The sequence below is a fragment of the Thermodesulfatator indicus DSM 15286 genome, assembly GCF_000217795.1.
Lineage (GTDB): Bacteria > Desulfobacterota > Thermodesulfobacteria > Thermodesulfobacteriales > Thermodesulfatatoraceae > Thermodesulfatator > Thermodesulfatator indicus.
On record NC_015681.1, the window covers coordinates 1,999,635 to 2,112,252 of the forward strand.

Consider the following 112,618-nt stretch of genomic DNA (forward strand, 5'->3'; position numbering starts at 1 on the left):
AAGCGGTGGTTTACGCCCTGATAAAAGAAGGGGCGTCAGTGGCTATTTATAACCGCACCTTTGAAAAAGCTAAAAGACTTGCCCAAACTTTGGGTGGTGTGGCTTTACCCTGGGAAGAATTAGCAAGTGCTTCAGGTGATATTCTCATTCAGACCACCAGTGTAGGCTTAAAAGAAGATAAAAGCCCGGTGCCCAAAGAAGTGCTTTCGCGCTTCAAGTTAGTGATGGACATTGTTTATCAACCTTTAAAAACCCGTCTTTTGAGAGAGGCTGAAGAGGCCGGCTGTGAAACCATAGATGGCCTTTCCATGTTGGTTTACCAAGGGATTGAACAATTTTATCTATGGTTTGGAGCGCGGCCTCAAGCTTCTTTGATGAGGGAAGCGGCCGAAAAAGAACTTTTAGGAGAAAAAAATGACCAAGCGCGAAATTAAGCCGCTTAAAGGGCCGATAGAGGCCCTGGTAAAAGTGCCTGGCTCAAAGAGTATTACCCAGAGGGCTTTGATTTGTGCGGCGCTGGCTGAAGGGGAATCAATTTTGGAAGATGCCCTCCGAAGCGAAGACCCAGATCTCCTGGCCCAGGCACTGGCCGCTACTGGAGTCAGGGTAGAGTTTTCTGAAACCGCTTTGAAGATAGGCGGTATAGGTGGAAGCCCGAGACTTAGCGGCAAAGAAATTTTTATGGGCAACAATGGTACAGGTGCCCGGTTTTTCCTGGCTTATGCTTCTCTGGGTAAAGGTACTCCCATTGTCTTGACCGGGACTAAAAGGCTTTGCGAACGGCCTTTTAAGTCCCTGATAGAGGCTTTGCGCGCTTGGGGAGCCTCTCTTTCCTGCCTTGAAAAGGAAGGTTTTTTGCCGATTAAAATAGCCGGTGGTGGGCTTTCTGGAGGTGAGGTTAGCCTTTCTGTTTCAGAAAGTAGTCAGTTTCTTTCAGCCCTATTATTGGTAGGGCCTTATACCAGGGAGCCAGCGGTTATTAAACTTTCAAGTCCGTTGGTTTCTCGCCCTTATGTGGATCTGACGCTAGCGGTTATGGAGATTTTTGGGGCTGAAGTTGAAGAAAGAGAAGAGACTTTTTTAGTTCACCAGCAAAAATATCAGGCTAGGCATTATCAAATAGAAGCTGATGCCTCAAGTGCCTCTTATTTTTTGGCGGCGGCAGCTTTAGTAGGTGGTCAGGTTACCGTGGCTAACCTACCTAAGGATTCTCTTCAGGGAGATGCGGCCTTTGCTGGTATTCTTTCACGCATGGGTTGTGAAGTTACTTATGATAAGGGAGTTACAGTCACACGAGATCCTAAAATCTCCCTCAGAGGGATAGACATAAACATGGGACGCTATCCGGATCTTGTGCCAACGCTTGCGGTGGTTGCCGCCAAAGCCAAAGGTAAGACCATAATCAGAGGCGTCCCCCACCTGCGCTTTAAAGAGACTGATAGGCTAAAGGCCGTGGCCACCGAACTTCGCAAGTGTGAGGTGCCAGTAGAAGAGCTTGAAGACGGCTTAATCATAGAGGGCACAGACAATATAAAAGGTGCTGAGATTGAAACCTATGACGACCATCGTATAGCTATGGCCTTTGCTATTTTAGGCCTGGTGGTGGAAGGCATGGTTATCTTAAACCCTGGGTGTGTGGCCAAGTCTTTTCCAAACTTCTGGGAGATTCTCGGGACTCTTTACGCATGAAAGTAATTTTGATTGGCTTTAGGGCTACAGGAAAGACTTCAGTTGGGCGGGAGCTTGCTAACCGCCTGGGTCTGCCCTTTTTAGACCTTGACGAATATATCGTTGAGAAGGCTGGTAAAAGTATCGCGGAAATCGTAGAAGAAAAGGGCTGGCCTTATTTTAGAGAGCTTGAAAAAGCTGCCCTTTACGAGATGAGTAAGAGAGATAACCTGGTCCTGGCCCTTGGCGGTGGTTCGGTGATGCACGCTGACGAAATGGATCTTCTTAAGGCCAACAGTTCTATCATATGGTTGAAAGCTCTTCCAGAAGCAGTTCTCTCTCGCCTGGAAAAAGACGAAAAAACCTGTGCCTTCAGGCCTTCTCTTACCGATAAAAGCTTACAGGAGGAAGTAGCCTGTATCCTTGTCCAACGAGAGCCTCTCTATCAGCGTTACGCCGATCTTATTGTTGAGACAGACCACTTAACCACTGAGGAAGTAGTAGAAAAAATTATAGAATTTCTCCGTCGTGCAGGAGTGGTCTAATTGAAGTTACTTGACTAAGCTAGCCACCAGCCTTGTCACTACGAGGAGTTTTAGGCCACAGAGCAGTTTTTAGCGAAGATAAAGGGCAGGGAAAAACCTTGTTTAAGTTGCAGCAAGGCTTTAAATATGTTAATAGTCTCCAAGATTTGCCCGGGTGGCGGAACTGGTAGACGCAGGGGACTTAAAATCCCCTGGGGTAATACCCCGTGCCGGTTCGACTCCGGCCCCGGGCACCAGGCTTTTCCGGATATATCAATACTTACCGGTCCTCTTTGCACAATTCCCTTTCACGGAATTTCGTGGCATTTCATGACCAAATTGTCTGCGATTTGCAGGCAATTCTCAGGCAATTCTCCCGCCGAGAGAAGGTACTCAGGATGTATCCGGACAAAACTTTTGTCCGGACATTTACAAAAAAATTCTGTCCAGACTTTTTTGTCTGGACACAATTTTTTGTCCGGACAGATAAGATAAAATTTTTTGTCTGGACAGATAAGATAAGAATAGAAAAGACAAGAATAGAATATATAAATATTTCTCTCTCTAATAATAAGGGCTGAAACTTTTTGTCCGGACAAAAGTCCGCCATTCCGAAAGGATTTTTTTGAGAGAGAGAAATATTTTTATAAGCTTTTAGAGAGAAGAATATTTGTTTCTTCCGGTTAATCTCCGGGGCCTGTTCAACGATTCAAAAGGATTTTCTCCCGGTCAAGGGAACATTTTACGCATGTTTTTTAGCACCGGTGCTAAAAAGACATAGGCGTTAAAAAGACACCGGTGCTAAAAAAGCACTTGATCCCCTAATACCATTATCAATACATACTATATACCAATACCAATATAAATATAAGTATAGTTGGTATATACAGAACACGGGTGCTGGCTTGACACACGTACCGAATTGACACCGGTGGCAGAAAGGTAATTTGACACCTATGCAATTTTGATACCGATAGCATTCGGTTATACCCGCCGAAATTTCAAAAAAACACTCCTGATTTTTTTTTCTTCTGGAATTAGAGGCACTTATGTTCAGGGTTGACCTGTTATTCAGTGCGTAAAAAGCGGAATAGCAGGAGGTGCAACAGGGTCATGGGTGTAATTGTTTACGGTACGACGGGCCGGACGGTTGAGTTTATTGTTCAGAGGGACGGGATTGTACTTACAGACGGAGATGGCACGAGGTTTTATTCAGCTGATCCGTTAGAGATCGGAGAGGTGGCACTGCTAGCGCTAACTGGTCAGGGCCCCGAGGGATCGAAAGCCTGGGCTGCGGCGGAGGGAGAGCGGCTCTTGCGTGCATACTGGTTTTTAAGTACGCCCGGTCCCGGGGCATTAAGGGAACTGGTTGCCAGGGTGTCCGCCGGTGTAGAGACTAACGATCTCATTAGGGAGATGGAGAGACTTGCTCAGGGTTTTACGAAAAGGCCCATATTCGGTTTTCGTGAGGAACGGTTGCAAATTGAGGTTTTAACCGGCGGAGAGGATTCATCAGAAAAAGCAACCGGCGAGGGAAGGGGTAGCTATCCGGTATGGCTTTTCGGGCGATTTGAGCTTTCGGAGCTGGTGAGGGAAGCGGCCGGTGCTGCCCGGGAGCGTCTGAGGGAGGAGAAGTTACGTCTGGTTGGAGGAATGGGCGTGGTTAGCACGGATGATGGCTCGGGGCCTGGGTTGGTAGCCGGGAATGCAGGGGTACTCAGGCTTTCGGAGGACATGTTTCGTAAACTCAGAGCCTTTCTTTTGAAGGTTCTGTATCAGGAGTACGGGGGGTATTTTCGTGAAGGGACGCTTTCGGCTTATGTACCCGGGCGGGAGTTAAGGAAGGTGCGTCGCAGCGGAGAGGATTTCTGGAGAGCGGGAGTAGTGATTGATATTGCCGGCCGACGGGTCAGGTTTACCTCACCGGCTGAGGTAGCCAGGCTCCTTATTTTTTTAATTTAGGGGGTTTTTATGAAAGTACTTGTTTTTGATCCGGGATACGGCGATGTGAAGTGTGCACTGGTAGACACCGTGTCCGGTGAGGAACCCAGGCTATTCAAGTTTCCTACGTTGGTAGCTCGTGCTCGCGGTGGACTTGATTTCGGAGAGGGTAGCGGAGAAATTTTCTGGGCCGGGGAGAAGTGGCTGGTGGGAGAGGAGGCCGCACGGGCCGGACGGGTTGTATCAACCACAACGGATGGATTTTTAGAGAGATACCTGCCGCTTCTTCTTGTTCGGGCATTACTTGAGAGCGGGGATAAAGAAGGCGTTGACGAGGTGGTGATAGCCGTAAGTCTTCATGATTGGCCGAGAAGGGAAGTTTTTGAGCGAGCAGCGGGGCGGCTCATGGTAAATGACCGCAGTTATTCCCACCGGGTACGGCTTATACCCCAGGGTTACGGGATATGGCTTGAGACGCTATCGCCCTGGGACGGGATAGTTGTGGATATAGGTTTTCGTACGGTGGATGTTCTGGTTTTTGTTGACGGGAAGCCCGATGGCCGTCGCAGTTTTGGTGTAGCGGGAATGGGGGTGGTGGATTTTATTTCCGAGGCAGCGAAAATACTTTCGGCGAAGGCCCGGGTGGAGTTTTCTCCCGGAGAGGTGGCACATTTTCTACAGGAGGGCAATCCCGTTTTCAGGAGGTTCGGGGTGGAGGAGGAGCTCAAGTCGCGTGCCGGGGAATGGTCAGCAAGGCTCTGGACGAGTCTTATTGCGAAGGAAGACTTTAGCAGGGCCATGGCCCTACTGGGAAGGGTGGTGATAGCCGGTGGCGGAGCACGTTTTTTTGTAAAGCCGGATGAGGAGACGGCGGTAGATATGCAGGTTCTTGATGAAGAGCCTGAATTTGCGAATGTGAGGGGTTTTGCGCTCAGGCTACTGGAGGGTGGCGGTGAAGAAGAATAGGTACATGCGAATTGTCCTTGATGATGATCTTTTATTTTTGAAGAGTTTAAACGGCGTCGGGACGGTGTTTAACCGTGTATTTCGCAGGATTTTTGATGAGATTCGGGCCAGCGGGGAGGATGGGATTACAACCTGGAATGCGCTGGTTGAGGGAAGGATAGGAATTACGATTTTGCTTGAGACGGAAGAGGGGCTATGCAAGTCCCGGGTGAAAGAGGCAATGGGTAAGGAAAGGCGGGTTAAGAGGGGGGTTACGGAGAACGGTGAAGGACAATCCCGGAAACATTCGTCTCTAGAGGCTCTAATGGCCCGTGTCAGGAATTTTGATCTGGAGTGATTGATGCTTCGGGGGAAACCGGCCTCGGTTCACGCCTTACCCTACGTATATGGGACCCCTGAATCCGGAAAAGGCGGCACAGAGCGGCCGGGAAAGGCGGCCCGGGCCGCCTTTTTCTTTTTCGGGGTGCCGAAAATTTCAAAAAATCGGGTAAAAAAGGGGTATTTTTTTAAAAAAAGGGACCCTTCTCACCCCCTCTCACAGGTTACATTTTCTCCCATGAAAAAAAATTGTTTATTCGTTTTACTTATGCTGGGACTGGTATTTTGCGAAAAACCGTATGTTTTTTCCAGGGGAGAAGCGGTTCCTGTTTTTACCCCTACATGGGTAGTCATTCCCACTGCCTCATGTGAGCAAAAAAATGAAAAACAGCCGCGGTTTCGTATTCCCCTAGAAATAAAAGTAAAGGAGAAGGAGAGCGGTAGATGAGAAAATATTTACCAATAGCCTGCTTTTTCCTTTTGATAATAGCGATTCAGGCAGAAGCTGCGGATGAAAATTTCGTAAAATTATGCAGGGAATCCTTCAAAAGGGATTTTCCCGTATCCGCCGAAAAGGCCCGGATTTTACCTTCCCCCGTCAGGGGACTATGTGAGCTGCATCTCGGGCTAAATGTAGTCTATTATGCTCCACCGTCCGAACCCGATAAAAAGGGCTATCTTCTTGTGGGGGAAATTTACACGCCGGAGGGAAAAAATATCACCGTTGAAGCCCGTGAGCGCCTGGCAACCGATGTTGTAAAAAAACTTGATTTATCGAAGGCTATAAAGATAGGAACCGGCCCCGTTAAAGTAATAGAGTTTACCGATCCCGACTGTCCCTTCTGTCGTCGTCTTGAGAGGTTTTTCGCTCAAAATCCGGAATTAACCGCAAAGATTACCAGATATGTGTTTCTCTATCCTCTAACGAAGCTACATCCCGGGGCAGAAAAACACGCCCGCTGGATTCTATGTCAGAAAGAGCCCGATAAAGCGCTGGTTGACCTGATGATAGGTAAAATTGTCAAACCTGAAATTTCTGAACAATGTGATCTTCAGAGTGTAGAGGAACATCTCTCATATTCTCGAAACATAGCCGGAGAACTCGGTATTCGCGGTACCCCTTTCCTTATTGCGGGTAGAACGGTGGTTTCGGGGTTTAATCCCGGCCTGATTTATACCGGCATTAATCGGTGGCTTCGCGCGGAGCACGCTAAAAATAAACATTAAGGAGGTGTGTTTATGGAGAGGTGTCGGTATTTTTTTATGATGGCCGAGGCTGCCTCGGTCTGGCTTTCCGAAGGGGTCAGGAAGGTTTCTTCTCTGACCCGGGGGATGTCACCTGCGCATGCTCTGATGTTCTTCGTAATGTTGACTTTCGGTCTCATTTTCGCAGCGGACGCCTTCGCCTGGACTACTCCTACACCGGGTTCCTTTCTCTATGATGTTTATGATCTTGGGGTTAACAAAATTCTTAAAGGGCCATTAGGTTTTCTACTGGGTATGGGATGTGCCTCCTTCGGAGGATCGCGTCTGGTAGGGCTTCACGACAGAGGCTCCGTTCCCGCAGGTATCGGGACGCTACTTTTCGGAGGATGTCTTATAAAGCTCGATTCTATTACTCAATCTCTCGGATTTTATGTGTAATAAGGAGGTGAGATGATGAACGGGGCGGTAGGGCAGGGTTTCCCGAGATATTTACACCGGCCCTATCGCCTCCTGTGGTTTGAAAGAGATGAGCTCGGACTTATGGCCGGTCTGTATGTCATCTCCGTGTTTACTACTTTCAAACTTCTTTTATTGATACCGCCGGCCGTTATCTTCTTTCGCAAGGAAAAGAGAAAGCGACCCAGGGGCTTTGTCGTTCATATCTTTTATCGTCTCGGCTTAACTTCTTTTAGAGGTTATCCCGGAAGCTTTGTAAAAAAATTGCGTGGATAGAGTCATGAAATATGATGTTTTTTTAAATCGTACGGCCAATTTGATAGGAGAAAATAGGCTGCTCAAATTTGTCATAGTAGTACTTGCAATTTCTAATATAATTTTCGGGTTCCTGACTTTCAGAGCAGTATCATATCAAAAGGTTGTATTAATTCCCATTGGTTTGAAAAATCCGATAGAGCTTACGGGTGATTATTTAAGTGAAGCTTACGTCCTTGAAATGGCCAGGATGATCTTTGATCTGGCTTTTAATTATTCTCCGGCAACAATTAAAGCACAATACGAATTATTACTTACCATGTGGGATCCCGAAACTTATCCTCGATATCGTCGCAAGTTTTCGGCTATTGAAGACGAGGCTCAAACGGGAAAACTGGTTTCCGTTTTTATCCCCCAATCTATACAGCATGATCCCAAAAGGAAAATAATACGTGCCACGGGCAAACATGTTCTTCTCCTGGAAGGAGAAAAGGTTGCCGAAAGTAAGATGGCCGAATTCGCTTTTACTTACCGGATAAGGGCCGGACGCCTTTTTATAAAGGATATGGGGGAATGGAGTGAAGTCAAAGGAACCATCCCCTCTGAACAGGGAGGTCAAACATGAGATACATTTTTTTAACAGTGATGATATTTCTGGCTCTTCCCGTATCGTCATTTGCCGTGTGTCCCGGAGGAACATGTACACCTGTAACTCAGGGTCCCGCAAAAACTGCCGAAGATCAATCTGATACTGTCTCGAAAATTATCCCTTTTTCCGTAATTAAAGCGGCACAGAAAGCTTATTACCGGGAAAAAAAGAGAACCGCGGGTAAAAGCTACGATGTTCTACCCCCGGTGATATTGCGGCCGGAACGTATTCAATGGATAAAAATTTCATCTACCGATGTTAATCGTATCGTATGCACAAACGGTAAAATTACCGATGTTTTTTATTCAGTTGAAAAAGGTATAAAAGTTCAAACAGCAGGACATGAAGCCTACCTTAAATTACAGGTAAAGGTCCTTCCGGACGGTAAGGTGGAGTATTCCTCCATTCCGACCGAGGTATATGTGGTCTGTGGCGGAAATACTTATGGTTTTATAGGAAGACCGTACCGTATACCCTCCCGCACAATTTATCTTGTAAATCCGGCAGCCGATGCCGCCAAAAATGCCGAACTCTATGCCGGAGATATAGATAAGGCTGTTGTTTCTATCCTCAAAAAAGTATTTTCCGACCGTATTCCCCCGGGCTGGGAAAAAGTAGATCCAGTTATTATGGGAAAATCTTTTTCGAACATCCGTCTTCGCGAACTGGCCCGATACCGTATTACCGGAATAGGTATAACGGTCAGAGTTCTTACTATTACGGCTAAACAAAAAACAAGAGTACTTGAAAAGGATCTTCTGAGATCGGATATTACCGTAAATCCTATAGCCATATCCCTTGAAAAGACAAATCTTAGTCCGTCGGAGACGACCAGGGCTGTTATTATAGAAAAAATCCCGGAGGTGCAGTCATGATCAATAAACTCCGGGAAAAATTTGAAAATCTGGATCCCGAAAAGAAACAGCAAATCATAAGAATCCTTCTGGTCCTGGGAGTAATTATTATTGCCTTTTATGCCTATCAATCGAGAAACCAGGAACCCGTTCAAAAAAAGAAGGAACAACCCGGCTTTAAAGAAGTCCAGCCGAGACTCGGATACCTGGAAAAATCCCTTTATTACGAGACAACGGCCCGGGTCAAGGCACTGGAAAAACGACTGGATCGTTTGAGCCTTGAATTGAAAGCCATTAATCAAAAACTGAGTGAGCAAAATCAGTCGCAAAAATCCGATACTTTTAAAGAAATAGAATCCCTTCGCAGGGAAATAGAAAGTTTGAGAAAAGGACAACCGGTAAGCGGTATATCACCCGGATTTTCCGCACCTCCTCCCCCGGGAGGAAAATCTTCCGAAACCGTTCGTAAAAAACCTCAGATCCTGGGAGATATAGGACATTCCGCTTCCCCTGCGGAAAAAGGTCTTTCCGAACAAAAGAAAAAGAAAAAAAACGGGAGTGAAGAAAGTGTTTATCTTCCTCCGTCACTGATAGAGGCGGATCTTATTTCCGGTTTTGCCGCACCGACAATGGAAGCCGCAAAAACCGAACCTGTTCGGGCATTTTTGAGATTGAGAGATCTCGCCATACTGCCAAATGAAGTTAAACAGGACCTCAAAGGTTGTTTTGTCATCGCCGAAGTACGCGGTAATCTGGCAGATGAAAGAGCGCATCTTCGTCTCTTACGTCTTTCCTGCATTGCACGCGACGGGGCTTCGGTCATAGACGAAAAGGTAAAGGGATTCGTGGTCGATGAAGACGGGAAGATCGGTCTCAGGGGCCGCGTGGTCACCAGAGCAGGCGCCCTTCTGGCCAGATCCTTTATCGCAAGTTTTCTTCAGGGATTCGGAGAAGCATACGAACAGTCTGCCTACGATCTTACTACAACGGCTACGGGACAGATCCGTACCCTGAATCCGGGTAATGCGGTTAGAACAGGTGTCGGTAAGGGGATAGCTTCCGCCTCTCAAAATCTTTCCCGGTTCTACCTGGATATGGCCCGCCAGGCCTTCCCGGTAATAGAAGTGGGAGCCGAAAAAAGGGTGGTAGTCGTATTTGATGAAGGAGTTGAATTACATATCAAAAAACACTGCCTCGGAGGTAAAGATGGCTGTCTTAAAACAAAAGACAAAATACTTTCCCTCGCGGGACTATAAGTTATTGTTACTGTTTTTTCTCTTTCCGCTTATATACGGATGCGGCATGACTCCATACAGGAGTGATTTTTCCTGCCCTCCAACCTATAGCGGGATTTGTGCTTCCCCCATTGATGCGTATAACGATTCGGTAAATGATATTGACCCCAGGCAGTTTGATCCGCGATGGCAGAAAAAACGTAAAAAATGGGAAGAAAAAAATAAAGAACTACTTGAAGCCAGAAAACAGGCAGCTCTGAAAAAACAGGAATCTTCGGCCGAGGCCCCGAACTACCGGGCCGAACTATTCAGAGAACTCAGAGACCTTATTGAAGCGCCTGAAACTCCGGTGGTCATACCGCCTAAAATCGTGCGGGCCCTCGTTCTGGGAACACCTGATGGAAAAATGTATGTTGCTCCTCATTATGTGTTTTTTATGCTTGATGAACCCCGCTGGGTACTCAGGAAAATACCCGAAAGGCTGATTCCGGCATCGTTTACCGTTTCTACTTCCCAAAAGTCGAGGACTGCCGGGGAGGTTCGGGTAAATGCAAAATGACGCGAAAAAAAACGGGCAATCCCGCATTAATCCCGGATTTTTAGACCTATTTTTGATCGTGGTCCTGTTGATTTCGGTCGTTCTCTATGTCTACCACCGCACGGTGATACAACCCCTGCGTCGGGAGCTGGCACCCTCGCGGATCTATGTGGTGGATATTGATTCTCTGGTGAAACGTTTCCGTACCGAAGCCGTAGAACGGGCCATCGCCGGAGAGAAAGTCTCCCCCGACGAAGTGGCCGCAAGAGCCCGACTGGCTCTTGACCGAATTCTGAGTTCCGTTCCTGAAAACGCCGTTGTTCTTGATGCCCGCTGCGTCCTGAAAGGGGGTATATCTATAGGCCCGAAGGGAGGAAATAATGTTATCCGGAAATAAAAAATTCCCGCTATCATTTATTATGTTTACTTCCTGTGTTCTATCTATATTCCTTATATCCCAAAAATTAATATTTTCCGCTACTCCCTCGGCGGGAGTACGTTTTATGCTCAGGCACCCCTGTCCATCCGTTCTTCACAGGTTTGATCTGGTGGAAATCTATCCTCCTGAAAACGACCCTTTCGTTCCCGACGGAATCAAACTCGTTAAACACGCCGCCTGCTTCCCGGGGGAAAAGATCGTCCGGGAAGGCAAACGTTTTTTCTGTCTTACCCGTGAAGGCCTGAGACTCGATCTCGGACCCATAAAGTTTCGCGCAAAAGACGGCCGCCCCCTCACCCCCTGGCTTTCCGATGGGGCCTCATCCGTTATACCGGAAGGATATCTCTTCGTAATAGGGGATAAATCTCCTCATTCCTACGATTCCCGATACTTCGGTCCAATATCCCGAAAGAGGGTTATCTCATGTCCCGTACCGCTCTTCTAATCATTATTTTATTTTTATTATTTCAGACCCCTGTCTGGGCGGGATGGTACTCGGCCGAACCTCCTGCTACCGGCCACAGGGGCTGGTACGCCTATGAAAAATACAAAAAAACTCAGGAGACAAAACAAAACTCAGGCGAACGGCCCGTCCGCCAACCGAAAATCCACTGGCCTACCTATGAAGAGGTCCTGAAGATGAAACCCTCGGACCTCAAAAAATGGCTACAAAAGGCTACAGAAGAAGCCGTAGCTGATCCCTCAGAAAAAAATGTGACCCGCTGGGCTATATATATGAAAGCTGCCCGGGAAAAATCCGTACGCTTTGCGGGTTCTCTGTCCTTTGTACTCCTGAAACACCCGGAACTCTCTTACGCTCCAGATTTCCCGATTACCTATCAGGCCTCACGCGCTCTCTCCCGGGCCAGGTACCTGAAAATAAACTCCTTCCTGCAAAAAATAAGAGACCGGTTCGCCCTGATTCTTCTTGTTTCCAGCCGTTCACCCCTTTCCGAACCGGCCCAAAAAATCTGCCGTAAATTTGCGGATGAAACCGGCTGGAAACTGGTAGTCGTGGATGCCGACTCGCGTCCGGATATAGCAAAACGTCTGGGAGCTAAATATGTCCCTCAGGCCTTTATTATCTCACGTGATCCGGGAATTTCGCCTTTACCGGTTATGGCCGGAGCCGAGGCCCTTCCGGTGCTGCGGCAAAACGTCTACACCGTCGCCCGTATCGCCCTCGGTGAAATCTCTCCCGCCGAATTCGGTACCCATAGCGTCAGCGGACTCGTCCCGGCAAAACAGCATTAATCCTCGAAAAAGGCTTCAAGTTCTCGGGGAGAAATAATTTTTAGCCCTTCAATGCTGCCAATTTCCAGAAGGTCTTTGTCTCCGCTTACGAGATAATCGACTTTAGCTGAAAGGGCGCAAGCTAGAATCTGATCATCGTCCTGGTCTCGGCAAACCCCTTGAATCTTTTTAGTGGGATGAATGACCTCCGAGGCTTCCAGTATCATCTCAAGGGCTTCTCTAACAAGGGCCCGGGGAGCTTTGATCTTGTGTAAAAGTATCCTTTCGAACTCCTCAAGAATCGTCGGGCAGACGAAAAGCTCGAATTCTTTTCGGCGGGCACGGGTAAGGAGCACCGAGCATAATCCCTCAGTGAGGAATGCCGCTATCAAGACATTGGTGTCAAAGACCACTCTCATGAGATTTGCTCAAAAATATCCTCTTCCGTCAATAAGCCCGCCTTTTTAGCCATGGGCCTGAGCTGCTTTTTGAGGCGTTTCATACGTGCTTCCCAGAGGTAAAGGCTCACCGATTCTCGCACGATATCGCTTTTGTTACGCCCCGTTTCCCTGGCAAAGGCCTCCAGTTCCCTGGCCAATTTTTCGGGAAGGCTCACAGACAAAACCGCTCGCATTTTATCACCTCCACTACATTTTAATACAATAAAGAGAATTTCATGTCAATGGTATCGCTATGGTATCCCGGTATGGAAATGGAATAGGATGGCGTGAAAATGGTTTTTCCTGGTATCTGCTGGTATCAAGTAATTCCCTTAATCTTGTAGGTGAAAGTTAAGATCCCTCTGCTGGTGGGATGGCAAAACTCGCAAGACTTTTAAAATTTTATAATCCTTGTGTACAAAAGTTCCAAGCTCCGGGTCATAAACCTGTTTGATCTCTATCTCCACTTCTAAGGCATCTCCCTTGCCGAAACGAACCAGGCCCTTTTCAACTTTTTCCATAAATTCTTCATCTAACATAGCAGCGTGCACCTTATGGCCTTTAAAAACGATGAACCATTTGTAATCACGCTCAAAAGAAGGCTTAATAATGTGTATGGTAGTTACCTCTTTGGTAACACGTTCTTCTTCTGTCTCTTTAATGAGGAGCCTGGCCAAATAAGGAAACTCTTCCCTTGTGGCCCTGAAGAGAAGTTTTTCATTTTCTTTCAAGCTGAAGGCCTCCACCTCCAGAGCCTGTTCCAGGGAGCTAAAGCCCTTCTGTATTTCGTTTCGGACCTCAACTTTTGAGTTGTATATATTGAAAACAACCTTATTAACAATATTTTGCTTACCTTCCTGATTGGTAACAATCACCCCTTGACCTTTCTCTCTTATCTCTCGCGGGGGCTCTCCCTTAAGGAACCTATGTAGCTCGAGGATATTTACGAAAACCTGGAGGCAATCTCTGGCATAGCCCAAAAAATGGCCTTGAAAAAGATTGCCTGAAATAGTAGCCAGAAAGGCAAGATCAACTAAAAATGACCCTTTCCGCGTTTCGCGCACAGCAATCAATAGTTCAAATTCCGGGTGTAAGGTGAGGCTGACTTCTTTTAAAGCCTTACATAAACTGCCCAGCGATGAAATAAATGGAAAAACATCAAAATAAAGGAGATCACCCTCATATTCAAAAGAAAACTCGTGAGAGCTCAAGCTCTGTTTCATTGCCAAAACCCTTTATGGAACCGACTTTTTTATATTTTTTTCCTCCTCCCCTGTCAATAAAAACATTTTTTTAAAAAAATACCCCTTTTTTACCCGATTTTTTGAAATTTTCGGCACCTTCACTCCCCCCCCACTGTGTTACCTTTCTTAAAGTTTAATAAACTCCCGGGAGGTCTGTTATGACTTTGCGACTAAAAATAGTCTTCCTCCTGTTTTTACTTCTATTTCTGAAAACTGCAGCTCACGCCGACTGGGTTGAAGACTGGCTCAATAACTCCGTTACCTCCTATACCGGCCCCTCATATATCGAGGCCGGACGCCGCGGCTACCTCTCCTTCGGCTCCGTCTCAACCCGTACCCTTATGACCACCGATCGCCTCATTACCTTTACCCCTCCCTCAATTAACTTCGGATGCGGCGGTATAGATATATTCATGGGTGGCTTCTCATTCCTTGATTTCGATTACCTTGTGGATAAATTCCAGCGCATAATCTCCGCAGCTCCGGCCTTCGCCTTTGAATACGCCCTACGCTCAATCTGCGAACAGTGCGGTACCATTGTTGATGCCATGAATGCGGCTCAGGACCTGCTTAACTCTCTCCAGCTAAACGACTGCCAGGCCTCGCGCTGGCTCGGCTACTATCTGGCCTCTAAAGCGGGCTTTAACCCGGAAGCGCAAAAAGAAAAAACCAAAACCGAAGCCTCTAAACTGGCAACACTTGCCGGAACCGTCAGGAGCTGGAAAGATTGGCTGGATCAACATCTAAAAACCGTCGCTGTCCCCGGACAGCTCTCCTCTACCGAAAACCAGGAACTTAATAGAGATTGCCCCTCCTACATAAATGATCTCCTTAATTCAGGATCCCTTATCCATTACGTGTATCAGACAAGATTCTCAACTTACGGACAGGAGCTGGAAGCCGTCCTCAGAGGATATCTCGGCGATGTGGTTTTCTATCAGAACAACGGCCGCTGGATGGTAAATGTAATACCCGGTTGCGGAAGTAAAAATGTATCCAACCCCCTTGAGGTTCTTATAACCGGAAAAACCCTGGTAAATCCCCTTAAAACAAGCCCGTCGTCTCCTCTTGATATAACCCTGGGAACACAGCAATGTACCGAATACCAATCCTTCTTCCCGAACGCAAAACCCCTTATTGATATAATCAAAGATACCCTGGAGTCGGCTTACATAAAAACTATCAATCATCAGGCCCTTACTCCGACGGAAATGAATCTTATGGCTATGCTCCCGGCTCCCGTTTACAACTACATAAAACAACTCTATATCTATGATGCCCCTACCTTCGCTCTAACCCACATCTCGGATATTGCTGCTGAAGGATTTGCATATACCCTCCTCACTATGGTCTACGCAGAGGCCCAGAAAGCCGCCTCTGTTATCAACGAATACCTCAATAGATGCGAAAATGAACTCTCCGCCGATAAGTCATGCATCATCTGTACCCAGGGAGAAGGTCTCAGGGCCTATCTGAAAGCCTTTCAAACGACCATCATTGATAAAATCAAAAACGCCAGATCAAACTGGGAAGATGTCGTGGACAAGCTCTCTTCGCATGCTGATCTAATTCAGGTCCTGCGCGAAACTTCAACCGAAGCCATAAGATCTCAACTTCTTGAATATGATTCACCCCGTAAGGGAGGTAACCAGTAATGCTTAACTTTCCCATAACCGTTCACGGCGAATTCGAAACCATGAGACAGGTCCTCGTCTTCATCTCTTCCCTTGTCGGATCCTCCGCATATAAAGGGGGTATTACCGCCTTCTTCATCCTCGCCCTTACCCTCACCATGGCCACAGGTATGTTTGACCTCCTTTTCGGAGACCAGCGAAGCCTTACCTCCTGGGTCAAACTATTTTTCGTGGCAATTTTCCTCTATGCCGCCTTTCTTTCCGGTTCGGCAAGAGTCGCCCTGTATGACGATGTCACCGGACGCTCCCATGTCCAGGGAAATATTCCTCCCGGTATCGCTGCCATGATGGCCATACCTAACTGGGTGGCAACCGAGTTCGAAGACCTGATAACAAGCTACCTCGCCCCTTCTCTCCCTATATCTCCCTTTGCATACGAGTACGGTATTAAAATGATAGGAGAATCATACAGCGGTGAAATGGCTACCGCTCTTGCCAATATAATAGACCCCCAGATGTGGGAGTCCGCCGGAAACTATGTTCGGGATTGCGTAGCCCTGCTTGCCGCACGTGAAGCTTCCTATGCCAAAAAACTTTACTCCGGCGATAACCCCTACCGGGCCTGGAGTGAAGCCATAAATTACTTCTTCTATACCTATACATCACTGGATTCAAACGGTAATCCCCTCCCGCCGGGAACCCCTAACGAAAGTGTTTCCTGCAAAGAAGCCTGGGATAGACTTGATAAATATTTCCAGAATACACGCTGGCAGGAAGTGGTGGACAAATTCTGTACACTTATGCACTACGGGACCGATGCAACCTCTATCTCCGCCTGCCGGGATACCATGTCAACCGTCTTCAGCCGCTACGTTATAAACGGACTTACCGTCTCCCCGGAAAATATCGCTAAAAATGTATTCGCCGGAAAAGTATTTTACTCATTCCTTTCCTCTCTTGACCCCTCCGTGGAAGCCGCTCGTATCGCATCCTTTGCAAGGGCTCAGGCTGAGCTCTCCGGAAAAGGAATCGTCGCTCAGGAATGGCTGCCGGTTATGAAAACCATTTTCTACATTCTCGCCTGTTCCCTGATTCCCCTCGCTCTTATATTCATAGGCACGGGAACCGGCCCCGTTAAATTCCTGGCGGGAATTTTCCTCTGGTGGGCCGTGTGGTGCGGTATGGATGCCTTAATGTATTGCCTGTGGATATCCCGGGCGGACGGTATCTTTCAGGTCGTTAGCGACGGCGCACGACTCGGACTCCACGGACTCGAAGAACTATGGTTCCTATCCTCTAAAGCCTTCGCCCTTCTCGGTGGTATGAGAAGTTTCGGATTTATGCTAGCGGGTGCATTCGTGTATACCGTCTTCCGTTTCGGTGGCTCCGTTATGGCCCACTTCGCCTCCGCTATGGTAGGCTCCCTTTCCTCCGGTGCATCTAAAGCCGCCGGCTATGTCTCCGCCGAGGAAGAAGGCTGGATGAAAACCTATCAGGCCCTCGGAAAATACGCTAAAGAAGCCGCAAGTATCCGTATGACCGGCTCCATGAACTACTTTGACAGAAAAGCCTTCGCTGAAGCCGCCGAAACCGCCTCCAATGTAAAAGGCTTTGAAGGCTTTCGTTCAGCCGTAGGTTCTAATGTGCTTGATCTGATGTCCAGAGCACGCACCGGTGGACTCATCCAGTCAACAGCACGCGGATCCGCCGCCGCAAACGTTCCTTTATCCGCTCTTGCCGGATACTACGGTATTGAACTCGGAAAGAACGTACTAACCGCCGCCGAACTTAAACAACAGGCCCGGGTGGCCGGCTTCTCCTCCGTATGGGACTATCTTTCCGCCGTGGCCGAAGGTAAGGCCGGCTCACAGGTGGCGGAAGCCCTTCGCTGGAACCAGATGAAAGGCTTCTTTTCAGGAGCCGCCCCAACCGATCTGGCCGGCTGGCTCTCCGGTAAACAGCTCCCCTCCTTTGCTATAGAACGCAAACTTTCTGAATGGACGGGACTTTCAACCTACAACTTTTCCGACCTTAAAGTTAAAGACTTCGCCTGGAATACCGAAAACGGAACCCCCTCTCTCCTACAACTTGCAGGAACCATGAATAAACAACAGCTTCTTACCATGGCGGATGAACTGAAAACAAAAGGCCTCGTCAATACCGCCGAAGGACTGAGGCGTATTGCCGAAAAATACGGCGCCGCTGATGTTGACCTTACCCTGGGACCCGATGGAAAACTCGCCCATTTGAACGTCAACGCCGGCTCCGAGGCCAGGAGCTACGACCTATACCACGATAAAGATCTGACCAATCTTGAAAATTACAGAACCGGTAACATGGCTCTTTCAGCAAAAACAGGGGAAGGTCGCGAAATCCTTCAGGGACTCAGAGCTCAGGCTCTTAAACGGGGCTGGACAAATGCCGTAAAATATATTGACGGGCTCCTTGCAAACCCCGAAAGGTCCGCCCACCTCCGCTGGAACACCGATAAAAACGGTAACCTGGCCTCACTTGAGGTGCTTGAGGGAGCACAGTGGAAGAGGCTTGATACGGGACTCAATGATACCTCCCTTAAAAAGTCTCGCGGTATCTCCTATGAAAACTGGAACGGTTCTTTTCAGCTGGGTAATAGTGGATATGTTGTCCACGGCGCAAAATCCCTGGAGTATGACCCCCATACAGGCCGCTTTGCTATAAAAGATGCACTGGTTATGGATCTCGCCGGCAATACCTTCATTGCCGACCTGGCAGGTAAGGGAAGGGCTATTAAAGACCAGGATGGAAATATCACCGGCATCAGGGTCGATGACATCAAGAATCTTGCCAGAGAAACGTTTGTGCGCAAACACGATGTTCGTTTGCCGGAATTTAATCTTACACCGGAAAAAGCCCTTAATCTCGCCAAAAATCCTATAAAACTCGTGGATACCCTTGAAAAATATAAGGATAATCCTTTGCTTAGGCAGGCTTTTGTGACCGAGTTTTCAAACAAACTAGCACAGGGAGTACAAACTTCCATAGGCGATATCTCCTTTAAAGATAGCGCGGGTAAAGAACAGCGTGAAATAGTTTCTGCATCTGCGAGTGTTAAAACTGCCGGAAGTAGCGGCCTGGATGTGGGTTCCGTCGGAACAATAATTCCCCAACCCCTGGCCAGGTTTCTTAAGTCTTTTAACTACGGTGGACAGGCGAGTCTGAAATATGAGCAAGCAAATATCGACAGAAAAATTGAAAGTGCAGAGGCTGCTTACAGGGTGATAGCCTCGGCCGTAAGACACAGACTAAATGAAGCCTACCGGGAAGCCCTGGAAACAGGAAGCAATGCTTCACTTGATATAGCGGCTATAAGTATTTTCAGTGCGGTAAATTCCCTTGAAGAACGAGCCGAACAGGCTGTTGATAAACATATTAATATGGAAAAAAATAGCGGGAAAACCGACCTCACCGGCACTACGCCAACCGAATATGGTACCGGAAGTAAGATGAAGATGATGCGTCTCGGCGAAAAAATAGATGTAAGGGGAATAGATCCGAAACAACAGGTCCCTTATAAGGTTGTTGATACCGACGAACTTATGAAAAAAGATAATTAATCGTTATCTAGTATCCCTCTCGCAGGATCTAATTCGTAATCAACGTAATCACACCAATCATCCCATAACCACTCTTCCTGTCTTTTTAACCATTCTTCCTCCCGAAGGGGGCAGCAGGGACAGCAGGGCTCCGGCTCTCCCGGTTCCGCAAGCTCTCGGAAAAACTCCTTTAAGCCCTCCTTGGCCTCGGCCAGGTCGTCAAGGGCCGTACCCTCACGGGCCCGGATTTCCATTATCTCCTCCGGAGTAGGCTCGTCCTCTAAAAATTTGTCTATCCACCTGCTCAGTAATTTAAACATTTCCTCTCACCCCCTCTTACATGCATTATCGGCCCGGATGGGGATGGTGTCAAGGTCCCGCAGTGTTCCTGGAAATTGTTGTTATCCAAAAAAGGATTTTTGTACACCTTTAGCTTTTAGTCTTTCATTTAAAAGATCAAATTTATATTCTTTTATATCATTTCCTTTTTCTCTCAGCTCTTGAATTTTCTGTTGAAGTGGTGTTTTCAATATTTTTGATATAATTGTATTAAGTCCTTTAATTGATTTATCCAGTTCTTTCATTACTTCGTTAGCGAGCTCTTTGTAAAGGTTTCTTTCTATTTCTTTTTTGATATTTGCCAAAGGAGAATCAGTCTTTGGAATAATATCAGCACATATTATTAACAGATGAAAAGCATCATAAAGCTGTTTAGCTATTGGATTTTCTATCTTATTTGTATCTCCAGCTTTTCGCCCATCTTTCATATCGATTTTTTCTCTACTTTCATTTTTATTGTCGCTAGAAGGAGGTTTTTTCGGTGATTTTAAAGGATCAAATATTGGCAAATGTGGTAATTGCAATAAATCCAAGAATTGTTCTGCCGCGTCATAACCACAAAAGAAATAACCATTGTCTTCAAAATTTTGTCTATTTTTAAACCAAAAACAGTAATAACGATCCGTTAATATATGACCCGTACAACTAATTTTTTTCTGTCCATATAGTAATCGAACATGAGCAACTGGCTTTAAATTATATTCTTTTATTACCTTTTTTCTGGTGCTAGTACCTCTGCAATAAATCTTTCCTATTATTTTTACATTTGAAGCACGAGGATGATTTCTTCCTTTTTTAGGTTTAAATATTACTTTAGCATCTTTTTCTGGGACGCCCATTATAATATCTCCAATATTAAAAAAGCGATCTATCTTGTCCTCTCCAACAATAACTCCATATTCCTTTTTGCTATAATAGTACTTAATCTTCCCTAACATAATTATAACCTTGCTACTTAATACTTATTCCCAATAGAATACCAGCAATAAATGCTATAAATGTTAGAATAAATCCGTAGAAAATTACTTTTCGTTTAGTTTCTTTATTGTTTTTTAGATATATGTCCTTAAGTTCCGTTTTTTCTTTCTCATAATCTTTCATAAATTTTTCGAGTTCCTCTTCTTTCAATCTTTTTTCTGCTTCCAAACGCCCGAGTTTTTCTCTATTTTCCGAAATTTCTCTGTTCAATCTTCTTATCTGTTCTTCTTTTTCCTTTAAGTTTGTCTCTTTTTCCCTTATTTTCCTTTTAAGCTCTTCGTTTTCTCCTTTATGTTTTGCCAGTTCTTGGCGGGTCTCATTCATCTCCTGAACAAGACGTTGCCTTTCCTTTTCTCTTTCTTCTTTTTCTTTTTCAAGAGCTACCAATTTCCCTCGGAGCTCCTCGGCTGCCTTCTCTTGCCTTCGCCTCTGTATCTCCAAAGCTATATAATTACCCGCCTCAGTAGGTGTCGTAGTAACTACATCGGAAAATATTTCTATTAGATAACCCCTGTTTTCCGTATGTCCCAGCCCGAGAATTTTGAAAGACTCTTTGGCCGCCCAAGCCTCAACCACTCTTAGATCGTTAAACACCTCAAACTGAACGTCCTCTCCTCCACCGCGCAACATTACCAATACAGTCCCTTGGGCCTCGTTTATGGCTTGGACTATTTCCTCCGCAGAATCTATCTTCACGGGAATGGTTCTATAATTTTTAATAAATTCCCGGACCGACTCCAGTTTCCCTTCAAAATCCTGATAGGCCGTATCTACTAGAGGTCGTATGACGGTAATGCTGATATCATCCGGGAAAAGCCTTTTATAATGAGGAAATCTCTTCCAGAGTTCTATCAGGTTGATTTCCTTTTTTTGGGTCTCCAAAAACTCTTCATCAGCTTTTTGTATCAGATCCAAAAAATTTACTTTTATAATAGGTTTTAAGGAATATGCGTCTACTTTTAAATTAATAGTTCCTAAAATATATGTGTCACTTTCAAACTCCTCTATATCATTTTTAAAAATATCTTCGACAAGTCTGGGAGGAATCCATATATCTATCGTAGATCCTTCCTCTGAAAAAAGTTTTCCAAAATAATAATATTTTCCCTTCTGTTTCCGACTTAGCCGAACTGTCCCCCTTATTTTTATCTGATTTAAATAAGGTTCTTTAAACTTTTCCGTTAAAGAATGAAAACAACTATCAACAAAATTGTAGAGTTCTTCTACAGAGTCAAAATATCGGTATAATTCTCCATTATTCGTGTCTGGATAAAAATTATTCTCCATCCCCTTATCCATTTTATTTGTAATTTTTAAAATTATTAGATAATTATTTAGGTATATGTCAAGATAATATACAACAAGGGACAAAAGATATGAAAAAGCAATTTATACGTATAAAGGTTTGGCAAATAGATTGAAGAGAAAGATCTTTTATCTATAAGTATCTATTTTTCGACTTTGAGATTCCATAAAATCTTCTTCTCTAAGGATATTTTTAGCTCTTTCAATATCTTCTTCAGTAGTTCAGTAGTCCACCATATTGGATCATCTAGACGAAGAAGATTATAAAAACCGTTAAGGGTCCAAATTGCATGTTGAATTCACAAGCCCTTTCTCGTTTTCCCTGGCAATTCGGCAAGCCAGTAGAGGGGGTCGGTCTAGGAGAGGGGCTCGCCTTATCTCACGACACGCCAGAGCTTTTCCAGTGCTGCAAGGGTGCCCCAGACGGCGACAAGGAGAAACATGCACCCCGAATAATCATCAAAATCCGAATCATCGGCGGAGAGGAGGCCGCCGGAGTATTTTTACGGAATTTTAAGATCATGCCTCAAGAAAAAATAAATTGACAAAATCTTTGATGATTTTTATAAAATGAAAGGTCAGTTCCACTTGAACTTTTCATAAAAAGTATAGTTTAGGAATTACATTAGGAAATTCTCTTTGAAAAAATGAAATTAAAAGAAAAAAAATATCTATTAAAGGAAATAGGTAATGATCTAAAAATTGATAAAAAATTACTAGAAAACTATCTATTACCTAGAATTGCTTGTCTTTACGATTTATCTAAATATTTTTTGGTTGAAAAATATACCCAAAGAGAATGGAAAGAATTAATAACTCTTCATTATATAAATACTCTGTATTCTCCTTCAAATGAAGTTTTTAGAATTCATTTTTTTATCAAAAATTCTGTAGAACCAGAAAATTATCTCGGTTTTATTACCTTAAGAGATTTGCCTGAACCAAATGCGTTGCTTTCTTTTGTTTATCCTAACTTTCCGATTTTTCTTCCACAGTATAAGAAAAAATTCCAAATGGAAGATACAAAATTTTTTGTAATGGATTATCCTAAGCCCGTCCATCTTTCCTTTAAGGAAATGTTCATTCAGACTTTTCCTTTTTACTCCCAAGATGGTGTAGTTGCTAGATGTGCGCATGCTGATATTGTAATGGTTTGTAAATATTTACATAAAAAATGGAATTTTAATAGTGTTCATATTCATGATATAGTGAATAGTTATTCTTTTTATCGAACAAAACTCTTCCCTAGTGATGGTTTATTAATTTATCAAATTGCAGAGATTTTTGCTAACAATAGGATAGATATATGTATAAAAAGATATGGCGATTTTAAAAAAGACTTCCTAAATATTTTAGATTCTGTAATTGAAAGTGGCTTTCCTGTAATTTTAGCTACTAAACAACATGTTAGTGTATTGATTGGTCATACTTTAAAGAATAATAGTGAAAAGGATTATATAATCTATGACGATTCTGGGTATTTTCTATAAGAATTTTTCGGAAAAGAGCCTAGCTTTTTTGCAATAGTATCTAAGGACGATATTCAAAAACTTTTAGATGATAGTTCTTATCTTATTTTCCCGGAACCTAATAGAGTGTTTTTCCCTTATCCCAGACTTAAAGAAGCTTTTGAAGCATATATTTATTCTACTATAAAATCTTTTATAGCAGAAAATAATTTAGGTAAACTACAAAAAGTTAGAACTCTCATAGCAGAAAATAGTGTAATAAAGACTTTTTTGAAAGAAAATGCTAAATTCATTGTAAATGAAAATAATTTTAATTTATTTCTGGATCAGAATTTGCCACATTTCCTGTGGTATTTAGAAGTATATTTACAAAATTTAAATGGTATTTTAGCTTTTTCGGCGGATCCAACTAAACATATTTTTACAGTTTATTCACCTTTTTTTGATTTTACGGCCCTGCTTACAAAACCTCTAGGAATTTTATCTTGTTACTAAAAATAAAAAGGAGGAAAAATTCAGTGAAAAACATGTTAAAAGAGACCGAACAAATGGAAACACTAAAGATACTAGCTGACCGGATACAAAACAATTGGAATGACCCCGATTTTTTAAACAAAGCTAGAGATAATTATTTAAAGGCATCTAAAGAGATATCTAAGAAAGAATTCAGCTCCTGGCAGAATTCAATTTGGGTTTGGGTAAGATAAACATCCGGCATTTTTTCTCCTTAACAAAATTTATCCTAAAACGGAAGATCTTCATCGGGAGGTGGCTCATCCGGGAAAGTTTCAGAGCTATCTCCTCCACTATTACCATGTTCATCCCGGCGGCCAAGCATCTGCATGTTTACTGCCACTATTTCTGTAACATAACGTTTTATGCCGTCCCGGTCTTCATAGGAACGGGTCTGAAGCCGTCCTTCTATATAGACCTGGCGTCCTTTAGACAAATATTCCCCGCAGATTTCGGCCAGTTTGCCGAAAGCCACTATGCGATGCCATACCGTTCTTTCTTGCCGCTGACCGTTTTTGTCAGTCCAGCGTTCGGATGTGGCCAGGTTAAAAGTAGATACCGGCTGGCCATCGGGGGTGTAACGGACCTCCGGATCCGCTCCCAGGCGTCCTATAAGGATGACTTTGTTCACACTCATAAAATACCTCCTTCCAAATCAAATTTTTTATAATGAACCCCTTACCTCCTCTACAAAACGGTTTCTCCTTTCTATACGTGATGAAACGAAATATGAAATGCTAAGAGGAAGCACGGCGGATATTGTTGCAAAAACAAAAATCCAGGGTGCCGCTGAAACTAAAATCCCGGCTATTATTTCCACCGTCGGAGCTACAGACGGAATTCTCTCGTAAAAAAGATCAACCAGGCCGGAATTCGGAAGCAGTATATAAAGGGTAAAAGAGAGGAGGAAAGAACCCACGATTAACCAGGTAGCCCTGATCCCGGATGCATAACGGGCTATAAATGAAGAAAGCTTTCCCGTCGCTCTCGTTGCCCCCCAGGCAAGAATAGCCGGAGGTACCAGCAGAGGAAGAGCAAGACAGAAAACCGCCATTACCACGGCAGGGATATGTGACAGTTCTCCGGCAAAGGGTACCAGAATGTTTTTACGCACGGCCTCAATAAGAAATACAATCACCACCAGAAATATAAGTTCCTCCCTTGCGATACGGGCCATAACCTCTCGTACCGCTCGTCGTCTCTCGGCACCGTAAACATCAAGAGTAATTTCATCCGCCCGTTCATAGGCCTCCCTTGAAGCCCACATTTGAAGATCATTAATCACCTCAAGTAAGCCTGCGGGAAGGTTTTTCCCCCCGGATTCGATTATGACCGTATCGGACATATCAACCTCCCGTTAGCTTTGCGGCAAGAAGATATAGAAAATCCGAAAAAACCAGACCCGCCGTAAGTAAATAGCTTAAAAAAGCCGCTCGAAAATTCTTTTCTACTATCCAGAGCCAGCCGGAAAGCCCGGCCATTACGGGAGCAAATAACAGAAATGGCCTTCCGGCAAAACTTCCCAAAAGTTCTTTCAGTAAGTCCATCCTGAGAATAAGAACTAATGAAGAAACAAATATTACGGTAAAAAATATTTTCTTTATCATTTGTCCTGAATCTCCCGTTTTTCTTCGGATTCATTATCTTCTTCAACTAGAAATATAGGAACCTCCGGATCAAAATTTCTTATTATAAGGGCTTTTTTACGGGCCTTTTGCCTGAGTTTTGCAATTTCTTCCTCCGAGAGACCACCGGTTTTTATGACTATTTCATACCTCTCTTTCATCGTTTCCTCCTCATGGCGTCCATATCAGACAGCAATTCACCTTGCGGAATACGATGAAGGCAAAATTATCGGTCCCCTTTTCAAGCGGCGGTGCCTGTCCCGCCTCCCAGAGGGGCGAGGGCTCGCCTATACGTATGGCACTTCCGGTATTGGCCTTCGGACGTACTATTTGAAGCCGATAATGTGATTTGATCCAGATCGGCGTTTGAACACAGCTACAGGGTGAAACCGCCCTATCACAAAGAAGTAACTCTCTATTAAGCTTATAAAGCAATCTTCCCGCTACGGCAGCCGCTCCCAGAATTTTGTTCCCCGTTGCTACCCGGCCCGTAAGAGGATATGCGCTCCCCCATTGCCCCATACACCAAAAAAGTTCGTCACGGGGAAGACCGAATGCCGCAGCCGTAGCATCCGCGGTGCATGCAAGCTGTAAAAGGGCATTGCCGAAAACCAGGGCCTCGGGATTGAGGATAAGGCTTTGCATGTCGTTCTGCCACAGAGGATCAAGTTCCGTCATATAAGCCACATCCCAGCCTCCTGACTCCACACAGGGTATATCGGTTAGCAGACCTAAAATTCCCCATACGGGAAAAACTATATAGTGGGCCTGGGCAAAATAATGGGGGGAATTTGCACCGTATCCAGTTCCCACCAGGGTTCCCCTTGCGGTTCGGGATGTTATACCTCCCATATCTACTCCCTCGGCCACCATACACCAGGGATCCGACACCACCTCAAGAATTCTATAGGGTTCCCAGAAGGAAACCGAAATACCCGGTACAGGAATTCCGGCAGGTCCCGGACAGAAACATACGGGCGAGGAGAGAGCATCAGCATCCGGCATGTCGGATCCGAGTACGGTTATACCGCCTATCTTTATCGGGAAAGCGCAGCTCCAGCATACGTCCGTAACCGGATTAACAAAACGGGGATCACAAAGAGAAAAAGCTTTCCCGCTGAATATAAATATCCCCAAAAAGACTACAAAGAAGACCCTATTCATCGGTCCCTCCCGGAATGATCAAAAACTCGGTTTCTCCCGGCGAAGTAAAAAGAATTAGATCCCCATTATTTTCTTCAAGAAGTTGTTTTACTATACTTAGCCCCCGCCCCCTTCCTTCTCCTTTAGTGGAAAAACCTTTCGTGAATATCCCGGGTAAGAGAACGGGATCAATCGAGTTTCCATCATTACGAACCGTTACGGCCGGGGATACCGAACCACCGTAATCGCCGGTATAGTAACCGCACCTTACCGTCACCCTGGAGGCAGCCGCTTCCAGGGCATTTAAAACGATATTGTGAATTATGCGTAAAAAAACAAATTTGTTTATGGACACGGGAAGGGGAATATCGGCTGTTTCTATTTCCAGGTTTATTTTTCGTGCCCGGGCTATCGGCTTGATATCTATCAGGGAGTTCCGGACCATCTGTGACAGATTTTTTATATTGACATGAGAGCTCTTACCATCGAGAAGATCCAGGGATTGTTCCAGGGCCGTTTTGACTTTTATGAGCGCGGATATGTCTTTGTTATCATTTTCGGCCTTTTGTAAATATATTTTAAGTATTTCCAGTGCTCCCCATATTTTATTTCGCAAATCATGATCAAGATCCGGCTGTATTAGCTGCACCGTTACCTCCTTTTATCTCCTTCGGACCGAACTCTTTAACTTCGAGAACTTCTCCTTTACGACGTACGAGACAGGGTGTAGCGGCACACCAGCCTTTCCGGGCCAGTGTTTCCCCGGAAAAGACCGGACGTCCTACGACTCCGGAAAGCTTTCGGGCATCGCCTCCCAGCGCCCACACCGAAAGATGCGGGTCTTCGGAAACCATCCTTCGGGCGAAGGCCACTTCCTTTTGCCTGGTACCGTTTATGAGAAGGACTTCGAACGGTACCGACGGAGCGTATTCCAGGGGATTAAATCTGTAGCCCCGGGGATAGAGTATCTCTCCCGTTTTCGGATCCCTGACGTCAAAGGGAAGCTCGTATTCCGGTTTGACTACCTTGAATCGGGTCTCTTTTGCCGGAGGAAGTAGTTTAGCTCCGGGAAGATATGTAAACTCCCGTACCCGCCGGGCAAAAAAGGCCCTCATTTTTTCCGGATTCGGGAAGGCCCTTTCGGCGGCCTCCTTTATTTCGGCAAGAGCATCCCTTTCGGCGAACTCGAAGACCGCACCGAAACGCTTGCCGCACTCGTGCTCACGGATTTTTCCCAGGAGAAACGGAAGGGGTGCGTCCCCGTAAACCGTGCAGGATCCGTCCTTCGTTTTTAGGGCCGGAACGGCGAAAACACCTCGGGCGGCGTTGGGATCCACCGATATCGCCACCGGCCTCAAATTGTCCCCGGATAAGCCGACCGAAGGGTCTTTTAAGGCTATTTTTAAATAGAATTCGATAGTGGGACGTATTTTCTTCATGCCGCCGACGAATCCACGCACCACCGGAACGATCTCCACTCCCTTCTTTCTCAATCTTTCTATCTGAGCCATGTAGGTTCTTAGGGTTTCCGTCGGTACCGAGGACGATATAATCAGATAATATCTTTTCTTTATAAAATTCTTTGAACCGGGGGATCTTTTCCCGGGTGGCTTCTTCTCTTTCAGAAGATCTCTATTTTTCTCTATAGCTATGCCGGCCGATGTCCGGGCCCGGGAAATAGCTTCTCTATAGTGTGGTCCCTTCTTCATTTCTTCCAGGGATTTTTCCGCAATCTTCCGGGCTTCCGAAAGATGGGGGTTGTTATCCGGAGGTTGTGCTCTACTTCCTCCGGATAGTAAGAGAAAACATATAAGTAAAAGAAACCTATTTACTAGCGGACGCATTTTTTCTGATAAATTTTTTGATAAAATTCAAAGAACGCCTTTCCGTATAATTCCTTGCATATTTATTTGCCTCTTCTATAGTGGATAGGACCTGACGGACTTCTTCTGCGGGGAGATTTTTCTTTTTATGAACAAAGTAAAGTATGGCAAAAGCTCGACCCTCTGCTTTTGCCACCCTTACAAGTTCCTGACCCGCAGGATTTTCTCTTTGCAGATATTTGCTACAATAAGAGATAACTTCATGAAGTCCCTTTTCAGAATCTTTAAGTATTTCTTTCCCAGGATCGGTGAGAATCATTAAACACCTGTCTCTATCCGAGGCACCCGATTTAAGAAACTTTTCCGCGCGGGAATCACGGGTTAAATGTTTCCAGATATCATGAGTAAGGCCCATAGCCGATATGGCACTATCAATGGCCAGAAAAAACGGCATTTTGAATCCGAGTTTTGCTCCCAGAATTTTGCTTCCCTCGTTGTGAAATTCCATAATATCCATCATGCCTGCTATGCTTATCTGATTTCTAAGGAAGGAAAAATCGGGAAGGTTTTTTTGATGCGACGCTATAATCAATCGCAAATAGTCATCAACACCCTGAATCTCGGCTACCCGACCATTACGTCCGAGTATATAAAAATATGGAAAACTATATGCTCTTGATCTATATAAAGATTGAATTACGGCTCTTACGGTTTCCGGATCACGAACCGGTTTTCTTCCCAAGGAGATACGTACCTTTTTAAACAGGTCATCTGATAGTTCTCCGGTTTCCGTCCATTTTAAAAATTCCTCTTCTTTACCACGAGGAAGGTTCAGTAATACGGTTAGCTCCTCTTTTTGATTTCCGGACACAGGAGAGGAAAATATGATCAGATAATTTTTCTTGTCGATTAGTAAGCCAACATCTGTTCTATCATCGGTGAAGTTAATATTCCGTATTGCCGAAAGGGTTTCGGGACTATTGATGGGTTTCTGTTTTCCTGTTGTACAGGACGTTGCCAGAGATGTTACCAAAAAAAATAAAAATAATAAAAAGATCTTTTTCATGGCCTCTCCCTCCTTAACGAATATTATTTTTGAAATTTTCCAGATTTTGCTGAAGATTTTGCTGTATAGTTTCCTGCGTTTTAGTTTCTATGTCTCCGTACCATTCGGAAAGATCTATGCGGGAAAAATCGAGCATCTGAAACTCCTGAGGCGAAAACCCCCTACAATCCGGATAATCCGTTGTTCCCCAGCCGCTGAAGGTGTCAAGCTGTGCTCGACCCTGTTCATGGATTATGCGCGCAAGTTTGGAGTTAAAACAGCAATAAACATTGGCCTTCTGAACACATCCGACAATAGGTAACTTCTTAACGCATTTTTTTCCGATGTAATGACATAAGCCGAGTTCGTTATATGCAGCCGTCATTACGTCGTCCTCGCTACAACCGCCGAAAAGAATTTTCATGGCGAAGTCCATGGCAAAATTTAGAGCTATCTGTGTAATAATACCTGTAGGAGTGAGCCCCAGACCATTCTGAAGAGCAGATATGATTGCATTGGTAACACTTTCCCCGTTATTAAACGCAGTAATAGCAGCATTTATGGCCGTTGGAGACCAATCAAAATTGGAGGCTACTTCTAAAGCACTTGCTCCGGCCGAAAGCGCCTGGTATGCGTTAAGGGTCTGCGATGCCAGGGAAATAGCATCTTTGACCCTGGATATTACGGCAAAAGTTCCACCCAGAGAAGTTAACTGATTATTCAGTTCCTGTACCACTTCGTCATCAGCATCGCAGCAGTTGTGGAAACCGGTCTGGATTCCGGATCGTCTGCACATCATCGGGCGGCCGTTGAATATGTAAATTTGTCCCAGACATTCGCCTGTAGCCGGATCCGTAGCTCCATCGTCCTGATAATAAGAAAAATCTGTGTATTCATCCTCATAATTGTCAGGGCTTCCCATATCAATACATTCGGTGCCGCCTTCTATAGGACACTGCCAGGTTTGAGTGCAGACGGCTGTTTCTACACAAGCACTTTGGCAGGTGGAATAATCATCGTAGGTTTTGTCGGTTAGATTACATCGGTAAAAAGTCGTTGTGGTTGTTTGCGTGCAATTTTCCTGACACTCGGAAAGGGTCTGGTACGGGGTGCCGTTTAGGGAACACACGTATGCCCAAACGAGACAATCAGGATCCTCCGGGTTAGGACAAATTAAAATTTCTTGTTCTTCACAGCTTCCGCTTTCACTAGTTGTGGTCGATTCTTCTGTACAGCTACCCTTTATGCTGCACCGATTGTTCTCGTCGCAGGGATAGTTACCAAGCGGACACCGGAAGACTTGCTGACACTGATAGAGTTCATTTTCACCGTCTCCGTCGGTATCGGCCGAGCACATGTAGGTCCCCGATTCGATACAATCCACACCGGGACATAAGAGGCTGCATTCGTCTGCGGTCGCAAAGGTTTGAAGCGTCCTGGGGCAGAGCCATTCAGCCACCGCCCAATGAGGAAGCGCCAGAAGCCAGAAAAGCAAAATGGTCAGTATTTTTATTTTTTCGTTCCGTCCGAACATATCATGTCCACCGTGGCCTGCCTGAGGGATTCCATCGCACCGTAGACTTCGTTAAATTCGTTCAGGCACTGGCAGTCCTTGACTATGGTCTCTCCCGGATTCACGGGGCATGTTCCGTCGATGCAGGTGCGGTAGATGTAGGTCACCGAGGTGGGATCGGTGCGATAGTCCGCGGTAGTGGTCGTCGCGCCGGCTTGGGCCCGATCCTCGGTAAGCATTAATTTACAGGCCTTGATGCAGGTTTCGCCGGTTTCGATATTCAAGTCCACGGATCCGGTTCCGGTTATAGGATCCGTGTATGTCCAGGTCCCGCCCCCTTCTGTAAGGGTTTCCGCGATGGTGTCAGCTCTCGAAACGTCGGGATCGTGGGTAGGGGTTCCCGTACATACATAGGTGCGTTCGATTTTCCACCAGTCGTGGCATACGGCGGAGGGAATGTTCAACTTCAAATACACAATTAAAGAACCGTTAGCCCAACCGTTACAGGCTCCCTCGTTGTTCAGGGAAACGTACAATTCTTTTTGTTCGGATCCCGTATCGCCCTGATAGGAACCTTTGGATGGGTCTGTTCCATCTGTATGCCCTATGGTCACGCTTTCTACGACCGTTCCGTCCAATTTTATCGTGACCGTAGGGTCGTCGGGAATGTCCCAGGAAACCTCAAATTCTCCACAGACCTGATAGTTAAAAACGTCACCGCAGGAATTTGTTTGCGTTCTTGCGAGGGATACCCGCCATAAACCGTTTCCTTGATAAGAAACACTCTGTATTTGTCCTGGATAGCAAAGACTGCATCCACCATCTGTCGTTATGTCACCCTGACAATTCGCTACACAATTTGCAAAATCCGCAGGATTAAAGGTTACGCATGAATCTACAGGACTCACACCTGTAGGATTGAAATTCCTGTAGGTAGTTACGGATAAGCCGTTTACGTCGTAGACTTTTTCCTCTTCCAGATAACAATCGGAACGGTTTTCCAAGGCCGAACAGGAATCCGCAATATCCTCCGTCAATTTACAATTCGACACGTAAACATTTCTGACCTTCTGACAGGTAAGCCTTTCTCCATTGGTAAAGGCGGGACTCCCGGTCAGCAAAGTATAAAAAGAGTCGGAATCCGCACTCTGGGAAAGGACTTCGTTTTCGGCTTGAGTCGATAAAAGGGCGGCATTCTGATAGAGGTCCTCCGGTTTATCAAATCCGTAAGTAGAAAAGGTCCCCTGAGTTAATGAACAATTACCGACATTCTGGGCGTAGTAGCGGATTGCAATGCCATCAATCTTTGCCTCGGCTACAGAAAGCCTGGGATCGGCCGCAGCCATGGCTCCGGCGACCCCTCCACCGAGGGATCTAAGAACCTGATCCTTGAAGGTGAGAAAACCGGCCTGTGTACAACCCGTATTTATACAATAGCAACCTCCGAGATCGGACGGACTGACTTCTTCCGCACTTAGTTCCTCGTTTTCAAACTTCCATTTATACCAGTGACAGTTATTCCAGGTTCCCGCGTCACATTTAACGAAACCGTTCGCACATATCCCGGAGACGGGACCCGGGATTTGGTATTGTTTTTCGAAATTCCCGTCGAAATCCACGTCGTAGGTTACAGAAATAAAATTGAGATCTCCGGTGGGACCCGGCTGCACGAGTATTTCAAAAAGACTTAATGTTCCGGGACAATTTATGCGAGCGGTTCCTTGTTGTGATCCGTCAAGCGTTTTAAGTGTAGTGTTACCGGTGTAAAGTGCTTGGGTTATTTTTTTAAAACCTTCCTCCGAAGCCCAGGATTTTCTTACCTGTGAACCTATATCCGTTCCGGCCGATACGGGATCACCGGCCGTAACGGATCCGGCTGTACACAGACCCAGTATAAACACTGCCGTAATTATTTTAATTCTTAAGAAACTTCTCCATTTCATGGTCTCTTTTATCAGCAAGCTCCCTCAGGGTAGAAATAAGACTTCCCTTTTCGCGGGCCAGGGCCTCGACATGTGCCCATTCGTCGGCATCCGAGGTACAGAGCCAGTACAGGAATCCGTCGGCAACCACACGGATTATCCCTAACCCGTAGGGAGACTTAATTCCTATTTCCGTATACCGGGGACGAGCCGAGGAAATCGAAGAAAGGAGACCACCGGCCTCTTTGAACGGTAATATCTGTTTTTCGATGGCTTCATTGTACTGATCACTGGGGAGCATAAAAAGAAAACTACTGTTTCCTATTATGGCCTGTCCGGCTGCACCTATTCTTTCCAGGTCCAGGGGGCCCTGGAAGACCGTAATGGTGCTGCCGTTAAATTTTCTGGCTCTGCGATAGGCTTCCTCCACTACCTCGCCAAACAGGTTGTGAGCTCCCCCGCCTGACTCTACAAGGGTAACACCGCATTCATCAAAAAGCAGAACTTTGGGTATACTGCGTTCCAGCAGGTAGAGGGTTGCGGTTGCCGCATTAAGACAGGTCATTGTAACAGCACGTAAAAGAGGTTTAATCCTTTTTATTCTTTCCATTTCCAGGACAACGAAAGCCTCGGACGAAAAGAAATCAAAGCTAGCCGGACCGTTAAAAAACCGTCCGTAAGAACCTTTGCCGGTCCATTCCGTCAGGTTGAAAGCAAGGTTCTGGGCCGCATGAACTAGATCTGACCTGCAGGTACTTTCATCGGGACATATCTCCTCCAGCTCATCCTTTGCAAGATCGGTAAATCTTGTCAAATACAGGTAAACCTTATCCACATCCGCGGATTTACCGAATTCTCGCCAGGCCCACCGAACGGCTCCCCTCAAAATATTGGCTTCCGTATCTGTAGCGTTTCCGCCTGTATGAGAGTAAATCATACAACCGTATAAAGCCGCTATTGTGTCAAGATGATGCATTCTTTCACTTTCGGACTCAGGATCTGAACCCTCGGGAACCAGTGAAAAGGGATTTAAAGAAAGGTTTTCCTCTCCTAAATCGATATAACGACCATTTAAAAGCTTACATAGTTTCCGGTAGGAATAACCGACATCAAAAATCCAGCAGGCTGCTCCCGCGGCGTACATGGATAAAACGTAAAGATTCATGAGAAAGGATTTGCCGCCTCCCGAGGTTCCCATCACGCATATATTTTTGTTCGTGGCGGCTTTATCGAAGGGGTCGAAGGGGACGAATTGTCCCTTGCGGGATATGAAGACGATATGTGGTTTTCCTCCACCGCAGTAGTCTACAATTACCGGCAATAAATTTGCTACCTGGTCAGAGCGAGCGAGAAAATGTCTATCAATCCTCTCAAGATTAGCTCCCTCGTGATAAAAACCGAAGGGTAAAGAGGATATAAAAAGAGGTAAAAGGATATCCTTTTCTTCCTGAGGCACAAAACCCTTTGAGGATATCATCCTTTTAGCACGTTTGATTGCGGAAATACATTTAGAGTCATCTTCGTCCCAGAACCAGAAGATCGGAACGGCATATAAAAATTTTTCTCCTTTTTCGATCTCGTTAACCGCCCATAGATGTTCCTGGGCATATTCACCTATGAAACGAGTTATAAGAGAATCTTCCTTCTCAACCTGTCTTTTAAAAAGAAAAGCTTTTGAACGAATTGTATTTGCAACGTCAGGATCGTTTACAAAGAAAACGGTGTATAAGAAATGGACGGGTATCTGATTGCTATCATCAAGAGAACCTCTATTTCCTCCGAAAAGTTCCGACATTTTAAAAACATTTACATCAGAAGCTACCTGTTTAAATGAAAGGGCCCTGTAATTCAGAGGACCTATTTTGAGTTTATCCCGTTCTACCTCTACAGATGTTTCCGAAAGAATAAGGTGATCATAAAGCGGCCTTAAAGGATCCCAGTAAAGATTCGGTTCAGTACGGCCGTTGAACAATACAAAAAAGGTATAAAGCAGCCTTTCCGGGCTGAATTCTTCCGGGAAAAGATATGCCCCTTTTAACCCCTCCCTTACAACCGTCTTAAAATCTTGAATGTCTTCGAGATTTTTTTCGTCCCTGAAAGGGGCTTTGAAGGAAAAAAGCAGTCTAAATCTTCTAAGGGGAGTTCCCAGAAGATGGGGAATTCCCTTTGTCCATTTTTTAAGATGCCCGGCGTATCGTTTTATCGTTTCCTCAAGGAGCGGGTTTTCCGAAACCCTGGTTTTAAGCTTCTCATATTGCTCTATTTCGGGATCAAGAGCGGGAAAAGATAACAGGGTAACGGATAGCACAGATTCCTGAGGAAGTGAATCAAGAATTCCCGTGAGATTTTGTATAATCTGTTCATCCGCACCCGGAAGGGGAGATGTTTCAAGAATAAATCCGGCCGTCCCGTCTCTGTTTATATAGATACCTTTCTCGGGATCATAAGCCAAATAGGGTAACCACCGCGAAAGGGTATAGCGTGTGGTTGCTTTTTCAATTTCATCAACGGTAACGGATGCAAAAGGATTAGCAACTCGCCCGATAAAAGATAACATTTTCTCCCCTTAAACAATTTTTTTTCATGGGAGAAAATGTAACCTGTGAGAGGGGGTGAGAAGGGTCCCTTTTTTTAAAAAAATACCCCTTTTTTACCCGATTTTTTGAAATTTTCGGCACCCCGAAAAAGAAAAAGGCGGCCCGGGCCGCCTTTCCCGGCCGCTCTGTGCCGCCTTTTCCGGATTTTCTAAAACGTGGTTTTAAAGGGCTGCGTAGTTGACCTCCACCTCTTCCAGGCAGGTCACCCTACGACCTTCTTTTTCGATGTCGGAGTTTAAAATTTTTTCCACTACTTCCGGTTCAAAATATTGTTCCCCGCATTCTACACATACGAATGCAGGGACGTTTTTAACGACTATATATTTGTCCTTTTTCCTGAATTCGTAATCAATTTTTCTTTCCGACATTTGTCCTCCGCAAAGTGGACACGTCAGCTTCATGTTTTCTTCCTCCTTCTGAAACCATCCTCCCATAAGGAAGGATCGGGTTCATAGACCGTTATTATGTATTTTACACCTTCGGGGTCTTCAGCCAAGACGACGTGAAGTGGCCGACCTTCCGGAAAACCGAGAACCAGTCGGCTGGGAAACGGTTTGTCGTGGCGGTATTCCTTGATTGTCTCTCCAGACGAAATTGTCTTTTTAACTTCTTCAACAGATATTTTACGCTCTCGCATCTTTTCCAGCGCGTGTCTGCTGAAAAGCAGTTTCATGAACTACCTCCGATTTTCAGGCTGCTTTCTTCTCCTCAGAAGCTTCTACCATCCCGGCCTGTTCCAGGAGCCAGTCGCAGGCCTCCTGAGCCAGCCGGGCCGCTGTGAAGATAGCTTTTGTATCTTTTTCCAGTACCCGGATCCACGATCCTATGTATTCCGGGTGCTGGAGTTTTCGGATGTCGAGACCTACGTGGGCCCCTAGAAAGGCGGAGCCCATTTCCGCTACAAGCTCTTCCATCGCATAGGCCCGGTCTCCGAATCTGCCCGAGAGGTCGCGATTCAGACGGCTCGGATGTCCGGTCCAATGCGTTATTTCATGAAAGGCCGTGGCGTAGAAGTCGTCCCTCGACCTGAACGCACGACGTGGTGGTAGGACGATTACGTCCCGCTCGGGATAATAGACTGCTTGGCCTCCCCACCTTATTCTAGGGAGGGAAAGCAGCCTTTCGGCCGATAACAGAACATCAGCGGGTGTAACCCTTTCCCTGGTTTCCGGGAGGCGCAGATTCTCGCACTGTTCCACGTTAAAGACCGTATAGGCCCGGGCGAAGGGAACTTTTCTGACCACGGGTTCTCCTGTTTCCGCGTCGTAGACAGGTTTGCCCTCGTGATCCTTTTCTTGGACCTCGACGAATTTCCAGAAGATCACGGCCGTCCCTTTTTCCCCGGGACTCACGTATCCGCCGAGCTTTCTCGCTTCCCTGTATGTGAGCCAGAGGTTTGATGTGAAACCCCTTTTCCAGGCGGCGATGTTCAAAAGCAATACGTTGATCCCTCGGTAGGTTCGACCGTAGAAGGCGTTTCTGTGCCCTCCTGTGGTGGCGGTTTTCCATGGCCTGATCCAGGGACCGATTCCCTTTTTCAAGGTCTCAATGACCATCTGTGTGACTTCTTTGTAAACGTTCTTCATGGCTCCCTCCTTCGGCGAGATTTTTCCGGCCGGAGGAGGGAGAGCGGAATGATCCCCCAACCGGGGGAAGCTCTCGCCTCCCCCGGCCGGGGAGATGGGTTGTTTCAGTTTCAGGAAATATTACTTTACGACATCGGGATTGAGGGGTTCAAGGTACTCCCCGCCCATTCGGACGAGAAGAACTTCCCGTTTGTTCGCCAGATTGACCAGATCCTCAGGTATGTTAAAAGCAGCCAGAACAGGAATAATTTTTTTATTCTCATATTCGGGTTTGTATATAATCAGATTTTTAAGTTTTGTCTTGAAGTCATCAAAGTGCTCGGCTCTGAGCTGACTCTTAACTTCAGCCACAAACGCGACATCTTTTCCGTCCTTATCTTCAGCTATTACAATAACATCATACTGGTTGTACATTCCGTCCTTCTTGTATTCCACATTAAGCATTCTTTCTTTTACTTTATAGCCTAGATTTTTGACCAGATAGGGGATGCCCGGTGCGAAGATGTCCTCGGTCAAAGTTCCCAGCCGGTTGGCGAGATCTCCCCATTTCTTGTTTATTTCATCCTTGAAGGCCTTCATCTCATCCTTAAAATCTTTGAATTCACGGCTTAGGCCTTCGTGATATTTTCGTAGTTCAAGGACCGCCATTAAATTGTCTGTAGAAATTTGGCGCAATAATTCCAGCTCTTTAATGGTACGATCTACTTTTTCTTCTTGATTTTTTAGTTCCTGTTTTATCTCCTGAATTTCCATGGCTATTTCTCTCACGTTTTTACCTCCATTCTATATCGAAAGACTTTAATAGTCCATTTCAAATCGCTCCTCATAAGCAGCCTCAAGGCCATATTTCCAGAACGGGAGTGGCCGTAAAAACGTTTCCTCCCCCGACGGGGCGAGTTTTAAAATTCATTGTCGGCGGATTCCGCGGTGGTTTCTTGTTCTTTGGGAGAATCCGCAAAACGTACAATTACGTAATCGGCACCATTTTCCGATTTTTTACCATTAACCGCGAAGATATTTACCGGAATTCCCAGAATGTTCCCCGAAAGGAAACTTCTTTTTTTATTTTTATTCTTTTTGAGCCAGAAGGCACCTATTTGTTTTTTTTCGCAATATAATACGAAGTCGGGATGTTTGTCAGATTCTTTTTCTTCCTCACGGAATAGAGCCACCGAAACTCTGCCGAGCGGTCCCAGATCAAGCCGACCGCCCTTATACTTTTTCCCTTCATCCATAACCCGGTTCCATAAAGAACCGATTTTAACGAGTTTTTCTTTTTTTACCTCTTTGTTGTTTTGTCCTTTCTTTGTCATAACTCCTCCCTCCTTACGTAAATTTTTCTCCACCCGTCGCACGGTGTGGCCGGAGGGCCACTAGGCCGCCGCGCTTACACCGACCGAAAACCTCTGCGCGGGTAGGGGAGAACCCGGCCCACACGCAGAGGGTCATGCGGCGGGCGGAGACCGAAGGAGGGAGAAGCCCCCAACAGCGGGGGAAACCTCCTGGTCTCCCCCGCCGCGGGGGATAATACGATCCGACGGAGATTCCGTCGGGCAATATCTTATCCCGGAACAACCGGGATCAGCTCTCCACCGCCTGTGGCGGTAGAGCCTCAAACAAAACCGAATTTTCAAAGAACCGAAAGCAAACAAAAAATTTTGAAATTATTTTAGCTACATGAAACAAGAAAATAGGTGCGAAGTTTTTTCAAAACTTTGTTTTTTACTTCGTTTTTTTAAAAAATTTTGTACCATTACAGGAATGATCAGGAATGAAATTTGCTAGTCACCGGGCGGTGAGCTCCCCGGCGGGGCCACCCCCTTAATCCTAAGATCCGCGATTACGGGATGCGATTTTCTTTGTTTTTCCAGTTCATCGATCGGGATTCCGAAAGCATCCGCTTTTACGGGAATATAAAATGTTCTGGTGTAGTCGTTTTTCTTGGGATTCCAGACCCAGAAAAAATTTCCGTAAAAGCTTTCGGAAACAAGTTTTTCCGCCGCCCATCCCCTGCGCCGGATTTCGTCGTAAAAACTCTGTAAACAGCTCTTTTTAATGGGTTTTTCGGTTGAGTGGTAGAAGGAGTCGTCGAGACCTATTTCACGGGCGGTTTCGCTGATGGCCAGATGTAAACTTTCAGCCTGTATGTAGACGATTCCGTCCGGCTGAGAAAAGGCTACGAAGGAACCGTTAGGAAGCACCTGATTTACCGGAATTTTTGCGAAAACCCTCTCCAGGGGAAAACTATCGGGGATGGATCTGGTTTCCGGCTTACCGGAGATAGTTTCCGGACGCACCACAGGCGGCGAAAATTTTTCTCCGGCGAGCCTTTCGGCCTCCTCTTCCCGGGCTTCTTTATCGGCCCTGATTAAAATTTCAAGCTCCACCGGTGTCTTTTCATCTATACGTTCGTGATGCCTCTTCACGATATCCGTAAGGGCCTCCCGCCAGGGATGATCTCTGAGGAGCTTACCCAGTAAGGCGGCCGAGTGCAGGGAATGGCTTGCCGTTGAGTAATCTTCACCCGAAACGGAGGGAAGTTTTCCGAGGTCGTGGGCCAGGGCACAGAGGATCAGCCGGGGAGCCGAGGCCCTCCATCCGTCGGGCATCCTCCGCCGGGCCACCGCAAGAACCTTCTCGGCCGTGTTCACAGAATGTTCAAGAAGGGAAACCTTAGCCAAAAGATCAAAATGATTTTTAGGACGTAAAGCATCCGCCGGGTCCTTTCCGGCGACGGAGGGGAAACGGGCCCCCTCTGAAATGAGAAGCTCCGCAACTTGATCCACAGCTTCCGAAAGACCACTTCTTTCGAAGTCCTTTCGGTATTCCTCAAGAAGTCTTTTCAATCTCCCTTCGGGGTCTTTCGGAAGATGGCTTTCGTTATCGGGGGCTTCCGATTTAGTCGCCTTTTGAGGCACCTCCCGCGGTTCGGTCCTTTCGATGTTCGGTTCTCTTTTCGGTTCCGGTTCGGTTTTTGGAGTTGTTTCGGATGAGGGCGCAGGGCTTGCCGGTATCCATAGGTTCCTCAGTTCCCGAAGATCCGCGACCAGCGTGTTTCCCTCCGGTTCCAGGCGAATCTCGACTTCCCTTCCGCAGATACCCCTGGTTTTGAGGATGACAGGTTCCCTTTCCGGATCTTCCGGTGTCCCTTCGCGTTCGATGGCAGGGACTTCGGTTTTCCGTTTTGCCGATCTTGACGGAAGGAACCTTAACAGGACGAAGGGTACGAAGGGTACGATTGCGGCCGCAAGCCGGACGACGAAAGAGGCGGGATAGAGAACCAGAGTTTTTCCCGCGGCCACGACGACCACGGGATCGAGCCGCGGGGCATACCATCCCACGGCCCCCCACCAGAGTGAAAGGAGTGCGACCAGAGCGAATTCCGAAGGATGCCCGGTCCGACAGAGGGGAAAACGAATTTTCCATCCGGCAAGACTGATTCCCATTGGAGTAAGCGCATCCGCAAACAGGTGAAATACAGGACCTAAGAATAATGCATGTGGTGATAAAGAGTTAAAGCCATATTCCGTCGGTAAGAGGATTTTCCACTCATTCAGGAAGAAAATCGGAATTACATTTTTGTTTTCAAGGAGAACCACCAGAAAAAGTAGAAAAAGCCATAGAATCAGATCGTGCGATATTCCACGGTGTTTGAGAATCCTTATGGGTCCTATGCGTTCAATTCTATCGGGAATAACGGCTGCTCCCGCTATACAGGCAACCTCGGGGGGTGAATACCCCAGGGCCCAGGCAAGTGTTCCGGCGAAAAGTATATGACTTTTACCCGTCATTTCGGTTGAAGAATATCCTGCACTAAATTACATACCGTCCCGTTTATTTCAAAAAAGAGGGCTATAAAGATTAAATTTTTGAAATTTTGATCCCTCTATAGGAGGCGAAGCATATAAAAATATCTCCATGTTCAGATGGTCTAAGTCAGGAAGTCCATCTTCGGAATGGATCATTACGGATAGAGCCGTTGATTTAAGGAAACCCCGGGCCCGGGCCCGACCCGAAAAATTTGCCATACCGGATTCCAGACGCGTTCATATTCTCACCATAGGGGGATCCGGTTCCGGAAAGTCAAGACTGCTGATGGACGAAATCAGACGAGCGGTGGAAATCGGCTGGGATCTGGTGGTAATTGATCCCAAGGGGGAAATGGATCGTTCGGCACTATTTCCCGTTATGTTTGAAGCCGCTTTAAAATCAAATAGACTTGAAGATCTCGCCTATACTGATCTGGCTGACCCCGAGGTTTCATTCAGGTTTAATCCTTTTTCTTTTCCCTTTCCCGGAGATGCCGGGCTTGATGAGGTGGCAAACCTTCTGGTGGCTATGATTGAAAAAGGAAAGGAGCCTTTTTTCAGACAACAGGCCTTTAAGGTTTGTAAGTTTGCGATTTATGCCTACGATTATCTTAAAAGACGCGAGGGGAAGGAACCCACTTTCAGTATTTCCGTTCTCCAGGAGATTACCACCTACGAATGGATTAAAAGTCAGGTAGAAATTTTCACCCGTGAGGCGATGGTTGATCCCCGGGGAAAAATGATAGCCCTTATGGGGGGTTCCGTTGCCGAGCTCGATCCCAGAAAATTTGAGGAAACCATATCCTCACTTTCAAACCTCATGAGCCAGATATCGGTCGGTTCAATCAGGGAAATTATTGATGTTAAGGATAATCCCGTTTTTACCCGGCCGTGGAAGGGGAAAGGCATTTTACTTTATATTTTTACTGCCTCCATGACCCTTCCCGAAACCTCCCGTATGTTTTCAAAGCTCGTGCTTACCTGGTTGCTTACAACGGCGGGAAAGATTTATCGCCGGGATGAGGGACGACTCAAAAGAAGACTGCTCGTAGTGGTTGATGAAGCGGCCAGGGCCGTTTTCCCGGAGATGATAAACCTTGTGGACAAGGCGAGGGGGGCGGGCATATATCTTCATTTTGCGGCCCAGAGTATTGCCAACTTTGATGTTGAACTGGGGTCCGCGGCCAAAAGAAACGAGCTGCTTGCAAATTTCGGGACGCAGATATTTCTCTACTGCGGTGACGACGAGTGCACCGGAAGGTACGTAACCGAAAAAGGCGGTACGGTCGTACTTCCAGAAGTGGTGAAGGGTTCCGGCGGTCTCGGTGCCGACGGTATCGTACGGGAGAAAGAGGTTTATGTCATTCGCCCCGGTGCTATAAGCACTTTGGAGCCTCCCGATCAGGAAAGGAATCTCGGCGGACAGTTTATCGCTTTTACACCGGACAAAAAGGGTGTCCGTGTCCTCACGGGAAGGGTTAAACATATACCGTCAGCAAATATAAGAATCAAGGGCATGAAGACGGTAAGAGTTTAGAATTCTCGCTTGAAATTAACCGGATCTCAAGTCAGTCTGGGATCTATCCTTTCCACAAAGGAGATTCTATCAAAGTCTTTGTCCGATGAGAGTAAATACTTCAGGTTGAACCTTTGTATTGTGGCGAGAATCAGAGCATCATTTCCAAACAGTCCATGTGCATCCATAATGTAAGGCATTTTCTTTAGCTCCGTGTATGAAATTCCTTTAACCTCTATCCTTGCTTTATTTACAAATTCGATGACCCTTTGAACGTCCTCTGCCACCAATTTTATTTTGCTCCTGTCCCTTTTTAGCCTTTTCAGCACTTTTGTCTCTATTCCGAACTTTGCTTTCGCCGAGATTATCATAACCTTGAAACACACTTCATCGAGAACTCTTACGGTTGTAATCAGAGTCAGCCATTTCTTCTCGGCAAAGCTAAAAATTTCTTTTGCAAGATTATTACATTGTCCGGTAAAGAAGTAAATAAAGGCGTTGGAATCAACAAAGATCTTTTTTTGATAAAGATGTTTCAGGTCAACCATTGATTACATGCCTTCGTAAAAAATTTCTTCCGATTCTGCTACTTTCTTGACGAAATCTCTATCCTCAGGTGGAACTTTGAGAAATCCGTAATACTCTTCTACAAGACCGATGCTTTCTTTTTTTTTGTAAAGCTCAAAGGCTTTTTGCTGTATTTCCCTGTAGGTGGGCGTTCTTCCTTCCTCTTTCATCAAAGTGGTGATAGCCTCAATCAAAAAAGGCCGAAGGTGTTCGGGCGTTTTTACCCTTCTATGTTTTCCCTTCCTATTGATCGCAATTCGGTTTTTGTCCTTCAGGCCCAGCTCCTCTTTTATCTGAGCGATATGACAGGTTTTGAACGCGTAAGGTGAAGTGATCTTGCGCACTTTTTATCCCCCTCTATTTTTCTTTTTAAGAATAGTCTATTTTTAAAGACTGTCAAGAAAAAGACTGTAAAATTGGTAGCAGACTCAATAGCAGGGATGACCATCTTTTGAAGGGTATATGAATATTTTTGAGATCCGACAATGAAAAATGTTTTTAGTCAAAAAATGAATGACGGTGTTTACTAATTTTTCTAAGCCCTCGCCATATTCTCAATCTTGCCTCGCTGGCCTTAAGCAGAAAAGGCCACTCGCTATCACACGTGGCCAGCTCGTTTGCTAAAACTTCCGGATGCGGTTCTGTCTTCTGAAGAATTCGCTCAAACTCTGGCGTGGGCAACCAGCAGAGAAAGCCCACGATGCCGGCGTCTTTTTCAAGGCCGTTGCGTGCCCACAAAGACGGCGCGTGCGGCAAAAGTTCACCGGTTTCGTAATGCCCTAGGGCCAGGTGGCCAGCCTCGTGACCCAGGGAAAGCAGGAGTTCAAGAGGATTGGCCCCGGTATTATAGAGTATAAATTTTTTATCCCGGTAGAAGAGAAAGGTGGTAACTTTAACGGTACGGTCTTGAAGGGGGATGGCGCCGAGATTTTCTATCCAGACAAGAAGGTCATCAAAACTAAATGGCTTACAATTAAACCCTGCCCTTCGGCCCCAGACATATTCGAGTCTTTTCAAGTCTCGGTAAGTTCGGGGGAACATTTTTGAACTTTAAGCATTTAATGTTTGGGATCATATAGTTTCTGACATATTTCGAAATAACGTCTTTCTCTTATGAAATCACTATGAAGAAACAATTCTGAGGGTATTTCATCTTTTATTTCGGTAAAAACTGGCAAAACTACTTGTATTCCTTCCAAACGTGCAGTTTTAAAGGCTGGTTGCATGTCGGTATCGTAAGAAAAAATGATGATTCTATCTACAAGACGTTTATATGCTAAATGTGCTATATCAAGCCCCATCAGCATGTCCACCTTTTTTTGAACTAAGTCTGGTTTATAGTTGTCTTTTTCGACTTTCCAGCCTCTAAAAACTGTTTTTCCTAGTCTTAAGGCTATTAAGCTGCATTTTCCTAGCCTTTTTAAGAAATTTTCGTAAGTTTGGCGGTTTCTTTTTATTCTCAGATTAATCTCGTTTTCCTTGCTCTTTTTTTCTTCAGGAGAAAGTCTGATATGGGATGGCAACCTCAACTCTTGTTCAAAAGGTTTGGAAGCATAAATGAAGATTCGGTATGGTATTTCGTTTGGTTCTAGAAAATTCAGTAAAAAAACCGGCAATCTTTCTGTGTAAGCATTGTAAGAGAAACGTTCTGAAGGATTGGGGGACTTGAGTTTTGGATTGGCAAAAACTTTATATCTAATATTTTCCCAATCAACTACGATGGCTACCTTAAAATAGCACCCTGAGGGGTGGACTCTGTTTCCACCGCTCAGGGTGCTTTCGGGTTGCACTGCAGTTTCGGTATGTACTCTATCTTCTTTCCTTTCCATATTACTTATCGCTTCCTTTGTCAAGAGACTTTAAGTCTTCCTCGGGCACAGTGATCATCTCTTCTTCGCTCTCGACCCTGATACCTCTTTTACGAAGCTCTTCATCAAGGCGCTTAGTCACTTTTTTCCAATAAGAAAGGGCCTCTTTGTAGGCTTCAATCACTTCTTCTTCTGTTTCGAGTTTTGGAATACGGTCGCGGAAGAGGGGGTCTCCCATGGCTCCGAGGGCCACCTGGATGCCCGCGTGCTGAGCCGCAAGCTGCCACACGGAATAGTAGCGCTCCCGGGCCGGCTGGCACATAATATTGTCAAACCCGGGAAAAGGTTCCGGTTCAGGAGCTTTAAGAAGGTCTGAAATTTCTACATTTAAAATTTTTGCAATTTCTTCTAACAGTTCTGGCCGAGGAAAAAGTTCACCTTTTTCCCAGCGATGAACAGTATTCCAGTGGACCTTTAAACGGTTTGCCAGATCCTGTTTGGTCAAATTGGCTTTTTTCCGATAAATAGCCAAATTCTTTCCAAAAATCATTTTCATCTTATGAGCTTCCATCAAAAGTCATATAACTATTTTTGTTATACATCCTCAATATTACGATTAAAGATTGACAACATTTACGAGTTCCGTTATATAACGAAACATGATGGACAGCCTTTATGAAATAGCTCAAAAAACTAATATACCTCATCCTTCTATTTATAGATCTCTAGCCAAAGGTTTTTCGGTAAAAAGAGCCCTCCTTTTGGAAAAAGAAACAGGTATCCATAAAATTTCTTGGCTTTTCCCGGAAGAGTTTTTTAATCCCTATTGTCCCTACCGTTACCAATCTTCCTGGCCCCCCGATCTCTCCCATCTACAGGGCGAGAGCCGGGAGTGGGCGGAGGCCATAATTCGGGCCTTTCCAGAGAGGCCGCCTGAGAGGAAAGAGTTTCGGAAATGGCTTAAAGAACAAAGAAAAAAGGGGAAGCGTTAATGATAGAGTATCCGGTTTTTTATAGAAAACTCAGTGATCTCACCTGGGATGAGCCCGAAAGGGACGGGGTTTACCTCCTGATAAAGGAGAGCATTAAAAAACACGGTCAGATTTTTATGCCCCTTTTGATAGATCCGGGTAACCGGGTGTGGGACGGGAGGAAGAGGGCGGAAGCGCTGGAGGAGCTTATAGCCGGTGGAGAAGGAGTTTCAAAATCGGTTCCCGTTATAGTCATGGAGGACCCCGCGGATCTGGCCAGAGAGCTAAATGTTATCAGACGTCCGCCTGCGATAGAGGATCTTCTGTCTTTTACTACGACCGAAGTTGAGAAAAGGGTACCCGGGCGGGAAGAGTTAATTTCGGAACTTCTCAGGGCCCGGGGAATAGGCCCGAGGATTTTCCGTGAACTGATAAAAGAGACAAAAATTGTGGTTAACAAAAGATGAAGTTAAACAAAAGAATTCTTGAAACACGGGTTACCCGTGAACGGGGGATCCTGAAAGTCAGGGACTCGGGAGGTGAGCTGGTTTTCACCTGGCGAGGAGTGGATCCCCTGGGACGGCTACAGGAAGCTCGGGAATTTAAAATTCCGGCGGAGTTTCTGGATCACCTGGAAACAATTCTTTCAACACCTACCTGTCTGGACGCGTCGGGGCGGGCGAGTTTAAACGAGCCTGAGCTTTCTTTTGTGGTGGCGGTTAAATGGGAAGATAACCGCCGGGTATTTGAGTTAAGGCCCAGGGAGGAAAAGGCGAAGCCGTATTTTCGGGTGAGGTTGTCGGTTTGTGAGGCTCTTCGTATTGCAGCCCTTGCCAGGCGATGTGCCGACTGGGCCCATTATTTTGTGCGTTTTGTGATGTTTACCAGAGAACAGGAGGGAAGGACATGAGCATAGAGAACGCAATTGCTCAAACCATTTCTCTGGGAGAGGCAAGGGTTAACCTGGCCGAAAAGGTGGCGCTGGTGAACGAAATAGCTCTGGCCCTTGAGTTATCAATGAGTCATCTGGCCCGGGCGTGCATCCTGATAAAGGAGGAGATAGAGCCTGTTTACGGCAGAGAGGTGGCTGACAGGATATACGAGATCTGCGGGCTTGATGATGGAAGGAAACTTGCTGAATACATAGGCCGATTCGGTAGCCTGTCCCCGCAGAAAAGACGGGAAGTGATTAGATCCATGGCCCGGGCGACAATTAAGGAACTCGGACTCGGGAGGTAGCCATGGGTAAAGAGTTTACCTTCAGGGTAATAAGGCGGATGGTGGAGGCGGGACTTCCGGTTAGCAGGGCATGTAATTTTTTCGGCGTCTCGACCGGTGCGGTTTATTACAGGGGAACGCCGAAAAGGAAGCTCAAGAAGAAGAAAAAAAGAAAGATAAACTTTGATCTTCTGGAGGAAGCGGAGAGGCTGATCTACGAGGGGTACCCTGCTGATGTTGTTGCTTATCTCTCGGGAATACCTTTATCGGTATTACTTGATTATTTAGCAGAGGAAGAAGCAGGGCAATCCGGTGCAAGCGGATTGCCTCTGCCATCAAATAAAAAAATCAGGAGGTACCATTATGCAAAATAAAAGTGGCAAAAAAGGATCCCGTCGGACCCGCAGGCTGGGGATGCCCTGGATCAGGCGATATACCCATTATCCCAAAGATCCCGCAATACTTGAGCTTATTAAAGAATGTGGTCACGCGGCCTATACCTGGCTTGATTTCATCGTGCTTCATCTGGCCGCGCTGTGGGAGGCCGAGGGTGAGCAGGGTCTTGAATATCCCGTTGAATACTGGCTTGAGCAGGTATGCTTGCTCAAGCCTGGTGATATAAATGATTTCAGAAAATTTCTTACGAAAGCTCACTCTCTTGGCCTCCTGATAGTTGAACACAACGGTGACAACATAAAAATTGCGTCACCTGACCTTATAGCCCTTGCTGATGAGTATACACGAAAGAAGCAGAGGAAGCAACAAAAAAGTGAGAAAAAAGAGAGTACGAAAGCGCGTTTAGAGCGTCTGGAAAAGCAGATAGAAAAACTGACGGAAACGGTGACGGTGCTGCTGGAAATCATACAGAAGGGTATCCCTGTCCCCGAGGTCAGGGAAAAAACGGATAAGGAAGGTCCACCGGGAGAAAATAGGGCACGAGGCCCATCGGAAGAGGAGAAGAGAAGGATTCTGAGTGAATTCGAAGAAAGATTCAAATTAAAGACAGACGATTGGCGAAAAGCTGTAATATTACTTGCTTTTCCGCCTAAAGAAAATATAGGCCCCGGTTACCTGGCACGGATGAATGACCTGAGTCAGGTTGTAAGAGCCCTTGAAATCTGGCGTGAAAAACACAGAAGCCGTGTTGATATTGAAAGGATAGAGAAAATTGAAGAAGCCAGGGTTTTTGCACGTATGGTGAAAGAAAACATGTTTGATATTGAGCAGGTTCCGGGTGAACTGAAGGATTTTGTCAGACAAATTCTGGATAAAGGCGGGAATGGACATGTGTCCGGACATAATGTCCGGACATAAGAGTAATCCGGTCAGATATTCGGGGGACGGGTTATGAAGGAACAACAGATTATTGAACTTCTTCAGGAGTTAAGGGAGGAGATAGCAAGGCTCCAGACCTGGCCGCGCTGGCTGCCCATAAGAGATGCGGTGCGTTACTCGGGGCTTTCGGAGAAGAAGCTGAGGGAGCTGGCCCGGGAAGGGGAGATATATGCAACGAAACCGGGCGGAGGGAAACTGATTTTCGATAGGGAGTCTATAGACGATTACTTTTTACGGGAAAAGGCAAGAATTAAGGCTCATCTGGAACTTTTCAAGAGGTCCGGTATATGCTAGTAAAAATCAGGATGAAGCTTTTCAGGCGGAAGAACGGCTACTGGTACATCCGTTTTGAGCGGGGTAAGGAGAAGAGTCTCCGGACAAAAGACAAGCGCCTTGCGGAGAGGCTCTTCAAAGAGATTCAGAAGGAGGCATTAAAGGGTCGGCTCATTCTTATTGAAAAGCAGGAAAAAATCTCGCTTAAAACTTTTATAGAAGAATATCTAACCTTGAGTGAAAGCGTCAAAGCATACTCTACTCTTAAGAGGGAAAGAAGTATTTTTAAAAACTTTGCAGACTTTTTTGGCGACTGCCCTATCAGGGCAATTACACCTAAAAAACTTGAAGAATATAGGGCTTTCCTCATCAAGAAGGGCAGGAAACCGGCCGGTATAAATTTAGACTTCAGACATCTCAAGGCAGCTTTTAACAAGGCTCAAGAGTGGGGATATATCAAAAGTAACCCTTTCGGGAAAATAAAACCACTAAGAGATCGCCAGGGTCCTCCCCGTTTTATTTCTGAAGAGGAAATGCAGCAAATTTTGATCTTTTTGAAAGAGAAGGATAGGGAGTTTCACGACTTTGTTGTTCTTGCTCTGGAAACCGGATGTCGTTTAAACGAATTGCTCAGGTTAACAGCTAAAGATGTTTTACCGGATTTATCCTGTATAAGAGTAGTTGGAAAAGGCAATCGCGAGAGGTTAGTTCCCTTAACAGAAAATGCAAAAGAAATATTACGGCCGAGGCTGATCAAGCAGGGTCGTCTTTTTGATCGCTGGACAGATAACTGGGTCTCGCATAAATGGAGAGGGTATATGACAGAGCTCGGCCTTGATTATCGTTTTCACGACATTCGCCACACAACAGCTACCTGGCTGGCCAAAAAAGTGCCAATTCAAATTATCCAGGAATTGCTTGGCCACTCAAATATCAGCGTTACGAAAATCTACGCTCATGTGCAGAAGGACGCCATCAAAGAGGCCCTTGAAGAGGTATTCGGACACAAAAAATCAGGAAAAACTCAAGCACCTTCCTTTCTAAGACTTGTAAAATAAGGAAACGATATAGCTTAAAATCCCCTGGGGTAATACCCCGTGCCGGTTCGACTCCGGCCCCGGGCACCAAGTTTTAAAACCGCCAGGTGGGTTTTCTGGCGCCACGCCAATAACTACGACTAAAAAGAATAGCCACGGTATAGAGTTCAAGTCGGCCGGCCAGCATGCAAAAAGTGAGCACCAGTTTTGAAAAATCAGGCATCCAGCCAAAGTTTTGGGTAGGGCCAACTTTGGCCAAGCCAGGACCAATGTTATTCAAAGTGGCGGCTACCGCTGAAGTAGCGGTTATAAGGTCAATCCCCTGGGCACATACCAGTAAGCTTGCCACTACAAAAAATAAACCGTAAAGGGCCATGAACCCCAGGATAGCCTGAATAATACTTTCGGCTATTTTCTTGTCCTCGTAGCGAATGATCTCCACGGCCTTGGGGTGTATGAGCTTGCGGAATTGAAAGCGAATAAACTTAAACAAAATGAGAAATCTTATTTGCTTAACACCACCACCGGTTGAGCCGGCCATACCACCGAAAAACATGAGAATCAGAAGTAAATACCTACAGGCCGGATGCCACAAGTCAAAATCCGCGGTGCCGTAACCAGTGGTGGTCATCACTGACCAGACCTGAAAAAGGGAATAACGAAAATTAAGGGAAGGATCGCTATAAGTGCCGTAGATGTAGTTGAAAAACATGCAGATAAAGACCGCTGCCATGCCGATTAAAAGATAAAATCTAAATTCTTCGCTTTTGAAATAAGCGCCGAGGTCTCCTTTCAAAAAACGATAATGGAGACTAAAGTTCATACCGGCCACAAACATAAAAAAGGTTATAACATAATCTAGGTAAGCACTATCAAAGGCGGCCACGCTGGCTGTTCTCGTAGAAAAGCCACCGGTGGCCATGGTGGTAAAGGCGTGACAGAGGGCCTCATAGAGATCCAGGCCCCCAGCCAGAAGCAATAGCACTTCAAAGACGGTAAAAAAGGAATAAACTCCCCAGAGAATTCTTGCGGTATCCTGGATACGAGGGGCGAGTTTGTCTTTAGTAAGCCCTGGCATTTCGGCCTGGTAAAGCTGCATTCCGCCTATGCCAAGCAAAGGTAGGATAGCCAGAGATAGGACGATTATTCCCATGCCCCCAAGCCACTGAGAAAGGGCTCGCCAAAAGTGAAGTCCGCGCGGCAATTCTTCCAGTGATTCAAAGACCGTAGAACCAGTAGTAGTAAAACCAGATATAGATTCAAATAGGGCGTCTATTAAACCCAGATGACCAGAAAAGACAAAGGGAAGCGCTCCAAAGACCCCTGCCGCTAACCAGGAAAAGACTACCACGGCAAAGCCTTCTCGGTAGCCAATTTCTCTTTCTGGCTTTACGAGAAGAACAAGTAGAACACCAGTTACAAGGGTTATGGCCTCGGCGTAAATAAAGGGCCAGACAGGCTCGTGGTAAATCAAGCTTATGAGCCCAGGGAAAAAGAAAGTTACGGAAAAAAAGATTAAAAACCAACCCAAAATATAGAGAAAAGCACCTGTTCTCATGTGGAAAAGAGTTGTTCCAGTTTAGGGAGGGCCTCTCTCTTGGCAAAAATTACCAGGTCATCTCCGGGCTGAAGGATAGTTTCGCCCTTGGGGATTATGACTTCGCCGGCCCGGTAAATAGCCCCTACGATGGCTCCTTTGGGAAAGTCTATTTCCAGTAGCCGTCTGCCTTTACTGAAAAATTCAGTTTCCGGAATGACCATTTCTACCACTTCGGCATCACTTACCAGAAAAGTAGCCACAGAGAGTATTTGCCCGCGTCTTACAAAACGCAAAATCTGGTTGGCGGCAAGGAGCCTGGGGCTTAAAGCCACGTCAATACCAAGCCCACCAAGGAGGGGAATAAAGTCCGGGCGGTCAATGCGTACAATGCACTTTTTCGCCCCGTGGTGTTTGGCCAGAAGTGCCCCTAAAATGTTTACCGTATCAACGTCAGTAACGGTGATAACGAGATCAGCCTGATCTATGCCTTCTTTTTTGAGTTCCTGAGCATCTAAGCCGTCAAGGTTTAGGATAATCGTATCTTCTAATTCTTCGGCTAGTTCTTCACAGCGCTCTTCGTCTTTCTCTACGAGATAGACTTCTATTTTTCGGGCCTCAAGACGCTGAGCCACCCATAGGCCTACCTGCCCACCACCGACGATAAATACCTTCTTGGGTTTTTCAGTCTTAAAACCTAAGAGGGTTTCAATGGCGGGAATGTCTTTTTTCTTGGCAATGACAAATATTTTGTCACCAACCTTAATAACGTCGGACCCTCTGGGAATGATGGTTTCGTTGTTTCTAATAATGGCCACGATGACAAAGTCATACAGGGCTCTAAGCTCGCGCAGATCCGCAAGAGAAATGCCGGCAAGCGGGCTTTCTTCTTTTACTACATAGCCCATGAGTATTACTTTGCCCCGGGCAAACTCCGCCCAGTCTGTAGCTTCGGTTATTTCGGAGAGCTTTACGATTTCGTCAGCGAGAACTCTAGCTGGGTTAATGATAAGGTCAATGCCAAGTTTTTGTTCATTTAAGGGCGAGTCAGGCGATAGGTAGTCTTCACTTCTCACCCTGGCTACTTTTCGGGGGACTCCATATTCTCTGGCCAGGAGACAGGCTATAAGGTTGATTTCATCAGAACTGGTAACCGCTACGAAAAGGTCAGTCTCCTTAATACCCGCTTCTTCAAGGACTTTGGCCGAAGCCCCTGAGCCCTGAACAGCCATAACGTTTAAAAGACGCTCAATGCGCTTAATCTTATCTTCGTCTTTGTCTATAACTACGATATGATGGCCTTCTAAAGATAGGCGGTCAGCCAGGTAATAGCCTACCTCTCCGGCACCGATTACAATTACTCTCAAACTCATAGTCAGGCCAAGTTTATAATGGCTTCTAAAAAGAACAAGGCTTTATTTTTCAAGCCTAATTTTTACCGAGTTGGCGTGGGCCGAAAGGCCTTCAGTTTCAGCAAGTTTAATCACTGCCTGGCCCTCTTCGCACAATGCCTCGTGAGAGTAGCCAACAACGCTTAGTTTTTTCTGGAAAACATGTACCCCTAGGGCTTGAGCGTAACGGGCACAACCCATGGTAGGGAGCACGTGGTTGGCTCCGGCAATGTAGTCTCCCACGGCCTCTGGCGTAAAATGCCCAAGAAATATAGCCCCGGCGTGCTTTATTTTGCCAAGGAGGCTCCATGGGTCTTTTACGCAAAGCTCAAGGTGCTCAGGAGCAATCAGGTTAGCCAGGTGGGTTGCCTGGATCAGGTCTTCTACTAACAAAATGGCTCCGTAGTCTTCAAGGGCTTTTTCAGCAATATCCTTTCGGGGAAGTTTTTTTAGCTGTTTTTTGACTTCTTTGACTGTTTCTTTGGCGATTTTTTCCGAAGTGGTAAGCATAACCGCGGTGGCCAGGGAGTCGTGTTCTGCCTGAGAAAGAAGGTCAGCGGCAAGCCAGGCCGGGTTAGCGCTTTCATCGGAAATAACGAGTATTTCACTTGGCCCGGCAATCATGTCAATGCCCACTTCGCCAGCCAAAATCTTTTTAGCAAGTGTTACGTAAATGTTTCCTGGTCCGCAAATAACGTCCACTTTAGGTATGGTCTCCGTGCCAAAGGCAAGCGCCGCTATGGCCCAGGCACTCCCGATTTTAAAGACGCGGTCAACCCCTGATTCTTTTGCGGCCACCAAAAGGGCCGGATGTAGACGCCCCTCTTTGTTGGGTGGCGAAACCATAATGAGTTCTTCCACCCCGGCCACTTTAGCTGGCACCGCACCCATTATCACGGTGGAAATTAGCGGGGTCTCACCGCCTGTACCACCTGGCACGTAAAGGCCAGCCCTCTCCACCGGACGCACTAACTGGCCTACCACCGCTCCAGAGGGTCGAGTGTCTATCCAGGAGCGCTCTTTTTGTTTTTCGTGAAAATCCCTTACATTGGCAATGGCAAGCTTTATGGCTTTCAAAAGCTCGGCGTCTATTTGGTCATAAGCCCTTTCAACCTCTTCAAGCCCGACTTCTAAGTCCTCTCGCGAAAAAGACGGGCAATCAAACTTGCGGGTAAATTCCACTAAAGCGCCGTCGCCTTTATCTTTTACTTCTTTTATGATTTCCCGCACACTTTCTTCGTATTTTTCCGGAAAGGCCTGAAAGCGGTTTACCAGTTTATGGATAAAAGCCCTTCCGTCTTCTTTATTTGCGTTTAAAAGGCGCATATTACCTCCCCATTATTTGAAAAATTAGGCGGCGATTACGGGGCCTGTTGTCAAAATCAAGGAGAACGATTTGCTGCCAGGTGCCAAGGAGAAGACGCGCTTCGGCTACCGGCACCGTAAGACTTGGTTTCATAATGGCCGCCCTTACGTGGGAAAATCCGTTTCCGTCTCCCCAGGCCTTATCGTGCTCGTAAGGGATGTCTTGCGGGGCGATTTTTTCAAGGGCCCGGCAAAGGTCGCTTAAAACACCGGGCTCGTATTCAATGGTGGTCACTCCGGCGGTTGAGCCTGGCACATGCACCAGAAGCTGACCCTCGGTTAACCCTGCCTCTTCAACGAATTTTTGGGCCAAGGGCGTTAAGTCGTGTATATCGCAAAATCCTTGAGTTTTAATGTTGATTTCGTAAGTTTTAATTATCATGACCTTTCTCCCGCAAGGATTTTAGCCCATTCTTCCTGACTTTCTTCATAAAAATCACGGCCGTGGAGATCATTTATGACTACGGCGGGGAAATTTTCTACCCTGAGTTCCAGAAGGGCCTCAGGCCCAAGTTCTTCAAAGGCAAGGGGGCGCACTTCTTTTATGCATTTTGAAAGATAAGCTCCGGCTCCGCCAAAGGTTGCCAGGTAGATGGCTTTGTGTTTAAGTAACGCTTCTCTCACTTCTCGGGAGCGTTTGCCTTTGCCAATGGTGGCACAAACTCCCTGAGCGAGCAGGGCAGGGGTGTAAGCATCCATGCGGTACGAAGTGGTGGGCCCGGCAGAGCCAATAGGCTTTCCTGGTGGAGCAGGGGTTGGCCCAACGTAGTATATACATTGACCGGCGAGAGCCACCGGAAGAGGCTTCCCTTTTTCAAGGAGCTCTAATAACTTACGGTGGGTTTGGTCTCTAGCGGCAAGGAGTGTGCCGTTAATGGTGACAAAATCTCCGGCGTGAAGTTCTTCTAAGACCCTTTTATCTTTTAGAGGAAAGCTTATCTTCTTTTCCATGGTTCGCATTATAGCGAGCTTGAAAAATAAAGAAAACATAAAGGAGTAAAAAATGAGTAGGAAACCGTTTCGCATAGCCATTGTAGGCCGGCCAAACGTGGGAAAATCTACGTTATTCAACACCCTTTCTAAAACAAGGAAGGCCCTGGTGGAAAGGTCCCCTGGCGTTACCAGAGATAGAGTTTACGCCCAGGCCGAGATTGCTGATCGCAAAGTAACCTTAATTGACACCGGTGGTTTGCTTCCAGGAGATGAAGACCAATTTGCCAGAGAAATTTTTGCCCAGGCGAAAAAGGCCTTAAAAGAGGCGGATCTTATTCTTTTTGTGGTAGATGGCCAGGCTGGAATTACCCCGGTTGACGAAGAGCTAGCCTCTTTTCTTCATAAACTAGAAAAACCAGTCATCGTGCTGGTGAACAAGCTTGATGGCCCTCGCCTTGACCAGGTCCTTTCTGACTTTTACGCCCTGGGTTTTGACGAAGTAGTGGGTATTTCGGCCAAGCATAAGCGCAACCTGGATGAACTGGAAGAAGTTATGGCCAAATATTTACCAGAGGAAACCGAGGAAGAAGACCTGGAAGAAGAAATCGTCAAGCTAGCCGTGCTTGGCCGGCCCAATGTGGGTAAGAGCTCTCTGGTGAATCGCCTGCTCGGGGAAGAGCGTATGATTGTCTCTGATGTGCCTGGCACCACGCGCGATAGTGTTGATACTCTTCTTGAGTTGCCTGACGGCCGCAAGTATTTGCTCATTGACACCGCTGGTATTAGGAGGCGCCCACGTATCAAAGAGCGGGTAGAAAAATTCAGTGTGGATAAGGCCCTTGAAGCCTTAAGGCGAGCTGACATAGCCCTTATGGTGTTAACCGCTGAGGAAGGTATAACCGATCAAGACCAGAAGATTCTTTCGCAGATAGACAAGAACCACAAAGGCTGCCTTATCGTGGTGAACAAGTGGGATCTCCTTGACGGCAAAAGGGAAGAGGCCAACGTGCTTATGCAGCAGATACGCTATGGCGCAAGGTTTGTGCCCTGGGCGCCGATTCTTACGGTTTCGGCAAAGACCGGCCGCCGAGTAAAAGAAATTCTCCCCATAGTTGACGAGATCTATAAGCAATATTCCACCCGCGTGCCTACCTGGACGGTGAATAAAGCCTTAGAAGAAATAACCCAGGATCACTCTATTTACGCGAGCACAGGAAAACGTATTAAGTTTTACTACGGAACCCAGGTGGAAACCCGCCCGCCTACTTTTGTAGTTTTTACCAATTATCCTGACGAGATCCCAAAAAGCTTTGAACGCTATCTAAAAAACCGCCTGCGGGAAAAACTTGGCTTTGACAAGAGCCCGGTTAAGGTAATTTTTCGTGAAAAACGATAGTTTTTTTAAACAATGGCTTTAATTCGGTAATGTATCAATGGGATCACTAAACAGACAACAATTGAGTCATTGCGAGCGAAGCGAAGCAATCCCTGAGACTGCTTCGGCCTCTAACGAGGCCTCGCAGTGACAGCGAAGGTTACTTTGCTTTAGCAATTATGTCAGCGGCAATATTTTGTCGTGTAAAAAACGCTCGGATTAATATTTTCCCCTTGAAAAAAACAAAAGGCACGGGGAAATCCCTTAGTTTTTTAAATTTGACTTTTTGTCAGGTCTTAAGTATTTTCCACCGCTGGAATGTATAATAGGAGGATTGTGCCATGGCCTCGGTCATTATCGTGGGAACCCAGTGGGGTGATGAAGGTAAAGGAAAAATAGTCGATTTACTTACGGCTTATGCCGATGTTATCGTTCGTTTTCAGGGTGGAAACAACGCTGGCCATACCATCATGTTTGATGGTCATAAGTTCATTCTCCATCTCATTCCCTCTGGCATATTTCACGAAAGCAAAAAGTGCCTCATTGGAAACGGCGTAGTAATAGACCCTTCGGTACTGCTTCAGGAGATTGATAATCTGACCAGCAAGGGCGTTTCTGTTGAGCCGGGAAAACTTTTAATCAGTGAGCGGGCCCATCTCATCATGCCTTATCACAAGGCCATTGATCTTGCCCGTGAGGCCAAGGCTGGAAAAACCAAAATCGGCACTACCGGCCGTGGCATAGGCCCTTGCTACGAAGATAAAATTGGCCGTAGGGGCATAAAAATTGGCGATATTCTGGATCAGGATCTTTTCCGCGCCAAGCTTTCGGAAACCCTGGAAGAGAAGAATTTTTATCTTGAAAAATATCTTGGTGCCGAGGCCTTATCTTTTGAAGAGATTTTTGAAAGCTATTTGCGTATGGGGGAAAGGCTTGCCCCTTATGTAACCAATGTAGCCGTTGAGCTTGAAAAAGCCCGCAAGCAAGGGGCCAGAATCCTTTTTGAAGGCGCACAGGGTACCCAGCTTGATATTGATCACGGCACGTATCCCTTTGTTACCTCTTCTAACACCGTGGCTGGCGGGGCCTGCCACGGGGCAGGAGTTGGTCCTACCACCATTGACGAGGTAATGGGGATTTGTAAGGCTTACACAACCCGCGTAGGTGGCGGGCCATTTCCTACGGAACTCTCAGATGATATCGGGCTTCATTTGCGCGAACGCGGCGGGGAGTATGGTTCTACCACTGGGCGTCCCAGGCGTTGTGGCTGGCTTGACGGAGTAATCCTTAAAGAGGCCGTAAGGTTAAACGGCCTTTCTTCCCTCACTATAACCAAACTTGATGTCCTCTCAGGCCTTGATCCTCTAAAGGTTTGTGTGGCTTACGAATATGAAGGCGAGCGCCTGGATAATATCCCGGGAAATATTAAAGTATTTTCTAACTTAAAGCCTATTTATGAAGAACTGCCTGGTTGGCAAGAGGATATTTCCGCCATAAAAAGGCTTGAAGATTTACCAGAAAACTGTAAAAACTATCTAAAATTCATTGAGGAATTTACCGGGGTTCCTGTAAACATAGTCTCTGTGGGGCCATCACGTAACCAAACCATTGTGTTAAGGAATCCCTTTGAATCATAAGTATGAAAGAACGAGTCCTTATAGCCAATAGGGGGGAAATAGCCCTGCGCATAATGGAGGCCTGTGAGGCCCTGGGCATAGATTATGTTGCGGTCTATGCACCTGGAGACGAACAAAGCCTTCACGTGAAGCTTCCTAAAGCTAAAGGGAAGCCCTGTTTTCGTATTTCCAGTTATCGAGATGCCAATGACATTTTGGCCGTGGCTGATGAGGCCAAGTGTACGGCCATTCATCCGGGATACGGCTTTTTTTCTGAAGATTTCCGTTTTGCCCGCCGGGTAGTGAAGCGCAATAACCCCCTTATTTTTATTGGCCCGCGTTGGGAGGTAATTCGCGATCTTGGTCATAAGCTCATGGCCAAGCAGGTGGCCAATGAAATAGGCGTTCCGGTAATCCCGGGGACTATTAATCCCGTCTATAACGAAATAGAAGCTGAGGCCAAGGCTGAAGAGCTTTTCCTCTGGCAGGAAGAGCAGGGTTTTGAGCCGCGTATCTTGATTAAGGCCGCCGCCGGTGGTGGCGGTATGGGCATTGAAGAGGTTGATAACCTTGATATGGTGCGTCCGGTTTTTCGGCGTATCCGTGCCTACGCCAAGAGGCTTTTTGGAGACGATGGCGTCCTTATTGAGGTCTTTATCAGGGATTTTCATCATATTGAGCTTCAGGTGCTTGGTAATCAATTTGGTGAGCTAGTCCACTTTGGTACCAGAAATTGCACTATTCAGGTGCACCGTCAGAAGCGTATAGAAGTAGCTCCTGGCTTTGATCCAGCCTACACTGACTACCCCTTTGACGCGGAAAAGGTGCTTGAAAGCATTGTTAATCATTCCCTTAAGCTTGCAGCGCATGTGGGTTATGATAGCGTTGGCACCTGGGAGTGGCTGGTTACCCGCGATGGTAAGCACTACTTTATGGAAGTAAATACCCGCATCCAGGTAGAAAACGAAATTTCAGCCCGTATAAGCCGCATAAAAGGCAAAGAGCCTAATCTTTTAATGGAGCAAATCCGAGCGGCCTTTGGTGAAAAGCTTGGTTATAAACAAAAGGACATCTCTTTTGAAGGCACAAGCATTGAATTTCGCTTGATTGCCGAAGACGTGAAGCGGGGTTTTAAGCCCCTTTCTGGCACTATTACCAGGTTTGAATATCCTGAGCGTGAGTGGCTGCGAGTGCGCACCCACGTGCCCCAAGATGAGCCTTATCGTATTCCAACGGAGTTTGACCCGAATCTGGCATTGGGTATCATCTGGGGAAAGGATACTCCTCAAGCCATGGAGCGCGGCTTTGATTTTCTTAATTCTTTAATTATTGAAGGAGAGACTGCCCAGGGAGAGCCCTTGGCCACTAACGTGCCGTATCTAAAAGAAAAATTACCACAGATTTTGAAGTTTCTATGAGAGAATTACATCGTTATTTAAACGACCTAATAAATCGCGTAACTTACCTCCAGGACATAAAAGGTGAGGACTGGGAAGGCCTTCCGGCTATACTTTCTGAGCTCAATAGTCTCAAAGAGAACTTTTATCAAATAGCGGAAAAAAAGTGTCAGGCAAGGCTTGAGGCTATTGACAATCGTTTGACTCTTCTTGAAGAACAGGCAGACAAGACCCTTACTCCGTATGAAACTGTTAAAATTGTCAGGAACCCCCAGCGCTTTACCCTGCTGGATATACTGGAAAACGTTTACGACTCTTTCACTGAGCTTGGTGGTGAAGGTGAGATTAACGTTGATCCGGCGGTAATTTGTGCCCGGGCCATGATTTCTCGCCGCGTGGGAGACAAGATTTACATGCATCAGGTAATTGTCATCGGGCACGAAAAGGGCCACGGAGAAGAATTCCGCAATGGCGGAAGTGCCAAACCCTGGGGAAACGAAAAGGCCCTTCGTTATATGCGTGTGGCTGAGACCGAAGGCATTCCTATTCACTTCTATGTGTTCACGCCAGGGGCCTTTCCTATTGAAGACTATCCTGGAGCGGCCCAGCAGATAGCGAGAAATCTTTATTTTATGAGCAAACTTAAGGTTCCTACGGTGGCCTTTATTTCTGAAGGCGGTTCTGGAGGGGCTGAGGCCATAGCCCTTGCTGATGTGCGCCTTATGGCGGCTTATGGATATTACTCAGTGATAAGCCCTGAGGGCGCGGCGGCCATTGAAGGCAAACTCAAAGAAGGCCAGAGACCGCCGCGAGACCTGGTAGAATTCTGTGCCCGCCAGCTAAAGATTACAGCCAAGGACAACCTGCGCCTGGGCACTATTGACCGCATTGTTCCTGAACCACCCCTTGGGGCCAGGCGGAATGACTATCAGTTTTTTAAGCGCCTGCGTTACGAGATGATAAGGGCCACTGATGAGGCGGTTTTGCGTACAAAAAGCCTCAAGGCTTTTCGCAGCTATGCCCTTAAGCGCAAAAGCGAAGAGGAAAATCCACCTGATGAGTTTGATGTCTATGTACGCTGGGAACTTTCAGACGTAGAAGTAGAAAAGCTCCTTGACCTGCGTTCTAAAAAATATCGCGAGATAAGTAGGCATGTCCTGGGGCTTAAGAAATCACCCTTAAAAAGCTATATGCAAAAAAGCCAGGATCTCGGGCTTCGCGTTTATCACGATCTTCGTTACGGCTTTCTGAAACAAAGTCAGAAGATGATTCAGCGGGTAATGGAAGATATCTCTGGTGAAGGCTTTGCCTTTTTAAAACAGCTAACAGAGCCCTTAAAGAGCGCCTATGATCTTCTTGGCACTAAAGGCCGTCGTGGTCGGGCCAAGCCGGTGGTAGAAGAGCAGGTTATTGAAGACGTCTCAGAGTTATACGTGAGCCCTCTAGCCCTTGAAGACCGCACGGTTACCTGTCCGAATGCCGAAAAATTTGGTTGCCCGGATATCTGGGTACCTGACCTTTACGGTGAATTCTGTGGTGTATGCCCCACCTGTGGCTATCACTTTCCCCTTGAGTATCAATGGTACTTGAGTAACGTCTTTGACGCCAATAGCATCAAAGAATTTAACGCCGATATTGCTTCTCCTAATCCACTTGGCTTTGAAGGCTTTGATAAAAAGTTGGCCCAAGCTCGTAAGAAAACCGGCCGCAATTCAGCTATGATAACCTTTCAGGCTAAAATAGGTGGCATTTCACTCATAGTGGCCATGCTTATTGCTGATTTCCGTCAGGGCACGGTAGGGGTAGCCGAAGGAGAAAAGTTTATCCAGGCCTGTGATCGGGCTCGCATAACCAAGCGGCCGTTTCTGGCCTTTATTCACACTACCGGTGGTATCAGGATTCACGAGGGAACCCTTGGGGTTATTCAGATGCCACGCTGTACCTTGGCGGTGCGTGAATACATAGACGAAGGTGGCCTATATCTCGTGGTCTATGATAATAATTCTTACGCAGGGCCGGTGGCGAGCTTTCTTGGTTGCTCGCCTTATCAATTTGCCATAAAGTCCACTAGGCTTGGTTTTGCCGGCCCACGAGTAATCAGAGAAACTACGGGTGAAGATATTCCTCCAGATTACCACAGTGCGGAAAATGCTTTGCGCCGTGGCCATATCCAGGGGATCTGGGATAGACGAGAAATACGCAAAAAACTTTACGAGGCCCTCCTTACCATGGGAGGTAAAAATCTCTATTATCGTTAGGGCTTATGGCACTTGATAATCGTAAAATAGACGAACTTTTAAGGTCTTTTAAGGCTAATCCTTACCGAGTTTTTGTGGTAGGGGCTCCGCACACTGGCTATATTCGTGAATTTCTGGTCAAAGAGGGAGACGAAGTCAAAGGCTCTTCTGGTAAATGGCTTGAAAAGCCGGGGACTCCGCTTTTTGTGCTTGAACGCGAAAGAAACCCCAAGACCATTAGAGCCAAGGTTAGTGGGGTGGTCTCTAAAATAAATCAGGATCTTCAGGGGAAATTCGTTGAGGCCTTTGAGCCTGTTTTGGAAATAAAGCATCCTTTAAGCCAGAAAGAAATTATCGCTGAGATTTTGCGTGAAGCCTTACACATTGTAAAGGCCCCTGAAAAAGCCCGCTATTTTATCAGCCCGGAACTTGCCCAAAGGATTGAAAAAGAGGGCGAAGGTCGGGTGGTGGTAAAACCCGGTGACGAGCTTGCCATTATGTATTTCATGAAAAGAGAGACTCCTATTCTCCACGAAGGGCCGCCCATGGTGGTTTTTCGGGTGTTTTTTAGCCGCGGCCAGATGGTAGAGCAGGGAGAGCCGCTCTTCGGCCTATGTACTGAAAAAGAAAGGCCTTACTTGGAAAAACTTATAGCCCGTGTGAAGGAAGAGTGGAAGAGTTAAATTAAAGTTAGATAAAAGTCATATCTACCCAATACTTTGTTTTTTTACTTTTTCGTTTTCTTTTGATCCCGAGAAATCTCTTTAACTTTAAGGCCGCACTTTCTACAAAACCTTTGCTCCCTATTGCTAGACCTTCTGTAAAAGAACTGACTCTTTGCCGGAAGATTTTGCCTGTCCCTCTTTCCGCTGTCCCTCTTTCCGGCTCGTCAAGCCCACCTTTGCCGTAAACAAATTTCCGATAAAGCCTGAAGCGCTCTTTTTCTGATTTGTTAGCATAGGACGGAAGGCCGATATCAAGCGTCAAAAAAGTTTTGCCTGTCCCTTTTTTTGCTCTGTATCCCAGCGAGCACCAGCGATAGTCTTCTGGCTTTTCTACAATTCCTGCCCGCACCGGGTTTAACTCTATGTAAGCCAGACAATTAAGTAGAGTCTCGCCTGTCTCAATGATGACGGACTTGAACCTGTCAGCCCAGAAATAGCCCTTGCGGTCAACGCGCTTGTTATACCAGCGTGAAAAGCGCTGTTTGATGTCCTGGACGTATCGAGAAAGATTTCCAAGCCTTTTCCGCCATTTTTTGAGCACCTCTTCGTAGAAGAAAATTTTGCGTTTCTCGCCGTAGTAGAGGCGAATGCGGCGTTTTACTTCTTCGTCAGAGAACTGGTCTTCAGGGAGCATGCGGCAGAGGAGATGGAAATGGTTACCCATAATGGCGAAGCCATAAACTTCGACGAAATAGACCTGCGAGAGCCAACTAATAAGATGGAGTAAGTGTTCTTTTTCTTCATCGCCGAGGACATCGTGGCCGGGCAAGGCCGTGCGGGAGATTACATGATAAGCGGCTCGTGGATCATTCATGAAAAAACGTGGGATGCGTGGCATAAGAGACCTCCTAAATTTTTTCTTTGCCTGTCCCTCTTATCGGAACGTATTTGGGAGAGCTAAAAAAATTTTGCCTGTCCCTTCATTGTTAACTAACTGTTACAAACTGTTACAAGATTTTCATATTATTAGGTATAGCTATGATTCCTCGTGGAAGTTGGAATTATTTTTGCTAAATTTGGCCGTATAAGTGGACTTTTTGATTTATCCCTTTATACTAATAACGGTTAAAGTAGTGACTTTTACCACCTTTGTGGCGCCTTTTCTTTTAAAGTTTTATCTAGAAAAGGTAGGTGCTTATGTCAATTAAGCCTAGAGTTCCAAAAGTTTGGCTTTATTTCGTTTCAGGAGTAGTTTGGTTGGCTGTAGGCTCTATTTTGATAGTGCGCTCTTTTTTCTTTGTTCACCAAGCTCATAACATTCTTTACTGGGTTCTATGGGTGGCAACCTTCATAGCCTCTTGTTTTTTGGGAAGGCGTTTTATGGGTAAAATTGCTTTAAAAAACATAAAGAGACTTGACAATAAAGATCATTCTCATCTTTGCTTCTTTGCCTTTCAACCCTGGCGCAGTTATCTTTTAGTAGCCATGATGATGTCTATGGGAATTTTTTTGCGTAAACACCCCTTACCTTCGCCAGAAATGATTGTTTTATATGCCTTCATGGGAGGGGCGCTTATAAATGCCAGCTGGTTGTATTTTGAAGCAGGGTTCGCTCGAAAAAGGACAGGTAATACTATTTGACCATATTTTCAGTCTAGTTGATATTTAATAGTTACTTTTAGTCTAAGGGGAGGATTCAACCCCCTAGGAGGTGGAGGGAAGGGGGCGGCCCGTTTAATAGTTTTCACCGCCGCCTGGTTTAAGATTTCGTATTGAGAAGGCTTTTCAATTGTGATTTCGCTAACCCGACCCTGAGCGTCAACCACGAAAGAAACGCCTATTCTCCCGGTATAACCTGCCATTCTAGCGCTTAGCGGATAATATTTATTAGCGGCAATAAGGCGTCTCACTTTGGCAAAGTATTCTTTAAATTGCTTTTTAGCTCTTTTAGGTTTAAGTGAAGTAGCTTCTGGCAAAACCGGCACTTCAGGGCTTGAAATTTTAGGTAAATCTTGTCTTTCAGGAATATTTATTTCCTGCCAGATAGGGTTTACCTGGGCTATTTTGATTGGCTTTTCTGCAGAGATGTCTATTTTTTCAGGGGTTATTTTGAGAGGATTTACTTCGGAAGGCTCGGTTAACTGGGGCAAATTGGGTGCAGGAGGTGGGGGAGATTCTTCCTCCTCAGCTACAAGTTCAATGGGAATTTCAGTGGCTGGAGTGATAGTATTTTCTAACTTTAACCTGGTGGCTAGCCAAAATAAAAGGCCGTGAATGACCAAAGAAACTAGTAAAAACATAGCCAGATTAGATTCGCGCACATTAAATGCCATATCAACGACTTTTAGTCTTTAAAAGGATTTGTTTAAGACCGGCCTTGCGAGCGGCATCCATGGCGTCTATTAAAAGTTGGGCTCTTGTGTCTTTATCAGCTTCAACGTAAACTTTTTTAACTCCTCCTGAAACGGCCAATTTTTTAAGTTCTTCTTTGAGACGGGGCAAATCCATCTGTTTCCCGTTTAAAAAGAAGGCGCCGTCTTTAGTGATGCCGATAGTTACGGTTTCTTCCTGTTGAGCAGCAATGGCTGTTTCGCTTTTCGGTAAATTTACTTTCAATATTTTTTGTTTTACCAGCTGGCTCGTAAGTAAAAAGTAAATCAAAAGTAAAAAAACAATGTCTATTATAGGGGTCATGGGTATTTCTAAGTTTTCGTCCTGGCGGCGTCTTTTTTTACGCATATTCCCCTCTATAAGCCTTCTTTAGAAGTACTAAGGCCAGCTGGTAAAGGTTTTCTTCGTATCTGTTAACCCAGGATGACAAAAAACGATGAGCCACAATCAAGGGGATGGCTACAGAAAGCCCTACAGCTGTGGTTAACATGGCTTCCCAGATGCCACCGGCAAGCATAGAGGCATCTACCTGACTACCTACCTCTTCTACCACTCGGAAGGCCTTAATAAGCCCGAGAACCGTACCAAGAAGCCCTAAAAGGGGTGCAATATTAGCCAGAGTGGCCAGAAGAGATAAATAACGAGAGGCTCGGTTTACTTCTCCACTTATACAGTGGTCAATAATAGACTCGAGAAATTCCCTATCCCCACAGCAAACCGGAAGGATTTCCTGGGCCATCTCGCCTACCGGCCCTGAGTACGAAGCCAGATCTTCTAGACTTTGTTTTTCAAGGTCTTTCGGGCTTGGGAGTACTTGTTTTAGCTTGCGGAAATAATAGAGGCGCTCACAAACGATGGCAAGCCCCAGCACCGAACAAAAAATAATAGGCCAGATAACAATTCCACCTTTAGCTAATAGAGCAAGTAAACTTTCCATTTCTCAGTCCCTCAAGTATTTTTGGGTTTAAAAGGCTATTTCTTCAAATGGTCTTCGCCGTAGCCGATGAGGTAGGGCCAGGGCCTCGGCCACTTTTAGGTCTTCATCGGTGATTGCTTTTCTTCCGCAAAAGGCGGCGTGGGCCCGGGCGGTTTTTACTACGGTTAAGTCTCCACGATGGCCGTCCACGCCAATGGTGATAAGTTTTTTGGCTACCTGGTAAAGAACTTCTTCTGAGATTTCTACTTCATTAAGAAGATTTTGGGCTTCAACTATACGCTCTGCTAGCTTTTTATTTTCCTCGGCAAACTTGCGGCTAAAGCCTTCAGGGTCTTTCTCAAAAGCCATGCGTCTTTCTATTACGAGCACCCTTTCTTTAGGGTCTTTTATGCCCTCTACCTGGACGCAGAGGCCAAAGCGGTCAAGGAGTTGGGGCCTAAGTTCCCCTTCTTCCGGGTTCATGGTCCCCACCAGCACGAACCTCGCCGGGTGAGAAAAGCTTATTCCTTCCCGTTCCACGAAGTTTACACCCATGGCGGCGGCGTCAAGCAAAAGGTCAACCAGGTGGTCTTCAAGGAGATTTATTTCGTCCACGTAAAGGATACCCCGATGAGCGGCCGCAAGAATCCCTGGCTCAAAGTGCTTTTCACCGGTTTTAAGGGCGCGTTCTATGTCAAGAGTGCCTACCAGGCGATCTTCAGTGGCTGAAAGAGGCAGGTCAACCACCCGGACTTTTCGTTTTACCCGGGGAAGAGGGCCTTCTTCAAGGCTTTTCTGGCACTCCGGGCAAAGTTCAGCAGGGCTCTCCGGGTCGCAGGAATAGGGACAGCCCTCTACCACTTCTATTTCTGGCAAGATGTCAGCGAGCGAGCGCACGATGGTTGATTTGCCTGTCCCTTTTTCTCCCCTGATAAGCACTCCGCCGATGGACGGGTCTATAACATTGAGAATGAGGGCAAGCTTCATCTCGTCCTGCCCCACAATGGCTGAGAAAGGGTAAATTTTTCTCATTTCGTATTCTCCTTTGGTAAAATTTCCCGGGCAATGGCGGCCAGGCGGTCGGCCTTAAGGGCTTCTGGTGTGAAGTAACGGGCGTTAAGCATACTCGCCAACTCCTTGGCCATTTCAAGCTTTATCTGGCCGGTTTCCGTATCAATAACCACGAAAGACACCTGTGGAAAGTGATGAGTCAGAGTGGTGGCCAGGCGTTTTATCTCTTCCTGTGGGCTTTCTTCTCCCAAGGCCACATTTCCTCTGCCGTCGGTTATAAGAAACACGCTTATGGGTTTGTCAGGTTCTCTAGAGGTCTTCTGGTGAAGTAACCTGTTTAACAGGGACAGGGCCGCTGAAAGCGGGGTTGAGCCTCCAACGGGTAAGTCGCGCAGGAATTTCCCGGCCAGCTCAACCGAGCTTGTGGGCGGAAGCACAAGCCTTGCCTCTTTGCCCCTGAAGGTTATCATGGCCACCTGGTCACGTTTCTGGTAAGCATTTAAAAGAAGGCTCATGATGGCGCCTTTGGTCTCCCGCATGCGGGCTTCGGCGGCCATGGAGCCTGAAGCATCCACGCAAAAGATAAGAAGATGCCCAGTTTTGGCCCGTCTTAATTTTTCCCTCAAGTCCTGGGGCTTGACGATAAAACCCCGGCCAGGGCCAGCGCCGCGCAGGCGCTGGTAAGGAGCGGCGGCCTTTAAGGTAGCGGAAACCGCTACATCCCTTACTTTACCTTTTGGAGGAATGGCTCTTATGAAACGCCCACGGCTCCCTTTAGAAGAAGAGCGTCGGCCGCTTTTCCCGCGAAACTGATAGCGCATTTTTATTTCTAACGAGCGCACTTTAAAGATATCGCCTATTTCGTAAACCTGGTCTTTGCCTTCGCTTGGTTCAATTTCTTCGGGTGTTTTTGGTTGTGATTTATTCTGCGAGTCGTGAGAAGGCTCTTCTTTTTCTTCCTGGCCTTTCAAGGTTTCTGGGTCGGGTTTTTGCGTTTTCGATTTTTCTTGGCTCGGTTTGGGCGGCTCTTTGGGTTCTTGTTTTTCTTCGGGCTTCTCTTTTGGTTTATGAGAGGCCCTAGGTGGTTTTTTTCTTCGCCGATGGCGGAGGACCATTTCCGCTACGGCCTCAAGGTCTTCAAGGGTTGCCTCTTCTCTTTCGTGATAGGCGGCGTGGGCTTTCGTAGCCGAAGCCAGAACCAAGTCTGCCCGGTGCCCTTGAACTAAGGCTTCTCTCGTAAGTTCAGCTATCAAAACCTTTAAACGAGAAGGAAGATGTACTTCAGGGTATAAACTCCGAGCCTTTATGAGGCGGCTTTTAAGTTCTTTTTCGGCTCTTTCAAACTGAGAGCAAAAACCAATAGGATCTTTCTCAAAGAGGAGCCTTCTTTTGACTATTTCCGTGCGAAGGTGAGGTTCTTTTTCCGCCGAGACCTCTACCGCTAGGCCAAAGCGATCAAGAAATTGAGGAGAAAGGCTTCCTTCTTCCGGGTTCATGGAACCAATCAGAATGAACTCAGTCGGCATTTCGTAAGAGAAGCCTTCTCTTTCAATTACCAGATAGCCGCTTTCAGCGGCGTCAAGCAGGAAAGAGGTGAGGTGCTCAGGAAGGAGGTTGACTTCATCAATATAGAGCACTCCCTGGTGTGCCCTGGCCAGCAAACCGGGCGTGAAGACGGGCTTGCCTTTGTATAAAGTTTTTTCAAGGTCAATGTGGCCTATTAGGGCGTCTTCAGTGGTATTTAAGGGAAGATTAACAAATGGAGCCGGTCTCTCGTTAACAGGAGGAAGAAGCGCGGCCAGCGCCCTTGCCATAGTTGATTTGCCTGTCCCTTTTTCACCGGTTAGAAGAACGCCGCGCACATCTCTGGTGATGGCGCAAAGCATAAGGGCCAACTTGGCCTCTTCCTGGCCTACAATGGCCGAAAACGGGTAGTTTATTTTGCCAGTGTTACTTTCCATTTTTTTTGCTTTCACAAATATTGATTACGGCCTCAAGGTTTATAGGGTTTATGTCTTTCCAAGCCTTTTCCGTGTAAGAATACTCTTTCTTAAAGAGGCCGTCTTTATCTTGGTCAACAAAGGCAAGCCGGGGCTTTTCTTCTTCGTCAAAGCAGAAGACTTTTACTTTTTTGCCCTCACGGCTTATGAGGAGAAACTTTTGGCCCTTTTGGTTAAATCTTTCTTCAAGCTCAAAGTGGCCGTCAAGGTCTTTGTCTATCAATCGACTGGTAAGTTGTTTTCCGTCATAGACTAACTTTTCTTTTACGGCCTTATTTTTGGGGGATTTAATAAGGACTTCGCGGATCTTTCCTTTAAAAACTTCTTCTATTTCAAAGAAGCCATCGTAGTCGTCGTCACGGAGAATTTTTTTTATTTTTCCGTTCGTGTCAAAGAAGGAAATAAGGTCTTTTTTACCGTCAAAATTGCGGTCTTCTTCTGCCTCGGTGAGACGGCCTTTATTGTAAATTTGCCACTTGTCAGGCCGGCGGTCTTCATTGCGGTCAAAAATAAGTTCTTTTACCTGGCCTTGCGGGTCTAAAACCGCTATTTTCTCCGGCACATTATTTTTGTTTTTGTCAAGCAAAACTTTGTAAGGCAGGCCTTTTTTAAAGACTATTTTTTTCTCAAAGTGGCCGTCGTGGTTTTTGTCTTCAAGAGAAAGAATAGGGCTTCCTTTTTGGTTGTAAAAAACGATCTTGGCCGTGTCTTTAGGGATTTCAAAGGCCAGGGCCTGGGTAACGCTAGCTGTTAAACCGATAAAAGCCAAATAAAAGAGCTTCATTTTTGACCTCCGACGAACTTATTCTGGTAAGAATCGGCCCGCACAGCCAACTTTTTAGACTCTGACACCTTTTGTAACACCAACAGGCGATGTTGGCCAAAGAGCCGGCCGTACTGGTCTGCCCAGGGGCTTTCCACGATAGCCACGAGGTTTCCGTCTGGCGAAACCGCCAGGTGAAAAAATACATTTCCTGATGTAGGGAAATAGCCTGAAAGTTTTTTATACCCGCCGCCAGGGCTTTTCAGGTCAAAGGTGAGTACACCGAACTGGCGCACTCGGGTGTCTTCTCGTCGAAAGGCGGCTACGGCCACCGCCAGGGTTTTAGCTGTCCGGTCAACAGCTACTCCCTGGAGTTTGAAAGGCGAAGCAAAGCGCCAGAGTATTTTTCCCTTTTCAGGGTCAATGGCAAAGACGGTGCGGGCGGCCGGATGCGGGCCAGCAGGTTTATCCACCTCAAGGGGCAGGCCAAAGGGCAGGGTGCTTTCGCCGGAGATGATATAAAACACGCCATTTTTGTCAAAAATACCGTAGCTCAAAGTGGCTGAGACAGGAAGCTTGCCAATCAGGATAGGCGTGGCCAGCGAAAGGCAGGTTTTAATTTGCCTGTCCCTCAAATCAAAGATAAAAAGCCTTCCATCGCTAACGCCAAGGGCACCGTAGCGCCCATCAGGAGAAACCGCCACCGATTCCCAGGCCGAGACCCTTTTAAAGTAGGGCTTAAGAGGCGTAAGCTGATAAACCATGAGTTCCTGGCCCTTGAGTCCGTCAAGCAAAATAAAACTCTGGGGTGGGGGGGCTAATTTTAAGTCGTCTCCTTCAGAGGGCATAAGGCTAACCAGAGCCACTTTTTGGCCTTGTTCGTCAGTATCGGCGTAAATCAAAGAGAGGGGGGCCGGGCCTTCTTTGGGATAAGCCCAGCGCACCTGGCCGTAAGGGCTTAAGCGGTAAATCCGTGAGAGCCTTCGCCATTTCTGTTTTTTGGCGTCAGGCCAGGAATGAATAGCAAGCACGATCAGATCTTCACAGGGGAGCACGATCAGCCGATAAATGCCCGGCAAACGGTAAATGCCGTAAATGTCTCCTGGTGGAGGAGGCTCACCTCGCTCAAGTTCTCTGGCTGTCCTGAAACACCAGAGTTTTTCTCCGCTAGCAGTTTTTACCGCACAAACTTCACCTTCAGGAGACTGGGTGCCGTAGTAAAGCACTTGACTATCTGGAGAAAAGGCTACCCGTTTAACCATGCCTTCAGGAATGCGTTTTTGCCAGATGAGTTTGCCTGTCCCCGCCTCAAATAGAAAAAGATGTCCTTTAAAAGTGCCAAGGGCGAGGTATTTCCCGTCGGGAGAAAACGCAGGGTGCGCTCCGGGCGTATGGCCAGAAAGGGCGTAAAAGCTAACGTCTTCAAGATCTTTTTCCCAGGCTAACTTAAGACCAAAGGCCTTGAGCCTTTCGGCTTGGGAAATATTTGTTCCAACGCTAAAGATAATTGCGCACCAGAGCGTAAAGAGGCCTAAGGTTTTCCTCATAAAATACTCCTTGCAGATAAGCCCAAAAAAGAATTTTAGCTAGTAATAGAGCAAATAGTAACACGAATATGATAATCGTAGCTAGCTTTTCCGCCCAGGGCCAGGGGGGCATAAAGCGATACCTGGCGGAAAAAAGAGGGTCAAAACCCCTGGTGAGTAGAGTATCAGCAACTGAACGCGAGTCTCTTACCGCGCGGGTAAGAAGCGGGTAAATCACCGCAAGTTCAGTGCGAACGGTGTAAATAAGCCCGCGTTTAAAAGGCCGGTAGCCACGAAGGCGAAGGCTTTGGCGCACCAGGTGAAGATCCTGGGCTACTTTAGGTAAAAATCGCACCGCCGCCGCGGCCAGAAGGCTCAAGCCGCGTGGAAAGGGTAGGGCGGAGACCGTGCGAAAGAGCATTTTTGTAGAAGTAGAGTTTACGAGATAAGCTCCGGCCGAAAGCCCGGCCACCATACGCAAAGACTGCACCAGCCCGTAGTGAAATCCTTCCCTAATAAAACAGAGCCCGGAGAAGGTATCACTTGGCGGAAGGAGGCAGAAAAGAATAGTGCGCGGAAAACCCTGGTAAAAAAGGCCCTGGCTAAGCATAATGCCCCAGACGGTAGTGGCCACGATAACTAGGTAGCCTTTAAGCCAGGCTTTGCTCGGCCGCGAGGCAAGAAAAACGAAAGTGGCCAGGCCCGCGAGTGCCGCTAAAGCCAGCGGATGGTCAAGAAGCACCGCCAGCCCTGAAATTACGAAAACCAGGCTAAACTTGGTGTAGGGGTGAAGCGCCCTCAAGGCCTTTCCTCCTTTATTTTCCCTTCTTTAAAACGAAGAATTCGCGAGGCAAGAGTTCTGGCTAAATCCTCGTCGTGAGTGGAAAAGATAACGAGTTCCGCCTGTAGGTCTTCTAGGAGCCGGCTGGCGTTTTCAAAATCCTGGGCGGTAGTAGGCTCATCAAGTAAAAGAATTTTCGGTTCCCCGGTTAAAAGGCTCCCTAGCGCCACTCGTAAGCGCTGGCCCCTTGAGAGGGAAAATGGCACCCGATCAAGCAGGGCAGAAATGTTTAACCTTCTGGCTGTTTCGTCAAGGCGCTTTTCCGTAATTTTCCATGAAAGCCCTAGATTTTGTGGGGCAAAGGCAAGCTCGGCCCGCACCCGTTCTTTTATGAGCATGAGATCAGGATCCTGAAGGAGAAGGGAAACCAAAAGACGCTCTCGCTCTGGCTTTCCGCGGTAAATTATTTTTCCTTTTACGGGCTTAAGGAGCCCGGCCAGAAGATGTAAAAAGGTGCTCTTGCCAGAGCCATTTGGCCCAAGAAGGGCCACTCTCTCGCCCTCGTAAAAGGTAAAGTTTAATCCGCTAAAAATAAGTGGTCTTTGGGGATAACCGAAATAGAGTTCTTTTACTTCAAGAAGGGGGCTTCCGATTTTTTGGGGTTTAAAAGTTTTAAGTTTTCTTTCAGGTGGTTTAAAATCTTTGGTTTTTCCGAGAAACTTGACTTTTCCCTTTTCCAGAAAACACAGCCGATTAACAGCCGGTAGAGCAAAGTTTAGCCGGTGTTCGGCAAGGATCACCGTAATCCCCCTGGCGACTATTTTCTGCAAAAGGGCCATAATACTTTGCGCCGCTTTAGGGTCAAGCTGGGCCAGAGGTTCATCAAGGAGAAGGAGTTTAGGCTCTGGCGCAAGGGCGGCGGCGATGGCCACGCGCTGACGCTCGCCCCCTGAAAGGGTTGAAAGTTCTCTATCTTCAAAACCGAAGAGGCCAACACTTTCAAGGGCTTTAGCTACTTTTTCTTTAATTTTTTCTGGAGAAAACTCTAGGTTTTCAAGGCCAAAGGCCACTTCGGAAAAGACTTTGTCCGCAATAAGTTGCTCAGCCGGACTTTGAAATACAACGCTTACTTCAGGATAAAGGGCCTCTGGAGGCACCGGCCACCTGTGCCCAAGGACTTCTACCTGGCCTGAAAATTCACCGCCGGCTTCACCTGGTATAAGCCCGCAGAGCACGGAAATGAGCGTGCTTTTGCCCGAGCCCGTCTCGCCGGCCAGGAGAAACAGCTCACCCTTTTTAACCTCAAAGGTCACGCCTGAAAGGGCCGGCCTTTCGGCCCCGGGGTAGCGGTAGCTAAGGTCTTTAACGCGAACTATCATCTCGGCACCAGTTTTCTATCCTGAAGTTTTTTATGCGTTTGAACTCCTTCTTAAATTTAAATATGTTATCTTTTAATTCGCCTATCATCTGTCAGACAGTTTCCTTACAGGGTAGATCCTGGTAAAATTAAATTCTAACTGTTTTCCAAAGTTATATACTTCTTTTATTATTTTTATACTTTTTGACGGCTGGGGAGGTGCGATGATAACCGCGGAAGACGTCAAATCAATAATTAAAAAGTTACCCGAAAAGGAATTTGTTAAGTTAAGAAATTGGATTTTAGAAAGAGACTGGGAAAAGTGGGATAAAGAAATTGAGGAAGATTCTAAAAAGGGCCTCCTGGATTTTTTGATAAAAGAGGCTCTCGAAGAAAAGCAGAAAGGAAAATTAAAAGACCTATAGTGCACAAAACTACCTCTAGATTTTGGAAACATTTTGAAGCCCTTCCTGATCATGTAAAACAAAAAGCAAAAGCTTAGTTTGATTTGCTCAAACAAAATCCTCATCATCCTTCACTCCATTTTAAGAAAGTTGGAAATTTTTGGTCTGTAAGGATAACTGATTTTTACAGAGCTTTAGCCATAAAAGACGGAAATGAATACATTTGGGTTTGGATTGGAACTCACGACGATTACGAAAAACTCTTAAAAAGATAATTCTCTTAATCATTATTCTCTCCCGTTTAGAAACTAAAATTTTCATCTTTCCATCTCTCGCAGGAGTTTACCTATTTTGAGGCCTATTAAGGCCCCGATTAAAGTGTATAAAAAGCCTTTTACCACCACGCTTAGCAGGATGTACCATCCGGGAAAATAGAGACGGTAAAAAGTCATGTGGAGCACCAGAGAAGAAAAGGTCTGAACGGCGTCAGCCAGAGCCAGGGCCAGCACCAGGCGGAAGCCTATCGGGTTCCGATAAACGAGGAGCAATAAGAGCGAGGCCTCCATAAAAAAGATGTTTGCCCCCACGAAAAAAGGGTCGGTGGCTCGCATGCCGCCGTAAAGCAAAAGCCCCATCAGGTAGTTGATGAGATACGAAAGAGTTACGAACCCGGGCTTTGGCATCAGCACAAAAATGGCGGTAAACACCGCGTAGTGGGTAATTTCGGTAATAAGCCCGCCTACCAGCACATTAAAGGGGCCAAGCAGGGCGTAAAAAAGGTTTGAGATGAGCCCTCCAAGGAAGTCAAGGCCAAAGGCTACGGCCCCACTCAAAGCGATGAGGCAGAGCTCGCGCACCCGAAAACGCCTTAACACCTGCCGGTGAGCCACGAGAAAACCGGCGCTTACGGTAAACCCGCAAAAGAGTATCACGAAAAGGCTTGTCGCAAGCCAGGGCTTCCCCTGGGTTACGCCTATCAGGCGCTCTTTTACCAGTACCGGCTCTTTTTCGCCAAGGGGATAAACCTCAATCCTTGCCAGGTATTCACCGGGCGGGATTTCGGCAAATACCGGGAGCACAACTTTGCCTGTCCCCTGAGGCGGAAGATACGCTAGCGCCAGGGGCTCTTTTACGTGGCCTTCAGCGCCAAACTCGGGCGGGTAAAACCCTTTGGCCATCTCTTCGGTTTGAGGATAAAAGAAGTCCGCCTTGACCAATAGGTTTACCGGTACCGGGCTTTCATTTTTGAGCACCACCGTTTGGTAGGCAAAGGGCAAATACCTTGAATACCCCCTTTCTTTTATGCCCAGCAGATATCCGATTCTTTCAAAAAGCGGGTTTGGGATAACCAGCACCCCTTCGCGGCGATGTCTTATAGCCAGTCCTGATTCGTCAGTAGGAAAGTGCCAGGCAAGAATTTTTATTTTGCCGTGAAGGTCAACATAGCGGCGTTTAAATTTAAGATTAAGAGGAGTATTTTCCACCCGCACGTTAAGACTTAAGGGCTTTCCTTCTGGCAGACAGAGCTTTTTACGGAGTAGTTTCCTTTCGCCTTCTTTGATAGCTATGTTTTCTTTGGCAAGGTTTACCGTCAGGTCCCGGTAGGCGGTAAACATAAGGCCGATTTCAGGGCAGGGCGTCCTGGTTGAAACCACAAAGCTCGCCTTAAGAGGCGTTTCCGGATAAATGATGAAGCGCTCACCTGGCGAACCCAGGGGAGCCAGCACCAGGAGTTCGGCCAGGGGCTTTTTCCCAGGCGTTTTAAGCCTAATCTTTGCTTCTCCTGCCTTCAAAACATAAATCTTTTTGGTCTCCCAGGGAAAGACCAGCAAGACATCTGGCCCCGGAAGCTCAGGGTAAGAAAGAACGAGCCTTCCGGCCTCATCGTAAAGAGAAAGAGGTATTGAGCCGGCCCCTTTTACCTCAAGGCCAAAGGGCGTAAAGGTAGCTTCAATTTCCGGCTTTTCCCGCGAGCAACCCGCCGCCGTTAGTAAAATAAAGCAGGCTAAAAGAATAATGTTAGTTTTTGCTAAATTACTTGCCATATTTCTTTGGTTTTTTTACACTCTTTATAAGAAATTTTTGAAAAAGAGCTCGGTATGAAAAATTTTTCTCTGGAAGAAGAAACTTTAAGACGTATCTTAAAGGAAGTGCTTGAAGAGTTTTTTGATCCCGAGACTTCGCTTGAGCTAAGACCGGAGATGGAAGAAAAACTCCGCCAGAGTCTTAAGGAAAAGCAAGAATGCCGGCTTTTATCTTTTGAAGAGGTTTTTAAGTGAGTTTTTACGAAGTCAGATTTACTCCCACGGCGTTTGAGTCGGTAAAAAAACTTCCTCCAGAAATAAAAAAGAGAATTCGTAAAAGGATTGAATGGCTTGCCGAAAATTTGGATCTTATAAAGCCTATTCCTCTTAAAGGAAAATTTGAGAGCTTGTAAAAATTTCGAGTAGGAGACTATCGTATAATCTATGAAATAGACCGGAAAAACTTCCTCATAATTATACACTTTGTAGGACATCGAAAAGAAATTTATCCTTGAGCTGGCCAATCTAATCCTCCTTTTCCTCTCCTTCATAGTCGTAGTAAGGCACCTGCCATTTTTCCTGAAAGCCAAAGGCTACGGCTGATAGCAAAATCTTTTCCGGCTCAATGTAGGCAGAAAGCTTTTCCTTAAACTCGGCGAATTTTTCGTCTTTTCCCGAAAGAGCCACGGCCACGAGGGCTCCCTGCTGAAGCAAGGCCTCGCGGTTATCTTCTGGAATCACACCCCAGGCGTGCTGGTCAAGAAGATGCACGAAGGCGAGCACCGCGGAAAGAAACCCCGTATCTGAAAGTACCGCGTAGCGGTTGCGGTGAAGCCAGGTATGGTAAGGCTCAGGCAAAATGGCCTTTATCTTTTCAAAGAAGGCCTCTTCGCCAAGGCCGAAGCGTTCAAGAAGCTTTGGGGCGTAGCGTATGCTCTCCGGGGTGCGTTTGTTCTGGCGAGCCAGGGCCTCGCGCACGGCGGCCTTAACCGCTTTGGCCAGGAGCTCTCCAAGCTTTACGTGTTTTCCTGCCCCGCGCAGAGGAAGAATCCCGTTTTTTAGAGCGGCGATGGCTATCTGGTCAGTGCCAGTGCCGGTGGCAAGCCCTTTGGAATAGCGTGAGGGTACGTTTAGTTCCTGTAGCACCGCGGTCTTGGCCTCAGTGGCCATTATCACCGCCCGCACCAGCGCACAGGGAGCAAGCTCCTGGTTAATAAAGAGCAAGATGTTTATGGTTCCCCGGTCAGTTAAGGGGAAAAACTTGCCGTTCCATTCAAATACCTGGGAAGGGTCTCCGGCGCGGCCGGCGTTGGTCTCAACCCCGGCGGTGGCCACGCAAAAAACTATGATCTTTTCGTTAGTTTCAGGTACGTCAAAGCTTTCTTTGCTGAAACCTGCCAGGTTCATGTTGGCGGCGGTGCCTAGAAGAACTGTTTTTTCCGGCGGAAGGCCGTGGTATTCACACACCAGCCAGTGGTAGCCCTGGGGGTCTTTTACGGCCAAGCACTTTCCGTGTTTTTCGCCCGGGCAGGGCCTTGGCTCACAGGCCTGGTGGTTGGCCACGAATTCTATGTCTTCCCGGATACCGCCGTTTACCCGGCAGGTGGAGATAACCGTGTGGGGTTTTTCAAAGGCGCCGTAGATGATTTTTTCTCCGCGAAAAATGGAAAGTCCCGCATAGGGAGTAAAAAGTTTAACCGCGTGAGGCATTCATCCCCTCCGTATTTCTTGCCAATTCTTGACGCATAAGGCAGTCAAGAAAGGCAGCCTTTTTGGAAGAAAGAGTCCGTGATGGACAGAAGCTAAGCTTAAGTTTTTTGTCTCCGTTCTGTAGCAGTAAAGTAAATTAGTATAAAAATTTAAGACAAGGGCGAAAAGTTCGCCCTTGTCTATTAGAGATTTATTGGGTGTGAATTTTACCACCTGTATTCTAAGCCTACGTAAACACTCCTTCCCGGGGTCTTGTAGTCGTAAATTTCCTGGTAGTCTTTGTTAAAAAGGTTATCAATGCGCCCTGTTAGCGTAAGATTTTTGCGCACATTCACACGAGCGTTAAGATAGGCTACGAAGTAATCACCTAATTCGTTATTGGCACTGTCTTTATATTTGCCTACATATAGACCTCTAAAAGAAATACTCCCTTTGTTATCGGGGCAATATACGGTGGCTACAAAGCTGGCTTTCTGGCGGGGTTTGCCGGGAATATTTTTGTCTTGGTCATCTTTAGCGGAAAGGGTCTGGTAGGAGCCCTTTAAACTTAGCCAGGAAATAGGTTTAATTGTAGCGCTAAATTCAACGCCGTAGGTTTTAGTGTGGCCTGAATCATTGTAATATCTCCAGTCTGTCATATCAAAATAAAGCCTGTCCTTAAATTTGTTGTAAAAATAAGTTACATCAAAGCTTGCTTTTCTGTCCCACGCGTAAAAAGTAACCCCGGCGTCGTAACCCCAGGATTTTTCAGGCTTTAAATCTTGATTTCCGGAGGTGGGGTCATAAAGCTGGTAAAGTCCGGGGGTGCGAAACCCTGTGCCGTAACTGGCATGAATTTTCACCGCTTCAATCGGAAAGACTGCGCCTGCTACGCGGTAAGTTACCTTGCTTCCTGCGGTTTCATGCTTGGTATAGCGAAGGCCAAGGTTAGCCACCCACTTATCTCCGGCAAAGGCTAACTGGGCAAAAGGGGCCCACTCGTGGGCACTTTTATCTAAATCTCCAAACGGAGAAGTAATGTCTGCCCATTCTTTTTGCCAGTCAAGCCCGGCTATCACCTTGGCTATTTCGTTTACCTGATAATTGCCCTGCCAGGAAAGACGCAAAAGACGTCCTTTATACTTACCTCTTGCGCCTTCATTGATTTTTCTCTTGCTAGTGGTGTAAGCCAGATCAAAGTTTTGTTTAAATTTTTCGGTGGTCTTCCAGGTAATGTAAGATTTTATAAAACCTAATTGATCGTTTTGTTTTTTATCCAGTCCCGACCATGTATCATCAAGTTCGTGAGAAGCAGCGGACACCAGAAGCGAAGCCCCGCCTTTTACTTTCTCTGAGAAGGCGTGGTTAACACTTAAATTCAGGTTCCCGTTGTGGTAGGCATCACGGTCAGGCTCGCTAACGGTTTTGCTTATACCCTTGCTATCTTTTTTGCTAAAGCTAAAGGCAAGGTCTGTCTTTTCCGTTAGGCGGTAAAGGGATAGCCCTTCCCTAAAAGTGGTGTAAGAGCCGTACTCACCGTAAACTTCGCCGCCGGACCGGCGGGCCTTTTTAGTGATGATGTTTATGGCTCCCGCCATGGCATTTGAGCCGTAAAGCACGCTCTGTGGCCCGCGGACGATTTCTATGCGGTCAATCTGGTCCACACTCAAATGCGGAAGCATCCAGGAAAAGTCACCCTTACCCAAACCTGAAGGATCATAAACAGGCACTCCGTCAATTAAAACTACGGTCTGCCCGTTGTCTGCTCCGCGCACGGATATAGAAGCCGTGCCACCAAAGCCGTTTTGAAGAATTTGGACCCCTAAAGCCTCTCTCAGAGCGTCGGCAAGGCTTTCAATTCCTTGCTCTTTGAGTTCTTCGGCCGTAATAACGGTAACGCTGCTGGCTATCTTTTCAACCGGTTCAGGAGTCCTCGTAGCAGTTACTATCACTTCACCTAGCTCAGCGGCTTCCTCGGCATGCGCACCCGAAAAAGCCAGAAACACACCACACACGGCAAACCAGAGCACCAGACAAAAAGACCACAGACGACTTTTCATAACGCTCCCTCCTTCAATTAATTTTTGTTTTTGAAGAAGGGAGCTTCGGGGAAGGTTTCCGAAAGGGTAGGGTACAGCAAGCCCTTTTCGGAAACGGAGCAGGAAGCCCCGAAGCTCCGCTTCCTTAAAAGGCTTCGGGCCGGTCTCCCGGCTTCCGGATCATCCTACTCACCGCGCCTTCCCAGGGCCTTCGGCCTTTTGGCCTTAAGCCCCAGTGGCCTGTCGCCCTAGTGGGTCTAGCGGCTTTCGTCCCCGGTTACGGTTGCGGGCCAGCGCCGGACTTTCACCGGACTTCCCGTTTACCCCGTATCTGGGCACCCGAAGCCATCAAAGTAAATTATGATTTAAAATATTTTTCCTGTTCACGTCAACTAAAATTGTATTATCTTTTATTCTGGATTTTCCAAAGTTTTTTTCTACCTCCTCCTTTTAAAGGCGGGGCGGATACCCCGCCTTTAAAAGGTTTTCCTAAATCCTACTTGACCATTGAAGGTGAAAAGTGAAGGTAAAAAGCGCGGTTGTAAGGTTAAGCGGGAATCTTAGTTAAAAAATGGCCTGGATTAATCACCATAAGCGTACCAGGCGGCGCAGGTGCCCTCACTTGAGACCATACAAGGGCCCTTAGGAGTCTCAGGGGTGCAGACTTTGGCAAAGAGCTTACATTCAGGCGGGGTAGCCCTTCCACAAATTATCTCGCCACAGAGGCAGCCTGGTGCTTCTTTGGCAGGTGGTAGCTCAACGGGAAGATTCTTATGGGCGTCAAAGGCGGCGTATTTTTCTTTCAAGCGTAAACCACTTTGGGGAATAAGGCCAAGCCCACGCCAGGCAACATCACAGGGTTCAAAGACCTGTCTGATAAGATTTTTGCCCATAGGATTACCTTCCCAGGTAACGGCCTCACGATAAGCAATTTCTACTTCAGCCCGACCTTCGGCAATTTGTTTGGCCAGAAGATATATGCCGCGCATAATCTGTTGGGCTTCAAAGCCGGCTACCACCGCGGGAAGCCCGAATTCTTTAGCTACAAATTCAAAATAGCTAGCTCCAGTTATGGTGGAAACATGACCTGGAAGTATCAGGCCATCTAGAGCAAGCTCGCCTGAACCTAAAAGTGCTCTCATGGCCTCAGGCATGGTGCGATGACTTACGGCCACCAAAAAGTTAGTTAGCTTTTCTTTGTAGGCCTCTAGCACGGCAATGGCCACAGCTGGAGCGGTGGTCTCAAAACCTACCGCCGCTAAGACTACCTTGTGAGAAGGGTTCTCTTTGGCCAATTTTACCGCGTCAAGCGGAGAGTAAATAATTTTTACATTCGCACCGCGGGCCCTGGCTTCTTTTAAAGAGCCACTGCTTCCTGGAACGCGAATCATGTCTCCAAAAGTGGCTAGAATTACGTCATCTCGCCTAGCTACAGCGATGAGATAATCTATCTCTTCCTGAGGGGTTACACACACCGGGCAGCCTGGACCAGAAATAAGGGTTAGTTTTTCAGAGAAAAGACTTTTTAGGCCATAACGGAATATGTTTACTGTGTGTGTACCACACACTTCCATGAGACGAACAGGCCTAGGCAAAAGCTCTTCAATACGGCTGGCTATTTCTCTTAAAGAAGTCATACCACAAGTTTAATCTAAAGGTCTTGTTTTTAAAATAGCCAAAGCCTCCTCTGGAAGCTTTTTAGCTGGTTGGCCTAAAAGTTCTTTAAGTCTTAATGCATTGGGTACGGCCCAGCCCAAAGAATCATTATCAAAATAAATATAACCAGGTTTGCCCCAGGCCTTAAGTTTTTCAGCCCAACTAACTAATTCTCCTTCGGTATAACACGAGCGGTATAGCACACGCGAGCCATGAAGCCGTAGATAAACGAAGTCAGCTGTAAGAACTTCCACCAGAGACGGATAGCGCCCAGCAGTATCAGAAAAACAAAGGGCTATGTTATACCGTGAGAGGAGTTCGTAAAATTCTTCCTGTTGGAAAGAGGCATGTCTGACTTCTATTGTTGTTTGATACGACAAATCAAGGTGTTTTAAGAAGTTCTTTATGAGTTCACGGTCATATTGCAAACTCGGGGGAAACTGGAAAAGAATAGGCCCAATTTTCTCTTTTAAGGGCTTTATAGCCTCATAAAATCGTTTGAGAGGATCTTCTACATTTCGCAAACGCCTTACATGGGTTATATAACGATTAGCCTTAATGGCAAATATGAATCCCTGAGGAGTTTCCTCATACCAGCGTCTAAAGGTTCTTTCTTTAGGCGTGCCGTAAAAGGTAGCGTTAACCTCAACCGTATCAAAGTATTCGGTGTAAAAAGAAAGCCATTTTCTTTTAGCTAGTTTTTCAGGATAAAAAACTCCGCGCCAGTGAGGATAGTTCCAGCCAGAGGTGCCAATTTTTATATTAAGAATTAAGTTAGATGTCATGGATTACAAACAAAGTATTATCAATTTTTGTCTGACGCGCCAAAAAGAAAACGGTGGTTTTGCCGCTACTCCTTATCTTCCTGCTACCCTTGAAGACACTTATTTTTCTTTAGCAACATTAAGAAAACTTGAAGTTTGTTTTTCTAAATTGTCTAAAACTATAATTTTTCTGGAAAAATATATAGAAATACCTTTATCTCCTCGTCTAAGTTTTTTTCTAAAAAGGTGTTTAACGTGGCTTGGGAAAAATTATGATCCTAAAAATATTATAGTTTCACAAAATCCTGATTTAGAAGAAATTTATTATCTAAAATTCTTGGGGAAAAGAGATATTGAAATTCAACTTGCTTTATCAAGCCCCACAGTTAAAGAGCTTTATTTTTTGGCTGAGCTAGCTCCAGAAAAAGCAAGAGATTTTATCGATTATGTTAAAAAAGCCCAGAACCCTGACGGCGGTTTTGGATTTTTTCCTGGCACAACTTCTTTTTTAGAGAACACTTATTATGCTTTTTTCTTTTTGAAAAAATTTGACGAAAACCCTATTTATTTAAAAGAGCTTAAACATTTTTTGTTTTCTTGTTTTAGACAGGGCGGTTTTGCCAGGGCTCCCCAGGGAGTACCTTTTTTAGAAAGCACTTATTTTGGGACAAGTCTTTTGGTTGATGGTAATATTGGAACTATTGCTAATTGACACTTTTTAGAAAACGTATTATATAGCGCGCTGCAAAATAAAAAAGGAGGGATAGTCTTGCCTCAGCATAGATCAGCAGCTAAAGCATTACGTCAAAGTCTTAAGCGCCGGATGCGCAACAAAGCAATTAGAAGCAGGGTAAAAACTGAAGTGAAAAAGTTTTTAATGGCTTTACAAACGGGAACCATTGAAGAAGCAGAAAAAGCATTCATTAAAGCCCAGAGCATGATTCAGCGAGCGGTATCAAAAGGGGTTTTACATCATCATACCGCTGCGAGGAAAATTTCTCGTTTAGCAGCAAAACTCAACGCTAAAAAGGCTACCGCAGGCAACGAAGCTTAGTTGACATTTTACCCCAGTCTTTTAATTTTTTCTTTGGTTGGGGATGTAGCTCAGTTGGGAGAGCGCCACGTTCGCAACGTGGAGGTCGGGGGTTCGAATCCCCCCATCTCCACCAAAATTTTATAGTTGTAGTCTATAAAACATATAAAGCCACCTATTACTAACTTCTCTCCTATACCAAATAGACCTCCAAAGTAATTGACAGAGAAGGTTATTTTTATAATAGTTGCTGGAAAAACCTCAAATCTAATTATGTCCTTACGTAGATGTATTCTTCTATTGCTAGATGGTCTGGCGGATCGGGCCCATTCCGTACTGGATAATAAAACGCCTCTTCAGGCGGCTGATACGCCAAATCTCGATTATCTGGCTAAAAAAGGGCTTTGTGGGCTTATGCATGCGGCTCGTCCTGGAGTTCCCCTTCCAAGCGAAATCGCTCATTTTGCTATCTTTGGCTACGGAAAAGAATTTCCCGGGCGAGGTCCATTAGAGGCCTTGGGAGCGGGTATAGATCTTACGCCTGGGGAGGTAGCAGTCCTTGCTCGTCTGGTAAGTGTAGAAGTTAAAAATGGTGGGTTATATATTCTTGAAGATAAATTCAATATCACAGATGAGGAAAAAGAAGCTATATTTTCGGCCATTCCTAGAGTTTCAACAGAAGAAATAGAAATAAGCTTTAAACCCATCTCTGGTGTCAGAGGAGTCTTGTTACTAAAAGGAAAGGTTTCGTCTCATTTTTCTGATATTGATCCTTTAAAGAAAAATGCCCCTGTTTTTGAGATAGAACCCCTTTGTTCAGAAACCAATACTTTGAAAACTGTCAGAGCCTTAAAAGATTATCTTATTCAGGTATGGCGTACCCTTGAAAAACATCCTGTGAATGAAAAACGGCGCCAAAAGGGGCTTCCTCCTTTAAATTTTTTAATCACCCACCGGGCCGGGATGATGGGTAAGGTTGAACCCTTTCCTGAACGCTGGGGACTTTCTGCCGCTACTATTTCTTCGGGAGTTATTTATTGGGGAATAGGAAAATATCTCGGATTTCACGTAGAAAAAGCTAAAGAAATAGGAAATGTTGCTGAAGAGTTTTCCTGGCGCCTAAAGCGTCTGCGAGAACTTTCAGATGGGTTTTCTTTTATTCACGTGCATCATAAAGGCCCTGACGAGGCCGCCCACCGAAAAGATCCTGTTTTGAAAAAGCAGGTCATTGAAGCGTTAGACGCGGTTATCGGTGAAAATTTAGACTGGCTTACTTCTCCAGAAAACCTTCTTGTGGTCACCTCAGACCACGCTACGCCATCAAGTGGCCCGCTGGTGCATGGTGGTGAGCCTGTACCCATTCTCATTTACGGAGCTGGCCTCTGGCAAGATAAGGTAAACGAATTTTCAGAAATAGCCTGTGCTGAAGGGGCTTTAGGCCGAATTGAGGCCAAAGATTTTATGTATCTGATACTCAATTTTCTGGAAACAGCTGTTTTAGGCGGCCTTTGTTATGGTAAAGTTCCCAGGCCATACTTTCCTAAGAAAACAAAAATTTTTAAGGTGTAGCTATGAAACCGAGATTTGGTGTAGTTCACGGAAGATTTCAGATTTTCCACTTGGATCATTTAAAATACGTAAAAGCGGCCGCTGAGAGATGTGAACATTTAGTCGTAGGCATAACCAACCCTGACCCTGAAAGAACTAAGTTTGACCCGGCCGACCCTAAAAGGAGTTCCAAAGAAGCCAACCCTTTTACCTATTTTGAAAGGTATCTGATGATAAGGGCAAGCCTGTTAGAAGAGAGGTTTAATCCAAAAAAATTCTCTATAGTCCTTTTCCCCATAAACTTTCCAGAGCTTTGGGAATATTATGTTCCTCTTAACGCTGTATTTTATTTGACCATTTATGATGACTGGGGTCGCAAAAAACTTACACTTTTCAGACAAAAAGGCCTCAAAGTAGAAGTGCTCTGGGAAAAACCCATTGAAGAAAAGGGCATAACGGCTACAGAAGTTAGAAACCTCATAAAAGCAAGGGATGAGGCCTGGAAAAACCTTGTACCTAAAGGAACAGTTAAAGTGATAGAAGAATTAGGGTTAGCAGAAAGACTTAAGGAGGAAGCATGTTAGAAAACATACCTAAAACATTAGAAAATTTAAGAAAAAAAAGGCCGCTTGTGCAAAACATTACCAATTTGGTGGTAATGAACGTTACGGCTAACGCGTTACTGGCTATAGGGGCTTCTCCGGTTATGGCCCACGCCGAAGAAGAACTTGAAGACATGCTAAAGATTGCTGATGCCCTGGTTATTAACATCGGCACCCTTGATCGTTCATGGATAGCAAGCATGGAAAAGGCGGTGAAAATTGCCACAGAATTTGGAAAACCTATAGTTTTAGACCCTGTGGGTGCCGGAGCCACTAAGCTTAGAACGCAAGTAGCCTTAAAACTCCTTGAGGCTGGAAAGATATCTGTTTTGCGCGGTAATTTAGGTGAAATAGCCGCTCTTTTAGGTGAAGAAGGGAAGACCCGTGGTGTAGATACTTCAGAATACAAAGAAGAAACAGCTCAGGTGATAGCCATTAAGGCTACCAAACGCTTTAATCTGGTGGTGGCGGTCACCGGGGCTACTGACTATGTAAGTGATGGTAAAGAGCTTTACGCCATTAAAAACGGAGTATCTCTTCTCGGAAAGGTAACCGGCACAGGTTGTATGGCCACTTCTCTAATCGGTGCTTTTTGTGCGGTAACCGAGCCTTTAACCGCCACGGTTAGTGCCCTTACCGTTTTTGGAGTAGCCGCAGAAAAGGCCTATGAAGAGGCCCTATATCCCGGGAGTTTTCACGTGCGTCTTTATGATTGGCTATATCGCCTAAATCCAGATTTACTCAAAGAAAAGATGGAGGTTAAGGCCCTTGTCTTTTAAAGAAAAGCTAAGACTTTATGTGTTAACAGATAGAAAACTTGCGCCAGAGATAGAGTCAGTAAAAGCGGCCCTTGAGGGGGGAGCTACGGCCATTCAGTTGCGCCTAAAAAATGTTTCTACCAGAGAGATATTAGAAGTTGCCAAAAAGTTAAGAGAGCTTACCCGTGATTACGGGGCCTTATTCTTTGTTAATGACCACCTGGATGTAGCCTTGGCGGTAAACGCTGATGGCGTTCAGCTGGGGCCAGATGACCTACCTGTAAGCCTTGCCAAGAAGATAGCCCCACATTTGATTGTCGGGGCTTCGGTCTATAGCTTGGAAGAGGCCCTTAAAGCGGAACAAGAAGGAGCAGATTATCTGGGAGCAGGAGCAGTTTTTCCTACGGAGACTAAAAGTGAGGCTCAGGTCTTGGGTCTTGACGGTCTAAAAAAGATAGTAGCTTCGGTAAAAATTCCGGTGGTAGCCATTGGGGGAATAAATCACGAAAATGTTTTGGAAGTTTTAAAAACAGGGGTCTGCGGCATAGCATTAGTGTCAGCCATTATGGGAGCTACTGATATAACGATGGCTACTAAGAAAATGAAAGACTTGTTAAATGAGCATTCTATTTAAACAATTTTGTTAAATTTTTTTGGAAGATTTGGCTCTTTTTTTCTAAAAATAAATCAAAGTCTTCTTCTAGATTTTCGAACAGCTTTAAAATAGCAATTCCGGTTTCTGTAAGGGTAGCTCCTCCTCCGCCTTTGCCTCCAGTAGATGTGTTTATTAAAGGTTTAGGGGCATTTTGGTTCAGGGATTCTACATGGCGCCAGGCCCTACGGTAAGACATACCAAGGGCTTTGGCGGCTGCTCTTATAGAACCCAGTTCATGTATCTTTCGTAAAAGGGCTACTCTGCCAGGCCCCAAAAAAGGTTTACCTTCTTCAGTGGAAACCCATATTTGGCCTTTAACAAAATATTTCATAAGAATGTCCAAAACTGATTTTTTATAATTTTTGTAACTTTTTCTGCTAGAATTTTTTGATTTATGTTAAACTTTAGCCCTGATTTAGCCAAATAAAAAAGATAAATAACTCGATATAAAAAAGTTTAAGATTTACTTCCGGCCAAAATTTTGCATAAAGGAAATAAAAACTCAAAGAGGTTGATTTATGTCTATTTATAATCTCGACCATGTATTTAAACCCAAGTCTATAGCGGTGGTAGATGTCATCCCAGGAGATGCTTCTCCAAGCGAACTTTTATTACGTAACCTTGTTTGGCGGGGATTTCGAGGAGATGTTTTTTTAGTGAACAAAGCTCAGGAAGAAATTTGTGGCCTCGTTCCTTATCCTTCTTTAACTGCTGTTCCTTCGCCAGTTGATTTGGCCATTATTGCCGGCCCAGTAGAAAACTTATGGGACAATCTAAATGATTGCGTCAAAAAGAAGGTAAAGGGAGTTATTATCCTTGCCAGAGATTTTGTAGCTCAAATGAAAAATCCCGAAGTGGCCTTGTCCCAGCTCTACGGTTACGTTGTTAAACACAATATTCGTATTTTGGGGCCTAACACCCTTGGTTTCTTGCGGCCACACTTAAAACTTTACGCTTCAGTGGTGCCTAATAAATTTGAACCGGGCAATTTAGCTTTTATAAGTGATAGTTCTACTCTGGCTTCAGCTATCTTAGATTGGGCAGAGAAAAAAAGAGTAGGCTTTAGCTTTTTCACTTCTTTGGGAGATAAAGTCGATATCGACTTATCAGACATGATAGACTACCTCGGTATTGATTTCCATACCAGGGCCCTCATTGTCTTTATAAGAGATGTAAAATCTGGCCGAAAATTTATTAGGGCGGCCAGAGCCTTTAGCCGAGCCAAACCTATAATGGTGGTTAAAAGCGGCCGTTTTGTCTCTTTTGACGGGGAACGTTACACTGACATGGCTCAAATTATTAAGAGGGATTGGGTCTATTCCGCAGCCTTCCGTCGAGCAGGTGTAGTTGAAGTAGATGAATTGCTAGAGTTATTCCATGTAGCTGAAAGTCTTGCCAAACAACCTCGTCCTAAGGGTAAAAGGTTAGCTATTGTTACCAATGCCGGAGGGGCAGCAGGAATTGCTGTTGATGCCCTTCGAGCCAACAACGGTGATTTGGCCGAATTAAGCCCCAAAACTAAAGAAGCTTTGAAGGAAATCCTTCCTGAAGAACGCCTCAAAAACCCGGTGGATCTTCTATCTTATGCCCCCCCTTCGGCTTATCACAAAGCTATTCTCGCCTGTTTAAGGGACCCTCAGGTTGACGGCGTTATAGTACTTCATACTCCAGAGTTTGGCATTAACGTAGAGGAGTTGGCCTGGGCAATTATTAAGGCCCATCAGCAAGTTCGTTATAAGCCGGTTTTGGCCTCATTCATGGGTGAAGAAAGGGTGGAAGCTGGCCGTCAGCTCCTGAGTGAACATAATATACCTAACTTTATTACTCCTGTAGAAACGGTCAAAAGCTTTCTTTATATGTATCGTTATGACCATCTACTAAAGCTACTTTTTGAAACTCCTGGATCTTTGCTCGAAAATTTCTTCCCCGACCAGAAAAAAGTACGCAAGATTATTGAAAAAGCAGCCCTAGAAGACCGCTTCATCCTTAACCAGGAAGAATCTTTCGCAATCTTAGAGACATACGGTATTAAAGTTTCTAAAGAATTGCCCGAATCCGAGGCTGAAGTTTATCCTTTGTCCGTTGGTATGTTTAAAGACTCCCATTTTGGTTCCATAATATCCTTTGGTTTCGGTGGGCCGGCTCTCAAAGCTGAAAAAGACATCGCCCTGGGACTTCCACCTCTTAATCAAACGCTTGCCTTGCGCGTATTGGAACGGACTAAAATTTATAAATTTTTGACTGAAGAAAAAAAATATTCACCTGTCCCCCTTGAAAAACTTTTAGTTCTTTTTTCTCTTCTAATAGTTGATTTTCCGGAAATAAAAGAAATTGAATTAAATCCAGTTTGGTTTGGTAAAAACGGCTATGTCGTCTCAGGAGCCAAGATTTATCTTGAAGACTTTGCCTTTTTACCACGTAAAGAAACTCGGACTTATCATTGCCCGGCCCACTTGGCTATTTGTCCATATCCTAATCAATTTGTCTTTAACGTTTGCTTGAAAGATGGCTCAGAAGTAAATATTAGACCCATCAAGCCTGAGGATGAACCCCTTCTTGCCGAGATGTTTTCTTCTTTAAGTGGAGAGACTTTGAGGCTTCGCTTTATGCAGCCACGGAACCAGATCACACATGAAGAGCTGGCTAGAATGTGTCACGTAGACTACGACCGAGAACTCAACCTAGTGGCAGAAGTTAAAGAAGATGGCAAGCTACGTATTATTGGAATGATAAATCTTTTACGTTTACCTGATGAAGAAAGTGCGGAAATGGCTCTTCTTGTAGCTGACAATTGTCAAGGCAAAGGCTTAGGTTGGCTCCTCTGCAATACTATGCTTCAAGTAGCCAAACAATTAGGTATCAAGAAAGTATATATGGAAATTCTTACTGAAAATGTTAGAATGCAAAAATTAGCTGAAAAATTGGGCTTTAGAATTCAAAGTCGCGAAGAAGATGTCATAAGGGTGGTAAAAGAAATTGCTTAAAAGACTCCCTGTTGTTTATTCGCCAGAATTTAAATATCACCGCACCAGTCCCCAACATCCTGAAAATCCTAAACGGCTTGAAGTTATTATACAGAGGCTAAAAGAAGGTATCCTTGGCCAAATCGTAGAGTTTTTTGAGCCCGATCCTGCTCCGCTTGAGTGGGTTAAAGAAGTCCATGACATTAATTATCTCCTCAGATTTGAAGAGGCTTGTTTGCGAGGCCGTTCTTTTATTTGCGGTAAGGAAAACGAAATTTGTTATGATACTTACGAAATCGCCTTTTTAGCCGCTGGGGCGGTGATAGACGCGGTAGAATTGGTAGAAAAAGGTGAGAAATTTATTTTTTGCCCGGTAAGGCCTCCGGGGCACCACGCTGAAAGCTATACGGCCCTCGGTTTTTGTTTTCTCAACAACATAGCTATAGCGGCTCGTTATTGGCAGAAAAAGTACGGCCGCCGCATCATGATTATAGATTGGGATGCACATCACGGAAACGGGATACAAAATATTTTTTACGAAGATGATCAAGTATTTTATATAAGTATTCACGAAAACCCTCGTTTTAGTTTCCCAGGTACAGGGCTGGCTGAAGAAAGGGGAAGAGGCCGAGGGGAAGGCTACACTTTGAATATTCCTCTACCTTTAGATAGTGGTGATGTTCAATTTGTAGATGCGTTTATAGAACAGATAGAACCAGTAGTAAAAGAATTCAAGCCAGACGGGTTGATTATAGCGGCTGGTTTTGATGCCCATCAAGACGACGATATGGCCTATCTTAATGTTACCACCGCTGGGTTTGCTGAAGTTAGCGAGATTGTCCGCTCTTGGAGGGAGGAGTTTGATTTTCCGGTGATTTCAGTCCTTGAAGGTGGCTATAATCTAGAAATACTTCCCACCTGTGTGGCCGTACACTTAAAAGCTATGCTTGACATTGAAGCCGAAGACCCTGAAGACTTTTAGCGGCTAAAGTAACCTGTTAAATTGGCTTGGGCTAGCACGTGTTTTTTTATAGTTTGGCTAAACATTTCAAGGCTGGCATCTTCTGGTAAGTCTATTCGGGCTACATCAAGGGCAAAAATGGTAAACACATAGGGATGTTCTCCTGTACCTGGGGGAGGTTGAGGCCCACCATAACCAATAAAGCCAAAAGAGTTTTTAAGTTCTTTAGAGCCTTTAGGCATTTTATGCCGGGAAGCCCCTTCTGGTAAAAAATTGACGTTTTTCGGAATATTTATGACCATCCAATGAACCCAATGATTGGCTATAGGGTGAAGGTCAACGCAAAGCAAAGCAAAAGATTTGGTTTGAGAAGGTGCTCCTTCCCACTTAAGAGGCGGAGAAATATTTTGGCCACCAGCAGCAGGCATTACGTATTTCAGGGGAATACGCCCTTTATCTGTGAAGGAAGAAGTTAGAGTCATATTGCCTTTTCCTTTAGACGCCCAAATCATAGCGCCTATAAGGAAAAAGCTAATAGGAATTAGAAAAAATTTTATCCACTTCATCTCTTCTATTAACCAAAGCGTTTTTACCCGACAAAGTATCTGGCTAGGCGACGTAGTAGCCGCGGCGATCTCAAGTGCTCGGAACAATATTGTTTAGCTTAGCTCACCATGGCTGTGTAATTTGTCACCTCATTGGTATTTTAAAGTGTTTTTTAGACTTCAGACAAGATTAAAATCTTATTTTAAGATTCCAACTGATATTTCAGGGAAAAAAATAATCGAAGCCAAAGCTATTATTTGAATCAATATGAAAGGTACCACACCTTTATAGATATCTGCGGTAGTTACCTCAGGTGGGCTAACACCTTTTAGATAAAACAGAGAAAAACCAAGAGGAGGGGTGAGAAAGGATGTTTGCAGATTCATAGAAATAATAATACCAAACCATACTAAAGCTATTCTTGATGGTTCTGAAAAGTCAGAAAAAATAGGAGATAATAGCCTTTCGGCTACAGGGGCTACTAAAGGTACAACTATAAAGACTATTTCAAAAAAATCCAAGAAGAATCCTAATATAAAAACAACTAGATTCACCGTTAAAAGAAATCCGTATTCTTTGCCAGGAAGATGAGTAAGAAGATCTTCGATAACAAAATCTCCATAAAGCCCTCTAAAAACTAAAGTAAAAAAAGTAGCGCCTACCAAGATAAATAAAACCATAGAGGAAAGTTTTACTGTACTTGTAAGACATTCTTCAAGGGTCTTTCTTGTTAATCGACCCGAAAACCAGGCAAGTACCATAGCTCCTACTGCCCCAAAGGCTCCAGCTTCGGTTGGAGTGGCCCAGCCTGCAAAAATACTACCCAATACTACAGCTATTAAAAACAAAGGAGGGAAAACCACTTTTAACACTTTTTTAATAAAAGCAACTGTAGATACATTTTTTTCCTTAGGAATAGCTGGAGCTATTTCAGGCTTAAATAAAGAAACCAAAAAGACATAAAGAACATAAAACCCCGAAAGAATTAAACCTGGAATTATAGCGGCAAGAAACATATCGCCTACAGAAACTCCTAATTGGTCAGCTAAAACAATTAAAACAATAGAAGGAGGTATTATCTGTCCTAAGGTACCTGAAGCGGCTATTACACCGCAGGCTAACTTTTTAGAATATCCATGTCTTAACATTGCAGGCAGAGAAATAAGGCCCATGGTAATAACAGTAGCGCCAACAATCCCTGTAGCGGCAGCCAAAAGTGTTCCTACAACAACAACACTTATAGCGAGTCCTCCTCTTAAAGAACCAAAAGCCTGCCCCATGGTTTCTAGAAGATCTTCAGCAAGTCCCGAACGTTCTAATATGCTTCCCATGAAAATGAAAAAAGGTATGGCCAACAGGATATAATTTTCAGCAATTCCCATTAATCTTTCGGGGAGGGCATACAAAAGATCAAAACTAAATAAACCAAATTTTATACCTAATAATGAAAATAAAAGAGCTGTTCCAGAAAGGGCAAAAGCTACAGGAATACCTAATAAAAGGAAAACAATTAAAGTAACAAACATTAAAGGAACCAAGATAGTTTCAGGAGACATCTTCCCCCCGCAAGGAATACCAGGATTTAATGGTTTCACTAATACTTTGAAGAACTAACAAAAAGAGCCCCAAAAGAACGGCTATTTTTAACGGATATCTAGGCAGACCATTAGGATCAGGAGAGCTTTCTTTAATTACCCAAGATTTTAAAACCATAGGATAAGTCAAATAGCATAATAAGAGAGAAACAGGAATAAAAAAGAATATTCCAGCCAAAAAATCTATTCTTTTTTGAGTTTTTTTAGAAAAACGATTATAAAAAATATCTATTTTTACATGTTCTTTATGTAGTAGTGCATAAGAAAAACCATAAGCAAAAATCAAAGCAAAAAGATACCATTGCATTTCAAAGTACATATTAGAAGTTAAATTAACACCAAAATATTGAGAAAGTTTTCTCAAGATAGCATTTGTAAAACCTAATAAAATCATTATAAGACAAATATAGTTTAATATGTAACCAGTAGCAGAAGTTATTTTGTCTATAAAGTTTGCTATCTTTTTCATTTTTTTATCTTAGCTCCCGTAAGCTTCTAAAACAATTTCTGCTAAATGTTTAACTTTATAAGTTTTATTAAACTTAATGGTTCCTTCTGATAGCTGTAATATACATGCAGGACACGTAGTTACTACTATATTAGCCCCAGAATTTTCAATAGAGGAAACTTTCTTTTCTAAGATCTTAAAGGAAACATCAGGATAAAATAAATAGTAACTTCCTCCATTTCCACAACAGAAATCAGCGTTTTCCATCTCTATAAAACTTATTCCCCTAATTTGATTCAAGATTTTTCTAGGTTCTTGATAGATTTTAAGGCCCTTTTTGAGATGACAAGGATCATGATAAGTAACTTTATAAGAAAGTTTTTTTGAAAATTCTTTCAAATTTTGATTACTACTAAGAAACTGTGAAAACTCTATGATTTTTTTGCTCCATTTTTCAGCTAGCTTTAATTTTTCTGAATCATCTTTAAATAAAAATAAGTACTCATTTTTTAAAGTATTAGTGCATGAGGCACAGGCAGTAACAATATGTTTAGGATTGTATTTTTCAAAAAGTTCTAAATTTTTCATGGCTAATTCTTTAGCAGTTTTAAGTTCACCGTGAACCATCATAGGAGTTCCACAACAGATATGTTCTTCTGGTAAAACAATATCAATTCCATTTATTTCGAATATCTTAAGAACAGCTTCCCCTATAGACGGATAGAAAAAGTTTAAAGAACAACCTGTAAAAAACAGATAATCTTGAGAATGTTTTTTTATAAAATTAGAAGCCATACTTCTTAAATCTTTAGAAGGAAACTTAGGCATAAAGGCGTCTTTTTTAAGTTTGCTTGTTAAGACTTGTTCTTTTTCGTCAAAAAATAAAGGAGTAAACTTATTAAGAAGCTTTAAACCTGTTTTTAATAAACCTGGATTTTTAAGGCCAAAAAACATGCCTTTTTTAATAAGAGGAAAACTCTTTCTTTCTGAAATTAAGTGTCTTATAGCAATAGCTGTTTTTCCAAAGCCAACATTAGACGGGCAAACTTCTACACAAGAAAGACATATTAGACAGTTATAGATAATATCTAATGTTTTATTGTCAATTTCGTCTTTTTCTAGAAAAAGATTAGAAAGAAATATTTTCCCTCTAGCTACAGCGCTCTCTTTTAATTCAGCATAAAAAACAGGACACACGGCCATACAATTTCCACATTTGATACATCTAAGAAGTTTTTGTTTGATCTCTTCGGGTAACATTTATACTATTTTTTCTGGATTTATTATGTTTTTAGAATCAAAAGAATTTTTTATCATGCGCATTACTTTTATTCCTTGATGGCCGAGTTCTTTAAGAATGTATTTCTTTTTAGCTATACCTATTCCGTGTTCTCCAGTAATTGTTCCTTTTAAAGAGAGAGCTTTTTCTACAATTTCGTGAAGAACTTTGTCTAATTCTTCCAAATCTTTTTCTTCTTGTGGGTCTATTAAAATCATGGGATGAACATTTCCATCTCCGGCATGACCTACCGTGGCGATGGGAAGATTATATTTTTTAGAAATTTCTTGGATACCAACTAACATCTTTACAATTTTTGTTCTAGGAACAGCTACATCTTCAATAAAAACAGCTGGTTTTAGCCTAGCTAAGGCAGGAAAGGCTGCTCTTCTAGCCTGCCATAACTTTTCTCTTTCTTTTTCGTCTTTAGCTATAGAATAGTCTCCATTAAATTTTTTAATAATTTCCTGGATAATTTGAGCCTCTTCTTCTATCTGATCTTTTCCCATTCCATCAAGTTCTATTAATAAAAGTGCTTCTTTTTCGGTTGGTAAATTGATTTTTAGATAGTTTTCAACTGCTTTAATAGTGAAGTTATCCATAATTTCTAAAGTGGCAGGAATTATACGAGCCCGTATAATATTGGCTATTACTTCTCCTGCGTTTTTTAATGAATCAAAGGTAGCCAAAAAAGTTTTTTTGTATTTGGGAGCAGGTATCAGTTTTAAAAGTATTTGGGTAAAGAGACCTATAGTTCCTTCTGAGCCTACAAAAAATCCAGAAAAATTGTACCCCGTAACGTTTTTAACACATTTGCCGCCAAAACGGAAAATTTCGGCATTAGGTAAAACTAGCTCCATACCCATTACATAATCTTTAGTAACGCCGTATTTAAGCCCCCTTAATCCCCCAGCATTTTCTGCCACCGTGCCCCCAATGGTGGCCACGGCTACAGAGCCTGGGTCCGGAGGATACATGAGACCAAACTTAGATGCTTCCTTATCCAGGTGAGCCACAACTACTCCTGGTTCTACCAGGGCGGTCATGTTATCGGGATCGATTTCAAGAATTTGATTCATCTGCTGAAAAGAAACAACTAATCCCTTTTTTTTGGGAACGGGGCCTCCACTAACAGAGGTGCCAGCCCCTCGGGGATATAAAGGGATATCGTATTCCAGAGCAAATTTGACCAGTTCACGTACTTCTTCAGTGCTTTTAGGAAAAGCTACCCCAATAGGTGTTTCCCCAGTAAGCCCAGGGGTGGCATCGTAGGAATAGACAATGGTTTCTTTTTCTTCGGTAAGAAGACGATCTTTTAATAGCCTTTTACAATCTTCTAAGAACAGCTTTTCTTTATTCATAGACCAACCTTTTTAAAAATGTTTCAAGACTAAAGCAAGGGCTTTTAGACTAAATTTTTTTGATAGATCTAGCCCTTTAACTTCTAATTAATTTGTGAGATTAAAGATTGATAAAATTGATTTAATTTTTTACTCTACAAAAGCTTAAATGTAAAAATTACTATAAAAAGGGAGGTTGCGATGGAAAGAAGGGATTTTTTAAAGATGGCTGGAATAGCCTTAGCGGGTACAGCAGCAGGCAGCCTAATCAAACCGATTAATGTTCATGCCAAAAAGCGTATAAGATGGCGTATGGCCTCCAGTTTCCCTAAAGCCGTAGATGTTATTTATGGAGGAGGCAAAACAATTTGTGATCTCGTCCGAGAAATGACTGACGGAATGTTTGACATTCGTATTTACGCTGCCGGGGAATTAGTTCCTGGTTTAAAAGTATTTGATGCTGTTCAGGAAGGCGCTATCCAGGCAGGACATACAACCCTTTATTATTACATTGGAAAACACCCTGCTTTTGCTTTTGGAACGGCGGTTCCTTTTGGTTTAATTTATAGACAACAAGAGGCTTGGCTGCATCAAGGAAATGGTAACAAACTTATTAATTCTTTGGCCAGTGATTTTAATTTGATAACCTTTCCCGCCGGTAATACAGGAGCCCAAATGGGAGGCTGGTATAGAAAGCCCATCAGATCTTTAAAAGACCTTAAAGGACTTAGAATGAGGATTCCCGGACTAGGCGGAAAAGTTATGGCTAGATTGGGCGTTAGTGTACAAGTACTCGCTGGAGGAGATATATACCCTGCTCTTGAAAGAGGGGCTTTAGATGCTACTGAATGGGTTGGCCCTTACGATGACGAAAAATTGGGTTTCTACAAAGTGGCCAAATACTACTATTATCCAGGTTGGTGGGAGCCTGCGCCTTCTATTCATTTGGTGGTAAATAAAAAGGCCTGGGAGAACCTTCCCAAAGAATATCAAGAAGTTCTTAGGGCCGCGGCCAGAATTGCTAACGTCAAAATGATGGCTCAATATGATGTTAAGAATCCTCCGGCCTTAAAGAGGCTTCTTGAAAAGGGTGTAAAGCTTGAAAGGTTCCCTGACGATGTAATTAAAGCGGCTAAAAAAGAGGCTTTTGATCTGTATGAAGAAATTGCCTCTAAGGATGCTACTTATAGAAAAATATTTGAAGATTGGAAGAAATTTAAAAAGGAAACTAGCTCCTGGTTAGGTCTTAATGAATTCGCTATGGAAACTATTACGTTTAAAGGAGTTTAATTAAGAAGAGGCGGTTAGCCGCCTCTTCTTTTTGATTTTTTTATGTCCTGGCGCAAATTGTTAGAAAATAATATCTTTTTAAGACTTTCTTATCGTCTAATCCTTTTTGGAGCGGGAGCAGCCACAGCCTATTTCATAGTTAAAAGGAAAGAAAAATGAAACTATTTTTAACAGTCTTTTTAACTATATTTCTGGCAGAAATTGGTGATAAGACACAACTTGCTACTCTTATGTTTTCTGCTCAAAATAAGAGCAAGTTTTTAATTTTTTTAGCCGCTTCCTCAGCACTAGTAGCAGCAGCCGGTTTAGGTGTGCTGGCCGGAGCCGTTATTCAGAATTACCTTCCCCTTAAATATATTCGCCTGGCAGGAGGTTTCCTTTTTATTGTACTAGGCATTCTTATGCTTGTAGGGAAATTTTAAGAACAAATTAAACGATCTAAAATTTTGTAAATTTTCCGTAAAAATAGAACAATGTTTAATATTAAGAGGTTAGATAGAGATTTTTATGAAATCTAAGGCAGACAGAACTTTCTCTTATACTATAAACGATAATTATACTTTTAAGAATATTTCTCTAAAAGAAAATTTTATTTTTGTAATAGCTGTTTATTTTTTATTAATGATATTGGCAAGAATTTTTATTTCAAATAGTTTAGAATTAGATGAAGCAGAACAATTTATTCTCACACAAAAACTATCTTTAGGATATAACTGTCAGCCACCTCTTTATACTTGGATACAATGGCTATTTTTTAAAATATTTGGTTGTAACTTATTTGCATTAGCTTTTTTGAAAAATATTTTATTGTTCTTGATTTATTACTTCACTTATAAAAGTACAAAAATTATTACTAATAATAAACTTTTAGCTAGCCTTTCCGCTGCAGCTATATTTCTTTTTCCTCAGATATCTTGGGAAGCTCAAAGGGATTTGACACATTCTGTGTTGGTAATGAGCATAATTTCTTTTTTTATTTACTACTTATTGAGCTTAAAATACCAGAAAAGCCAATTTTCTTGGAAAGATTATGTATTTTTAGGTGTTATTAGTGGGCTAGGTCTTCTTTCTAAATATAATTTTATTATTTTTCTTTCTTCTATCCTTATCGCATCATTCTTAGATGATAAGCTAAAAAGATTTTTTATAGATAAGAGAATATTAATTGCTATAATTGTTGTTATTTTTATATGCTTACCGCATTTATGGTGGTTTTTAAATCATACAGATATTGTTATAGTGGAGACATTAAATAAAGTAAAGCCAGAGTTTAGTCTATCTGCTAGGTTTTTGGGAATTATTAACTTAATTGAAAGATCTAATTCCTTTTTAGCAATTTTTTTATTGGCTTTTGGGCTAGTCTTTTATAAATCCTTTAAAAACCAGGGAGAAAAATTATTGTTTAATTATTTTATAGTTCTTATATTTCTATTGATGCTACTGACCATATTTGTAGGAGTCGTTCATTATAAAGAACGATGGTTGATGCCTCTTTTATTTCCAATCGTAGTTTATCTTGCTTCTAAGATAGAAATAAAGTTTTTAAAAACTAAATATATTTATAGATTTTTTTCTTTTGTCGTGTTATTAATGGTTATTATTTTTGTAGTTTATATTGTCAGAGTAATTATGCCAGATAAGTGGAAGCCAGTAAGATTTAATTATCCTTTTGAAAAAGTTGCCAAAGATATTTCCAACACAGGGTTTAAAAAAGGTATTATCATTACACCTTCAAAATTAATTGCAGGTAATATGAAACATTGGTTTCTCGATAGTTATGTAATAAATAGTTCCCTAAGCTCTATACTTGAAACTGATGAACTAAATAACTTAGTAAAAAAATACCAACAAATACTAATAATTAGTGACAAAACTTTACTTATTGATAAAATAAAAAACAAACTTCCCTCAAATACGACTTTTAAAAAGCTTATTATACGAGAGCCATATCTGTATTCAAGTAAAAATTATTATACTATAGAGATTGTTTTAATCGAAAAGAAATCTATTTCTAAAATCTCTAAATCAAATAACTTTGCCAACTACTGGTTCGAAATGATAAATAAAAGATTTGCCTAAAGTCAGTTATGTTTAGGGTGACAGGGCTTCAAATCAAGTTAAAATAAGCCTATGCTCACATTGACGCTGAAACACCGTACCCAACTAAAATCCCCTAATACGGAAGAAGAGCGCGAAGAAGAGGTTATTCTTGAAAGGCCGTATCGTATCTATTTAAACGAAGAGCCGGTAGGCTCTTCCATGGTTCTTCCCACCGGACTTGAAGAATTTGGCGTGGGCTTTCTTTTCGCTCAGGGTTATTTTGACAACCCAACGGTCTTTAAAGAGGTAAGGCTTTGCCATGAAAAGGGAAGCATATTTGTTTATGCGGATGTAGAAAAAATAGAAGGGAAAGATCTCATTGTTACCTCTGGCTGTGGAGGGACAGGCAAAATTTCTCGAGAATTTTTGGAAAAAGAATTTTCTCCCTTAGCTGAATGGCGCATGAAGCTTTCTGAAGTGCGCGAATTTATTCTTAAAGTTTTAAAAAAGTCAGACCTTGGGTTAAGGACACATTGTGTCCATGCCTGTGGTTACTGGGAAAATGGACGACTTAGTCTTTTTTATGAAGACGTTGGTCGCCATAACGCGGTGGACAAAGTAGTAGGGGCCATTTTGATGGGTAAAGCCAGCCCCAAAGGAGCTATCTATACTACCGGAAGACTTACTTCTGACATGGTTCTAAAATGTGCAAGGGTTGGAATCCCTATAGTTATGTCGCGGACGGCTACATCGTCGCTCGGACTTGAAATCGCCAAAAAAGCAGGTATTACCCTTATTTGCTACGCGCGCCCGGAGCGTATAAATATTTTTAATGCTCCAGAGCGCATAATAAATGACTTAGTTTAGAGGTTGAAAGGCTATTTTGCTAGCACCACAAACAGGGCAAGTCCAATCTTTTGGTAAATCTTCAAAGGGAGTGCCTGGAGGGATCTCATGGAAAACGTCACCTTTTTCAGGATCATAGATGTAACCGCAAGTTTTACATTGATAATTGGTCATAATTAAAATCTCCTTGTTTTGAAATTTTATCGAATAAAAATAAATTTGAAATAATAACCAGTCAAGGAGAAATATAGATGTCTGACTTCGTGCATCTTCATCTACATACTGAGTGGAGCCTCTTAGATGGTGCTATCCGCTTAAAAGATCTTTTTCCTAAAGCGCAGGAATATGGATACCAGGCAGTAGCTATAACGGATCACGGCAATTTATTTGGTCTTATTCACTTTTACGAGAAGGCCAAAGAATTTGGGATAAAGCCCATTTTAGGCTGTGAACTCTATGTAGCTCCTGGTTCACGGTTTGAACGCAAGGCCAAAAGTGCTCATGAAGCTGGCTATCACCTGGTAGTTCTCTGCCAGAACGAGACCGGCTATCGCAATCTTTTAAAACTCATTACCTTGGCCAATTTTGAAGGTTTTTACTGGAAACCACGTGTTGACAAGGAACTTTTGCGTAAATACAGCGAAGGACTAATTGCCCTTTCAGCCTGTCTCCACGGAGAGGTGGCCTCTGCGGCTTTACGCGGCAACATGGACGAGGCCCGCAGGCTAGCTAAAGAATATGCCGCTATCTTTCCTGGCCGCTTTTATCTTGAACTGCAAGAAAATGATATGCCTGAGCAAAAGCAAGTTAACGAAGCTTTGGCAGAGCTTGCTAAAGAGCTAGGTCTTCCTCTAGTGGCTACTAATGACTGTCATTATCTCAAAGAAGAAGATGCCCGTGTTCATGACGTACTACTTTGTATCCAAACGAATAAGCTGGTGACCGACGAAAACCGCATGCGTTTTTCAACAGACAAACTCTATTTCGCTTCCCCTGAAGAGATGAAAGAACGTTTCTCCTGGTGTCCAGAGGCTATTGAAAATACGCTTCGTATTGCTGAGGAGTGCCATCTTGAACTGGAGTTAGGTAAACATCATTTTCCGCGCTATCCCTTACCCCAAGGCAGAACATATGAAGAAGTCTTTGAAGAAAAGGCCCGTGCCGGTTTTGAAGATCGCCTGGCCAAGCTTAAAGAATGGCCGGGTCTAGCCGCTTCCGAAAAAGAATATCGAGAAAGGCTTGAACTTGAGCTAGAAATTATAAAAGAAAAAGGTTTTGCCAGCTACTTCCTAGTTGTGGCCGATTTTATCGCCTGGGCTAAGAAAAAGGGTATCCCTGTAGGGCCAGGACGAGGCTCTGCTGCCGGGTCTTTAGTAGCTTACGCTATGGGAATCACTGAGCTTGATCCCATTCGCTACGGCCTTCTCTTTGAACGTTTTCTCAATGCAGAGCGAGCAAGCCTTCCTGATATAGACGTTGACTTTTGCATGCGTCGTAGAGAGGAAGTTATCCGTTACGTGCGCGAAAGATATGGTGGTGAAGAGTTTGTGGCTCAAATTGCCACTTTTGGTCAGATGAAGGCCAAGGCCGTGGTAAGAGATGTAGGCCGCGCGTTAGGGATGCCTTATCCCCAGGTAGATAAAATTGCCAAACTAATCCCTGAAACCGTGGGAATTACGCTTGAGCAGGCCATAGCTGCTGAGCCACGCTTAAAAGAACTTATAGAAAAAGATCCTAAAGTGCGTGAATTAATGGCCATTGCCCAGGCCCTTGAAGGTCTTCCAAGGCATTCTTCTACGCACGCGGCAGGAGTAGTCATTGCTGATGCCCCGCTTACAAATTACTGCCCACTAATGAAAGGTGATGAAAACGAAATTGTCACCCAGTTTGACATGAAAGCTGTAGAAAAAGTAGGGCTTATCAAATTTGACTTTTTAGGTTTAAAGACCCTTACCATCATTGATCACGCATTGCGCTTGGCCAAAGAACATTACGGCGCTGAGATAGATCTTTCTCGCTTACCTCTAGATGATGAAAAAACTTACGAGCTTTTAAGACGCGGGGAGACCGACGGAGTGTTCCAGCTAGAATCTGCAGGAATGAAAGAACTTTTGGTTCGCATGAGACCTTCTGAGTTTAATGACTTAATTGCCATTCTGGCTCTTTATCGTCCAGGGCCATTAGAGTCAGGCATGGTGGATCAATACGTCAAGGCCAAGCACGGAGAAATAGAAGTCGAGTATCCATTGCCCCAGCTTGAACCAATATTGAAAGAAACTTATGGAGTTATCGTTTACCAAGAGCAGGTGATGAAAATCGCTCAGGTACTGGCTGGTTATAGCCTTGGTGAAGCGGATATTCTTAGACGAGCCATGGGCAAAAAAAAGCCAGAGGTGATGGCTGCTCAGAAAGAACGTTTTATCAAAGGAGCTACTGAGCGGGGGATTCCTAAAGACAAAGCTGAGTACATATTTGACCTTATGGAAAAGTTTGCCGGTTACGGTTTTAACAAAAGTCACTCGGCGGCTTATGCCTTGGTGGCTTATCAGACCGCTTATCTCAAGGCCCATTACCCCATTTGTTATATGACCGCCCTTCTTTCCTACGAAATGGGGAACACTGACCAAATAGTCAAATATGTTTCGGTTTGTAAGCACATGGGGATAGAGGTCCTTCCGCCTGATATTAACGAAAGCGAAGTGGGTTTTTCCATCAAAGACGAAAAAGTTCGTTTTGGCCTGGGAGCGGTTAAAAATGTTGGTGAAGGAGCCATTGAGGAAATAATTAAGGCCCGTCAGGAAGGCCCTTTTAAATCTTTTGAGGATTTTTGTCTCAGGGTTGATTTAAAAAAGGTAAATCGTCGAGTTATGGAAGCTTTAATTAAGGCCGGGGCCTTTGATTCTCTAGGCTATTCACGAGCAGCCCTTTTTGACGTGCTTCCTGAAATGATTGACTGGGCTCAAGCTCGTAAAAGGGCCAAGGAACAAGGCCAGAAATCTATTTTTGATTTTGCAAGCACTAATGGAGAAAAAGATAACACTCAAACTTTTGAAATTCCAAATAAAGAAGAATGGCCTATTAACGTCAAATTAAAATACGAAAGAGAAGCTCTTGGTTTTTACTTTAGCGGGCATCCACTTGAGCCCTATCGCGAGTGGCTTTCTCTCCTAACACCTTATACCGTGTCTTCGCTTATCAAACTCAAATCCCCAACCAAAGTAGGCGTAGGAGGAGCTATTTCTGAGGCCAAGGTTAAGAATACCCGCCGAGGCGACCGTATGGCCATTCTAAAAATAGAAGATGGCTACGAAACTATTGAAGTGATAGTTTTTCCTGATCTTTTGCGGGATTGTGAAGAACTTATCGAAGAAAAGGGGCTGGTGTTCGTGTTAGGCCGGTTTGAAAAAGATGACCGTGGCGCCAAAATAGTAGCGGAAAAGTTAGTACCATTAAATAAAGCTCAAGAGGTAGTTAGTGGACGAATGGCTCTGGTGTTAAATGGTGAGGAAACAGATATTTCTCAATTGAAGGCCATTTATGATATACTAAAAGAAACCCAGGGGCGGCTACCAGTTGATATCAAACTAAAATTCAGCGAAGGCGAAGTGCTGGTTGACTTAAACGGTTCTTTTAAACTTGATCCTCGGCCAGAGCTTGCGCGCACTCTAAAAGATATATTGGGTTATGTACCACTTAAGCTCCAGATAAGTTTTAATTAGTTTTTTGAGGTGAGATTATGCAACTAGAAAATATGACCATCAAAGTTCCTAAAACAGCGGTTAAAGATCTTAAAGATAAAGAAATATTATTTTTTTTGTTAGATAAGGCTCTTAGTAAACTTGAGTTTTATCGATCAAAATGTAAACAGTTTGAAAAAAAATATGGAACCACTTTAGAAAAGTTTAGACAAAAGATAGAAATAGAAGAAGAAAATTTTGAATGGTGGGACGATTTTATCCTATGGGAGGGTTATGAAAAAGCATATCAAGAGTGGAAGCGTAAATATGAGGAGATAAAATTTGTTTTACAAAATAATTAAATCATTGAAAGAAAGTATTATTGTTTCAGAATTTGAAATACTTGAATTTATTGACGAAGAAAACGTAAAAATTTTGAAAGTGAAAGCTAATTTGAAAAACCAAAATAATGATGATTACTTGTAATTGTGCGGAAACTACTTGTGAGATTCAAGATGATGCCTTTAAGGCTGAAAGAAAGGCCATACGTAATTTTTTAGTTGAAAAAAAAGGATATTTACCCGAAGAGATAAAAGAATTAGTTCCCCTAGTTATTGAAGTCGGGCAAAAGCGTCTTTACACCATGATAGATCTTTTGGTAAATGTTGCTGAAAAACCAGCTATTGTTATCAGGATTAATGAAGGTTCGGTGGTAAGCCGTGAAAGAGGAACCATCGCTGCAGCGAGGCTTATTTCGCCTGATGCTCAACCACCCTTTTGTGTCCAAACAAATGGAGAAGATTTTTCCATCATTGATACTATTACCAAAAAATGTATTTCTGAGAGCTTGGAAGGGCTTCCTTCTCGCCAAGAAATGCTAATATTTTTAAATAGCTTCAAGCCAAAACCACTTACTCCCAAACAAATAGATGTAGAAAAGAAAATTCTATTTTTTTATGACGGGGTAGGGTGACCAGGTAAGATAAAGATAGAGGATCTATCTCCTCAGGGCCATGAAAAATAATACATTTGAGCCAGCTTACTTGAAGCTACATCAAAAGGGCGAATTAGAAAAAAGAGCCAAAATCTTACGAGAGAAACTTTCCTCTTGTGACCTATGTCCGCATGAATGTGGAGTTAATCGCCTGAAAAGTGAAAAGGGTTTTTGCCGCGTATTTGATAAACCGATTGTTTCAAGCTACGGTCCGCACTTTGGTGAGGAACAACCCCTGGTGGGTTATGGGGGTTCAGGAACTATATTCTTTACTTATTGCAACATGGCCTGTGTTTACTGCCAAAACTGGGAGATAAGTCATCTGGGTGCTGGTGAGGAAACAACTGCTGAAGAGCTTGCTCGTATGATGCTTGCTCTTCAGGCTAGAGGCTGCCATAATATTAACTTCGTTACTCCCACCCATCAGATCACTTTTATCGTAGAGGCCTTAGTTATAGCTGTAGAAAAGGGTTTAAGAGTACCTCTTGTTTACAACTGTGGTGGTTACGAAAAAGTCGAAACCTTAAAAATTCTTGACGGCATTATAGACATATACATGCCGGATTTTAAGTATTGGGACGAAGATATTGCGCTTAAGCTTTCCAAAGTGCCGCGATATCCGCAAGTAGCCAGAGCTGCCCTTAAAGAAATGCACCGACAGGTGGGAGATCTTGAGCTTGATGATGAATTTATAGCCAGGAGAGGACTTTTGGTGCGTCACCTGGTTCTTCCCGGTGGTCTTTCAGGTACTAAGGAAGTCTTAAAGTTTATTGCTGAGGAAATTTCTCTCAATACTTACGTAAACATCATGGACCAATATTATCCCTGTGGTGATGCCTGGAAGTATCCTCCTCTAGACCGTCGCCTCACCCCGGAAGAATACGAAGAGGCCCTGCGTTACGCCAGAGAGGTAGGGCTTACGCGCCTTGACCAGCGTGCGGAAAGGAAGCTCCTCTGGCTAAGTTTCTGATATGGCCAATATTTACGCGATAGGAGACATTCACGGTTGCCTTTACGCCTTTGAAGAGCTGCTGGCCAAAATTCCCATTCGCTTAGGAGAGGATTACCTGGTCTTACTGGGTGACTATATAGACCGCGGGCCAGACCCTAGGGGAGTGCTAGAAATGGTTATGGAACTAAAAGAATCCTTTGGAGATAAAGTCATTCCTCTCATGGGAAACCATGAATGGATGTTTTTACGCTATCTTGAAGGCACTTGGCGCGAAACTTACCTGGCTAACGGTGGCGACGTAACCCTGGCCCAGTTTACCAGTGAAGAAGGCGTATTAGACGTGCCTGAAGAATATATTGACTTTCTGGCAGGGCTTCCTTTATACTGGGAAACAGAACGTTACATCTTTGTGCACGCAGGTTTAAAGCCTGGTAAATCCATTGAAAAACAAAGCTATAAAGATCTTCTCTTCATTCGCGAGGAATTCATTTATTCAGACTATGACTGGGGGAAAAGAATTGTTTTTGCCCATACACCTTTCAGGCAACCCTTTTTAACACCCAATAAAATTGGTATTGACACAGGCTGTGTTTATGGAGGAGAACTTACGGCTCTGGTTTTACCAGAAATAGATTTTTATTTCCAACCCTGTGCTAAATAAAAAGGAGGTGATTTTATGACTTTTGACGATGAAAGGGAAAAACCATCCTGGCGAGAGATAGACAAGATGCGTGATCGGAGTGCGCACACTAGAAACCGTAGAGACGAAACAGCTCTTGAGTCTGCTTTAAAAGACAAGTGGGTGAAAGAACGTTATCTTAAAGAAGTGGAAAAGCTCTTTGCCGGTAAAAAGGGAACTCCAGAGCATGACAAGGCCCTTTCTCGCATACATAAGAGCTACGGTACCAACCGCTTTAATAAAGCGGTAAGAGACTATGTCAAAGAATATGGTATCCCTGAAGACTGGGGCACTCTTATTTTGCTTCTTGATCACAAAGACGCCGAAATCGTCTGTGAGGCCATGAAGGCTTTAAAAGGGCTTTATCCCTCCAAAGGACCTGTAGAAAAACAAGGCTTTTTGAGCAAAGTGCGCGTTCTTTCCATAACGGCCAAATCTGAAAAGATTCAAGAAGAGGCCATGGCTCTCCTTGATGAGTTGAGGGCTTAATGGACACCCATTTGCTTGATCTCTATCTTTCGGTGCTAGCCGTTGAAAAAGGCTATTCTTCTAAAACGGTAGAAGCCTACGCTTCAGATTTAAACGACTTTTTTTCTTTTATGGAAGAAAGGGGTTTAAAAAGCCTGGCGGAGGTTAAAGCGCCACACATTTTGCTTTACCTGGCCAAACAGAGAGAAAGGGGTATTTCACCTGAAACCGTAGCGAGAAGGCTTTCGGCCTTGCGGGGCTTTTTCAAGTACTTGGTGCTTGAACACGATTTTTCCGAAAACCCCCTTACTCTGGTTGAAGGCCCCAGGCTTTCTAGAAAACTTCCGGTGGTGCTCTCTGCCAGAGAAGTAGAAAAACTCCTTGAAGCTCCGGATATTTCCACCCCTCTTGGCTTAAGAGATCGAGCCATGCTAGAAATTCTTTACGCTTCAGGGCTCCGAGTCTCAGAGATGGTTACTTTGAAGCTTTTTGACTTGAATTTAGAAATTGGTTTTGTAAGGGTAATGGGGAAGGGGAATAAGGAGCGTTTGGTGCCTATAGGTGAAGTAGCCAAAGAATTTGTCAGTAAATATTTAAAAGAAGCGCGTCCTAAACTTCTTGGTAAACGCTTTGACGAAGCGCACGTTTTTTTAAATAAAAGAGGGCGCCCGCTTACGCGCCAGCGCTTCTGGCAGATTATTAAGACGTACGCCTTAAAGGCCGGTCTAAACCCTAAGGATATTACGCCGCATAGCTTGAGGCATTCTTTTGCTACGCATCTTCTAGAAAGAGGGGCGGATTTGAGAACGGTTCAGATGTTGCTTGGCCACGCCAGTTTGGCTACCACCCAGATTTATACCCACGTCCAGGCGGAAACTTTGCGCAAAGTCCATGAAAAATATCATCCCCGCGGCTAGTCTCGGCCCACCCTTAACCATTGAAAGATCTGCCTCAATTGATGAGGCCTTAAATCTCTTTTCTCTTTCAGGGGAAGACCTTCTTATTGTGCTTGAAAAAGGAAATTATGTCGGTGTTCTTAGCCGCAGAACTTTAACAAACGCCAAAAGATATAATCTTCAGGTCAGCCTATCAGACATATTGGAAGAGATTCCTGTAGGCGAATATCTCCCAGAGCTTGAGTTTTTAAAAAATCCCCTGGGAGCCTTTTTGCTTTTGAAAAATAATGTTCCCCAATCCCTTATAACCCTGGGGGAAAGCCCCATTTTTGAAAATCATTTTGAAAAAATGGTCGTTGAAATTGAAGGCGACCTTAAGACTTTGGCCGATATAATAAACGAAACAGCCACTGCTCTTGATATTTCAGTCTATTTGGTAGGGGGAGTGGTTAGAGACTTAGTTATTGGTCAGCCATGTTTTGATATTGACCTTGTGGTTACGGAAAAAGCTGAAGAATTTGCGAAAAATCTTGCCAGGGCGCTTCGCGGCAAAATTGTAAAGAAATCTTTATTCGGCACTTTTAAGATTGAGGCAGGCGATTATGTTTTTGATGTTGCTCAGGCACGCTGGGAGTATTACGAGGCACCAGCAAAGCTACCCAAAGTGGCTCCTGGCCCTTTGCGGCAAGACCTCTGGCGGCGAGACTTTACTATTAATGCCCTGGCCCTTTATCCTGAAAACAGCTTAATTATTGATTTGTACGGGGGGCTTGCGGATATTTTTGCCCGAAAACTTCGGGTCTTTCACGTGCTAAGCTTTGTTGAGGACCCTACCAGGATTTTTAGGGCCGCTCGTTACACTACCCGTTTTAATCTGGAGTTAACCGGGACCACTATTAGAGCCCTGGAACTGGCTTTAAAACTTGAGGTGCTTAACCTTTTAACTCCAGCTCGTCTTCGTAATGAATTTTTAAGGATTCTTGAAGAAAGAGACCCGGTAGCCCCTTTACTCTTTTTACAAAAACATAAAGTATTACATCAACTTTTTTCTTTAACCTTAGAAGAAAACGAAATTAAATCATCACTTTACTTAGCTGAAAAAGCTGGGCTAGATATTCGCGAAAAACTTGAACTCCTGGCTTTACTCTACGCAGGAACTCCAGAGGAATTTGCTAAGCTTGAACTTTCTCCTCAAAAATTTGAAAACTATCAGAAGCAATTAAAAATTTTGGCGGAGAAAAGATCCTGGTTTTTTGACTCAAGGGTCTCTTTGAGTGAAAAGGTCTTTTTCTTAGAAAAATTTCCAAAGGTAATTTTGTGCGCGGCGGCTTCTTTTTTAGAAGAGGATTTTCTTTTAAGATGTTTTAAAAATTATTTTAAAGTTAAGCCGGGTTTAAGCGGAGAAGATTTAAAAAAACTTGGTTTTAAAAGCGGCCCCCTTTTGGGAGAGATGTTAAAAAGATTAAGGGCTGCCAAGCTTGATGGCCAAATAAAAGATGGTGAAGAAGAGATTTTTTTAAAAAAGGAGCTTGGTGATGGATTTTCTTCCTGATTTCCGGATATTGATAATAATGGCCGTACCTCTTTTAGCGGCAGTAACTGTGCACGAAGTAGCTCACGGATGGATAGCTTACAAACTAGGAGACCCTACGGCCAAAATGGCCGGCCGTTTAACCCTTAACCCTGTAAAGCATCTCGACCTTTTTGGCACCCTGGCCTTCATCATAACCCAGGCTATTGGTTGGGCAAGGCCTGTACCAGTAGATCCCAGAAACTTTTCTGATCCCAGACGAGATATGATGCTGGTGGCACTAGCTGGACCCTGTGCCAATTTTTTACTAGCTGTTCTTTTTGCCATTCTCTTGCGTTTTTTTGATGTGATTATCTGGCCTTTATCTCTTTTGGGCAAAGAGGCTGTCGTTTTTTTTGGCAAACCCCTTTTGCTCATGTTAGGACTAGGCATTCAATTAAACATAGGGCTTGGAGTCTTTAATCTCCTTCCTGTGCCCCCTCTTGACGGCAGTAAAATACTTATGGGGCTTTTACCAAGAGAACTGGCCTATAAATATAGCCGTCTTGAGCCGTATGGTTTTTTTATCCTACTTTTACTCATATTTACCGGAGTTATACAAAAAGTATTATTGCCCGTAGTATGGACTCTTAGCCACCTTCTACGCGGCGGGATAATATAATTTTGTAGCCCATTAGGACAAAAAGTAGGCATTTAATGACCGGAATAATACTAAAAGCAGCTGGGATATGGTTAGTTATTGTTCTTATTGCGATTGTAAATGGCATATTCCGAGAGAAAGTTTTAACTCCTTTGCTTGGTTCAGACTTGGCGCTGCCCATAAGTGGAATTTCTTTGGCGATGTTGGTCTTTGTGGTTTCATTTATTTTTATTCCACTATTGGCTCGCTAGACCCCAAAATATATATCCTCATCGGATTTTTATGATCGGATTTTTATGGCTAATTTTAACACTTTTATTTGAATTTATTTTTGGACATTATATTACCGGAAAACCTTGGAAGGATGTTATGCAGGTGTTCAACCTTAAAAAGGGAGATTTATTTACAGTAGTTTTAGCCGCTACAGCCGTTTCTCCGTGGTTAGCGGCAAAAATAAAGGGCATAATTTAAAATCTTTTTCCTAATCTCTGGCCAGTTTTGGTTTTTAAGTGAAGGGCATAGGGCTTATTTTCTAATGAAACGGCATCGTTTATTACTTCATTTTCAAGACAATCTTTTCCTTCAATAATAGCTAATATTTCTTTAGCAAAATTAGAGGGAACTTTAAGGGCTTTTAATATGTTTTCGGCCTCGTCTTTTAGGTCAATTAAACAGGCTGAAGCGAGCACCACCGGGAGATTAGCCCCTTCTTCCAGGGCAATTTGCTCGGCAAACTTAAGCCTGGCTTTCAGGCGTTTTATAGCTTCATCTTGCCCTTTTAAACGGTTTAGGACTTCGGTTTCTATGCGGTCTTTAAACACTCCTTTCTGCTTTTCAAGAAGCTCTGGGGGCAGGCTACCCAGGCACTGTTCAGCGTAAGGGCAATAAGCCGCACAGCCAAAATCAAGGCGGGGGTTTGGCAGCCGCTTCCCGCAGCCCGGGCAGGGGCGCGCGGTGTCGTCTTTAAAAAACTCAACCACCTCGCCACAATCAGGGCATTTTACCTCAAAGATAGCGTCTTCTTTCCAGTATCTGGTGTCCTGGCCGGGACATTTCATCTCGTTATCCTAAAATTTCCTTTCGGGCTTGCGTAAAGCCAAGCCGCGCAATAATTGCTCCGAGCCTTTCGCCTTCTTTACAATGCCTTTGGTAAAAGTCTAGCACTTTACTAAAGATTTCTAAAGCTTCTTTTTCGCTGGCAAAGGCCTTAATTTCCTGGGCTAGCTGCGGATGACGGCCGAGTTTCCCGCCAATGAGAAGGCGATATCCCTTTTCCTTGACAAAGATGGCCCCGGTTTCACAAACCCGGGCACAGGCTCCGCAATTAAGGCACTTCTCATCGTCTATTTCCGGGCCAGAGGCCGAGACTTTTATGGCTCTTTCTTCGCAAATAACCTCACATTCTCCGCAAAAGTTGCAATTTTCAGGGGAAAGGCCCAAAATTGCCTGGCCGATGAGGGCAAAGTCTTTTATCTGCACCTGAGAACAGGCGTTTGGGCACTCGGCGAGGCTCACCCTGAATTGGTGATGGTGCTTCAAAGGGCCTTTTATCTTTTGCTTCAAAAACGAGGTGAGATTTTTCTCTTCAAGTATCTTTTCCAGGCGGTTTAAGAGTTCTTCAGAAGAAGTAACGGCGTTCGGGCAACTTGAAAGACCAAAACAGCCCTCAACGGAAAAGGCCTTCTCTGCCTGGGAAGCTTTGTCTCTCAGGGCTTCACGGGCCGCCAGCATAACCTCATTACTAACCGTAGCCTCACCACGCTCTCTGGCAAATTCTTCCACCTTCTTTTTGACTTTCTTCCTCACGAAAAAGGGAACGCGTTTGAGCAGGGCTTCGGCCTCTGGCTCCCACATCATGAGCTAAACTCCTTTTCTTCAACTATTTTCCCGTCGGCTGACACTATTATTACCCGATAGTTTATTTTCTTTCCGGCCAGCTCACAGGCCTTATTGATAATGCCCATCAGGGAATGGCAACAGGGAACCTCCATAATGGCCAGCGTGAGCTCCTTTATAGGCTGAGACCTAAAAATCTGGGCAAACTTTTCTACGTATTCCTGCGCATCGTCAAACTTGGGGCAACCAACCATAAGAATTTTACCCGGGAGTATATTCTGGTGAAAAGCCGGGTAGCTGAAGCCCACGCAATCTGCAGCCACGAGGAGATGGGCGTCTTTTAAAAACGGGGCGTGCGGAGGGACGAGCTTGATTTGAATGGGCCAGTTGCTAAGGGCTGAAGGAGTTTCGCCTTTCTGTTTTGCCCCGGCTACCGGGCTAAGAATCTTTAAGTGGCTGCCCGGGCAACCGCAGGGAAGCTTTTCTTCCTGAGGCTTTTGTTTTTGGGCCAGGTATTCTTTGACGGCCTCTTCGTCAAAGGCTTCAGCCTCACGCTCTACAATTTTTATAGCGCCTTTTGGGCAATCACCCAGGCAGGCACCTAGGCCATCGCAGTACTTTTCCGCTACGAGACGGGCCTTGCCGTCAATTATCTGGATAGCCCCTTCCTCACAGGCCGGCACGCACTGGCCACAGCCGTCACAGAGTTCTTCGTCTATCTCAATTATTTTTCTGAGTATTTTGGCCATTTTAGACTCCTTTTGTGGGTTTGGCTCGTAGTTGTTTTTGCCTGTCCCCAACCTTGCGAGCCAGGTTTTCTTTTTATGTAAACAAAAAAATGGCTAAGGAAGCTTTGACATAGATCAATTTTTGCTTTTGCGAGAATTTTCGCCTGTCCCCAACTTACACCCAACTTACAAGATTAGGTGGATTGGTAGATGGTTGTTAGCTGTTAGCTGTTAGTAGTCTTTTAGACTGCTTCGGCCCCTAACGGGGCCTCGCAGTGACGAAATGGGAATTTCGCCTGTCCCCACATCTAACCCACATCTAATCGGTATTCCGTCTCTGCGAGTGCGAGCAGCCATCTAACATCCTGTCACTGCGAGGAGCCGAAGGGAGATCCCTTCGCTGGCGCTCGGGATAGGCGAAGCAGTCTCAGAGATTACTTCGTCGGTCCTAACGAACCTCCTCGTAATGACCCGGTTGGGCCACTTCGTCGGCAATACGAGCCTTCTCATAAATAGAAGTGAGAGTTATTTACCACCAGCCATCGGCTAACGGATATTAGCCATCGGGTTACTGCGAGCGGAGCGAAGCAATCTCAGGGATCCCTTCCCTAACACTTGTGACAAGGACTGCTTCGCTATGATGAAAACTAGCTCTTGCGCCAGACCTTCCAGAAATGCTCTGGGAAAATGGGCCTGGTAAACATTATCTCGCGAAGGAGCCTTTCGTTTATTTCTTTTCCGGCGAGCATCTTCTCCGCCATGTCGTAGAGGATCCAGAAGCGTTCCAGGGCCTCAAAGAAAAATTCTTTCATCTTGTCCACAAAATGCCCGTTAGAGATAACAAAACCAAGGTCACTGTTCATGGCCCAGAGCACTTCCCGCCCGGCTTGAGTGAGAATTTGCGAAAGCTTG

General features: G+C 44.7%; 122 protein-coding genes, 2 tRNA genes, 1 pseudogene and 1 riboswitch (2 of these 126 only partly in view). Of the genes and pseudogenes, 66 read left to right on the plus strand and 59 right to left on the minus strand.

Translation table 11 applies throughout. The annotated features are described in order from the left end of the window. The 17 genes from THEIN_RS09805 to THEIN_RS09895 all read left to right on the plus strand — a co-directional run. Positions 1-434: the 3' portion of a shikimate dehydrogenase gene (locus THEIN_RS09805; RefSeq protein WP_013908515.1), read on the plus strand. It extends 388 nt beyond the left edge of the window; 434 of the gene's 822 nt are visible here — the last part of the coding sequence; its start codon lies beyond the left edge, outside the window; the stop codon is at positions 432-434. Next, positions 415-1,689, plus strand: coding sequence for a 3-phosphoshikimate 1-carboxyvinyltransferase (gene aroA, locus THEIN_RS09810; RefSeq protein ID WP_013908516.1), 1,275 nt, complete (start codon positions 415-417; stop codon positions 1,687-1,689). Before THEIN_RS09805 ends, aroA begins: the two co-directional genes overlap by 20 nt. Next, complete coding sequence (locus THEIN_RS09815) at positions 1,686-2,213, plus strand: shikimate kinase (protein ID WP_013908517.1); 528 nt, start codon at positions 1,686-1,688, stop codon at positions 2,211-2,213. The genes aroA and THEIN_RS09815 overlap by 4 nt, the downstream gene beginning before the upstream one ends. 148 nt (positions 2,214-2,361) lie before the next feature. Then, positions 2,362-2,449, plus strand: a tRNA-Leu gene (locus THEIN_RS09820). Positions 2,450-3,305: 856 nt separating this feature from the next. After that, on the plus strand, positions 3,306-4,154 hold the full coding sequence (locus THEIN_RS09830; RefSeq protein ID WP_013908518.1) for a hypothetical protein: 849 nt from the start codon (positions 3,306-3,308) through the stop codon (positions 4,152-4,154). Positions 4,155-4,163: 9 nt separating this feature from the next. Then, the gene (locus tag THEIN_RS09835; protein WP_013908519.1) at positions 4,164-5,099 is read left to right on the plus strand and encodes a ParM/StbA family protein; all 936 of its coding nucleotides are present in this window, start codon (positions 4,164-4,166) and stop codon (positions 5,097-5,099) included. Next, positions 5,086-5,436 (plus strand): hypothetical protein, encoded by a 351-nt coding sequence (locus THEIN_RS09840; RefSeq protein ID WP_013908520.1) that lies wholly within the window; start codon positions 5,086-5,088, stop codon positions 5,434-5,436. Before THEIN_RS09835 ends, THEIN_RS09840 begins: the two co-directional genes overlap by 14 nt. A gap of 425 nt (positions 5,437-5,861) precedes the next feature. Continuing rightward, positions 5,862-6,644, plus strand: coding sequence for a DsbC family protein (locus THEIN_RS09850; protein ID WP_013908522.1), 783 nt, complete (start codon positions 5,862-5,864; stop codon positions 6,642-6,644). 12 nt (positions 6,645-6,656) lie between these two features. Further along, on the plus strand, positions 6,657-7,061 hold the full coding sequence (locus THEIN_RS09855; RefSeq protein WP_013908523.1) for a hypothetical protein: 405 nt from the start codon (positions 6,657-6,659) through the stop codon (positions 7,059-7,061). 12 nt (positions 7,062-7,073) lie between these two features. Next, on the plus strand, positions 7,074-7,355 hold the full coding sequence (gene traL, locus THEIN_RS09860; protein WP_013908524.1) for a type IV conjugative transfer system protein TraL: 282 nt from the start codon (positions 7,074-7,076) through the stop codon (positions 7,353-7,355). 4 nt (positions 7,356-7,359) lie between these two features. Continuing rightward, a complete protein-coding gene (locus tag THEIN_RS09865; RefSeq protein ID WP_013908525.1) occupies positions 7,360-7,959 on the plus strand; it encodes a type IV conjugative transfer system protein TraE in 600 nt (199 codons plus the stop codon). Continuing rightward, positions 7,956-8,858, plus strand: coding sequence for a TraK domain-containing protein (locus THEIN_RS09870; RefSeq protein ID WP_013908526.1), 903 nt, complete (start codon positions 7,956-7,958; stop codon positions 8,856-8,858). The genes THEIN_RS09865 and THEIN_RS09870 overlap by 4 nt, the downstream gene beginning before the upstream one ends. Further along, on the plus strand, positions 8,855-10,093 hold the full coding sequence (locus THEIN_RS09875) for a TrbI/VirB10 family protein (protein ID WP_013908527.1): 1,239 nt from the start codon (positions 8,855-8,857) through the stop codon (positions 10,091-10,093). The genes THEIN_RS09870 and THEIN_RS09875 overlap by 4 nt, the downstream gene beginning before the upstream one ends. 46 nt (positions 10,094-10,139) lie before the next feature. Continuing rightward, complete coding sequence (locus tag THEIN_RS09880; protein WP_041434694.1) at positions 10,140-10,631, plus strand: TraV family lipoprotein; 492 nt, start codon at positions 10,140-10,142, stop codon at positions 10,629-10,631. A gap of 103 nt (positions 10,632-10,734) precedes the next feature. Continuing rightward, positions 10,735-11,007, plus strand: a complete 273-nt coding sequence (locus THEIN_RS09885; protein WP_169311175.1) for a hypothetical protein — start codon at positions 10,735-10,737, stop codon at positions 11,005-11,007. Continuing rightward, positions 10,991-11,494 (plus strand): S26 family signal peptidase, encoded by a 504-nt coding sequence (locus THEIN_RS09890; protein WP_013908530.1) that lies wholly within the window; start codon positions 10,991-10,993, stop codon positions 11,492-11,494. Before THEIN_RS09885 ends, THEIN_RS09890 begins: the two co-directional genes overlap by 17 nt. Beyond that, the gene (locus THEIN_RS09895) at positions 11,473-12,303 is read left to right on the plus strand and encodes a conjugal transfer protein TraF (RefSeq protein WP_013908531.1); all 831 of its coding nucleotides are present in this window, start codon (positions 11,473-11,475) and stop codon (positions 12,301-12,303) included. The genes THEIN_RS09890 and THEIN_RS09895 overlap by 22 nt, the downstream gene beginning before the upstream one ends. On the opposite strand, the gene THEIN_RS09900 is transcribed toward THEIN_RS09895, so the two are convergent. The 3 genes from THEIN_RS09900 to THEIN_RS09910 form a co-directional block, all read right to left on the minus strand. After that, entirely contained in the window at positions 12,300-12,701 is a 402-nt protein-coding gene (locus tag THEIN_RS09900; protein ID WP_013908532.1) for a putative toxin-antitoxin system toxin component, PIN family, read from the minus strand. The two genes, THEIN_RS09895 and THEIN_RS09900, sit on opposite strands and share 4 nt — an antisense overlap. Beyond that, positions 12,698-12,916 (minus strand): ribbon-helix-helix protein, CopG family, encoded by a 219-nt coding sequence (locus THEIN_RS09905; protein WP_013908533.1) that lies wholly within the window; start codon positions 12,914-12,916, stop codon positions 12,698-12,700. The genes THEIN_RS09900 and THEIN_RS09905 overlap by 4 nt, the downstream gene beginning before the upstream one ends. A gap of 138 nt (positions 12,917-13,054) precedes the next feature. Next, a complete protein-coding gene (locus tag THEIN_RS09910) occupies positions 13,055-13,945 on the minus strand; it encodes an LAPAL motif-containing putative phage structural protein (protein WP_013908534.1) in 891 nt (296 codons plus the stop codon). Between the two features lie 179 nt (positions 13,946-14,124). Here THEIN_RS09910 and THEIN_RS11770 point away from each other — a divergent pair, with 179 nt between their 5' ends. Together THEIN_RS11770 and THEIN_RS09920 are read left to right on the plus strand one after the other, a co-directional pair. After that, positions 14,125-15,621, plus strand: coding sequence for a conjugal transfer protein TraH (locus THEIN_RS11770; RefSeq protein ID WP_013908535.1), 1,497 nt, complete (start codon positions 14,125-14,127; stop codon positions 15,619-15,621). After that, entirely contained in the window at positions 15,621-19,193 is a 3,573-nt protein-coding gene (locus THEIN_RS09920) for a conjugal transfer protein TraG N-terminal domain-containing protein (RefSeq protein WP_013908536.1), read from the plus strand. The genes THEIN_RS11770 and THEIN_RS09920 overlap by 1 nt, the downstream gene beginning before the upstream one ends. Here the strand turns inward: THEIN_RS09920 and THEIN_RS09925 are convergent. From THEIN_RS09925 to THEIN_RS09935, 3 genes are all read right to left on the minus strand, one after another. Further along, the gene (locus THEIN_RS09925; protein WP_041434697.1) at positions 19,190-19,492 is read right to left on the minus strand and encodes a hypothetical protein; all 303 of its coding nucleotides are present in this window, start codon (positions 19,490-19,492) and stop codon (positions 19,190-19,192) included. The genes THEIN_RS09920 and THEIN_RS09925 overlap by 4 nt on opposite strands. Before the next feature lie 81 nt (positions 19,493-19,573). Next, the gene (locus THEIN_RS09930; protein ID WP_013908538.1) at positions 19,574-20,449 is read right to left on the minus strand and encodes a hypothetical protein; all 876 of its coding nucleotides are present in this window, start codon (positions 20,447-20,449) and stop codon (positions 19,574-19,576) included. 13 nt (positions 20,450-20,462) lie between these two features. After that, a complete protein-coding gene (locus tag THEIN_RS09935) occupies positions 20,463-21,788 on the minus strand; it encodes an exodeoxyribonuclease VII large subunit (protein WP_083817696.1) in 1,326 nt (441 codons plus the stop codon). 653 nt (positions 21,789-22,441) lie between these two features. Here THEIN_RS09935 and THEIN_RS09945 point away from each other — a divergent pair. The 3 genes from THEIN_RS09945 (at position 22,442) to THEIN_RS09955 (ending at position 23,970) form a co-directional block, all read left to right on the plus strand. Further along, a complete protein-coding gene (locus tag THEIN_RS09945) occupies positions 22,442-23,284 on the plus strand; it encodes a hypothetical protein (protein ID WP_013908541.1) in 843 nt (280 codons plus the stop codon). 105 nt (positions 23,285-23,389) lie between these two features. Then, complete coding sequence (locus tag THEIN_RS09950) at positions 23,390-23,758, plus strand: hypothetical protein (protein WP_013908542.1); 369 nt, start codon at positions 23,390-23,392, stop codon at positions 23,756-23,758. A gap of 23 nt (positions 23,759-23,781) precedes the next feature. Then, the gene (locus THEIN_RS09955) at positions 23,782-23,970 is read left to right on the plus strand and encodes a hypothetical protein (protein WP_013908543.1); all 189 of its coding nucleotides are present in this window, start codon (positions 23,782-23,784) and stop codon (positions 23,968-23,970) included. Between the two features lie 35 nt (positions 23,971-24,005). On the opposite strand, the gene THEIN_RS09960 is transcribed toward THEIN_RS09955, so the two are convergent. From THEIN_RS09960 to THEIN_RS10040, 17 genes are all read right to left on the minus strand, one after another. Next, complete coding sequence (locus THEIN_RS09960) at positions 24,006-24,413, minus strand: single-stranded DNA-binding protein (protein ID WP_013908544.1); 408 nt, start codon at positions 24,411-24,413, stop codon at positions 24,006-24,008. A 27-nt stretch (positions 24,414-24,440) separates the two neighbouring features. Continuing rightward, on the minus strand, positions 24,441-25,121 hold the full coding sequence (locus THEIN_RS09965) for a hypothetical protein (RefSeq protein ID WP_013908545.1): 681 nt from the start codon (positions 25,119-25,121) through the stop codon (positions 24,441-24,443). Position 25,122: 1 nt separating this feature from the next. After that, on the minus strand, positions 25,123-25,383 hold the full coding sequence (locus THEIN_RS09970; RefSeq protein ID WP_013908546.1) for a hypothetical protein: 261 nt from the start codon (positions 25,381-25,383) through the stop codon (positions 25,123-25,125). Next, on the minus strand, positions 25,380-25,562 hold the full coding sequence (locus tag THEIN_RS09975; protein WP_013908547.1) for a Rossmann-fold NAD(P)-binding domain-containing protein: 183 nt from the start codon (positions 25,560-25,562) through the stop codon (positions 25,380-25,382). The genes THEIN_RS09970 and THEIN_RS09975 overlap by 4 nt, the downstream gene beginning before the upstream one ends. Positions 25,563-25,572: 10 nt before the next feature. Then, the gene (locus tag THEIN_RS09980) at positions 25,573-26,565 is read right to left on the minus strand and encodes a TraU family protein (RefSeq protein ID WP_013908548.1); all 993 of its coding nucleotides are present in this window, start codon (positions 26,563-26,565) and stop codon (positions 25,573-25,575) included. Then, positions 26,558-27,193, minus strand: coding sequence for a sensor histidine kinase (locus THEIN_RS09985; protein WP_041434701.1), 636 nt, complete (start codon positions 27,191-27,193; stop codon positions 26,558-26,560). The genes THEIN_RS09980 and THEIN_RS09985 overlap by 8 nt, the downstream gene beginning before the upstream one ends. Beyond that, positions 27,168-28,253 carry a TrbC family F-type conjugative pilus assembly protein gene (locus THEIN_RS11775; protein ID WP_169311176.1) on the minus strand — a complete coding sequence of 362 codons (1,086 nt, stop codon included), beginning with the start codon at positions 28,251-28,253 and terminating at the stop codon, positions 27,168-27,170. Before THEIN_RS11775 ends, THEIN_RS09985 begins: the two co-directional genes overlap by 26 nt. Positions 28,254-28,368: 115 nt before the next feature. Further along, entirely contained in the window at positions 28,369-29,433 is a 1,065-nt protein-coding gene (locus THEIN_RS09995; protein WP_013908550.1) for a hypothetical protein, read from the minus strand. A gap of 13 nt (positions 29,434-29,446) precedes the next feature. Further along, entirely contained in the window at positions 29,447-30,946 is a 1,500-nt protein-coding gene (gene traN, locus THEIN_RS11780) for a conjugal transfer protein TraN (RefSeq protein ID WP_013908551.1), read from the minus strand. Then, on the minus strand, positions 30,922-32,868 hold the full coding sequence (locus THEIN_RS10005; RefSeq protein ID WP_013908552.1) for a hypothetical protein: 1,947 nt from the start codon (positions 32,866-32,868) through the stop codon (positions 30,922-30,924). Before THEIN_RS10005 ends, traN begins: the two co-directional genes overlap by 25 nt. Further along, positions 32,840-35,404, minus strand: coding sequence for a TraC family protein (locus tag THEIN_RS10010; RefSeq protein WP_013908553.1), 2,565 nt, complete (start codon positions 35,402-35,404; stop codon positions 32,840-32,842). The genes THEIN_RS10005 and THEIN_RS10010 overlap by 29 nt, the downstream gene beginning before the upstream one ends. A 201-nt stretch (positions 35,405-35,605) precedes the next feature. After that, positions 35,606-35,878 carry a YgiT-type zinc finger protein gene (locus tag THEIN_RS10015; RefSeq protein WP_083817697.1) on the minus strand — a complete coding sequence of 91 codons (273 nt, stop codon included), beginning with the start codon at positions 35,876-35,878 and terminating at the stop codon, positions 35,606-35,608. After that, positions 35,842-36,117, minus strand: coding sequence for a DUF4258 domain-containing protein (locus THEIN_RS10020; protein WP_013908555.1), 276 nt, complete (start codon positions 36,115-36,117; stop codon positions 35,842-35,844). The genes THEIN_RS10015 and THEIN_RS10020 overlap by 37 nt, the downstream gene beginning before the upstream one ends. A gap of 16 nt (positions 36,118-36,133) precedes the next feature. Then, positions 36,134-37,030, minus strand: a complete 897-nt coding sequence (locus THEIN_RS10025) for an ArdC family protein (protein WP_013908556.1) — start codon at positions 37,028-37,030, stop codon at positions 36,134-36,136. 120 nt (positions 37,031-37,150) lie between these two features. Beyond that, the gene (locus THEIN_RS10030; RefSeq protein WP_013908557.1) at positions 37,151-37,798 is read right to left on the minus strand and encodes a DUF8196 domain-containing protein; all 648 of its coding nucleotides are present in this window, start codon (positions 37,796-37,798) and stop codon (positions 37,151-37,153) included. Positions 37,799-37,929: 131 nt separating this feature from the next. Continuing rightward, entirely contained in the window at positions 37,930-38,343 is a 414-nt protein-coding gene (locus THEIN_RS10035) for a DUF736 family protein (protein ID WP_013908558.1), read from the minus strand. A gap of 468 nt (positions 38,344-38,811) precedes the next feature. Then, positions 38,812-40,821: an HD domain-containing protein gene (locus tag THEIN_RS10040; protein WP_013908559.1), complete on the minus strand. Its 2,010-nt coding sequence runs from the start codon at positions 40,819-40,821 to the stop codon at positions 38,812-38,814. Between the two features lie 127 nt (positions 40,822-40,948). Between THEIN_RS10040 and THEIN_RS10050 the strand changes: the two genes are divergently transcribed. Continuing rightward, positions 40,949-42,376, plus strand: a complete 1,428-nt coding sequence (locus tag THEIN_RS10050) for a type IV secretory system conjugative DNA transfer family protein (protein WP_013908560.1) — start codon at positions 40,949-40,951, stop codon at positions 42,374-42,376. Between the two features lie 26 nt (positions 42,377-42,402). Here THEIN_RS10050 and THEIN_RS10055 read toward each other — a convergent pair whose 3' ends face one another. The 5 genes from THEIN_RS10055 to THEIN_RS11790 all read right to left on the minus strand — a co-directional run bounded on the left by THEIN_RS10055 (position 42,403) and on the right by THEIN_RS11790 (position 45,286). Continuing rightward, the gene (locus THEIN_RS10055) at positions 42,403-42,903 is read right to left on the minus strand and encodes a PIN domain-containing protein (RefSeq protein WP_013908561.1); all 501 of its coding nucleotides are present in this window, start codon (positions 42,901-42,903) and stop codon (positions 42,403-42,405) included. A 3-nt stretch (positions 42,904-42,906) separates the two neighbouring features. After that, on the minus strand, positions 42,907-43,266 hold the full coding sequence (locus tag THEIN_RS10060; protein WP_013908562.1) for a hypothetical protein: 360 nt from the start codon (positions 43,264-43,266) through the stop codon (positions 42,907-42,909). A gap of 154 nt (positions 43,267-43,420) precedes the next feature. Continuing rightward, complete coding sequence (locus THEIN_RS10065; protein WP_148236960.1) at positions 43,421-43,939, minus strand: hypothetical protein; 519 nt, start codon at positions 43,937-43,939, stop codon at positions 43,421-43,423. 41 nt (positions 43,940-43,980) lie between these two features. Next, positions 43,981-44,751 carry an NYN domain-containing protein gene (locus tag THEIN_RS11785; RefSeq protein WP_013908564.1) on the minus strand — a complete coding sequence of 257 codons (771 nt, stop codon included), beginning with the start codon at positions 44,749-44,751 and terminating at the stop codon, positions 43,981-43,983. A gap of 1 nt (position 44,752) precedes the next feature. Further along, positions 44,753-45,286: a helix-turn-helix transcriptional regulator gene (locus THEIN_RS11790; protein WP_013908565.1), complete on the minus strand. Its 534-nt coding sequence runs from the start codon at positions 45,284-45,286 to the stop codon at positions 44,753-44,755. Between the two features lie 103 nt (positions 45,287-45,389). Here THEIN_RS11790 and THEIN_RS10080 point away from each other — a divergent pair, with 103 nt between their 5' ends. The 8 genes from THEIN_RS10080 to THEIN_RS10115 are packed head-to-tail and all read left to right on the plus strand — an operon-like array spanning position 45,390 to position 49,585. Next, entirely contained in the window at positions 45,390-45,722 is a 333-nt protein-coding gene (locus tag THEIN_RS10080) for a hypothetical protein (protein ID WP_013908566.1), read from the plus strand. Further along, positions 45,722-46,168, plus strand: coding sequence for a ParB N-terminal domain-containing protein (locus tag THEIN_RS10085; RefSeq protein ID WP_013908567.1), 447 nt, complete (start codon positions 45,722-45,724; stop codon positions 46,166-46,168). Before THEIN_RS10080 ends, THEIN_RS10085 begins: the two co-directional genes overlap by 1 nt. Continuing rightward, on the plus strand, positions 46,165-46,611 hold the full coding sequence (locus tag THEIN_RS10090; RefSeq protein ID WP_013908568.1) for a hypothetical protein: 447 nt from the start codon (positions 46,165-46,167) through the stop codon (positions 46,609-46,611). The genes THEIN_RS10085 and THEIN_RS10090 overlap by 4 nt, the downstream gene beginning before the upstream one ends. Next, positions 46,608-46,940, plus strand: a complete 333-nt coding sequence (locus tag THEIN_RS10095) for a hypothetical protein (RefSeq protein ID WP_013908569.1) — start codon at positions 46,608-46,610, stop codon at positions 46,938-46,940. The genes THEIN_RS10090 and THEIN_RS10095 overlap by 4 nt, the downstream gene beginning before the upstream one ends. Before the next feature lie 2 nt (positions 46,941-46,942). Continuing rightward, complete coding sequence (locus THEIN_RS10100; RefSeq protein WP_013908570.1) at positions 46,943-47,293, plus strand: hypothetical protein; 351 nt, start codon at positions 46,943-46,945, stop codon at positions 47,291-47,293. Further along, positions 47,283-48,233, plus strand: a complete 951-nt coding sequence (locus tag THEIN_RS10105) for a hypothetical protein (protein ID WP_013908571.1) — start codon at positions 47,283-47,285, stop codon at positions 48,231-48,233. The genes THEIN_RS10100 and THEIN_RS10105 overlap by 11 nt, the downstream gene beginning before the upstream one ends. Positions 48,234-48,266: 33 nt before the next feature. After that, a complete protein-coding gene (locus THEIN_RS10110; RefSeq protein WP_013908572.1) occupies positions 48,267-48,548 on the plus strand; it encodes a helix-turn-helix domain-containing protein in 282 nt (93 codons plus the stop codon). Next, on the plus strand, positions 48,542-49,585 hold the full coding sequence (locus THEIN_RS10115; protein WP_013908573.1) for a tyrosine-type recombinase/integrase: 1,044 nt from the start codon (positions 48,542-48,544) through the stop codon (positions 49,583-49,585). The genes THEIN_RS10110 and THEIN_RS10115 overlap by 7 nt, the downstream gene beginning before the upstream one ends. 73 nt (positions 49,586-49,658) lie before the next feature. Here the strand turns inward: THEIN_RS10115 and THEIN_RS10120 are convergent, their stop codons facing one another. From THEIN_RS10120 to THEIN_RS10140, 5 genes are read right to left on the minus strand one after another with little or no spacing between them, the layout of a single operon-like run. After that, positions 49,659-51,095 (minus strand): TrkH family potassium uptake protein, encoded by a 1,437-nt coding sequence (locus THEIN_RS10120; protein ID WP_217125045.1) that lies wholly within the window; start codon positions 51,093-51,095, stop codon positions 49,659-49,661. A gap of 23 nt (positions 51,096-51,118) precedes the next feature. Continuing rightward, the gene (gene trkA, locus THEIN_RS10125; RefSeq protein ID WP_013908575.1) at positions 51,119-52,474 is read right to left on the minus strand and encodes a Trk system potassium transporter TrkA; all 1,356 of its coding nucleotides are present in this window, start codon (positions 52,472-52,474) and stop codon (positions 51,119-51,121) included. Positions 52,475-52,516: 42 nt separating this feature from the next. Beyond that, positions 52,517-53,818 (minus strand): histidinol dehydrogenase, encoded by a 1,302-nt coding sequence (gene hisD, locus THEIN_RS10130; protein ID WP_013908576.1) that lies wholly within the window; start codon positions 53,816-53,818, stop codon positions 52,517-52,519. 1 nt (position 53,819) lies between these two features. Then, entirely contained in the window at positions 53,820-54,239 is a 420-nt protein-coding gene (locus tag THEIN_RS10135; protein WP_013908577.1) for a secondary thiamine-phosphate synthase enzyme YjbQ, read from the minus strand. Continuing rightward, positions 54,236-54,817, minus strand: coding sequence for a FumA C-terminus/TtdB family hydratase beta subunit (locus THEIN_RS10140; protein ID WP_013908578.1), 582 nt, complete (start codon positions 54,815-54,817; stop codon positions 54,236-54,238). The genes THEIN_RS10135 and THEIN_RS10140 overlap by 4 nt, the downstream gene beginning before the upstream one ends. A gap of 43 nt (positions 54,818-54,860) precedes the next feature. On the opposite strand from THEIN_RS10140, the gene der reads away from it, so the two are divergent. From der to THEIN_RS10165, 5 genes are all read left to right on the plus strand, one after another. Beyond that, on the plus strand, positions 54,861-56,186 hold the full coding sequence (gene der / locus THEIN_RS10145; protein WP_013908579.1) for a ribosome biogenesis GTPase Der: 1,326 nt from the start codon (positions 54,861-54,863) through the stop codon (positions 56,184-56,186). Between the two features lie 320 nt (positions 56,187-56,506). Continuing rightward, positions 56,507-57,802: an adenylosuccinate synthase gene (locus THEIN_RS10150; RefSeq protein ID WP_013908580.1), complete on the plus strand. Its 1,296-nt coding sequence runs from the start codon at positions 56,507-56,509 to the stop codon at positions 57,800-57,802. Between the two features lie 2 nt (positions 57,803-57,804). Further along, positions 57,805-59,199, plus strand: coding sequence for an ATP-binding protein (locus THEIN_RS10155; protein WP_013908581.1), 1,395 nt, complete (start codon positions 57,805-57,807; stop codon positions 59,197-59,199). After that, a complete protein-coding gene (locus THEIN_RS10160) occupies positions 59,196-61,436 on the plus strand; it encodes an acetyl-CoA carboxylase (RefSeq protein WP_013908582.1) in 2,241 nt (746 codons plus the stop codon). Before THEIN_RS10155 ends, THEIN_RS10160 begins: the two co-directional genes overlap by 4 nt. 5 nt (positions 61,437-61,441) lie before the next feature. Beyond that, complete coding sequence (locus tag THEIN_RS10165) at positions 61,442-62,098, plus strand: biotin/lipoyl attachment domain-containing protein (RefSeq protein WP_013908583.1); 657 nt, start codon at positions 61,442-61,444, stop codon at positions 62,096-62,098. Between the two features lie 7 nt (positions 62,099-62,105). Here the strand turns inward: THEIN_RS10165 and THEIN_RS10170 are convergent, their stop codons facing one another. Then, the gene (locus THEIN_RS10170) at positions 62,106-62,978 is read right to left on the minus strand and encodes a transposase (protein ID WP_013908584.1); all 873 of its coding nucleotides are present in this window, start codon (positions 62,976-62,978) and stop codon (positions 62,106-62,108) included. A 299-nt stretch (positions 62,979-63,277) separates the two neighbouring features. Between THEIN_RS10170 and THEIN_RS10175 the strand changes: the two genes are divergently transcribed. Beyond that, positions 63,278-63,721 carry a hypothetical protein gene (locus THEIN_RS10175; RefSeq protein ID WP_013908585.1) on the plus strand — a complete coding sequence of 148 codons (444 nt, stop codon included), beginning with the start codon at positions 63,278-63,280 and terminating at the stop codon, positions 63,719-63,721. 8 nt (positions 63,722-63,729) lie between these two features. Here THEIN_RS10175 and THEIN_RS10180 read toward each other — a convergent pair whose 3' ends face one another. Genes THEIN_RS10180 through THEIN_RS10220 form a run of 9 tightly spaced genes read right to left on the minus strand, consistent with a single transcriptional unit; the run spans position 63,730 to position 72,847 of the window. Continuing rightward, positions 63,730-64,413 (minus strand): energy transducer TonB, encoded by a 684-nt coding sequence (locus THEIN_RS10180; RefSeq protein WP_013908586.1) that lies wholly within the window; start codon positions 64,411-64,413, stop codon positions 63,730-63,732. A 1-nt stretch (position 64,414) separates the two neighbouring features. Further along, entirely contained in the window at positions 64,415-64,819 is a 405-nt protein-coding gene (locus THEIN_RS10185) for an ExbD/TolR family protein (RefSeq protein WP_013908587.1), read from the minus strand. After that, positions 64,812-65,408 carry a MotA/TolQ/ExbB proton channel family protein gene (locus THEIN_RS10190; protein ID WP_013908588.1) on the minus strand — a complete coding sequence of 199 codons (597 nt, stop codon included), beginning with the start codon at positions 65,406-65,408 and terminating at the stop codon, positions 64,812-64,814. The genes THEIN_RS10185 and THEIN_RS10190 overlap by 8 nt, the downstream gene beginning before the upstream one ends. A 27-nt stretch (positions 65,409-65,435) precedes the next feature. Further along, the gene (locus THEIN_RS10195; RefSeq protein WP_013908589.1) at positions 65,436-66,419 is read right to left on the minus strand and encodes a magnesium chelatase ATPase subunit I; all 984 of its coding nucleotides are present in this window, start codon (positions 66,417-66,419) and stop codon (positions 65,436-65,438) included. Further along, entirely contained in the window at positions 66,416-68,359 is a 1,944-nt protein-coding gene (locus THEIN_RS10200; RefSeq protein ID WP_013908590.1) for an ATP-binding protein, read from the minus strand. The genes THEIN_RS10195 and THEIN_RS10200 overlap by 4 nt, the downstream gene beginning before the upstream one ends. Next, a complete protein-coding gene (locus tag THEIN_RS10205) occupies positions 68,349-69,182 on the minus strand; it encodes a hypothetical protein (protein ID WP_013908591.1) in 834 nt (277 codons plus the stop codon). The genes THEIN_RS10200 and THEIN_RS10205 overlap by 11 nt, the downstream gene beginning before the upstream one ends. Beyond that, positions 69,179-70,708 carry an outer membrane protein assembly factor BamB family protein gene (locus tag THEIN_RS10210; RefSeq protein ID WP_013908592.1) on the minus strand — a complete coding sequence of 510 codons (1,530 nt, stop codon included), beginning with the start codon at positions 70,706-70,708 and terminating at the stop codon, positions 69,179-69,181. The genes THEIN_RS10205 and THEIN_RS10210 overlap by 4 nt, the downstream gene beginning before the upstream one ends. Beyond that, on the minus strand, positions 70,659-71,489 hold the full coding sequence (locus tag THEIN_RS10215) for an energy-coupling factor transporter transmembrane component T family protein (RefSeq protein WP_013908593.1): 831 nt from the start codon (positions 71,487-71,489) through the stop codon (positions 70,659-70,661). Before THEIN_RS10215 ends, THEIN_RS10210 begins: the two co-directional genes overlap by 50 nt. Then, positions 71,486-72,847 (minus strand): ABC transporter ATP-binding protein, encoded by a 1,362-nt coding sequence (locus tag THEIN_RS10220; RefSeq protein WP_013908594.1) that lies wholly within the window; start codon positions 72,845-72,847, stop codon positions 71,486-71,488. Before THEIN_RS10220 ends, THEIN_RS10215 begins: the two co-directional genes overlap by 4 nt. Positions 72,848-73,049: 202 nt before the next feature. On the opposite strand from THEIN_RS10220, the gene THEIN_RS10225 reads away from it, so the two are divergent. Then, positions 73,050-73,250: a hypothetical protein gene (locus THEIN_RS10225; RefSeq protein ID WP_013908595.1), complete on the plus strand. Its 201-nt coding sequence runs from the start codon at positions 73,050-73,052 to the stop codon at positions 73,248-73,250. An 83-nt stretch (positions 73,251-73,333) separates the two neighbouring features. Beyond that, the gene (locus THEIN_RS12565; protein ID WP_425358411.1) at positions 73,334-73,504 is read left to right on the plus strand and encodes a ParE family toxin-like protein; all 171 of its coding nucleotides are present in this window, start codon (positions 73,334-73,336) and stop codon (positions 73,502-73,504) included. Positions 73,505-73,546: 42 nt separating this feature from the next. On the opposite strand, the gene THEIN_RS10235 is transcribed toward THEIN_RS12565, so the two are convergent. After that, complete coding sequence (locus tag THEIN_RS10235) at positions 73,547-75,274, minus strand: hypothetical protein (protein WP_013908596.1); 1,728 nt, start codon at positions 75,272-75,274, stop codon at positions 73,547-73,549. 54 nt (positions 75,275-75,328) lie between these two features. Here THEIN_RS10235 and THEIN_RS10240 point away from each other — a divergent pair, with 54 nt between their 5' ends. The 3 genes and pseudogenes from THEIN_RS10240 to THEIN_RS12570 all read left to right on the plus strand — a co-directional run. After that, positions 75,329-75,508, plus strand: coding sequence for a hypothetical protein (locus THEIN_RS10240; RefSeq protein WP_013908597.1), 180 nt, complete (start codon positions 75,329-75,331; stop codon positions 75,506-75,508). Continuing rightward, positions 75,505-75,666, plus strand: a complete 162-nt coding sequence (locus THEIN_RS12255; RefSeq protein ID WP_217125046.1) for a type II toxin-antitoxin system RelE family toxin — start codon at positions 75,505-75,507, stop codon at positions 75,664-75,666. Before THEIN_RS10240 ends, THEIN_RS12255 begins: the two co-directional genes overlap by 4 nt. A gap of 12 nt (positions 75,667-75,678) precedes the next feature. Beyond that, positions 75,679-75,768: pseudogene (locus THEIN_RS12570) on the plus strand (type II toxin-antitoxin system RelE family toxin); the annotation flags it as partial. 10 nt (positions 75,769-75,778) lie between these two features. Here THEIN_RS12570 and THEIN_RS10245 read toward each other — a convergent pair. The 4 genes from THEIN_RS10245 to THEIN_RS10270 form a co-directional block, all read right to left on the minus strand. Further along, entirely contained in the window at positions 75,779-76,963 is a 1,185-nt protein-coding gene (locus THEIN_RS10245; protein WP_013908598.1) for an adenosylcobinamide amidohydrolase, read from the minus strand. Positions 76,964-77,169: 206 nt separating this feature from the next. Further along, positions 77,170-79,002, minus strand: a complete 1,833-nt coding sequence (locus THEIN_RS10250; protein ID WP_013908599.1) for a TonB-dependent receptor plug domain-containing protein — start codon at positions 79,000-79,002, stop codon at positions 77,170-77,172. A 120-nt stretch (positions 79,003-79,122) separates the two neighbouring features. Continuing rightward, a riboswitch (cobalamin riboswitch) is annotated at positions 79,123-79,339 on the minus strand. 223 nt (positions 79,340-79,562) lie between these two features. Then, positions 79,563-80,618, minus strand: coding sequence for a hydrogenase formation protein HypD (gene hypD, locus THEIN_RS10265; protein WP_013908600.1), 1,056 nt, complete (start codon positions 80,616-80,618; stop codon positions 79,563-79,565). Between the two features lie 9 nt (positions 80,619-80,627). Beyond that, positions 80,628-81,422: a DUF72 domain-containing protein gene (locus THEIN_RS10270; RefSeq protein WP_013908601.1), complete on the minus strand. Its 795-nt coding sequence runs from the start codon at positions 81,420-81,422 to the stop codon at positions 80,628-80,630. On the opposite strand from THEIN_RS10270, the gene THEIN_RS10275 reads away from it, so the two are divergent. The 7 genes from THEIN_RS10275 to thiE all read left to right on the plus strand — a co-directional run bounded on the left by THEIN_RS10275 (position 81,421) and on the right by thiE (position 85,976). Further along, positions 81,421-82,113, plus strand: coding sequence for a prenyltransferase/squalene oxidase repeat-containing protein (locus tag THEIN_RS10275; protein ID WP_041434712.1), 693 nt, complete (start codon positions 81,421-81,423; stop codon positions 82,111-82,113). The two genes, THEIN_RS10270 and THEIN_RS10275, sit on opposite strands and share 2 nt — an antisense overlap. Positions 82,114-82,170: 57 nt before the next feature. Next, the gene (gene rpsT, locus THEIN_RS10280) at positions 82,171-82,455 is read left to right on the plus strand and encodes a 30S ribosomal protein S20 (protein WP_013908603.1); all 285 of its coding nucleotides are present in this window, start codon (positions 82,171-82,173) and stop codon (positions 82,453-82,455) included. 39 nt (positions 82,456-82,494) lie between these two features. Further along, positions 82,495-82,570 (plus strand) — tRNA-Ala (locus THEIN_RS10285). A 137-nt stretch (positions 82,571-82,707) separates the two neighbouring features. Beyond that, positions 82,708-84,003 carry a BPG-independent phosphoglycerate mutase family protein gene (locus THEIN_RS10290; RefSeq protein ID WP_013908604.1) on the plus strand — a complete coding sequence of 432 codons (1,296 nt, stop codon included), beginning with the start codon at positions 82,708-82,710 and terminating at the stop codon, positions 84,001-84,003. Positions 84,004-84,005: 2 nt separating this feature from the next. Further along, positions 84,006-84,566: an adenylyltransferase/cytidyltransferase family protein gene (locus THEIN_RS10295; RefSeq protein ID WP_013908605.1), complete on the plus strand. Its 561-nt coding sequence runs from the start codon at positions 84,006-84,008 to the stop codon at positions 84,564-84,566. Then, positions 84,560-85,363, plus strand: coding sequence for a hydroxyethylthiazole kinase (gene thiM / locus THEIN_RS10300; RefSeq protein WP_013908606.1), 804 nt, complete (start codon positions 84,560-84,562; stop codon positions 85,361-85,363). The genes THEIN_RS10295 and thiM overlap by 7 nt, the downstream gene beginning before the upstream one ends. Then, complete coding sequence (gene thiE, locus THEIN_RS10305; RefSeq protein ID WP_013908607.1) at positions 85,353-85,976, plus strand: thiamine phosphate synthase; 624 nt, start codon at positions 85,353-85,355, stop codon at positions 85,974-85,976. The genes thiM and thiE overlap by 11 nt, the downstream gene beginning before the upstream one ends. On the opposite strand, the gene THEIN_RS10310 is transcribed toward thiE, so the two are convergent. Then, positions 85,969-86,328, minus strand: coding sequence for a winged helix-turn-helix domain-containing protein (locus THEIN_RS10310; RefSeq protein WP_013908608.1), 360 nt, complete (start codon positions 86,326-86,328; stop codon positions 85,969-85,971). The two genes, thiE and THEIN_RS10310, sit on opposite strands and share 8 nt — an antisense overlap. Before the next feature lie 187 nt (positions 86,329-86,515). Here THEIN_RS10310 and THEIN_RS10315 point away from each other — a divergent pair, with 187 nt between their 5' ends. Both THEIN_RS10315 and THEIN_RS10320 read left to right on the plus strand, forming a co-directional pair. Then, a complete protein-coding gene (locus THEIN_RS10315; RefSeq protein WP_013908609.1) occupies positions 86,516-88,981 on the plus strand; it encodes a bifunctional acetate--CoA ligase family protein/GNAT family N-acetyltransferase in 2,466 nt (821 codons plus the stop codon). After that, entirely contained in the window at positions 88,974-89,942 is a 969-nt protein-coding gene (locus tag THEIN_RS10320; protein ID WP_013908610.1) for a histone deacetylase family protein, read from the plus strand. Before THEIN_RS10315 ends, THEIN_RS10320 begins: the two co-directional genes overlap by 8 nt. Here THEIN_RS10320 and THEIN_RS10325 read toward each other — a convergent pair. From THEIN_RS10325 to THEIN_RS10345, 5 genes are all read right to left on the minus strand, one after another. Then, positions 89,939-90,433, minus strand: coding sequence for a YbhB/YbcL family Raf kinase inhibitor-like protein (locus THEIN_RS10325; protein WP_217125047.1), 495 nt, complete (start codon positions 90,431-90,433; stop codon positions 89,939-89,941). The two genes, THEIN_RS10320 and THEIN_RS10325, sit on opposite strands and share 4 nt — an antisense overlap. Before the next feature lie 231 nt (positions 90,434-90,664). Beyond that, on the minus strand, positions 90,665-92,023 hold the full coding sequence (locus THEIN_RS10330; RefSeq protein WP_013908612.1) for a TRAP transporter large permease: 1,359 nt from the start codon (positions 92,021-92,023) through the stop codon (positions 90,665-90,667). Then, the gene (locus tag THEIN_RS10335; protein WP_013908613.1) at positions 92,013-92,531 is read right to left on the minus strand and encodes a TRAP transporter small permease subunit; all 519 of its coding nucleotides are present in this window, start codon (positions 92,529-92,531) and stop codon (positions 92,013-92,015) included. Before THEIN_RS10335 ends, THEIN_RS10330 begins: the two co-directional genes overlap by 11 nt. A 9-nt stretch (positions 92,532-92,540) precedes the next feature. After that, on the minus strand, positions 92,541-93,770 hold the full coding sequence (locus THEIN_RS10340; RefSeq protein ID WP_013908614.1) for a (Fe-S)-binding protein: 1,230 nt from the start codon (positions 93,768-93,770) through the stop codon (positions 92,541-92,543). Beyond that, complete coding sequence (locus tag THEIN_RS10345) at positions 93,771-95,150, minus strand: FAD-binding oxidoreductase (RefSeq protein ID WP_013908615.1); 1,380 nt, start codon at positions 95,148-95,150, stop codon at positions 93,771-93,773. 180 nt (positions 95,151-95,330) lie between these two features. On the opposite strand from THEIN_RS10345, the gene THEIN_RS10350 reads away from it, so the two are divergent. The 4 genes from THEIN_RS10350 to fdhD all read left to right on the plus strand — a co-directional run bounded on the left by THEIN_RS10350 (position 95,331) and on the right by fdhD (position 99,326). Further along, entirely contained in the window at positions 95,331-96,419 is a 1,089-nt protein-coding gene (locus THEIN_RS10350; RefSeq protein WP_013908616.1) for a TRAP transporter substrate-binding protein, read from the plus strand. Between the two features lie 155 nt (positions 96,420-96,574). Next, the gene (locus THEIN_RS10355; protein WP_013908617.1) at positions 96,575-96,841 is read left to right on the plus strand and encodes a TMEM165/GDT1 family protein; all 267 of its coding nucleotides are present in this window, start codon (positions 96,575-96,577) and stop codon (positions 96,839-96,841) included. Positions 96,842-96,926: 85 nt separating this feature from the next. Continuing rightward, on the plus strand, positions 96,927-98,498 hold the full coding sequence (locus THEIN_RS10360) for an ArnT family glycosyltransferase (protein ID WP_013908618.1): 1,572 nt from the start codon (positions 96,927-96,929) through the stop codon (positions 98,496-98,498). A 51-nt stretch (positions 98,499-98,549) separates the two neighbouring features. Continuing rightward, positions 98,550-99,326, plus strand: a complete 777-nt coding sequence (gene fdhD / locus THEIN_RS10365) for a formate dehydrogenase accessory sulfurtransferase FdhD (RefSeq protein WP_013908619.1) — start codon at positions 98,550-98,552, stop codon at positions 99,324-99,326. Here fdhD and THEIN_RS10370 read toward each other — a convergent pair. Continuing rightward, positions 99,318-99,479, minus strand: coding sequence for a rubredoxin (locus tag THEIN_RS10370; RefSeq protein ID WP_013908620.1), 162 nt, complete (start codon positions 99,477-99,479; stop codon positions 99,318-99,320). The two genes, fdhD and THEIN_RS10370, sit on opposite strands and share 9 nt — an antisense overlap. Positions 99,480-99,556: 77 nt before the next feature. Between THEIN_RS10370 and dnaE the strand changes: the two genes are divergently transcribed. The 11 genes from dnaE (at position 99,557) to THEIN_RS11800 (ending at position 109,613) form a co-directional block, all read left to right on the plus strand. Continuing rightward, positions 99,557-103,024, plus strand: coding sequence for a DNA polymerase III subunit alpha (gene dnaE, locus THEIN_RS10375; RefSeq protein WP_013908621.1), 3,468 nt, complete (start codon positions 99,557-99,559; stop codon positions 103,022-103,024). A gap of 17 nt (positions 103,025-103,041) precedes the next feature. Continuing rightward, positions 103,042-103,344, plus strand: coding sequence for a hypothetical protein (locus THEIN_RS10380; protein ID WP_013908622.1), 303 nt, complete (start codon positions 103,042-103,044; stop codon positions 103,342-103,344). Between the two features lie 107 nt (positions 103,345-103,451). Next, positions 103,452-103,955 (plus strand): type I restriction enzyme HsdR N-terminal domain-containing protein, encoded by a 504-nt coding sequence (locus tag THEIN_RS10385; RefSeq protein WP_013908624.1) that lies wholly within the window; start codon positions 103,452-103,454, stop codon positions 103,953-103,955. Between the two features lie 40 nt (positions 103,956-103,995). Continuing rightward, positions 103,996-104,946: a radical SAM protein gene (locus tag THEIN_RS10390; protein WP_013908625.1), complete on the plus strand. Its 951-nt coding sequence runs from the start codon at positions 103,996-103,998 to the stop codon at positions 104,944-104,946. 1 nt (position 104,947) lies between these two features. Continuing rightward, a complete protein-coding gene (locus tag THEIN_RS10395; protein WP_013908626.1) occupies positions 104,948-105,589 on the plus strand; it encodes a metallophosphoesterase family protein in 642 nt (213 codons plus the stop codon). A gap of 15 nt (positions 105,590-105,604) precedes the next feature. Beyond that, positions 105,605-106,096 (plus strand): hypothetical protein, encoded by a 492-nt coding sequence (locus THEIN_RS10400; protein ID WP_013908627.1) that lies wholly within the window; start codon positions 105,605-105,607, stop codon positions 106,094-106,096. Continuing rightward, on the plus strand, positions 106,096-106,992 hold the full coding sequence (xerD, locus tag THEIN_RS10405; protein ID WP_013908628.1) for a site-specific tyrosine recombinase XerD: 897 nt from the start codon (positions 106,096-106,098) through the stop codon (positions 106,990-106,992). Before THEIN_RS10400 ends, xerD begins: the two co-directional genes overlap by 1 nt. Further along, a complete protein-coding gene (locus THEIN_RS10410) occupies positions 106,967-108,523 on the plus strand; it encodes a polynucleotide adenylyltransferase region (protein WP_013908629.1) in 1,557 nt (518 codons plus the stop codon). Before xerD ends, THEIN_RS10410 begins: the two co-directional genes overlap by 26 nt. Beyond that, complete coding sequence (locus THEIN_RS10415; protein ID WP_013908630.1) at positions 108,507-109,163, plus strand: site-2 protease family protein; 657 nt, start codon at positions 108,507-108,509, stop codon at positions 109,161-109,163. Before THEIN_RS10410 ends, THEIN_RS10415 begins: the two co-directional genes overlap by 17 nt. 35 nt (positions 109,164-109,198) lie before the next feature. Further along, complete coding sequence (locus THEIN_RS11795) at positions 109,199-109,393, plus strand: hypothetical protein (protein ID WP_052299072.1); 195 nt, start codon at positions 109,199-109,201, stop codon at positions 109,391-109,393. A 31-nt stretch (positions 109,394-109,424) separates the two neighbouring features. Beyond that, the gene (locus tag THEIN_RS11800; protein ID WP_052299073.1) at positions 109,425-109,613 is read left to right on the plus strand and encodes a hypothetical protein; all 189 of its coding nucleotides are present in this window, start codon (positions 109,425-109,427) and stop codon (positions 109,611-109,613) included. Here the strand turns inward: THEIN_RS11800 and THEIN_RS10425 are convergent. The 4 genes from THEIN_RS10425 to THEIN_RS11805 form a co-directional block, all read right to left on the minus strand. Next, on the minus strand, positions 109,610-110,200 hold the full coding sequence (locus THEIN_RS10425) for an FmdB family zinc ribbon protein (protein WP_013908631.1): 591 nt from the start codon (positions 110,198-110,200) through the stop codon (positions 109,610-109,612). The genes THEIN_RS11800 and THEIN_RS10425 overlap by 4 nt on opposite strands. Before the next feature lie 4 nt (positions 110,201-110,204). After that, positions 110,205-110,999: a 4Fe-4S binding protein gene (locus THEIN_RS10430; RefSeq protein ID WP_013908632.1), complete on the minus strand. Its 795-nt coding sequence runs from the start codon at positions 110,997-110,999 to the stop codon at positions 110,205-110,207. Continuing rightward, the gene (locus tag THEIN_RS10435) at positions 110,996-111,727 is read right to left on the minus strand and encodes an ATP-binding protein (protein ID WP_013908633.1); all 732 of its coding nucleotides are present in this window, start codon (positions 111,725-111,727) and stop codon (positions 110,996-110,998) included. Before THEIN_RS10435 ends, THEIN_RS10430 begins: the two co-directional genes overlap by 4 nt. A gap of 626 nt (positions 111,728-112,353) precedes the next feature. After that, positions 112,354-112,618: the 3' end of a 1,4-alpha-glucan branching protein domain-containing protein gene (locus THEIN_RS11805; RefSeq protein ID WP_013908634.1), read on the minus strand. The gene runs 2,681 nt beyond the window's last position; 265 of the gene's 2,946 nt are visible here — the last part of the coding sequence; the start codon falls outside the window, past its right edge; its stop codon occupies positions 112,354-112,356.

Coding starts and splice junctions, on each gene's coding strand:
- aroA (WP_013908516.1), top strand. CDS start 415: ATGACCAAGCGCGAAATTAAGCCGCTTAAAGGGCCGATAGAGGCCCTG.
- THEIN_RS09815 (WP_013908517.1), top strand. CDS start 1,686: ATGAAAGTAATTTTGATTGGCTTTAGGGCTACAGGAAAGACTTCAGTT.
- THEIN_RS09830 (WP_013908518.1), top strand. CDS start 3,306: ATGGGTGTAATTGTTTACGGTACGACGGGCCGGACGGTTGAGTTTATT.
- THEIN_RS09835 (WP_013908519.1), top strand. CDS start 4,164: ATGAAAGTACTTGTTTTTGATCCGGGATACGGCGATGTGAAGTGTGCA.
- THEIN_RS09850 (WP_013908522.1), top strand. CDS start 5,862: ATGAGAAAATATTTACCAATAGCCTGCTTTTTCCTTTTGATAATAGCG.
- THEIN_RS09855 (WP_013908523.1), top strand. CDS start 6,657: ATGGAGAGGTGTCGGTATTTTTTTATGATGGCCGAGGCTGCCTCGGTC.
- traL (WP_013908524.1), top strand. CDS start 7,074: ATGATGAACGGGGCGGTAGGGCAGGGTTTCCCGAGATATTTACACCGG.
- THEIN_RS09865 (WP_013908525.1), top strand. CDS start 7,360: ATGAAATATGATGTTTTTTTAAATCGTACGGCCAATTTGATAGGAGAA.
- THEIN_RS09870 (WP_013908526.1), top strand. CDS start 7,956: ATGAGATACATTTTTTTAACAGTGATGATATTTCTGGCTCTTCCCGTA.
- THEIN_RS09875 (WP_013908527.1), top strand. CDS start 8,855: ATGATCAATAAACTCCGGGAAAAATTTGAAAATCTGGATCCCGAAAAG.
- THEIN_RS09880 (WP_041434694.1), top strand. CDS start 10,140: ATGACTCCATACAGGAGTGATTTTTCCTGCCCTCCAACCTATAGCGGG.
- THEIN_RS09890 (WP_013908530.1), top strand. CDS start 10,991: ATGTTATCCGGAAATAAAAAATTCCCGCTATCATTTATTATGTTTACT.
- THEIN_RS09895 (WP_013908531.1), top strand. CDS start 11,473: ATGTCCCGTACCGCTCTTCTAATCATTATTTTATTTTTATTATTTCAG.
- THEIN_RS09900 (WP_013908532.1), bottom strand. CDS start 12,701: ATGAGAGTGGTCTTTGACACCAATGTCTTGATAGCGGCATTCCTCACT.
- THEIN_RS09905 (WP_013908533.1), bottom strand. CDS start 12,916: ATGCGAGCGGTTTTGTCTGTGAGCCTTCCCGAAAAATTGGCCAGGGAA.
- THEIN_RS09910 (WP_013908534.1), bottom strand. CDS start 13,945: ATGAAACAGAGCTTGAGCTCTCACGAGTTTTCTTTTGAATATGAGGGT.
- THEIN_RS11770 (WP_013908535.1), top strand. CDS start 14,125: ATGACTTTGCGACTAAAAATAGTCTTCCTCCTGTTTTTACTTCTATTT.
- THEIN_RS09920 (WP_013908536.1), top strand. CDS start 15,621: ATGCTTAACTTTCCCATAACCGTTCACGGCGAATTCGAAACCATGAGA.
- THEIN_RS09925 (WP_041434697.1), bottom strand. CDS start 19,492: ATGTTTAAATTACTGAGCAGGTGGATAGACAAATTTTTAGAGGACGAG.
- THEIN_RS09930 (WP_013908538.1), bottom strand. CDS start 20,449: ATGTTAGGGAAGATTAAGTACTATTATAGCAAAAAGGAATATGGAGTT.
- THEIN_RS09935 (WP_083817696.1), bottom strand. CDS start 21,788: ATGGATAAGGGGATGGAGAATAATTTTTATCCAGACACGAATAATGGA.
- THEIN_RS09945 (WP_013908541.1), top strand. CDS start 22,442: ATGAAATTAAAAGAAAAAAAATATCTATTAAAGGAAATAGGTAATGAT.
- THEIN_RS09960 (WP_013908544.1), bottom strand. CDS start 24,413: ATGAGTGTGAACAAAGTCATCCTTATAGGACGCCTGGGAGCGGATCCG.
- THEIN_RS09965 (WP_013908545.1), bottom strand. CDS start 25,121: ATGTCCGATACGGTCATAATCGAATCCGGGGGGAAAAACCTTCCCGCA.
- THEIN_RS09970 (WP_013908546.1), bottom strand. CDS start 25,383: ATGATAAAGAAAATATTTTTTACCGTAATATTTGTTTCTTCATTAGTT.
- THEIN_RS09975 (WP_013908547.1), bottom strand. CDS start 25,562: ATGAAAGAGAGGTATGAAATAGTCATAAAAACCGGTGGTCTCTCGGAG.
- THEIN_RS09980 (WP_013908548.1), bottom strand. CDS start 26,565: ATGAATAGGGTCTTCTTTGTAGTCTTTTTGGGGATATTTATATTCAGC.
- THEIN_RS11775 (WP_169311176.1), bottom strand. CDS start 28,253: ATGAAGAAGGGACCACACTATAGAGAAGCTATTTCCCGGGCCCGGACA.
- THEIN_RS09995 (WP_013908550.1), bottom strand. CDS start 29,433: ATGAAAAAGATCTTTTTATTATTTTTATTTTTTTTGGTAACATCTCTG.
- traN (WP_013908551.1), bottom strand. CDS start 30,946: ATGTTCGGACGGAACGAAAAAATAAAAATACTGACCATTTTGCTTTTC.
- THEIN_RS10005 (WP_013908552.1), bottom strand. CDS start 32,868: ATGAAATGGAGAAGTTTCTTAAGAATTAAAATAATTACGGCAGTGTTT.
- THEIN_RS10010 (WP_013908553.1), bottom strand. CDS start 35,404: ATGTTATCTTTTATCGGGCGAGTTGCTAATCCTTTTGCATCCGTTACC.
- THEIN_RS10015 (WP_083817697.1), bottom strand. CDS start 35,878: ATGGGAGGATGGTTTCAGAAGGAGGAAGAAAACATGAAGCTGACGTGT.
- THEIN_RS10020 (WP_013908555.1), bottom strand. CDS start 36,117: ATGAAACTGCTTTTCAGCAGACACGCGCTGGAAAAGATGCGAGAGCGT.
- THEIN_RS10025 (WP_013908556.1), bottom strand. CDS start 37,030: ATGAAGAACGTTTACAAAGAAGTCACACAGATGGTCATTGAGACCTTG.
- THEIN_RS10035 (WP_013908558.1), bottom strand. CDS start 38,343: ATGACAAAGAAAGGACAAAACAACAAAGAGGTAAAAAAAGAAAAACTC.
- THEIN_RS10040 (WP_013908559.1), bottom strand. CDS start 40,821: ATGACGGGTAAAAGTCATATACTTTTCGCCGGAACACTTGCCTGGGCC.
- THEIN_RS10050 (WP_013908560.1), top strand. CDS start 40,949: ATGTTCAGATGGTCTAAGTCAGGAAGTCCATCTTCGGAATGGATCATT.
- THEIN_RS10055 (WP_013908561.1), bottom strand. CDS start 42,903: ATGGTTGACCTGAAACATCTTTATCAAAAAAAGATCTTTGTTGATTCC.
- THEIN_RS11785 (WP_013908564.1), bottom strand. CDS start 44,751: ATGGAAAGGAAAGAAGATAGAGTACATACCGAAACTGCAGTGCAACCC.
- THEIN_RS11790 (WP_013908565.1), bottom strand. CDS start 45,286: ATGAAAATGATTTTTGGAAAGAATTTGGCTATTTATCGGAAAAAAGCC.
- THEIN_RS10080 (WP_013908566.1), top strand. CDS start 45,390: ATGATGGACAGCCTTTATGAAATAGCTCAAAAAACTAATATACCTCAT.
- THEIN_RS10085 (WP_013908567.1), top strand. CDS start 45,722: ATGATAGAGTATCCGGTTTTTTATAGAAAACTCAGTGATCTCACCTGG.
- THEIN_RS10090 (WP_013908568.1), top strand. CDS start 46,165: ATGAAGTTAAACAAAAGAATTCTTGAAACACGGGTTACCCGTGAACGG.
- THEIN_RS10095 (WP_013908569.1), top strand. CDS start 46,608: ATGAGCATAGAGAACGCAATTGCTCAAACCATTTCTCTGGGAGAGGCA.
- THEIN_RS10100 (WP_013908570.1), top strand. CDS start 46,943: ATGGGTAAAGAGTTTACCTTCAGGGTAATAAGGCGGATGGTGGAGGCG.
- THEIN_RS10105 (WP_013908571.1), top strand. CDS start 47,283: ATGCAAAATAAAAGTGGCAAAAAAGGATCCCGTCGGACCCGCAGGCTG.
- THEIN_RS10110 (WP_013908572.1), top strand. CDS start 48,267: ATGAAGGAACAACAGATTATTGAACTTCTTCAGGAGTTAAGGGAGGAG.
- THEIN_RS10115 (WP_013908573.1), top strand. CDS start 48,542: ATGCTAGTAAAAATCAGGATGAAGCTTTTCAGGCGGAAGAACGGCTAC.
- trkA (WP_013908575.1), bottom strand. CDS start 52,474: ATGAGTTTGAGAGTAATTGTAATCGGTGCCGGAGAGGTAGGCTATTAC.
- hisD (WP_013908576.1), bottom strand. CDS start 53,818: ATGCGCCTTTTAAACGCAAATAAAGAAGACGGAAGGGCTTTTATCCAT.
- THEIN_RS10135 (WP_013908577.1), bottom strand. CDS start 54,239: ATGATAATTAAAACTTACGAAATCAACATTAAAACTCAAGGATTTTGC.
- THEIN_RS10140 (WP_013908578.1), bottom strand. CDS start 54,817: ATGCGAACCATGGAAAAGAAGATAAGCTTTCCTCTAAAAGATAAAAGG.
- der (WP_013908579.1), top strand. CDS start 54,861: ATGAGTAGGAAACCGTTTCGCATAGCCATTGTAGGCCGGCCAAACGTG.
- THEIN_RS10150 (WP_013908580.1), top strand. CDS start 56,507: ATGGCCTCGGTCATTATCGTGGGAACCCAGTGGGGTGATGAAGGTAAA.
- THEIN_RS10155 (WP_013908581.1), top strand. CDS start 57,805: ATGAAAGAACGAGTCCTTATAGCCAATAGGGGGGAAATAGCCCTGCGC.
- THEIN_RS10160 (WP_013908582.1), top strand. CDS start 59,196: ATGAGAGAATTACATCGTTATTTAAACGACCTAATAAATCGCGTAACT.
- THEIN_RS10165 (WP_013908583.1), top strand. CDS start 61,442: ATGGCACTTGATAATCGTAAAATAGACGAACTTTTAAGGTCTTTTAAG.
- THEIN_RS10170 (WP_013908584.1), bottom strand. CDS start 62,978: ATGCCACGCATCCCACGTTTTTTCATGAATGATCCACGAGCCGCTTAT.
- THEIN_RS10175 (WP_013908585.1), top strand. CDS start 63,278: ATGTCAATTAAGCCTAGAGTTCCAAAAGTTTGGCTTTATTTCGTTTCA.
- THEIN_RS10180 (WP_013908586.1), bottom strand. CDS start 64,413: ATGGCATTTAATGTGCGCGAATCTAATCTGGCTATGTTTTTACTAGTT.
- THEIN_RS10185 (WP_013908587.1), bottom strand. CDS start 64,819: ATGCGTAAAAAAAGACGCCGCCAGGACGAAAACTTAGAAATACCCATG.
- THEIN_RS10190 (WP_013908588.1), bottom strand. CDS start 65,408: ATGGAAAGTTTACTTGCTCTATTAGCTAAAGGTGGAATTGTTATCTGG.
- THEIN_RS10195 (WP_013908589.1), bottom strand. CDS start 66,419: ATGAGAAAAATTTACCCTTTCTCAGCCATTGTGGGGCAGGACGAGATG.
- THEIN_RS10200 (WP_013908590.1), bottom strand. CDS start 68,359: ATGGAAAGTAACACTGGCAAAATAAACTACCCGTTTTCGGCCATTGTA.
- THEIN_RS10205 (WP_013908591.1), bottom strand. CDS start 69,182: ATGAAGCTCTTTTATTTGGCTTTTATCGGTTTAACAGCTAGCGTTACC.
- THEIN_RS10210 (WP_013908592.1), bottom strand. CDS start 70,708: ATGAGGAAAACCTTAGGCCTCTTTACGCTCTGGTGCGCAATTATCTTT.
- THEIN_RS10220 (WP_013908594.1), bottom strand. CDS start 72,847: ATGATAGTTCGCGTTAAAGACCTTAGCTACCGCTACCCCGGGGCCGAA.
- THEIN_RS10225 (WP_013908595.1), top strand. CDS start 73,050: ATGATAACCGCGGAAGACGTCAAATCAATAATTAAAAAGTTACCCGAA.
- THEIN_RS10235 (WP_013908596.1), bottom strand. CDS start 75,274: ATGGCAAGTAATTTAGCAAAAACTAACATTATTCTTTTAGCCTGCTTT.
- THEIN_RS10240 (WP_013908597.1), top strand. CDS start 75,329: ATGAAAAATTTTTCTCTGGAAGAAGAAACTTTAAGACGTATCTTAAAG.
- THEIN_RS10245 (WP_013908598.1), bottom strand. CDS start 76,963: ATGCCTCACGCGGTTAAACTTTTTACTCCCTATGCGGGACTTTCCATT.
- THEIN_RS10250 (WP_013908599.1), bottom strand. CDS start 79,002: ATGAAAAGTCGTCTGTGGTCTTTTTGTCTGGTGCTCTGGTTTGCCGTG.
- hypD (WP_013908600.1), bottom strand. CDS start 80,618: ATGACTTCTTTAAGAGAAATAGCCAGCCGTATTGAAGAGCTTTTGCCT.
- THEIN_RS10275 (WP_041434712.1), top strand. CDS start 81,421: ATGGATTACAAACAAAGTATTATCAATTTTTGTCTGACGCGCCAAAAA.
- THEIN_RS10270 (WP_013908601.1), bottom strand. CDS start 81,422: ATGACATCTAACTTAATTCTTAATATAAAAATTGGCACCTCTGGCTGG.
- THEIN_RS10290 (WP_013908604.1), top strand. CDS start 82,708: ATGTCCTTACGTAGATGTATTCTTCTATTGCTAGATGGTCTGGCGGAT.
- THEIN_RS10295 (WP_013908605.1), top strand. CDS start 84,006: ATGAAACCGAGATTTGGTGTAGTTCACGGAAGATTTCAGATTTTCCAC.
- thiM (WP_013908606.1), top strand. CDS start 84,560: ATGTTAGAAAACATACCTAAAACATTAGAAAATTTAAGAAAAAAAAGG.
- THEIN_RS10310 (WP_013908608.1), bottom strand. CDS start 86,328: ATGAAATATTTTGTTAAAGGCCAAATATGGGTTTCCACTGAAGAAGGT.
- THEIN_RS10315 (WP_013908609.1), top strand. CDS start 86,516: ATGTCTATTTATAATCTCGACCATGTATTTAAACCCAAGTCTATAGCG.
- THEIN_RS10325 (WP_217125047.1), bottom strand. CDS start 90,433: ATGATTTGGGCGTCTAAAGGAAAAGGCAATATGACTCTAACTTCTTCC.
- THEIN_RS10330 (WP_013908612.1), bottom strand. CDS start 92,023: ATGTCTCCTGAAACTATCTTGGTTCCTTTAATGTTTGTTACTTTAATT.
- THEIN_RS10335 (WP_013908613.1), bottom strand. CDS start 92,531: ATGAAAAAGATAGCAAACTTTATAGACAAAATAACTTCTGCTACTGGT.
- THEIN_RS10340 (WP_013908614.1), bottom strand. CDS start 93,770: ATGTTACCCGAAGAGATCAAACAAAAACTTCTTAGATGTATCAAATGT.
- THEIN_RS10345 (WP_013908615.1), bottom strand. CDS start 95,150: ATGAATAAAGAAAAGCTGTTCTTAGAAGATTGTAAAAGGCTATTAAAA.
- THEIN_RS10350 (WP_013908616.1), top strand. CDS start 95,331: ATGGAAAGAAGGGATTTTTTAAAGATGGCTGGAATAGCCTTAGCGGGT.
- THEIN_RS10355 (WP_013908617.1), top strand. CDS start 96,575: ATGAAACTATTTTTAACAGTCTTTTTAACTATATTTCTGGCAGAAATT.
- THEIN_RS10360 (WP_013908618.1), top strand. CDS start 96,927: ATGAAATCTAAGGCAGACAGAACTTTCTCTTATACTATAAACGATAAT.
- fdhD (WP_013908619.1), top strand. CDS start 98,550: ATGCTCACATTGACGCTGAAACACCGTACCCAACTAAAATCCCCTAAT.
- THEIN_RS10370 (WP_013908620.1), bottom strand. CDS start 99,479: ATGACCAATTATCAATGTAAAACTTGCGGTTACATCTATGATCCTGAA.
- dnaE (WP_013908621.1), top strand. CDS start 99,557: ATGTCTGACTTCGTGCATCTTCATCTACATACTGAGTGGAGCCTCTTA.
- THEIN_RS10380 (WP_013908622.1), top strand. CDS start 103,042: ATGCAACTAGAAAATATGACCATCAAAGTTCCTAAAACAGCGGTTAAA.
- THEIN_RS10385 (WP_013908624.1), top strand. CDS start 103,452: ATGATGATTACTTGTAATTGTGCGGAAACTACTTGTGAGATTCAAGAT.
- THEIN_RS10390 (WP_013908625.1), top strand. CDS start 103,996: ATGAAAAATAATACATTTGAGCCAGCTTACTTGAAGCTACATCAAAAG.
- THEIN_RS10395 (WP_013908626.1), top strand. CDS start 104,948: ATGGCCAATATTTACGCGATAGGAGACATTCACGGTTGCCTTTACGCC.
- THEIN_RS10400 (WP_013908627.1), top strand. CDS start 105,605: ATGACTTTTGACGATGAAAGGGAAAAACCATCCTGGCGAGAGATAGAC.
- xerD (WP_013908628.1), top strand. CDS start 106,096: ATGGACACCCATTTGCTTGATCTCTATCTTTCGGTGCTAGCCGTTGAA.
- THEIN_RS10410 (WP_013908629.1), top strand. CDS start 106,967: ATGAAAAATATCATCCCCGCGGCTAGTCTCGGCCCACCCTTAACCATT.
- THEIN_RS10415 (WP_013908630.1), top strand. CDS start 108,507: ATGGATTTTCTTCCTGATTTCCGGATATTGATAATAATGGCCGTACCT.
- THEIN_RS11795 (WP_052299072.1), top strand. CDS start 109,199: ATGACCGGAATAATACTAAAAGCAGCTGGGATATGGTTAGTTATTGTT.
- THEIN_RS11800 (WP_052299073.1), top strand. CDS start 109,425: ATGATCGGATTTTTATGGCTAATTTTAACACTTTTATTTGAATTTATT.
- THEIN_RS10425 (WP_013908631.1), bottom strand. CDS start 110,200: ATGAAATGTCCCGGCCAGGACACCAGATACTGGAAAGAAGACGCTATC.
- THEIN_RS10430 (WP_013908632.1), bottom strand. CDS start 110,999: ATGATGTGGGAGCCAGAGGCCGAAGCCCTGCTCAAACGCGTTCCCTTT.
- THEIN_RS10435 (WP_013908633.1), bottom strand. CDS start 111,727: ATGGCCAAAATACTCAGAAAAATAATTGAGATAGACGAAGAACTCTGT.